Below are 115,343 nucleotides of genomic sequence, written 5' to 3' on the forward strand. Positions count from 1 at the left end.
CGCTTTAATGGCTAAATACGACGTACCTTCTCCTTCTTCCTTCTTTAGTACCCTTCTTTCTTTAATGCCCGTTCTGGTAGTAATCCATTCGTCATTGGTTTCAACCAAATCTTCAAGCATTTTGTTGGTCATTACAAACTGGGGAACGTAGCCTCCTACCGCGGTAATAGCTGCTGTAATTTTGGTCATACTTTATTTGCTTTCTTGTAAAAAACTTAAAAAACCTGTCAAAAGTCATGAAAATTAGTGATTTTCAACGACTTTTTGGGTAAAGTTATCGGGTTTTTGAAAAATTGCAATTAATAGCCATATCCATTTAACCCCTTAGATTATCTGAATAACAAGGCGCTAAAAAACAAATTGGGCTAAAAAAAACTCCCTCCTTCAAATGAAGTGGGAGCCTAGTATAATGTAAAAGGGTCTTAAGCTTCTGCTTCTTCGGTTTTGTCAACCAAAACTTGACCTCTATAATGTAATTTTCCTTCGTGCCAGTGAGCTCTGTGAAATAGGTGAGTCTCGCCAGTTGTAGAATCTGTAGCCAAAGTAGGAGCTACTGCCTTATAATGTGTTCTTCTTTTGTCTCTCCTTGTTTTGGAAATTTTTCTCTTAGGATGTGCCATTTAAACCTTATTTATCCGTTAATAGTTTCTTTAATTCGTCCCAACGGGGATCGTTTTCTTCTTTATCTGATCTTTTCTCTTTTGGTTGAAGCTCGTTTAACCTGTCTAACACTTCAGATTCTAAAGTGCCATCTTCAATACCAGGATGAATTCTTTTGTGTGGAACTGCCAATACTAGCATTTCATACACATACTGCGCAATGTTCAATTGGTGTTCGTTATGCGGAAGAATTAATATTTCATCATTCTCATCATTATACTCTTCACCAAACTTAACCACCAAATGCAAATCTCCGCTTACAGCTTGATCATACGGTTCGCTAGTTATGTCACAATCAACATTCACTGTTCCTGATGCTTCCAAATCAACCTCCATCATTGTACTTGTTTTATTAAGTACTACATCTAAATTGATGTTGGTAGCGTTGAATTCATCGTATCCAAAAGAATCAAAGAACGTATTTTCAATCTGGTAATTAAAGTTGTGTTTCCCTTGCTTCAATCCTGAGAAAGGAATATTGAACTCCTTTTGCTTCATCTCGTACACACTTAAATTAACACTAATCGCCCACAAAAGGCGGGTGCAAAGATACTATAATTTTGATAAAAGACAATAGTTATCAACTATTTATCTTTATAACTTTTTAATCTGATCAAAAATTAACGTTCTCTCTTTAAACGCTGCTTTTTTAATACATCTTTTGTAAGCTCTTCGTACTCGGTTCTGTTCTTAAATATCTTCAAGGCCATGAAGACCGCTTCTTTAAACGAACTTGCGTCAGCTACCCCTTTTCCTGCTATTTCATAGGCTGTACCATGATCTGGTGATGTTCTAACTTTACTTAGACCTGCCGTAAAGTTAACTCCTTGACCAAATGATATTGTTTTAAACGGAATTAAGCCTTGGTCATGATATGCCGCTAAAATTGCATCGAACTTTTTGTAGCCATCAGATCCAAAAAAACTATCTGCCGAGTATGGACCATATACTAAGTGACCCATATTTGACATTTCTTTTATTACCGGCTTCATTACCTCATCATCTTCTTTGCCAATTACTCCGTTATCTCCGCTATGCGGATTTATACCTAACAAAGCTATTTTTGGTTTGCGAATACCAAAATCCATCATCAGTGATTTTTCTATGGTATTAATCTTATCGCGTATAAGTCTAGGGATTATTGCGGCAGAAACATCTTTAACCGCTACGTGATCCGTTAACAACCCAACCTTTAAGGTGTCAGTAACCATAAACATTAAACTTTCACCATCTAATTCTTGTGCTAAAAAGTCGGTATGCCCTGGGAATTTAAATTCTTCTGACTGTATATTGTTCTTATTGATCGGTGCTGTCACCAACACGTCTATATCTCCCTTTTTTAGTGCATCTACTGCTGCTCTTAAAGACTTAATAGCATACTCGCCACCTTCTTTTGTTGCCTGCCCAAAATCAATTCTAGGCACTTCTTTCCAAACATTTACAATGTTAATTTTATTGTCGATCGCTTTTGAAGCATCTGGTATACCATTAAAAACAATATTCAGCTTCAATTGCTTCATTTGAAAGGAAACCGTCTTATTAGAGGCAAAAATAACGGGAGTACAAAAATCTAACATTCTGCTGTCTTCGAATGTTTTTAATGCTACCTCGCAACCTATTCCGTTCAAGTCTCCTATAGAGATTCCTAACCTAATTTTCCTATTTTCCTCCATGATAATCTGTACCTTTGTAACCCCACCCCAAAACCACAAAAATGGTTTTGACCTCACCAAAGGAGAGGCAATGTGGTTATCCCATTTATACATTGGGATATAAATATTGAAGCACAAAATTACTTAAATTAAACGACACATGTTTACGGGAATTATTGAAACATTAGGTAAGGTTACTTCTCTTGAAGTTAAAGGCGGTAACTTAGATATTACTATAGAATCTAGTTTAACACCTGAACTTAAAATAGATCAAAGTGTTGCACATAACGGCGTTTGTTTAACCGTTGTTAGCTTAACGGATACTACCTATACCGTAACCGCTATTGCTGAAACACTAAGTAAAACCAATCTTGACAGTTTAAAAACAAACGATACCGTAAACTTAGAACGCGCCATGATTTTAGGGTCTAGGTTAGACGGGCATATTGTTCAAGGTCATGTAGACCAAACGGGCGAATGCACTAGTGTTAAGGAAGATAACGGAAGTTGGATTTTCTCCTTCACCTACGATGCCAAAACCGGAAACCCAACCATTGAAAAAGGTTCTATTACCATTGACGGTACAAGTTTAACGGTAGTGAATTCTGGTAAGAATACTTTTGAAGTAGCGATTATACCTTACACATACGAGCATACTCGTTTTAACACTTACAAACCTGGTACTATTGTAAATCTGGAGTTTGATGTTATTGGGAAGTACGTAGCCAAGTTGATGGCCAAATAACCCGCTATACCTTAATAAATATCTTTTTCTGATATAGAATATAGCCCACAAGGCTATAAAACAGCACTACACTCAACCCATATAAAAGGGATGATGTTTCTAGTGCCAGAAAATCATGGACATATACTGTTTGAAACAACCACCCATGTAACGAGGTATCGCCAATTTGTATTTGCCCCATTACTTTACTAATGAAGCTTGACAAGAAATAAATAACAATAGCATTTGCCCCTGCATATCTAAATATAGAACCGAATTCTATTTTCTTTACATCGGTCATATAATAAATCAACGCCAGTATAAGATTTGCCCAACCCGCAGTTACCAACACAAAACTACTTGTCCAAAGGGCTTTATTGGATTGGAAAAACGATGTCCCAAATGTGACCTATAATTAAAAGGCTACCTCCTAATCCCATTAATATGGTTGCTTTCTTTTCCTGCTTGCTGGTTAAAATGAGACCAGTGAAGACTCCTAACAAAGAGCTGGCAATAGAAGGTATAGTACTTAACAGTCCTTCTGGATCATAATCTGCTTTGTAATTATGCGAACCGAATACTTTTACATCTATCCAGTTCGCTAAGTTGTTTGGCGCTCTTTCTAATGTTGATGTCAATCCGTCCACAGGAACAAATGTCATCAGCAACCAATATCCTATTAATACTATAGCCGTTACCCAAATCAACTGTTTCCAATTTAGGTTGATGAATAATAATGCCGCGAAAAAGAACACAACACCTATGCGTTGCAACACCCCTGGAAAACGAATGTCACTGAAGCTTTTAAAGAACGGAAAATGAATAATAAATGCTCCTAAAAAAAGTCCTAATGCAATTAATTTCAATGCTCTTATCGCAATCTTCTTGTAGGCTTTGACATCTACGCTTCTATTTTTATAGGAGAATGCTATTGATGTACCCACTATAAACAAGAAGAACGGAAAAACTAAATCGGTAGGCGTGTAGCCATGCCAATCGGCATGGAGGAAAGGGGCATATACATTAGACCATGTGCCTGGTGTATTTACCAAGACCATTAGTAATATGGTAGCTCCCCTAAAAACATCAACCGATAAAATTCTGTCCTTTATCATCTTACTACTATAAGATGTTTCCTTTTAAGCGGTTCCAAGCTTTTACTAACAACACTCCTGCTATTGCAGAAACAACTGTTAAAACTATGGCTTGTGTAGTTCTGCCATAGATCCAATACCCTGTAGCGAACATTATAGAATAAATTAGAATTACCCCTAACAACATTGCTGTTATACCTGCGGGCACACTCCACTTTTCTTTATCTTTTACAATTTCTACCGCATCGGTTTTTGCATCGGCTACCACTTTAGACCAACCTGGACCGCCTGGTTGAATCTTCTTGTAGAAACTTCTTAAAGTATCCTTAGATTCTGGTTGTGTCATAAATGTTGCTATCAACCAAATCGCCGTAGTCAACACTACTATAAATATGTATTCTGACCAGTCTGGCAGCACTCCTGTTTCCGTTGCAAAAAGATAGGCACCTATGGGAGTTAATTTCAATATGATAGAAATAATACCTGATGCGAACATCGCAGTAATTTCACTCCACGCATTAATTCTCCACCAGAACCATCTTAGAATAAATATGAGTCCGGTACCAGCACCAAATGCTAGTAATATATCAAATAATTGAAGTGCATTTTGAAGCAACAATGCCAATGCAGCACTAAATAACATTAAAACAACCGTTGAAATTCTACCTACCGCAACCAATCTCTTTTCAGATGCATTAGGATTTATTTGTTGCTTATAAAAATCAAAAACGATATATGAAGAACCCCAGTTTAACTGTGTACTTATTGTACTCATATATGCTGCGACTAAGGATGCTAAAACAACGCCCAACAAACCGCTTGGCAGCTTGGTCAACATTGCTGAATATGCTAAATCATGACCTAATTTATCTGGAGTTACATTTGGAAAAGCTTCTTGTATACTTGCCAAATCTGGGTAGACCACTATAGAAGCCAATGCCACTAAAATCCATGGCCATGGTCTTAATGCATAGTGCATAATATTAAAGAAGAATGTTGCACCAATAGCGTGATTTTCATCTTTTGCCGCTAACATACGTTGCGCAATATAACCACCACCACCTGGCTCTGCACCTGGGTACCAAGAACTCCACCATTGCACAGCTAGTGGAATTATAAATAAGGTTATCAATGCTTTCTTGTTACTGAAATCTGGCAATATATTTAATTTTGAAGCTACATTCTCATTTGCCATTAAAGCTTCTATTCCGCCAACTTCAGGTATATTAACTAGGTAATATGCAGCACCTATTGCACCTGCCATAGCTACAAAGAACAAGAGGAAATCGGTATAAACAACTCCTTTGAATCCGCCAAGGGCGCTAAAAGTCACCGTAATTAATCCGGCACTTACAACAGTCTGCCAAGGTTCTAAGCCTAGCATAATGCTTCCTATTTTAATAGCTGCAAGAGTAACGGCAGACATTGTAATTACATTGAAAATTACCCCTAAATAAATAGCTCTAAATTTTCTTAAGAAACTAGCCGGTTTTCCGCCATAGCGCATTTCATAAAATTCTAAATCTGTATTTACATTCGACTTACGCCACAATTTTGCATAAACGAAAACGGTCAACATACCTGTTATCAAAAAACACCACCATACCCAGTTACCAGAAACACCGTTGGTACGTACAATATCTGTTACCAGATTGGGTGTATCTGTAGAAAATGTTGTCGCTACCATTGAAAGCCCTAAAAGCCACCATGGCATAGTACGACCCGATAGAAAAAATTCTGATGAACTTTTACCTGATGTTTTTGATACATAAAACCCTATGCCTAAGACAAGGGAGAAGAAAACTATAATAAATGTATAGTCTAACGTACTGAGTTCCATAAGTTGGTTTTAGGTTGATTGTTAAAGATATATTATTTTAGGACATTCTTATACCTAATACGCTAAACGTACCACGTGCTTCTATCAATAACTACAGAAATTACCCCAACCGCTTGGATCCTTGCATCAATTGCAACCTTTATCATAGGATTATCCAAAGCCGGCATAAAAGGTATTGCCGTTTTAAACGTCACTATAATGGCTTTGGCATTTGGTGCCAAACAATCTACAGGCATGGTAGTACCATTGCTTGTTCTTGCTGATATTTTTGCCGTCATCTACTATAATAGATATACACAGTGGAAGTATGTTTTTAAAGTACTACCGTGGATGATAGTTGGTTTACTCATTGGTGTTTTCATAGGAAATGAATTACCCGAGAAATTTTTTAAAATAGGCATGGCGACTATAATTATCATAACCGTAGGTATGATGTTTTATTGGGACCGTAAAAAGGATAAGAATGTACCATCGCACTGGACATTTGCCGGAGCTATTGGTACTATTGCAGGAATTACCACCATGGTAGGTAATTTAGCAGGTGCATTTTCCAATATTTACTTTTTAGCCATGCGCTTACCTAAAAATCAATTTATAGGTACTGCTGCTTGGTTATTTTTAATCATAAATATCATTAAGCTGCCCTTTCACTTTTTCGTTTGGAAAACCATTACCCTAGAATCGCTGACCTTGAACTTAATACTTTTACCAGGCATTCTATTAGGTTTCTTTGTTGGTATTCGTTTTATTAAGCACATTAAAGAAGCATTTTTTAGAAAGATGATTTTGGTTTTGACAGCTGTGGGTGCAGTGCTTATTATGCTTAGTTAGGCTTAGACATGTATCTTTATATTGAATTCTTAGCATAATTAACAAATTATATAATAGATGAAATTTGGATTAAAATCATTACTAGTTTTAATTTCAATACTGGCTTTTTCAAGCAGCAATGGACAAAACATTGTTGAAGAATATCAAAAGGCCAAAAACGACAGTTTAAGAATCGGTGAACTAGATTCTGATTTTCTAAAATACATTGAAAAAGGTTACACACTGGCCACACCCGAAAATGGAACTAATATATCTGGGGTAATCATCTTTTTCGAAGGTTCAGAATTTGACAAAAAGAATATGAGTGCAAAACAATTGTATACTCAGGCGAATAAAGCAGGGTATGCTGTTTTATCTGTTTCAACACAAATACCATTGGACTTCTTTTTTGCTGAGAACTCAATTTTAGATGCGCATGAAACAATCGAGAGGGCTTTCGACAAAAATAGTTTACCGAATAATAATGTATTCTTAATTGGTGTTGGTCTATCTGGTCATCGCGCTTTAAAATATGTTGAATATCAAGAAAAAACTAGTCCTGATTTCGCATTAAACTTATCTGGACTAGTTATTTGCGATGCACCATTAGATTGGGTAAGACAATACAATGAAGGTAATAGAGATAGAAGAATAAATTATGACGAAGGTGCTGTTTGGGAAGGTTCTTTCTCAAACTTTATACTTGAGGAAAATCTTAATGGAACTCCAAAATCAAATCTTGAGAATTATCTTAATTTTTCAACTTACAGCTATTCAGACAAAACCGACAGAAAAATTAAATATTTTAAAAACTATCCTGTAAGAGCTTACATGGAAGTTGCTATAGAATACTGGTTAGAAAAGAAAAGAAAGACTACAATAGACAATAATGGACCAGATATGGTCGGTCTCATTGCTCAATTAAAATTGACGGGGAATGAGAAGTCAGATTTAGTGATATTTTATCCACATGAAAGTAAAACAGAGAAAAAGAATACTGCTGCTACTTGGATTGCGGTAGATAAAAACGAGCTAATGGCTTGGATAATAACATGGTCTAAATAGAACCTAAAGCTATATCCCAAAACCACTAACCCAATAAAGTCCACATATTTCAGATTAGGGTTAATCTTTACCCCACGTAACCAGTAATTTAGCCGTACTAACCTAAAATACCGTTACACATGAATATCATAGGAAATTTCATAAAAGGAGTTATCGATATTACCGATAAAATTACTGGTGATGATAACCCTATAGAAGATCAAAAAGCTGTTCTTCAAAATCTTTTGGAAACTGCAAAAGATACTTCATTTGGCAAAGCCTGTGACTTCAATAAAATTTTAGAAAGTGACAAACCACAACAAGCATTTCGTGATGCCGTACCTTATTTTGATTACAATCAAATTAATGAAAAATGGTGGCATAAATTGCACGAAGACCAAACCGATGTAACATGGCCTGGTAGTCCCGATTATTTTGCATTGAGTTCTGGTACTACAGGAAAAACAAGTAAACGAATTCCTGTAACCGACGAAATGATTGATGCTATTAGACAAGCAGGAATTAAACAGGTGCTAGCACTTTCTAATTTTGACCTTCCTGCAGATTTCTTTGAAACAGGAATTTTAATGTTGGGTAGTTCTACTGATCTAGTTGAAAATGATGACCATTTAGAAGGTGAAATTAGTGGTATTAGTGCGAGTAATATTCCGTCATGGTTTAGTGGCTACTATAAACCCGGAAAAGACATTGCCCAAATTGATGATTGGGACGAACGTGTTGCCAAAATTGCTGAAAAAGCTGCGGATTGGGATATAGGTGCTTTAAGCGGAATCCCTTCTTGGATAGAATTAATGCTGAAAGAGGTCATCAAAAAACACAAGCTCAACAACATTCACGAAATATGGCCCAACCTGCAAGTGTACACTTCTGGCGGAGTGGCATTTGGTCCGTACGAAAAGAGTTTTAATGCCTTAATGGGGAAACCTGTTACGGTAATTGACACCTATTTGGCATCTGAGGGGTTTATCGCTTTTCAAGCAAGACCAGAAACTGACGCCATGAAATTGGTAACCGATAACGGAATCTATTTTGAGTTTGTTCCTTTCAATCCTGATTATATTTTAGAAGATGGTTCTCTTTCTCAAGATGCTCCTTCACTAACATTATCTGAGGTTGAAACGGGTCAGAACTACGTACTTATTATTAGCACGGTTAGTGGCGCATGGCGATATCTCATTGGTGATACTATTGAGTTTACAGATGTTGAGCGTGCCGAAATTAAGATTACGGGCCGTACCAAATTCTTTTTAAATACTGTCGGCTCTCAGTTATCTGTCAATAAACTGGATGATGCCCTACAAGACATCATGGAAACTTTTGATATTGAAATTCCTGAGTATACATTGTGTGCAAAGAAGTACGAAGATGGATTTTACCATACCTGGTATTTAGGCACCAATGCTACCCAAGACCCAAAAGAAATAGCTAACAAGCTAGATGAATCTTTAAAAGCTGCCAATAAAAATTATAAGGTTGCAAGGTCTAAAGCTCTAAAAGGAGTGAAGGTTTTTACTATTAATCCTGATGTGTTTTATGATTGGAACGATAGTAACAAAAAGAAAGGCGGACAAGTAAAAATGGAACGAGTAATGAAAGAAGAAAAGTTTGCCGAATGGGAAGCTTTTGTAAATAAGCACAATTAAGCCCCTATTTACCTTGACTTAACGCATCTCTTTCTTCAACCAATAACATAATTTCTTCTGGAGATAAGTACAGGTTTTTAATACGGTCTACATATTCTTGTGTTAATCCTGCTTTCTTTAAAATAAACTCTTTGGTGGCAAGAATATAAGTTTCCATACCATGTGTAACGGCAAAAGAATCTGCACGGCGTTCTGCCTCTCGTATGTAATTTTCAGAGGTTACGTATTTAAATCCGAAGCCTATTAAATTAAAACCACTTCGCTGCTGGTAATCCATAACATGACCAAGTTCATGACCTAACCAACCAATCATAATTTCTGAAGGAATGTCTTTGGTATAATACACCGAATCAGCAATCTTTATTCTTTCACTAATTAAAATATTATAAGACCTATTTTTCTTTGACTTAAAGACACTCCAAAATGAAGGTTGTGCCTGCATTGTTGACTTTTTGATTTCCTTTTTAAACTTGAATTCAATTCTAGTATTGGCAAGCTCAGGATAGTGAGAAAGCGCAATTTTTGCTTCTTCAGTTATTTCATTGGGTATTGTATGTTGTGCAGATGCAACCATAGTGTAACTTAATAGTATTAAGATTAAATAGTTCAGTTTGCGTTTAAATAAGTGTTTCATTAAAGTAGCGGACTAAAGAATTTGGCGAGACCTTCTAAAAACTTACTGAACGGTGATCTCTTTTTAAATTTGTCTAAATCTACCTTTGCCTCTTCTGTGCAATGTTTTAAAAATAGCTCTTCTATTTCAGAAGCTTTTTCTTTATCATACAAAATAGCATTGGTTTCAAAGTTGTGCTCAAAACTTCTATAATCAAAATTTCCAGAACCTACAGATACTATTTCACCATCAATGATTATCACCTTGCTATGCGAAAAATCTGGTCTTAGGTAAATATTGGCCCCTACTTCTAGCAAAGCTTCAAAAGTTGAAAACATACTATATTGAGCCAACAGAGAATCTGATATTTTCGGAGTAAGCAACGTAACCTCTACTCCGCTTAATGCCGCTATTCTAATTGCTTCTAAAACCGGCTCTCCAGGAATAAAATAGGGGTTAGCGATACAAATACGTTTTGTTGCAATATTAATCATTGCAAGGTATTGCTGCATTATTGCAGGATATCTAGAATCTGGTCCGCTAGATATTATTTGTGCTACAGTGTCACCCATAGGTTCTACTTTAGGAAAGTACTTGTCTTGCAACAACAATTCTTCCTTACCCGCAAAATGATAATCTTTTACAAAAACGCGTTGTAAACTGTTTACCGCAGGACCCTCAATTTTTAGATGTAAATCTTGCCACACACCAAGTTCAGATACCGGTTTCATGTATTTATCAGACACATTGAATCCGCCGGTGAAACCAACTTTACCATCAATGATTATAATTTTTCTATGATTTCTATAATTAAGGGTAAACAATAGATTTCCGAAACGAATTGGCATCGTGGGAAATGCCTTAACCCCAATATCTATAAACCGTTTTACTCTCTTGCCACGCATAGAATTGCTTCCAAAAGAATCGTATAACATTCTAATTTCTACCCCTTCTTTGACCTTTTTCTCAAATAGCTCGTAAAACTTGTCTAACAACATGCCTTCTGCTAAAATGTAGTATTGAAGATGTATGAAATCTTTAGCCTCTTCTATGGCTTTAAATATTGATCCAAAGGCTTCTTCTCCACTATTTAATAAGGTTACATTATTGCCTTTATAAGGAGCTAAATAACTGTTTTTTCGAATGAGTGACGCTAATTTATTTCGTTTGTAATCTTCAAATTGATGTACACTCTGTTCACCGCCTTCAAGTTCTTTATGGGTTTCTGAATACAGTCTTCTTTTTTCGGTTTGTTTTAATTTAAAGAGTTTAAATTTTCTTCTGTTAATACCAAAAAGGTAATATAAAAGTGGACCCAAAAAAGGAAAAATTATTACAGATAAAGACCAACTAACCATCTTAGTTGCTTTAGACCCATTAAATATAATATTGACTATACTCCATAAAGTTACCGCTATGTATGCAAGCCAAAAAACAGTATTCATGATTAATTGTTTTGTTCCTTAACAAGGTACTATAATTTGCTGAAGCCCTAGTTTAATTAAACCTATCAAGACACTTTTAGTTTTAAACGAGTTAATTACTAGCTCTAGATGTGAGTACTTTTAAAAAAAAGTAATGGGAGTAATCGCTATGGACAAAAAACAAATAACCTTATATTATAGTTCAGAAAATTCAATAGGCAAACAACTAAATGCCTATGTTGAATCTTCTGGTAAAGATCATTTAACAATAGATATCTCTAAGACGAACGTTACAGGTACGCAATGGGCAGAATTAGCTGACGGGCTCAACAAAAATATTTCTGACTTGGTGAATACCGATCACCCAGATTTTAAAGAAGCTTATGGTGAAAATTCGGTTGACCTTGATGATGACGGTTGGTTGAAAATTTTAAACAAGAACCCGAGTTTACTCAAAAATGCCATAGTTATAAAAGGTAAAGATTTTATTGAGCTTACAAGCGCATCTGACTTTAAACAATATATGGACCCTGATAGTGCAGGTATAGAAAAGCCCTATTAATAACAGCGATTTTAAAAAACCTACGCTCACGCTGATACATAGGGTTTGCAAAACTTCTAAACAAATTGCTTTTAAAGATACCTTATGTCCAAAATTTTAAAATGGCTAGTTTTTGTTCTTATTTTCTGCGTTGGCGGCTACATGCTTGCCGAATGGAAAATGAAAAAAGAGGTTGTTAGCTTTTTAGAAAGAAAGATACCTGACCATATAGATTTTTCTTATGACAAATTGACCATAAGCCTTCTAAAAGGTAACATAGTTTTTAATGACGTTGCTGTAGTTAATTTGGGTAAGCAGACTTCCTCATGCGAAATTAAGGTGGATGCAGAAAAGCTCTCCATCAAAGGCTTTGACTATTGGAAAATTCTATTTCAAAAGTCCATCTACATTAAATCTCTAACACTTACCAAACCTCATCTAAATTTTAAAACTTGTCCTGAAAACGCTGACAATGAAGCTGCCAATAAAACCAACCCTATCAAATTACTAAAAGAAATTTTTGTTGAAGAAATCATATTTGATGAAGGAAGGGTTGAAATTTGGGACATTAATGAGGAAGTAGAACTTATAGCCGTTGACAAACTAAATCTTTCCTTAAAAGAAGTAGCTACAGACCCAGATATTATAACCAAATATGTTCCCTTTACATTTTCAGAATACAACATTGAAATTCAAAACTTTAATGCTCCCTTAGGTAAATTTGAAAAGCTTGAAATGCAATCGATGGTGATAAACAATTCCACTATTGATATTACAGATATTGTACTTTCTACTGTCTACTCTAAAACTGAGTTAAGTAGAGAAATAGTCTATCAAAGAGATTATATTAATTTATCTATTCCTACCATAAAAGTTGAAGATCACAACTATTTGGTCAGTAATGATTCCCTACACGTAAACTTCAAAGAACTTTTACTTTCACAACCTAAACTAGAAGTATACCGCGATAAATCTAGATTAGAAAATTTTAGAAACAAGCCTCTTTATGGTAAATTATTGCAAAAATTGCCATTTAAAGTAGCAATTGACATCGTTTTCATCAAAAAAGGAGCAATAGTCTATGAAGAGAATATTCCGAATGATGCAAAAGCCGGGGCATTGAGTTTTGACAATTTAGATGCCACAATCAGTAATTTATCAAATAAAATAATAGTTAATGACCCAGTTCAAATTCAACTTAATGCTGATTTAATGGGAACTGGAAAATTTCATCTTAATTGGCAATTTGATGTTTATGATCCCCGAAGTACTTTTCTGATTTCTGGCGGATTATCTAATTTCAATACCTCTAGTTTAAATGATTTTCTGGTACCCAATTTAAGAACCCAAACTACAGGTACTATTGACCAGCTTTACTTTACCATTTCTGGTGATGAGTATACTGCTACGGGAGATATTAAAATGAGGTACGAAGATTTTAAATTTCAAGTACTCAACAAAGAAAGAAACGGAGTAAAAAAAGTACTTTCATTTATTGGTAATCTATTTATAAATGATGGGTCAAAAACAGATGAAGATGGGTATAGATATGGTGATATAGAAACTGAACGAATAAAGAATAAATCATTCTTTAATTATCTATGGATCAATTTAGAAGACGGCCTTTTAGATGTACTGACAGGAAATGGAAAGAAAGATTAAACTAAACTTCTTAAAACTTAAAAAGCCAGGTAGTAAACTACCTGGCTTCTCTTTTCATAGCAATATTTTATACTAGTTGTCATCAGTAGCATCTTCTACCGCGTCTTCAACTTCATCAGCTCCATCTTCAATTTCATCTCCAACATCATCCATTCCTTCTTCAATCTTCTCTCCTGTTGTTTTTTCTTCCCTACAGCTTGTTGCAATGCTCATTGTTGCAAATGCAAATACAATCATTAATAGTGACTTTTTCATAATATAGATTTTAATAATTAGGTTAACATTTAAATATTTAGGTATAAAGGTTTACTTGTTAACTAAATAGTTTCCCATACCTGTTACTGCAAATATGGTGGTTTTAATAGATTCAGCTTAGTTGTAAAAAAACCAATATTAACTCATCTACTAAATGCGCATATGTGTCAATTAACATTTTAAAAGTGTTAAGGTTATTCACTTTTTTCTAGTTTTTTTGTAAAGTACAATTGCCATTGTACATAAAATAAAACAATGAGAGAGTTAATCATAAATAGTTCAAAGTCAGAGGATATGTTCTCCAAAATACAGACATGTATGCAGGGGGAACTTATCAAGGACTGTGGCGAAAGTGTTTTAACTTTTATTAATACAGTTGGAAAAGGCTCTTTAAGAACCATAGATTTTAATTGGGGAATATCTCTTATTGATTGTGATATGAAACTAGCTGAAGAGGCTAAAATCGTTTTTGATACTAAAGACCTGGCACCAATTGAATTCATTTTTATCAGTAAAGGATACTTTAAGTATAGCGAGAACAATACAGATGAATACACCAGGTTAGAGCAATTTCAAAACACAATTATATCGCATAAACGTAATGCCGAAAAGACATTTATGTTCCCAAAGGATGAACATTTAAAAATTAATTTCATACGTGTTAATCGGCAAGAATATTTACAAAAAAAGAACAATAATGTCTCTCAACTAAACCAATTATTGGTGTCATTATTTAATGATAGTGACGGGGAGGCTACTTATCAACATGGTGGTAGTTTTAGTTTAAAAATTGCAGATGAAATTAAGTTACTAAACGATGTTGATACTACTTGCGGCATGCTAAGGTCTCTTTCATTAGAGGGCAGACTTTATTTAATTCTATCGCTACAGTTATTAGAACATAAAAATTTTGAAGAAAACATGAATTTACCTGAAGCTATTTCTAAAGATGATATTCTAAAGATTCACAAGTTAACTACCTATATATTAGAGCATATTTCTGATACCGTAACTATCACCTCTTTAAGTGCAGAATCTGGATTAAGCCCCAAGAAACTTCAAATTGGTTTTAAGATTCTGTATTCTAAAACCGTGAATGAATATGTTAGGCAGCTGAAATTAGAAATCTCGAAAGATTACCTAAAAAATACCGATTTATCTGTTTCTGAAATTGTGTATGCTATTGGTATTAAAAGTAGAAGCTACTTCTCTAAAATATTCTTTGAAGCCTATGGTATTTTACCTACAGACTATAGAAAGCATCTAAAAAACAAGAACGCTTCAATACGCTAACTTTCTGGATACTCATAGGGCAATAACATGCTATCATATGAGATATCTTGATTAAACAGGTTTCTTGCAATAGGTCTTATTTCTAAATCTGTTGCGTGTGGCGGTCTTAATATCTCTTGCGCCCTTTCTAAGCTTGTTTCTCCTGAAAGCCATTCATACTTATCATCATGGTCTATAATTACGGGCATATAATCTACTAGATTTTGGTAATTGACCACTTCTTTCTCAAGCGGACCAGTAAGTAATGAACAGGTTATAAAGCCATCATCTAGAATAGTATAAATACCTGCTAAATATAATAGTCCTCCATTTTTACTACTTACATGGTAAGGATAAATTTCTCCGTTCTTCAACACTGAAGTAAAGAAGCCGGTTACAGGTATAATACATCTACTATTCTCAAACGAATCATGATACCATAAATTCGTATTTATTTTTTGAGCAGAGATGGTCAACGTGTTCGTCAGCTTTTGAAAAAGCTCCCACTCATCATTAAAAGTACTTGGTAATAAACCCCAAATGGCTAAATTAACAGCATTGGGTTCATTCATTGTAATTATGGGAATAGAGACTTCGTTTAGACCACTAATAACCACCTGTGGAGTATATAAATCTGGATACTTAAACAAGGCGTTTACATCTTGTTCTATCTCTTTCATTTTTGCTGTATTCGAAATTTTAAAATACATATCAATCATTTTCATTTAACACAAATTTCGTCAATAAAATGAAGGGCAATTGTTGCAGAACCACAAAAATATAACCCATTAAAAAAGAGCTTTTTAATTGTTGAATAGCATGTGAATATTTGAAAAATAAAGCATAAAAAAAGAGGCTATTAATAGCCTCTTTTTACATTCACCAAACATGTACTTATCTAATATCTTCTAACATTTTAATGTTTGAAAGTCCGTTTTTAATTGCCTCTTTCTGACTTCTTAAAACGGTTGCCGTTGTAGATGGTAATGAAGTATCTTCTAAAACATCTTCATACTCTTCAATTGCAGCTTTTTCTCCTCTAATTGCCTCTTCTAACATGGCTTCCGCATTGTCTAGAGAGAATAATGCTTTTACATCCATCCAAGCTCTATGCGCTTTACCGGCCATGCTATCTCCTTTGTCAATCTCTTGACCAAAGGTTTTGATTTCTGTCTTTAGTTCATGACCAAAATCATAACGTTGCTTTGCCTTTGTTTCAAAAAAAGCTTTTAACTGAACATTATCAGTGTTTTCTGCTGCCTTTTTAAATCCTTTTTCAGCATCATATGTTTTCTCTAAAAGTTCATTTAATTTATTTCCTACTTCTTCTGTATATGTACTCATTTTATATAGTTTTGATGATGTGATTTTTATTTAAAGATGTCAATCACAATTACATCTTGTAAAATTTATTTCTGTTCTTAAATTCTTGTAATTTTCTTTTTAGCTCAGTAACATCTTTACTTTTAGATGAATCTGAATACATTAATACATGGTCCATATCAATTTCGCAAAATGCATCTTCTTGATTACTGGTGTCATCATTATTGATACCGTCAACGATAAAATCTCTTAGCAATAAGCTGATGAATCCTAATCCTATAATTATCGATATACCTGCAATTAATTGTACCATCTGTTTTGTTTTGATGACAAATATATAGTTGATTGTACATACTTTTTATCTTGAAAAATTATAGCATTAACTCCTTTGAATAGGGTTAATCTTCAAGGCTTTAAGGTTAAAAATAAATTGCTCCTGCTACACAATAAAGTATAAAATTATAGAACTTGTAGTATCAAATTAGTTCTCACGTTTGTGCTACTCTAAATGATTATTTCCATCACATGGTTCTCCAAAAAACTAGCTGTGATGGAAAGCACAAACAATAAATACATTTATTATGATAAGAAAAGGAACAACAGTAAAATGGTCATGGGGTAATGGTACTGCAGAAGGTAAAGTTGAAGAAACATATACTTCAAAAACAACAAAGACAATTAAAGGAAATGAAGTTACTAGAAATGGTAGCGATGATGATAAAGCACTTTACATTCAACAAGAAGATGGTGATTACGTTTTAAAGAGCGAAAGTGAAGTAGAACGTCCCGATTAATTTACAAACAAGATTTTAATCCTACTTCTTTACTTCTAAATTCAATAACGGATTAAAATTGGAAATTAAGTTAATCAGTGCTTTTTCTGCTGCGGTTTGGTATTCTGAAGAAGTAGCCATCTCTACACTTTCAAAAACATCATTAAGCTCACTCTTTTCATACTTTTTAACTACAAATGGGTGCACATAATATTTCTTGCAGACATTTCTAGTATTCCCCAAAGCTTTAGCGGTATGGTCAAATGCTTTTATAACATTCTTTTTTACTTCACTTTCTACATTGGTAGGTTCATTTTCCATAAGCGATTCAAAAAATATTAACGTGCCAGACCATGTTCTAAAATCTTTCGCAGTAAAAAGTTCTCCGCTTATTTCTTGTAAATATTCATTGACCATACCACTATCTACTCCCGTTTTTGTCCCGTCTTCATCAAAGAATTGAAAAAGATCCCAGCCAGGTATTTCTTCGCATTGCAATACTAACTTGCGTAATTTTCTATTATTTAAAGTAATACTATGCTTTTTGCCTTTCTTTCCGGTAAACTCAAATTTTAGCTTATTCTTACTGGTTTTTAAGTGCCTTGTTCTTAAGGTCGATAAGCCATATGTTTTGTTTCTTTTGGCATATTGTTGATTACCTATACGTATATGGGTTTCTTCCATTAGCCTTACAATTAGTGCGAGAACTTTTTCTTTAGGCCATCCATCTAACTGTAAATCTTCATCTACCTTTTTTCTAATTACAGGCAAAGCTTCCCCAAATTGATGCATTCTTAAAAATTTGGTTCGGTTTCTTACTCTTAACCATAAATCGTGATAACGGTACTGCAACCTATGTTTTACATCATAGCCTACTGCTTGTAAATGTGCGTTGGCAATCGGTGCTATTTTTACTCCTTGCCATGCTGGTGGAATCACCAATTTTTCTATTCTTGTTAATTCAGACTTTTTAAGAAGTGGCTTGTTCTTTAATAGATAATGAAATTTCTCTTTCTCCTTAATTCTTAATATGGACAAGGCTTCCCTATTCACATACTTTAAATGCATATGCGCAGCTACATCATGTGGTTCACTTGCTAATAGTTCAGTATAGTTCATATATAAGTGGTTTTAAAAATTGCAATCGTATAAACCTATCTTCTATATTTTGTTTATACTTTTTTATACAACGTAAAACAAAAATAAGAATTCACGGTGCCACTTTAGTGTTCTATTCAACTATTTTGTAGCCTAATAACCATCAATATTTCATCTTATTAGTTATTAAAACTAGCGCTATTGCGATATAATTTTTCTGAAACGGATTCTTTTTAACCACAGAAGTTCTATACCTTTCCTACTATAAATACCCATTGCTTATGAAAGGAGAACCCATGTTAATATGTATACCAGACATAAGCGGATTTACGGAGTTTATGAGCGAAACCGATTTTGAACTGAGTTCAAAAATCATTCCTGCGCTTTTGAACCAAATTATCTACACGAATAAAATCGGACTCAAAGTTTCCGAGATAGAAGGCGATGCTGTTCTGTTTTTTAAGACTGGCGAAATGCCAAGCTTAGAAAATCTTATAGAACAGTGTAGAAAATTTTATACCGAATTTTATAAGGAACTAGCTTCTCTTAGAGAAAAACATATAAAGAATAAAGATGCTGAATCAATACCCGAAATTCTCGGTCTAAAGATTATACTACATTACGGTAAAGAAATAGCTTTGACCAAAGTTGGTAATAGCATAAAACTCTTTGGCGAAGATCTTATTATAGCTCACAAATTGTTGAAAAACGAAATTAACTTGAGCGAATATTTACTCTTAACAGATGGCTTAACCAATTACTATAAAGAGAATAATTTAAACGACCAGTTTGATTGGGGCTCACTAAAACATAATTCTACAGAGTATGACCACGTGGGTGAAATAAACTACTCATATATCAACTTAAAACCTTTGGTAGAAGAATAAGCTTACATCACTTCAAAACTGTAAAACGTTCATCATTGCCTCTTCTGAGTCAATGGCAACCTTCAATATCCCTTAATTTTGTAGCAGAATAATTAAACAAAATTATGAGCTATTTAGATATAAAATCAAAAGATATACAGCCAATCGTTGAGGAATTGAACACGTTGTTGGCAGATTACAATTTGTACTATCAAAACCTTAGAGGTTACCACTGGAATGTTTCTGGAAAGAACTTTTTTGACCTTCACATTAAGTTTGAAGAACTATATACCGATGCAAGAATTAAAATTGATGAAATCGCTGAGCGTATCTTAACGCTAAGACATAACCCAACTAGCGAGTTTTCTAAGTATTTTGAAATGTCTTCTATTAAAGAAACATCTTCTCTCATTGCAGATACTGATATGGTAGATCACATTTTAAATCAACATGAAATTTTGTTGAAGCAAATGAATAAAGTCATTAAGAAAGCCGAAGCTGGTGGAGATGAAGGAACTATTGATATGATCGGTGGCTATATTGGCGAAATAGAAAAAGTAAGTTGGATGCTAGACGCCTGGTCCAAAGAATAAGTTTACACTAAATAACAGTATATAAAAAAGCACCTCTTTTAAAGAGGTGCTTTTTACTTTCAACTAGTTTGCCAATGCAATCTGGCTAAAATTATTTTACTACTTTTCGCATAATATATAACATACCAAATTTCTTGGCTGCAGAAAATGCGGTCGACACCCAGTTATACGGACTCAAATCTTCTTGTACATCTTGTTTCAATCCTTTAAGCTCTTCTAAAGCAATTTCGCGCTCTAATTTCAAGCGTTTTAAATTAAACTCTATCTCATTAAAATTTTTGTACATATCTCTACTAGTTAAAGAATTTATCCGACAACTTTCTTACCAACATGTTATCTATTTGACCTCTAAAAATATAGGCTAAAACCAATAATACTACAAATAAAGCACCAGCAATTAAACAAGCACCTACCATACTCTCAAGAACATTTGCCAAGAAGACAACACCAGCTACAGTTATAAATATAAGTGCCAAAAAAGCAAGACCACCTATAACTGCCATTTTTAGCAGCATACCGGTGGTCATTGTTAATTGTTGAAACACTTTAAGCCTGTAGTATTCTTGGGTTTTCTTATAGTAAACCTCTCCTACATCAATTGCCTTATTAGACGTTTCGTTAAGTGAATCAATAATTCCCATTTATACTGTTTTCTGCAGTTTCTTATTTTTTGACTTCAACTCAGACAATTTCTTCTCTAAAGTTGAAATTACGTCCTCGGTCTTATAACTTAAATCAGAAACTAAAGATTCTACTCTTGTATCTAAGGTTTCTCTTTCGTCAGACATTTTAGAAGCAACTCTATTTTTAAGGTCTACTGCACTATCTGCAAAATTATCTCTTGTTGCAGCTGCTTGATCAGCAATTAATCTTCTTGTATTCTCACCTTTATCTGGTGCATAAAGAATTCCTAAGGCTGCACCAATGGCAGATCCTGCGATAATTGCTAATAATGTATTTCCACTATTGTTCATATTATATATTTTAGATTAAACGTTTTCTTATACATGATAAACTATTGCTTATAATGTCATACAAATGTCTTAAATAAAGATACAACTACTTAACTCAAAACCTTTTAATATTGACGTTAACAATAGCTTAAAAGGGTTAAGAATTATTTGAAACGAATTAATGCATCAAACTGTTTACCTCTAAATTTGTAACTATGAAAGAATATGAAACTAAGAATCCGTACAGCGGTGAAATTGTTAAGACATATACACAAGATAGCACTGCCGATATAGAAAAAAAATTACAAAAAGCCCTATCTATAGAAGCCTCTTGGGCAGCTATGGAAATTGAAGATAGGTGCGAACTTCTCTCCAATGTAGCAGAATTGCTAATAGACCGTAAAGAGGAATATGCAGAACTAATGACCCAAGAAATGGGAAAACCTTATGCTCAAGGTATTTCTGAAATTGAAAAATGTGCTTGGGTATGTGATTTCTATGCACATAACGCTGAAGATCTTTTAGCCGATGAGGTCATAGAAACCGATGCTGATGAGAGTTTTATAAGTCATGATCCCTTAGGATGCATTCTTGCCGTAATGCCATGGAATTATCCTTTTTGGCAAGTACTTCGTTTTGCAGCCCCTACCTTAACAGCTGGTAATACTGCATTTCTTAAACATGCGCAAAATGTAACTGGTTGTTCTATGGCTATTGAAAAACTATTCTTAGATGCGGGTTATCCTGAAGGGTGTTTTCAAAGTTTAAAAGCGGGTCATGAAGAAATTGAAAAGCTTATTGCTAATGACGGTATTAAAGCTGTAACCTTAACAGGAAGCGAAAAAGCTGGTAAATCAATTGCAGGTACGGCAGGAAAGAACTTAAAGAAATCTGTTCTTGAACTTGGCGGAAACAATGCATGTATTGTTTGGGAAGATGCCAATTTAGATCAACACATCAATACTATGGTAACGGCACGTATGCAGAATACGGGTCAAAGTTGTATTGCTGCAAAACGCTTTATAGTTTGTGAAGATATTTATGATGCATTTCTAGAAAAATTTACCGCAAAAGTGAAATCACTTAAAAGTGGTGACCCTATGAAAGAGGATACGTTTATTGGTGTTATGGCGCGCGAAGATTTAGCCGAAGAACTTCAAAAACAAGTGAACGATTCTATAAAACAAGGTGCTAAAGTTGTACTGGGCAATATGCATAAAGATGCTTATTTCTCACCCACTATACTAACCGATGTTACTGTAGAAATGCCGGTATTTAAAGAAGAAACTTTTGGACCTGTTGCTGCTATTACCAAAGCAAAAAATAGAGAAGAAGCTATTGCCTTAGCTGCAAACTCTAGATTAGGTCTCGGTAGTATGTTATTCACTGAAGATATAGATGCCGCAATGGATGTAATATCTACTATACCTGATGGCGCATTCTTTATAAACGACATGGTAAAGTCTGATCCTCGATTACCATTTGGTGGTACAAAAGCATCTGGCTATGGTAGAGAATTATCTAGAGAAGGCATCTTAGAATTCGTAAACAAGAAAACGGTTTATATTAAAAAATAATACGCATGAACAAAGAAGCAGAAGAAACAAAATTCGTTAAAGAACCAGAAGAAGAAACACAACAATACATTTTACAAAAAAATAAAAAAACTAAAGTTGGTGTAACTATACTTATAGCCTTTTTAGTACTTCTTATTATTGGTGTAATAATTTCAAACGTATTTTTTACGAACTAAAGAACACGACATAAAAATTGTAAAGGTGAGCATAATTTATTCTCACCTTTTTTTAGTTACATCTAACTCGTAGCCTATATGCTAGTTTTATCGATTCTTACTTTCAATGAAAGTGAATACACGAAGGTTTCGATCAATCCATTAAACGCAAGAGAATTATTTTTGTACTTTTCTAAAGTATTATTCAAAGGCATGAAACTAAGCAATTCATTTAAAGGTTCACTAAGAACATTTACTTACTTTATGGCTAGTGGAACACACTCCATGTTAAAAGGCATTAATTATGTAGAGCTCTATGGAAATGAACCAAGTGCGATAGAAAGAGTCTTTGCCATATATACAAATGTTATTGAATTGGATGGAAATGGTATTGTTATAAATGACGAGTACGCTCAGAAAAGGGCTACGGATTATTTGCATTCATATTATGATTCTACCTTTATAGTTCAACCACAATTTGAAGATTGGGAAATAGAATTACATTAATAATTTAAAGTTCAAATAAAGGATCATTAAAATCATAGAAAAACCTGAATAGTGTCATATATATCCAAAGTAAACATCGATTGTCCCCGTGAAAAGCCTTTCCCTTTTGATATATCTGCGATCAAGTATGCCAAAGACCTCGATTTTTCCAACCCTGTCACCTTCATCATCGGCGATAACGGTACTGGTAAAAGCACCCTATTGGAGACTCTTGCAGTTAGGCTACAGCTTCCGAACATGGACGGTTCTTCCTATGGAAAAAGAGGGTTTGAGGCTGCGAGGACTCTAGTGGAATTTCTTTCCATAGAATGGACAATAGATAGACCTCGAGGATTCTTTTTAAGGGCAGAGGATTTTGGAAACCTGTTGAATGGTATCCAGAACGAGGACAACAGGCAGTCCACCTTTTTTGAGGATATTAAAGAGGTGGTGCCGGAAGGTGTTCTAAAATCCATGCGCGATAATTCGAACTATCAAATACATGCAATGCGTAAAAACTATGGTCAAGACCTCCAAGGCTTTTCACACGGGGAGGCCTACTTCAAGATAATGAATGATAAGATAAATCAACGCGGCATATATCTATTGGACGAACCTGAGGCGGCACTATCCCCCTCAAAACAGCTTTCGTTACTATATTTTATCAAGGAACATCTGAAGAACAACATGTCCCAGTTCATAGTGGCCACGCATTCACCTATGCTGATGGCTTACCCAGGAGCGGCAATATATCAAATTTCGGATGACACCATGAACAAGGTAGATTTCGAGGAAACAGAACACTATTCAATTACAAGGTCTTTTTTAAATAATCCCGATGCCTATCTTAGACATCTAGAATAATTGGCTAAAGTTTAAAATGAAGGATAATAAATATTGAATCAAAACAAAGAAAAACATACCCTTAGCTTAAGAGAACAAATTATTATGTTTTTTTTCGGCATTATATTCGTCAGTATTCTTGGTAAGCATTATTTTGCAAATCTGGGAGGTAGTGTTGAAGATAAATCTAGACTATTGAAAGTTTATTATTTAGGCTTAGTCTTTTGGGCTTGTATCATAGGTCTAATTTTATTTTTAGAAAATAAACTTTGAGCTAACTAAAAGTTCAACTAAAGAATAAATAATGTTATTGAAATGAATTTTATTGATAGCTATTTTTGCAGTGATCTTCTTAGGTTGCGAAACCGATTCGCTACCTTGTGAAGATGGGTATATAGAAGTACCAGGTCAAAACGGACCTGTTTGCGTACCTGAAGGAGAAGTAAGAGCTATTGACATATTAACACCATAAGTTCAAATAAACTATCATGTCTACACTAGTTTCTACAGCCGAAGAATTTGCCACTAATCAATTATCCGGCAATACTGACCCAAGATATCTCTATCATAATCTTAGGCATACACAACGCGTTGTAGATGGTACAAAAGAGCTTATTACTGGTGAAAAAATTGGCGAAGAAGAGAGCGAGTTACTTTTAGTTACTGCTTGGTTTCATGACCTTGGGTATACTGTTTCTTATGAGAATCATGAAGAGCATAGCTGCCAGTTATCTAGAGATTTTTTAACCAAAAATAATTGTACACCATCTTTTATTACCAACGTTTGTAACCTGATTCTAGCGACGAAAAAAGGGTACGAGCCAAAAAATGAATTAGAAAAAATAATTCGCGATGCAGATTCTTCTCATTTTCATGTCAAGAATTTTATGGCAACAACCGAATTACTGAGAGAAGAGCGTGTTTTAATAAGTAAAGAAAGTATTACTTCTGCAGCATGGCGCGAAGAAAATATTGCTCTTTTACGCGCCAAACATCGTTATTATACGGAATACGCTATAGCTAATTGGCAAGAAGGGAAAGACAAGAATATTAAGAGGCTCATCAAAGCAAAAAAGAAGAATAAAGAGCTCATTAAAAAGGAAAGTTTAAAAGCCAAATTTAAGGGAGAATTACCAGATCGGGGAATACAGACACTATATAGAGTTACACTAAGTAATCATTTAAAACTGAGTGATATTGCCGATACCAAGGCGAATATTTTACTTTCTGTAAACGCCATTATTATTTCTATGGCATTGGCAAACTTGGTTCCTAAGTTAGATAACCCTTCTAACGACTATCTATTCTACCCTACGTTTCTATTTATAATTTTTAGTGTAGTTTCTATGGTAATGTCTATTATAGCTACCAAACCAAATATTACTTCTGGTCAGTTTACAGAAGAAGAAGTCACCTCTAAAAAAGTAAATCTATTGTTCTTTGGTAATTTTCATAAAATGAAATTAGAGCAGTATAGTTGGGCTATGTCAGAACTTATTAAAGACAAAGATTACATCTATAGCTCATTAACCAAAGACCTTTATTTTCTTGGGATAGTTTTAGAAAGGAAATATCGACTTTTACGGTGGACGTATACCGTTTTTATGATAGGAATGATAATTTCAGTAATTGTATTTGGCATTGCACTCAAGTACTACGGTCCAGAACGAATATTAGAATTACCCGTAATGCAGCCCTAACTAAAATGGCTGTTATAAAATTGAAGAACAATAAGTTTACTACAAAACTTAGACTCCGAAAGCCATTAGAAGTATACACAATAAGATGCCGATTGCAGCAATTACAATAGTAAATTTTAAAGCTTTTGCTAAAGCTGGCTCTTTATTTTGATCATTTACATTTACCCTGGTCATGAGTGGTTATTTAGAATTATACCACAAATCTATGCCGAAACTTTCTAGAGTTTTAACTTCATAAATGAATTTCTTGTCTCCATTGCATTTTACCTAACTCATTGGTATCATGTAAAATATGATATTGCAACTAGTTGTCTTTAACTCATTTGTATCATTGCTTCTTTAAATGTTGCTTTTGGAGCTGAACACATTGGGCACTCATACGCATCATCAATATCTTCAAATTTGGTGCCTGCGGCAATATTAAACTCTTCATCACCAAAAGTTGCGTCATAAACCGTTAAGCAGTCTTGACATTGATATAACGATTGTGTTGCTTCTACAACTTCAACGCTGGTTTCTTTTTCATCATCTTCTGCGCGACCCAATTGATCAAAATACATTTTACTTAACTCCATTAACAACCCAGGTAATTCTATCTTATCTATATCTTGGGCATAGGTAATATACTTTTGGCTGTTAGGATCAAAATGTTCAAAATGTAGAACATTGTACGTAGGGCGAACTTCAAATTCTTTAACAATGGTGGGCAAATTATTCTTTTCAATAATCACCGAGGCAAAGTGAGAACGTTTACCCACCTCATTGCTAATACCAAATGTTAGACCGTAGGTACTAATATCATTTTGATCAAAACTCCGAACCAAATACTTCTTTAACTCCAACGCCTCGCCATCATCAATAGGCACATGCCAATTCATCTCTAATTGAGAATGCCTTACATTGATTCCTCTTTTACCTAAAAAGCGCTCTAAAGCTGGTCTGCTAGATTTCTTAATACCTTTTACTACAAAAGATTTCCATGGGGTAATGCAGATTTTACCAATACTATTATCTAGGCAAAAGCCGCAGAATTCTTTTAAGAAGGATAGGTCATATTTATTGTTTCTCCAATAAAGACCAAGCCAATACATATCTGAACCCAAACGGTTCATACCCTCATAATATGGAAAGGTCTGAAAAGGCACCTTAAGTTCCTTTTCCATGGTTTTGTTGTTGGTTTCTAAGTTCTTGTTCATGACAAAGAACAACTCATCTATGTCCGAAATATCTTCATATATTTCTTCGATTTGTTTGGAGATGGAATTGATATCCCAACTATAAATAAGCACCGGATAAAATTCAGATGATTTCCAGTGTGGTAGTTTAATATTCAAGTACCAATAATCTTCTTGATCAGATGCTATAAAGTTGAGGTTACCACTAAAAATAGGAACTAAGCGTTGTTTTGGATCTGTAATATTGATTTTCAATTTCGGTAAAAAATCAAATCCTTCTAGAATATAGAGATAAGTAGAACCCTTTAACCAATGGGTCATATCAAAAATATCTGCAGAGACGTAAGAGCTAACGATATTCTGAAATGAACGATTAGCAATGATATCTGTATTGAATTTCGAGATACTTTCTAGCTGTTCTTCTTTTGCATCCTTTAGCGGAAACAAAATATCTTGTCGAGACCCAAAATTGACACTTGTGAGTCCGGCAGACTCCAGCATGGTAATAATATCTTTCAATTCACCAGGAGACGTAACACCACCTTTTATCAATATTCTATGAAGATCATCATTCATGTCTCGCTGTTTTAATTTGCTAATACCAGTTGTTTCTTTAATAAATCTTTTATCTCGGGCTTACAACTTCCACAGCCTAAACCTGCACCTGTCTCTGAACATAATTTGTTGAAATCTGAGCATCCGCCTTTGATGGCATCTACAACATTACCTTCACCAACCTGACTGCAAGAGCATACCAGTTTCCCTTTTAAAGGAACAGATGTTGAAGCACCACGCAACAATTCATTCCGTTTTTCAGATAGTTCAATCTCTTCCTCTATCAGTCTTTTAAACTCTGCAAATTCATTTTTATCGCCCAATAAAATGGCACCTTTTAACGTATCGTCTTTTACAATACATTTCTTATAAAAACGCTTACTTACATCCATTAAAATGATTTCTTCATAAGAAGCATCTCCTATGGGTGAATTCACCATACCAATACTACAGAGATCCAGATTTTCAAACTTTAAAATATTCATCAATACTGAACCATTGTAAATACTACTAAAGTCTCCAAGAATAAAGTTAGCCGCAATATCTGCTTGTTGCTCGGCAGCTGAGGTAATACCAAAAAGTGAGTTTTTAAACTCCGCAATTTCTCCTAAAGCAAATATCGTTGGATCACTACTTTGTAAATATGAATTTACCACCACACCTCTTCGGGTTTTGATTCCCGTTGGTTTTGCCAATTCTATATTTGGTCTTGTACCAATTGCATAAACTATAGCATTGCACTGAATAGAACGCCCTGTTTTTAGATTTACAGATAGGCTATGTTTTTGTTCCTTATCTTCAAAAACAGTACTTACTTCATTATCGAAATACAGATTTATACCTCGTTCTACTACATCTTCTGCCAATAAGCGACTGGCAACATTATCTAACTGACGCTCCATTAATCGTGGTGCGCGTTGAATTATACTTATATTAATATCTATTTTCTTTAACGCAGCAGCAAGTTCTAACCCTAAAAGCCCGCCACCAACTATAACCACATTTTGGTCTTTTGCCTGCAGTCCGGTTTCTGCGAGATATTTTCTTAATTTATCGGCATCTCCTCTTTCACGCATCGTAAAACGACCAGGTAACTGTATCTGTACATCGCTAGGTATAAATGCCCTGCTACCTGTTGCCATTATCAGCAAATCGTAGCTATGTTCTTTTCCGTTAGAATCTAAAACGGTTTTATTATCCGCATCGATATTTTCAATACCAATACCTTTATGTAAAGAGACCTCTAGCTTTTGTAGCTCGCCATCTTTTAACTTCTCTAAAGCTTCCCAAGAAAGTTCGTCACTTACATATTCTGGAAGTAAAACACGATTGTAAAAAGGATCTTTCTCTTTTGAAAACACATGAAGCTCATCAATACTATTTTTCTCTCTGTATGATTGTATAAACCGATATGCCGCAGCACCTGCCCCAATAACAACAACCTTCTGTTTTTCTTTTACAAACTTTGTAACCTCAACGGCACAGTACTTAAAATCTGGCTCTTTTGAAACAGGATCCACTAAATCATTAGTCAGGTTATTTGCCCTACCAAAATCATTGTTCAATACTTTACCCCAATGCATGGGCAAGAAAACAACAGACTCTCTTATATCATAATTAAGCTGCACTTTCACCTGTACTTGCCCTCTTCTGCTTTTTACTACTGCAATATCACCTTCCTTAATTTTTCTCAAATAGGCGTCTACAGCATTCATCTCTAAATAAGGTTGCGGTATGTGGGTCAACAATCTTTTTACCTTACCTGTTTTGGTACGGGTATGCCATTGATCACGAACCCTCCCTGAATTTAATATTAACGGATAGTCATTATCTGTTTCTTCAGATTTATTGTAGAGGGTAGAAGGCGCATTAAAATGTGCTTTCTTGTCATTGGTAAAGAACTGACGATCTGTAAATAATCTTGGAGTACCCTTATGTGTTTTATGTGGCACTGGCCACTGAAAACTTCCTTCATTGATCAAACGTTCATATGATAGACCAGAGATATCTATTTCAGTGCCTTTTGTTAATAAGCAATGCTCATCATAGACTTCGCTGCTATTCTTATAATCAAAGCCATTATAGCCCATTGCTTGTGCAAATCTCCAAATGATTTCTGCATCTGGCAATGCTTCACCTGGTGCATCTATAACTTTAGGCAAGTGACTAATTCGTCTTTCTGAATTGGTCATGGTACCTTCTTTCTCTAACCAACCTGCAGCGGGTAGCAAAAGATCCACAAATTTAGTGGTCTCTGAGTTATGGGATATATCTTGAACTACCACGAACTTTGCCTTTTTTAAAGCTCTTTCTACTTTATTCGAATTAGGCATACTTACCGCAGGGTTAGTACATACGATCCAAATCGCTTTTAACTTTCCTTCATCAAGGGCATCGAACATTTCTGTTGCGGTATAGCCTGGTTCTGACTGTATTTCGCCACCTCCCCAAAAATCTGACACTTCTTTTCTATGTGCCTTATCTCCTAAATCTTTATGTGCTGCCAATAGACTAGCCATACCACCTACTTCTCTACCCCCCATAGCATTTGGCTGACCTGTCAATGAAAACGGTCCGGCACCTGGTTTGCCTATTTGCCCCGTTAAAAGTGACAAATTCAGTAATGATACATTTTTAGCTACACCAATAACACTCTGGTTCAACCCCATAGTCCACATGCTGATAAACTTCTTGGCATTACCAATATATTCGGCAGCTTTGCGAATATCACCAACGGGAATACCACATTTTTTAGCAGCTTCTTTCAGTGATAAGGTAAACGCCATTTCTTTAACCGCCTCATAATTTGCGGTGTGCTTTTTTATAAAGGCGGAATCTATTTTTCTTTTCTCAATTAATCGGCGGGCAATGGCATTGAAAAGAATAACATCAGTACCCGGTAATATTTGTAAATGTAAATCTGCCCCTGCGCACGTCTGTGTTTTACGTGGGTCTACAACAATTACTTTTACCTGCGGATTCTCCTCTTTATGTTTTTCTAATCTTCTATATAAAATAGGATGGCACCATGCCGGGTTTGCACCTGCTATCAAGAAGCAATCTGCCAACTCAATATCTTCATATGAAATAGGCACGGAATCTTCACCCAAAGTTTTTTTATACCCTACCACGGCAGAACTCATGCAAAGCCTTGAATTGGTATCTATATTATTTGTGCCAATGAACCCTTTTGTAAGTTTATTGATGAGGTAATACTCTTCTGTTAAACACTGACCAGACACATAAAAACCAACACTATCTGGACCATGTTTGGCAATAATACTTTTAAAAACTGCAGCGGCACGTTCAAAAGCAGCGTCCCAAGAGACACGTTGCAAAGGGTGATTTCTGCTCCACTTCATTTCTGGATACAGAATACGATCTGTAGTATCTTGAGCTACGTAATTTAGATTGCGTCCTTTGCTACACAGCATTCCTTTATTAGATGGATAATCTGGATTACCATCTACTGAAATAGTTCCTTTTGCGTCAATATCTACAAGTATACCGCAGCCTACACCGCAATAGGAACATATTGTTTTATGAGTTTTATTGCTATTCATTTTATCAATGATAAAGAATGGTTCAGAAGTATACTGCAAATTATAAAAAGTACGTATAAATACGTACTTTTTTATCGTAAATGTTCTGCGTAATATCGAGTGATCCGCAATTATTCTGCTTTAAGACTGAGAATGGATCAATAAATAGGAAATTGAGGTGTTGAAATGTTAAAGTGGAATGTTGATTGACGAAACTGTACTGAGAATACTTTTAGGCGGAATTGACTGTTTTAATTATTAACATTTCGGGAGTGAATTTTTCGAAAAATGCCATCATCGCAATAGAAATGTGGTAAATAGTTTAATTTTTCTTGGTAAAGCGTGTCATCGCTTGAACTAGTAATCACCTCTATTCTTTATTAACTATCTAAATTATATTTTGGCTGTATTGAAGGTAAAACAGTCTTGAGCTTTTCGTAATAGGGTTTCCAATTGGCATAGTTTGGCTTTTCTAGTTTCAAATCCACCATTGTCTTTTTCGATTCATAATTTTTGTCATTACATAGTTTAGAAATTATCAAACCTCTAAAATTCGCATCTAGCGTACCTGCTAAAATCCCTCCATTTTTTCTATCATGCCAAAGAATGCCTTGACTTTCAAGTTCATCCATTCTTTTTAGAATGTTCAGCAAATACAAATAGTTGTTTAAAAATAGCTTACCGTCGCCATTGATGTAATTTTTTATTAGTTCAACACCTTGCTCTATTTCCTCATGAGTAGTTGCATTAAAACCAAAAGGACCTTTGGTAGTCCAATCATAAACGGTAGGTAAATGATGACGTTTTTTCTCTTTAAAAAAATCCTGAAAATAATCTAGATCCAAAATATAATCTTCAACTTCATAATGAGTTATACCAAAACCAGAAAATGTAATGTCTCCCATATCAAAAAAATTAAAACCGATTTTGATGGCGATGCCATTTTTAAAATATATGAAGCAAGGATTACCACCTGTTTTGAATGATTTGTATCCTAAAGGTTGTAATACGGGTGATAGACTGCCGAACAATATTTTACGTTTTTCAGTATTATTCATAGAATTAATTTCTTGCGGTGTAAGTGTAATTTTGTTTTTTGTATCCAAATTAAATCCTAAAGATATTTATCTCCGAAAATATTTTTTACCATTACAGCTAACAACCAAACAAATATCTAAATCAAATTATGCTTCTGTGCCTTTTTAGAAAGATCTATGAGATTTTTCACATCCATCTTACGCATTAAATTAAAACGATGCGTTTCAATTGTACGTTTACTGTTTTGTAGTTTTTCTGATATCTGTTGATTTGTTAAACCAGACAATACCAACTCTAATACCTTAAGCTCTTTGTTGGTTAAATCAAAAACATTGTCAGCGCTTTTACGTGGCTCTTCTTCTTTAACCACTTGTTTTTTAGCTCCCAATAAGTTATTTACCAAAACATTACTAATATCTCCACTAAAGTATTTACCGCCTTCTCTAACGGTATGTATTGCCTTAATAAATTCTGACTTGTCGGTGTCTTTTAATAGATACCCATTTGCGCCTGAACTAATAGATTTTAAAATATATTCTTCAGAATCATGCATGGAAAGTATAATGGTCTTCACCTCTGATTTACTTTTGGTAAGTTCAGCTACGGCATCAATACCGTTCATGACGGGCATCCTAATATCAATGATTAAAAGATCAGGATTTACCTTGCCTACCAATTCAATAGCCTCTTTACCGTTCGATGCTTCACCGATCACTTCCAAATCAGATTCAGACTCCAATAAAGAACGGATTCCGTCCCTAACCAAAGCGTGATCATCTGCCAATACTATTCTTGTTATTTCACTCAAAATATAGGTAATTATACGTACCGTGCTAAATTACATATTTTAAAAACAACAATACGGTCTACACAACCAATGCTGCATAGACCGTATAACTAACTAAATTCTTGTAAAACTCTATTCTTTTTTGGTATTCAAAAACTGAGGCTTAATGGTCAACTGTACCCAAGCCCAGTTTTGGCTACTTGCTGCTAAATCTTCTGTAACCCCTTTTAGCTCATACATACCGTCTGCAGCGAACATTTGAGAATATCCAACTGCTAACCCATAACCATTGAAAGCCTTTGAAAAGACCAAGTCAATTTCTGTACCCAATGATTTTTCTCCGCTTGGCAATTCTTGTTCTCCACTAAAATTTAAGACTTTAACCAGTAAGCTAGATTTCTTTCCTAAATCGAATTTTGCACTGGCGTGAATGTCAAATAGGCCTACAGAATTTGCATGGTTACCTACGTAGAAATAATCCATGAATCCGTTAAACTTATGATTGGTTCCGTATAGTGGAAAAAATGCCTCTGTTTTGTCTGTAGTATCCGCTTTGTTTCCGCTAATAACTTCTGTACCTAAACCTAAAGCTACCTTATCACTAGCCTTATACCCAAGCTCTAAACCTAGTAAATATGCACCGCCAACTTTTACTTCGTTCTGTCTTTCTCCCGTTTGTAAAAATAGGTTGGCATTTGCACTAAAGCTTCCTGCTTTATATGCTAAATGTGTACCAATAGTTTGCAAGCTACTTACTCCATCTGCAGCACCTTCAGTATCAAAATTTTGGAAACCATTATTCAATGCCAATATGCTACCGGAGAACTTATCCCATTGTTGCTTGGCGTATAGGTATTGCATGGTTTTATATGTAAAAAAACCTGATGTATTATATGCTGTACCTACAGACTGAAACCCTGTTGGGTTATCAAAATCTTGACTAAAAGCAAGACCAACATCTAACATGAATTTATCTTTCTTATACTTTAAAAGTCCCGCATCATGGTTTCTACCTTGTTGCGCCCAATCCAATCCGCCAAAAATACGTTGGTCATCATAAGCTATTGATTGTCTACCTAATTTTGTAGACCATCCTTTGCCTAAATTAATATTTGCCCATGCTTCAAATACTGCAAAAGAATCGTTCTGATCATCTGGTAGAATTTGTCTGTTCTCGCCCCAAACCATTACATCTTGTATGCTTAAGTAAAACTGATACGCTTCTGATTCATATTTGGCATTTAACCGTGCACGGGTAGAGATTGCGAAACCAGCATCTGCAGCATCAGGAATTATGCTTCCGAAACCATTTCTATATTCTGTTCTTGGTCTAAACTGCCCGTCTAACGTAAATTGGGCATAAATTGAATTTGCCGCCAGAAACAATAAGGTGATTAGTAAATATTGCTTTTTCATAATTTTAATTTTAATAATTGAGTTAGTTAATGGTTAGTGTTCTAAAAAGTCTATTAGGTGTTTTCTATAGGTGTAATAATCATCGTTCTCTAATACGGATTTACGAGTACGCGGTCTTTCAAAATCAATGGAAAGGATGTCTCCTATTTTTGCCTTTGGGCCACTGGTCATCATAATGACGCGATCTGCTAGAAAAATAGCTTCATCAACATCATGTGTAATCATAACCGCAGTAATTTTCTCCTTGTTCCAAATCTCTATAAGAATATCTTGTAATTCTCCCCTAGTCAGCGAGTCTAACATTCCAAAAGGTTCATCTAACAACAATACTTTTGGCTTAATAGCAAATGCTCTAGCAATACCCACACGTTGTTGCATACCTTGAGATAATTCTGATGCTTTTTTATGGAAGGCATTCTCTAGACCTACTTTGTGCAAATAGTATTTTGCAATGTCTTGGCGTTGCCCTTTTGTTGCATGCGGAAAAACTTGATTAACCCCAAGCAATACATTCTGCAAAGCCGTCATCCAGGGCATTAAACTTGGAGATTGAAAAATAACTCCCCTATCTGGTCCAGGACCTTTTACAGGATTTCCTAAAACTGAAATATTACCTCCGGAAATTGGATTAAGACCTGCTATCATAGAAAGCATGGTTGTTTTACCACAACCTGAATGCCCTATAATCGTCACAAATTCTTCTTTTAATATCTGTAGATTTAAATCTTCTAGTACAACATAATCGCCCTTTGGCGTCGGGTAAACCTTTTTTAAATTAGAAAGATCTAACATTATATTGGATGGATAAACAATACCGTTTTCTGAATATGTCTGGTTAGATTGTTGTGTTGTGTTCATATAATGTTTCTTTAGGCTACGAAGCTTTTTGGCGTAAGCTCTGGAAGTTTATATTCTACGTCAGAAACTGTTTTTCTCTCATCACCTATATCCATTAAGTATTCGATGATGGAGTTTCTTGTTTTCTTGTACTCAGGATTATCGTTCATTGCCGTTTTATCCCTTGGTCTTTCAATATCAATCTTAAACTCTGGACCCAAAGTGGCATTCGGACCTGGTTTCAATGGAATTATTCTATCTGCCATATAAATACCCTCATCAACATCGTTGGTAATAAGCAATGCGGTACGTTTATCTTGACTCCAAATATTTAAGATTTCATCTTGTAAATTTCCTCTTGTCAAAGCATCTAATGCTCCTAAAGGTTCATCCATGATGATCATTTCAGGATTCATGGCCAAAGCACGTGCTACCGCAACCCTTTGTCGCATTCCCCCTGATAATTCTTTAGGTCTCTTATTAATTGCCGGACTAAGATTTACCATGCCTACGTAATTTTTCACTATTTCCATCAAGGCTTTTTTATTCTCCTTCGGAAAAGCTTCTTTTACCGCCATGTAAATATTTTGACCCACTGTCAACCAAGGTAACAGCGAATAGTTTTGAAAAATCACACCACGCTCATGACTAGTATCGGTTACCGGAACTCCTTTAAAAAGAACCTCTCCGCTAGTTGGTTGCAATAGCCCGTTTATAAGATTTACTAAAGTGGTTTTTCCACTTCCGGTAAATCCTACAATAGCTACAAACTCACCTTCATCCATAGTCAGGTTGATGTTAGAAAGTACTTCTGTACTAACATCTCCCTCACCATAGGTTTTATAAATATTATTTAATTCTAAATATGCCATGTTCTATCTTTTGAAAGCGTTATGCCATTTCATTTTTATTGAAAGAAACCATATTCTGTACAGCAAGCATCAGTCTATCTAACAAGAAACCAATGATACCAATGACGAACATTGCCACAATAATTTTTGAGTTAGAATCGTTAGCACCGTTCTGAAATTCTTCCCATACGAAAAGACCTAATCCCTGACTTTGTGCTAAAAGTTCAATGGCAATCAATACCATCCACGCCACAGATAGCGTAATACGAAGTCCCGTAAAAATTAACGGTAAAGAAGAAGGTAATATCACCTTGAATACTTTTTGAAAAGTGCCCAACTTTAATACTTTGGCAACATTGATATAATCTTTATCTACAGATGCAACACCCATTGCAGTGTTTACCAAGGTTGCCCACATGGCACAAAGACCTACACTAATAAATGATATTACAAAGGCATTATCAGAATTGTCGCCGATATACAATGTTTTTACGATCATAAAAACCAACAGGTACCATACAACTGGCGATACTGGTTTAAAAATTTGAATGAACCAGTTAAAGGCGCTTCGTAATGAAGGACTTAGTCCTATTACTATTCCAATAGGTACTGCGATAAACATTGCTAAAAGAAAACCGGCAAATACTGTTTTTATACTTGTTAAGACTATATCTACAAATGAGGCTCTACCTGTATATACAATTGGATCTTTACCTTGAGAAATCATTTTCTCATTAGTGACCGCCATTTTCTCTGCAAATGCCGCTTTATCTGCACGTATAACTTTATGATCCGCTATCAAAGATTGTAAGGATGCCCATACTTGAGATGGTGATGGCAAGGTATTGGGCTGGCAACTACTGTCGCCAGATTCAATACATGCGCGTTCAGCAACTGCAGCCGCTTCTCCCTGTTCTTGCAGTGCTTTTTCCACTCTGTAATTTGCCTCTTTATTGTACAGTGCCTTAGAACCCATCTGCCATAAACCAATGAATAATAGTATGGATAGAAGCGTTATACCAGTATTTTTTAAGGATTTTATAATGCCATCTTTTTTAATACTTGGCGTAAGTTTCAAAAGCATTTGCTTCAAACTAGAAGACAAACTATTTTCGTTTTTTAAGACCATTTCTTGTTCCATACTATTTAATTTAAGGTCAATGAATTACTTTAATTATTTCTTGTCTTTGTTTCCGATCGAGAAACTGTTGATATACCCAATTGGATCCTTGGCATCATAGCTAGTACCATCTATAAAGTCTGATGTCGCTGCTTTGTAACCATCAGTATCTGGAACATCTGCTGCTGGTATTTGACCTTCTGCAACCAAAAGATCTGCGGCTTTTTTCCATATATCCGGTCTGTAGATATCTTTAATCGTACTTGCGTACCAATCAGAAGATTTTGATTCAGGAATTTGACCCCATCTACGCATTTGTGTTAAGAACCATATTCCGTCAGAATAGAAAGGATATGTTGCGTTGTACTTATAGAATACATTGAAATCAGGCATTTCACGCTTGTCTCCTTTTTCGAATTCAAATGTTCCAGTCATAGAGTTTGCCAATACTTCTTTTGGTGCACCCACATATTGAGACATGGAAAGTATTTCTACAGCCTCTGCTCTATTAGAAGGTTCATCTAACCATTTACCAGCTCTAATTAATGCTTTTGTGACCGCTATAGCAGTGTTAGGATTTTGCTCTACAAACTGCTTTGTCATTACAAATACTTTCTCAGGATTGTTCTTCCAAATATCATAGTTGGTTGTTACCGGTACACCAATACCTTTAAATACCGCTTGTTGGTTCCAAGGCTCACCTACACAGTACCCATAAATAGTACCTGACTCTAATGTTGCTGGCATTTGTGGCGGTGGCGTTACAGAAAGTAAAACCTCTGCATCTATCTGCCCTTGCACATTATCTGCTGTATACATACCTGGATGAATACCCGCTGCAGCTAACCAATAACGTAATTCGTAATTGTGAGTAGATACTGGAAAAACCATTCCCATTTTAAATGGTTTGCCTTCATTTTTATACGAAGTAATTACCGGCTTTAAAGCATCTGCTTTAATTGGGTGAATAGGCTTACCATCTGAATCTGCAGGTACATTTGGCTTCATTTTAGACCAAACATCATTAGAAACCGTAATTCCGTTACCATTTAAATCCATTGAAAATGGAGTAACCAATTCTGCTTGTCTACCAAAACCTGCTCCTGCAGCAATTGGCTGACCTGCCAACATATGTGATCCGTCTAATTGACCATCTATTACACGGTCTAAAACATTTTTCCAGTTAGATTGTGCTTCTACCGAAACAAAAAGTCCTTCTTCTTCAAAAAAGCCTTTTTCTTTTGCAATGGCCAAAGGCGCCATATCTGTAAGTTTTATAAATCCAAAAGTTAATTGTGGCTTTTCAATGTCTAACATTTTAGTTTTTGAGGCTACAGCTTCTTCTGAAACCGTTTCGGCTTTCTTGCTTTTTGTATCTCCACAGGCCGTAAATACCAAGGCGAGGGAAAGGGTTAAAACAGACGAGGTAAAAATGTTTTTCATAATCTTAATTATTTAATGTTCTACGTATTAATACTTATTTCTACAAATATATACGTAACAGCATTTCCCATACGTGATATAAGCGATGTTTAAACCTCTTTTTACCACATATTAAAACACAGTAATTAGCCATATTAGAAACTGCCAAAAAACATGTTTTACAAACAAACCATTGTTTTACAATAGTTTACATACATTAAAATTAACGGTGTTAACTACGTAAATTAGGGAATGATAGAAATACGTACTATTAGCTGTCTAGGTAGAAATTGTGCTCTGATATTTCTTTTTTAAGCAATTCAATATTAGAAATACCAACTCTTTTACCTTTGGTAAGTATCAAGCCTTCTTTTTTAAGAATAGAGAACATTCTTATGACCTGTTCTTCTGTGGTACCTGCATAATCTGCATACTCACGTCTACTTAATAAAAGGGAAGAAAATTCGTTAGTTTGTCCAAACTTACGATCGATATATAATAAGGTGTCTATGACACGTTCTCTAACCGTCATTTGAGATAACGATTTTACTCGGATTTCACTACGATTAAGTTCATTCGCATAAAACAACATAAAATCATATGTAAGACTGGGTATTTCCCTTAAGGTTTCTTGAAGTAATTCTTTTGAAAAATAACATAAGGTACAATCTACCAAAGCAATGGCACTTATGGGGTACGTCTCTTCTGTACCAAAACCTCTATGCCCAATAATTTCACCCGGCACCGCAAAACGAACAATTTGTTCTTTACCATGAAGACCGGTTCTCAATACTTTGACCTTGCCACTTAGCAAAAAAAATAGCCCGGTAACAGAAGCACCTTCCATGATAAACTGCTGCCCTTTTTTACATTTGATTTCTTTTCTAGCCTGAACTAATTTTTCAATATTAGAAGAATGAATATTCTTTTGAATTAGGCATTTCTTATTGGTACAAATATTACAGGCACTATCAAGTAGTTCAGAATTATTGGAAGAAAACTTTGATATGTTTGTTGTGCCTGTACGCATAGATAATCTTATTTATATAGTACTTGGAGATAAATCAATTACAGGCTTGTTAACTGTATTCAATTCTTCTTTCACTTGTTTTTCATCTTCTGTAGAGAATTTAATAGCAAGTGTTGTTAAGGCCGTAACGACTACAAAACCACCAATTATAAAGTAACCACTTGACACTGCACCCGAGGCAGCAGCAGCTTGAGCAGCTTTCATAGCCTCTTCTCCTAAATTTGCGTTCGAAGCCAATGCATTGGTTTCTGCCAAGGATGATTTTGATTTTAGCAATAGTGCAGCTAAAAACGCACCTACATTACCACCAGCACCAACAATACCTGAGATAGAACCAATTGCTTTTTTATTTATGAAGGGAACTACTGAGAAAGTTGCTCCTTCTGCCATTTGAACCGTTATACTAAAAGCTATTAAGAATATAATGCCCATTGCAAAACTTGTGGTCAGTGAAAAGACCGACAGCATCGCACCTTCAAGTGCCAGAATTACGGTTAAGAAAAGTACTCTACCACGTAAACCCTTTAATCTACCGAAACGGTCACCAAAAAACCCGCCTAAGGTTCTTGCAAATATGTTCATTAATGCAAAAGAAAGTACCAAGTTACCAGCCGTAGACCTCGTAAGTCCGAATGTGTTCTGCAGGTAATCATCCATTGTACCATACACGGTAAGTTCCATTCCAAAAGAGGCGGCATAAACAATAAAAAGAATCCAAACACGGTAATCTTTCAATACACTTACAAATGACTCTTCATCTTTTTTAAGCTTCGGCATTTTGCCAGCTTCTTTCAATTCTTTAAAATTACCTTCTGAGGTATCTTGTGTGAAAAAATAATACACAACACCCATTAGCATGGCAATTACACCAGCTATGATCATAGAGTAACGCCAAGCAATTTCATCTGCAACTCCAAAACTGACCACTGCAGCAGCTATTAAAGGCATACCAAGACGGTTGGCACCACCACCTAAATTACCCCATCCTGCTGAGGTAGCATTGGCAGTGCCAACAATATTGGGGGCAAACATAATAGAAGTATGAAACTGAGTAATTACAAATGATGCACCTATAAAACCTATAAACAATCTACATATTAAGAATTGCATTGGTGTTTGAACAAAGCCAATAAGTATTACAGGTATAGCACCTAAAATCAACAAATAGGTATAACATAACCTAGGACCATATTTATCACATAATTTTCCAATTAACAATCTAGCGAAAACAGTACCGGTTACTGCCAGTATAATCGAATTCCACTTTTGATCAGGAGTCAAGCCTAGATCTTTTACCACATCTGGCATAAACGGTACAATTCCAAACCATGCAAAGAAGCATATAAAAAACGCTATTGATGTAATCCAAAAAGTACGTATTGGCATACTTTTTAAATCAGTTAACTTTAAAGTGGTCGATTTTTTGGATTGATTTTCCATGATATAGTTCAATTCGTTTATAAATCAGTACAAACCTAATCTATTTTATACGTAATTATACGTAGTTTTGTATGTTTTCTATATTTACTACGTATAATTATATAATATCCATAATTGGAAGCTGATAATTATTGAATTCGCAATTTTAAAAAGACAAAAATTAATAATTTATAATTTTTATTTTGAAAGCGGGCTTGTTTTCAAAGGACACTAAGTAGGTATCAGTGTTTCTAACTAAAACATTACACTAAATAGCTCCATGTAATATACGCTGCACTTCCTCTTCAAAGAAAGAAGGATGATCTGCTACAACATCACCTATTACTATAATTCCATGCATCGTTGTATCTATATTAGGTGTATGATGATGAATACTATCTAAGGTAGCTACAACGCAGCTTTCATTTTCTGTAGTTCCATTTTGTATTACGGCTATAGGCGTCATTCTACCCCTATATTTACTAACCTCATCTACAATTTCACTAAGTTTTCTTATACCCATTAATATAACCATTGTGGTAGATGATTTTGCTGCATATTGCAAATCTTGTGAAAATGCACCATCTTTTTTAGTGGCAGTCATTACCCAAAAACTACTGCTTACCCCTCTTTTGGTCATAGGTATTCCTTGACTAGATGGTACGGCAATTGAACTTGAAATACCTGGTATTATACTTACAGGAATACCAAAGGATTCTACATACTCTATCTCTTCATTTGCCCTACCAAAAACAAATGGATCACCGCCTTTTAATCTCACCACATGTCCGTATTCGAAGGCATATTTGACTATCAATTCATTAATCTCATCTTGAGTATGAGAGTGTTTTCCGCATCTTTTACCCGTATATATCTTAGGAATATCAGTACGTAGTTCAGATAACAGTTCATCACTAATTAATGCATCGTATAATATAACATCTGCCTCATTCAAAACTCTCAAACCCCTTACTGTTATTAGGTCTTTTGCTCCAGGTCCTGCTCCAACCAAACTTACTTTTGCCGTTTTCTCTAATTCCATCTTCATAGTATTTAGCATTATTAATTATCGAATCTTCAACAAGAATACGTAATTATTTTCATAAAATTATCAATTATATACGTATTTATACGTAATATTGCTAAGTAGCTAAATAATACGGTATGAAAACTATACTAGTTGTCGGTAATGGAATGGTAGGATACAAATTTTGTGAGAAGTTTGTCGCTAAAGAAGAAAGCAAACAATTTAAACTTATTGTTTTTGGTGAAGAACCAAGGCCTGCGTATGACAGAGTTCACTTAAGTGAGTTTTTTGAAAATCAAGATGCTAAAGCTTTAGAAATGGCTCCGGCAGAATGGTATACAGAAAACGGTATAGATTTAATTGTAGATGAACGTGTTGCTGACATCCATAGAACCAATAAAACCATCACTACCGCAAAAAATAGAGAGTTCTCATATGACTATCTTGTTTTAGCAACTGGATCATCTGCTTTTGTACCGCCAATTAAAGGTGTTGAAAAAGAAGGTGTTTTTGTATATAGAACTATTGAAGATTTAGAAGGCATGCTGGCGTACGCTGCTAAAATAAAGGCAAAGAACCCAAATGCTAAAGCTGCTGTTTTAGGTGGCGGACTGCTAGGGCTAGAAGCTGGTAAAGCGGTAATGGATATGGGCTTGGAACCACATATTGTGGAGTTCGCACCTAAGTTAATGCCAAGACAGTTAGATTCTAGAAGTAGTCAGGTACTACAATTAAAACTGGAATCTATTGGTTTAAACATTCACTTGAGCAAAGCTACCAATCAAATTCTTGGGGATGACGGATACATTACAGGAATGGAGTTTGGAGAAGATGATGTTTTAGATGTTGAAATGTTAGTGGTTTCTGCAGGTATACGCCCAAGAGACGAGCTAGGTAGAAGTTGCGGATTAGAAGTTGGTGTTCGTGGCGGTATTGTTGTAGATAACAAAATGCAAACATCTGATAACAATATATATGCTATAGGCGAGATTGCCCTATATAATCAAATGATTTATGGATTAGTTGCACCTGGCTACGATATGGCCGGTGTGGCAGTAGACCAAATTATTGGAAAAACAGAAACTCTAATGCCTGCTGAAATAGACATGTCTACCAAATTGAAATTGATCGGTGTTGATGTAGCAAGTTTTGGTGAACCTTTTATGCCTGCTGCAAAAGGACACTCTATTATATTTGAGAATAAAACACAGCATTTATATAAAAGAATCAACGTAAGTCTTGACGGCAAAGAACTGCTAGGCGGCATTTTAGTTGGTGATGCATCTGATTATAGTATGTTACACCAAATCTACCTGAACGGAATGGCAATTCCTGAAGATGCTTCTCAATTAATTCTACCTGCAAGTGAAGGTGGGTCTTTTGGTAGTGCTCTGGATTTACCGGACGAAGCTCAAATTTGTTCTTGTGAAAACGTGACAAAAGGTGAAATTTGTGGAGTAATTAAAGATGGTACTTGCGAAGATTTAGCTCGTGTTATTGGTTGTACAAAAGCAAGTACTAGTTGTGGTGGTTGTAAACCAATGGTGACGGATCTAGTAAATGAAACTTTAAAATCTCTTGGTAAAACAGTTAAAAATGTAATCTGTGAGCATTTTGAATATAGCCGTCAAGAACTATACATCATTATAAAAACTAAAAAACTAACCAGTTTTAATGAAGTTTTAGATACTTGTGGTACCGGTCATGGTTGTGAGACCTGTAAACCTTTAGTTTCTTCAATATTCGCAAGTTTATACAATGTTACCCCTAACGTAGAAGATGTTACTCAAGACACTAATGATAAGTTCTTGGCAAACATTCAACGAAATGGAACATACTCTGTAGTACCAAGAATTGCTGGTGGAGAGATTACTCCACAAGATTTAATTGTACTAGGTAAAATAGGTTCTAAATATAACCTGTACACCAAAATTACAGGTGGTGCACGAATTGATTTCTTTGGTGCGGAATTAAATGATTTACCTGCCATTTGGAAAGAATTAATTGATGCCGGCTTTGAAAGCGGACATGCCTACGGTAAATCTTTACGTACCGTAAAAAGCTGTGTTGGGTCAACCTGGTGTCGTTACGGCTTAGATGAAAGTATCTCTTTTGCTATAGAACTAGAAAATAGATATAAAGGACTACGATCACCTCATAAATTAAAAGGTGGCGTATCTGGTTGTATTCGTGAGTGCGCAGAAGCTCGTGGAAAAGATTTTGGCGTAATCGCAGTAGAAGGCGGCTGGAATTTATATGTTGGCGGTAATGGTGGTGCAACACCTAAACATGCCAAATTATTAGCTGAACAAATAGATAACGAAACCGTTATAAAATACTTAGACCGTTACCTAATGTACTATATACAAACTGCTGCACCATTAATGCGAACAGCAGCTTGGTTAGATAAATTGGAAGGTGGTATTGAGGAGCTTAAAAAAGTAGTTATCGAAGACAGCCTAAACATCAATGCCGAGTTAGAACAGCAAATGGAATTTTTGATCGATGCATATGAGTGCGAATGGAAACAGGCCATTGAAAATGAAGAAACAAAGAAACGCTTCAACCATTTTGTGAATTCTGATGATCGAGATGACAATTTAGTTTTTGTGCCATTACGTGATCAAAAAATGCCAAAACATTGGGAAGCCAAACAAGAAAAGGCTGAAGAAGTATTATTTAAAACCTTGTCTTAAAAAGATATCATTATGAGCGAATTACTTTCAAAATATAAAACGGTCAAAGAAGAAGATGTTAGATTATGGTTTAAAGCTGCTCCTGTAAGCGCTTTTCCTAGTGATGGTGGATCATGTGTAAAATATAAAGATTTACAAATTGCCGTTTTTAATTTCTCAAGACTTAACAAGTGGTATGCTTGCCAGAACTTATCTCCTGAAAAACTCGAAAATGTGTTGTCAAGAGGTATGCTTGGAGACCATAAAGGAATTCCGAAAATAGCTTGTCCATTACACAAAAGAACTTTCTCATTAGAATCTGGAGAAAATTTAAATGGAGATTTAGCAGCAATTGCTACATACCCAGTAAAAATAGAGTCGGACTTTGTGTATGTAGGTTTTTCTGAATAGCTTTGATTAAATTAATGACTTATGGCGACGACAGATAAATTACTGGTAGCATTTCAACATTTTGACGAAGCCAATACCCAAGACCCAAATACCGAAATGTTCGAGGGAACTACCTACCCAAAAGAAGTACTCTACGGTATTCGAATGACCGAGCGCCTAAACGAATTTGACCCAACTGCATCTGAAGCTTTACGCTTAACTGCAAGGTGTCAACATATCTGCAGATGGGAAATACCGAGAGAGTCTTATGAAATGAACCGCGAAGGGTATTTGAGATGGCGACAAGAATTAAAGAAGTTTCATGCAAAGAAAGCTGCTTCTATTTTAGAAGATGTGGGTTATGATGATGAAACCATTGACAATGTCAAATTTCTTTTAGAGAAAAAACAGCTAAAGAAAAACGAAGAAACCCAATCTTTAGAAGATGTTATCTGTTTGGTTTTTTTAGAATTCTATTTTGAACCTTTTGCGCACAAACATCCGGAGGATAAAACAATAGATATCCTTCAGAAAACATGGAGAAAAATGTCTATTAAAGGACAAGAAGCAGCTTTAAAATTACCGCTTTCTAAATTCTCCTTAAATTTAATTACCAAGGCACTTCACGCCTAATTACAATTTACGATTCATTTTTTATGGGCAATAACGAGCAAATTATACCATTGGATACGGCTACGTTTATACGTATTCGTAAATGGTATTTGTTAGCATTGGCAGCTATTGCACTTACCGTTATTATTGCCCAAGTACTTATTCAATTGCACCTAAAAGCACAATCTGGCGATTCTGAACTTATAAACATAGCCGGTAGACAACGTGCCTTTAGTCAAAAATTGACCAAAGAGACCTTACTTTTAAAAGACCTAAGTAATCCGGAAGATAAAAAGATGGTGCTCTCTGAAATAGAGAAGACTCTTGAAATTTGGAAAGTATCTCACGTAGGGCTTCATTTGGGCGCAGCCTCTTTTAACCTGCCTTACGAAGATGATCCTAAGGTAAAGGCTTTATTTAAAAAGCTTGATCCGCACCATTCGGAAATGGTTGGTGCTTTAGAGCATATACTTGTAACACAACAACAGGATATTAATGCATCTGTACAACAAAATGATCTGGATGCCTTGCTGAACAATGAGCGTCAGTTTTTAAGTATTATGGATCAAATTGTAAATGAGTATGATGCCCGCAGTAATGAACAGCTACAAAAACTAAAACGAAAAGAGTATTGGTTATTGGCATTCTCTTTGGCAATTCTTCTTCTAGAAATCTTTGTTATTTTCCGACCGTTATCCATTCAAATTAAAAATACCATTGGTCATTTAATGGGTAAAGATGAAGAATCAAAAGATCAACTAGTAAAGATTCAAAGCTTATATGATGAGAAAGAACGCTCGCTCAAAGAATTGCAAGAACTAAATTTTGTTATTGATAATGCTGCTCTTTTTGCCAGTATTCGTAAAGATGGTTCCATTGTTTTTATAAGCAAGAAGTTTTTAGATTTATTAGGTCATGAGACCACACCAGTAAACAAGCCTATTTCAGAAATTCTGACCATTGAAGAAGGTCAACAATCTTATCTCAAAGAAGTACTGAAAATTAATAGGAAAAATGTGATGCGTACAGAAGAGCTCCAGGTGGTAACCACCAAAGGAACTACAATTTGGTTAGATATGTCAATAGTACCCATGCATCAATCTACCTTAGAGCAAGATATTTTAATTCTGTGTTCAGATATCACCGAACGAAAAGAAAATCAGCTTAAAGTACAAGAGTTGACTAAGCAGAATTTCGAAGAACGCATGCAACAAAAAAAGGTGCAGGCAAGTCAAATTGTTGAAGGTCAAGAAGAAGAACGCAAGCGTATCGCCAAAGATATTCATGATGGTATTGGACAAATGTTGACCGCACTTAAATTCAATATTGAATCTATTGATATTGAAAACAAGGATAAGACGAGAGAGAAAATTGCCTATTTAAAATCACTGACATCAGACTTAATAAAAGGTGTTAGAACAGCGACTTTTAACCTTACTCCGCCAGAGTTAAGCGACCATGGTATATTCCCTGCAATTCATAAAATGACCACTGAGCTTTCTAAATTAACCGGTAAGACGGTTCTGTTTAAAAATAAGACCGATGCTAATATTAGGTTCGACTCGCTAGCTGAAACCAATATTTATCGTGTTACCCAAGAAGCGGTCAACAATGCCATAAAATATGCAGAAGCAAATTATATTTTAGTTACCTTAAATTACTCTTATCCTATTTTAAGTGTAGTTATAGATGATGATGGCAAAGGTTTTGATGATTCTATTTTAGGAAAATTACCAAAAAATAATAGTGAAGGCGGTATGGGTCTGTTTTTTATGAAAGAACGTATAGACTATATTAACGGTCGTTTATTCATAAACTCTGAACTTGGACAAGGTACACGTGTTACCATCAATTATAAAACAGAAGAAAACAAAATTGCAAATGGAACGGAATGAGCTTTACCCTGTATTTTTAAAAGTATCTAACCTTCATATTTTAATTGTTGGCGGAGGCAATGTAGCCCTAGAAAAACTGACTTTCTTATTAAAATCAAGCCCTAAAGCACAGGTAGAAATGGTAGCGCCAATGTTTAGGGAAGAAACTATTGCATTGGCCAACAAGTTCAACATAAAAATGAATGTAGCGCCCTATAAAGTATCATACTTAAAAGAGAAACATATTGCAATTGCCACTACAGACAATGTACCAGTAAATGAGCAGGTATATCATGATTGTAGGGAAAGACAGATTCTAGTCAATGTTGCAGATAACCCACCTTATTGCGATTTCTATATGGGCGGCATTGTTACTAAAGGCAATGTAAAAGTGGCCATTTCTACCAACGGAAAATCACCTACAACAGCCAAAAGATTACGTCAGTTTTTTGAAGACGTAATTCCTGAAAATATTGATGACCTCGTCAAAAACCTCAACGAATTTAGAAAGACTATAAAAGGCGATTTCGAAGAAAAAGTGGAAACCTTAAATGAGTTTACTAAAGGGTTGGTGAATAAGAAAGAGGAGTAATCTAATTATCAAAACTAAGATGGGCAACATCATGACTACAGCTGTAATGCGCGTTATCTGCCGCGTAGACAGCCGAATCTGCAGAACTTTTTGCTTCTTTCATTAAGCGCTGTGCTTTACGCATGTAGAATTGTAAGTTACCTAAGTTGTTTGCCTTGGCAGCATTTTTTACATTTTCAAAAGCTTCAGTTGAAAAATCGCGAGAATCTATGGTATGTCTTTCGGCATCAATAGTATAACTCATGGCGTCTTGTAATCCGCAAGTTTGTGAATCATATTGCGCTTCTGAAGCTAAAATCACCGCTTCATCTGCAGCATTAACCGCCTGCCCCATTAAAAGCATTGCTATTTTAGTATTTTTTCGCGCCTTACTAATAGAGGCATCAAAAGAAGCGATTTCAACAGCGGTACTTAACGAATCTGAGAGCTGACTAACTTGCTGCATATAATCTTGTACATCGCTAATTTCACTTTTAAAAACTTCGCATTGGGCTTGTACATAAGTTGATGTAAAAAACAATACAGCAACTTTTAGGTAGGTTTTAATCGTAATCATATTTGGGGGAAAATTGATTTGTTAAGATACTAACTGCGTAATTCTAGAAATCGTATTATTTTTAGGCCAACTGCATAAAATAAAGAAAATTCTTGTTAATTGTACTTTAAGAATCTCATATCCATTGCTCAAAACAATGCCTATGTTTCAATACCTTTAAAAATTGAATCGTAGTGCTATAACATGACTAAAGAATCTATCCAAAAAATACTAATTGAATTCAAGCTCAACGGAAGTTTATTGCAGTGGACACCCTTGACTAGCGGACTCATTAATGAAACCTTTATGGTTACGGAGGAGAATGGTCAACAATATATTCTTCAGAAGATAAATACTCAGGTGTTTAAAAATGCTAGTATTCTAATGGATAATATTCAATTCGCTTTACCTGTACTTAAAGCCGACGATTACAGCCAAATTACTTTTCTGAATACAACAACAGGAACTAATCATTTAATTCAGGATAATGATTTCTGGCGTATGATGATCTACATACCCAATAGTACCACCTTCAATACAACAACCCAAACCTCAACTGCTTTTGAAGCAGGACGCATTATAGGCAAGTTTCATCAGCTCCTGCAACATGCAGATACGGCGCTATTTAATGATACCCTGCCCAAATTTCATAATTTAGATTTTAGAACACAAGAGTTTCAAGAAGCACTACAGAATGCTGAATCGCAAAAAAAAGAAATTGCCCACATCGCCATTAAAAAGGCGCAGTCATTTCTTAAAGAACTTCAGTATTTAAATACTAGTATTTTACCCGTTAGAATTTGCCATAACGACACCAAACTTAATAATATTTTATTCTCTAAATCAACAAAAAAAGCATTGTGCCTTATTGATCTTGATACGATTATGAAGGGCTATTTCTTCTATGATTTTGGTGATGCCATTAGAACTGTAGTTAACAATGCACCTGAAGATGAGCAGAACCACGAACTTATAAACTTTGATGAATCATTGTTTAAAGCTTTTGTAGATGGCTTAGCTTCTAACAGATCATTTTTAACTGCTGCAGATAAAGATAGTCTACCCTTAGGTGCCGTTTTTATGCCATTTATTCATGGTTTACGTGCATTAACTGATTACCTGAACAATAACAGATATTACAAAGTCACTTACGAGAATCAGAATTTAGATCGTTGCAGTAGTCTCTTTAATTTTGCTGAAAAGGCACTCAAAAAGAAAGATTTTATGGCAGCATATATCGCAAAAGTTCTTGTTTAATTATTTTCTATTAAATCATCTAACAACTTGCGTACTTTTTTACTGTTCCAATCTGCAGCGCCAGTTTCTTTTATGATGATTTTTCCTGTAGCATCAATGACATAATTGGTGGGAATGCTATTTTCTTGTAATATTTCAGGAGCTTGCATTTGCGGAAAATATATAGGTAGTTCATAATCTTTTTTGTTTATAAACCGCTGTACTTTATCTGGATCTTCTTGGGTCAATAGTATAAAATTGACTTTGTTCCCGTAGTCTTTATACAACTCTTGAATTCCCGGTAATTCTGCAATACAAGGCGGGCACCAAGTTGCCCAATAACTAATAAAAGTAACCTTGCCTTTACCAACCGATATGTTTTGTGAATTACCCCGTAAATTGACTACAGCATACTCAAATGGAGTAACCTCATTTTGGTCCTCTTAATCTTCAACACTAGGTGACCAAACCGCAACTTTCAGTTTATTGACCGCTACTTGAATGGGTGTTCTTGTCTGCGGAATTATCAACAACAGAATGAACACCACAAATATGATATCACTAATTTTAAATTTTCGCTTTTTCATGTAATGTGTAAGTCGAAAAACTTGGTGACTGTTTACAGAGATTTTAATTTCACAAACAAAACAACACTATTTTACCACTTTAATGCATCATATAGACTATAAAAAGTAATATTGTTCAATTTATAGTGTAATCATGAATTCTTCCGTTCTTTTAAATATCCATTCAAAATCACACCGAACAAGGCAAGCCAAATTAAGCGATACATCCAAATATCCATTTCAAATCCGAATAACGTACCAGTATCATTGTTCTTAATAAAAGTAGATACAATGGTGACCACCGCTATTGTCATTCCTATAATTGAAATGGTTGATTTTTTCATAATTTTTGATAATGTGTAATTTATTTTTACTGAAATTTCATTTCTTAATTTCTGGAATCTAACTCCTTCTTCAGCGCATTCATATTCTTAACATTCAAAGGTATAATTACTGATAGCGCTAACGGAACTGCCAATAACGGAGTAAATCCATCTTGTATAGAAACATAGATAAAAAAGAATAAAACTCCGGTTAATACAATTGCCAAAAGCCATACCATAGTTTTTGCTGCCGTATGCTTTTTAAGCAGTTGTTCTGTACTCAATTTAGAGAGCGATTCTTTATTCATGTTCTTAAGTTAAGATTTTATCACCAGTTTCCTTTCTCGTATAAATCTAAGAAAGCAGCTGCTGAAACGCCAAAAAAATCCACTAAAAAATGAGAAAATATAGTCCAACGTAAGCTATTTGTCTTTTTGTAAACCCATGCCCAAACAATACCCATAATCAGGGTAGAAATGACCAATTCAAATCCGCTGTTGACGACGGAGTTGACTCCGAATGCCGCATGATTAATTGCAAACAGAATCCCTGTAAACAATACTGAACCCCAATTAGACCACGTTTTGGTGTAATCTAAAAGCAGTCCGCGCCAATAGAATTCTTCAATAAAGGGGTTAAATAATGCAAGTAGAATCCATGGTAACCAAATGGTCCAATGATCTAGTAATTGATAGTGCATTAGAAAAAGTGGCAACGGAATTAATCCGACAATTACCGCTATTAATTTCCAACCGAAGGCTCCCCTAACTTTCATTAGCCAATTGGTGATTGACTCTTTTCCTCCGTATTTAAAAATAAAGAAAAGCCAAAGTGCCCAACCTATACCAATCATGGGTATAAATACCCATTTTCCCATGAACTCGCCGAAACCAAATGCAACCGCAAAATTTACGGCAATAATCAAAAAAGGTGATGCAATTACTAGCTCTCTTTTAGTTAGCGCCATAGTTTTCCTTAAAAATTTAATTGCAGTTCGCTTGTGTTGCCTTATTCCTCCATTGAATCCAGTATTCTTGTAAGCCTTCTGGTGTGGTTTTCAAATCACTAATATGCAGTGCATCATCAGGCAGTAAAACATTGCTTAATTCTTTCTTTCTAGTAGCTAATGACGGGGCATGGCTCCAACCTCCAACATGGTCAAAAGAAGTAAAGGCATTGCATGGTTCGGTCACTGAAATAAAAGGAATTAGCAGTTTATAGGTAACCGTACCTGAGCCCATACCCAATGTGGTCATTTCAATACTTGAAAAATCAACTTTGATATATACGCCGTTGTTATAGCATTCTTTTAATTTATCGCCAACTTTATGCGACATTGTATTGGAGAACTGATGGGCAACATCAGACCCGTTTATAAATTCCGGTCCATAAAACGTACCCTTGCAACCATTTTCATCACATTCAATAGTAGTAGTACTTATATCATTAGCCTGACCATAAACCATAGTAGACAAGCAGCATAAAATAAAGGGTAACAACAGATAATATCGTAACATAGAAATCCTTTACTTAAGCTTCATTAATACTATTGCTCGTTCTCTTCTTCTTTAGACTTATTGTATTTAGTAAACTCCACTTTTTTATCTTCCAAAATTTTATAAAAACGGCGGTGAGATATTTTCAGATCTTTGGTTATTTGAGCTACCTTCTTCTTTTTCTTCTTGTACAGTTTTATCTCTGCCGTTACGGCTTTGTTAAAGTAATATTTGTGAAGCGCATCTACTACCTCTAGTTCTGTTTTGCCGTTAGTGCTAACTAACTGGTCAATTTCAGATTTTATCTCTTGTAAGCCTTTCATACAGTTACTTATTTTTCAGGCACAGTAGCTGAGAACTTATTTATAAGATCAGCATACTTATCTAAATCTTCTAGAGAATGATTACCGTAATCATTAACAACGTCGAACTTTATATTGTTGTTTGCCAAGAAAGTGGCTACTCTTTCAAGCTCTTCGGGGGAACCTTTTATTTCAATTTTTGCCATTATTACAAATGCATTTTATTAAGTGTTTGCCTAATTTAAGATTATTCTTTTGAATTTAAGCAGTAAAATAACTTAGCTACTTATATTCCTTTTAAAGTTAATCGCTTTATTACAGTTTTCGCTGCTACGCAGTCTAGTCAATGAATTATGTTGAATATTAATTTTTGATTTTTACCTGAATGAGGTAATTGTAAGGTAAGAAGTCTTTTTTTTATCGGCTGCAATAAAAAAAGCCCAATAATAAATAGCAACACTAATGAATTCTAGGGGAACTTTAGTATACCAATATTAAGGGCTGCCTCAATTTAACATTTTATTAGGAAATACAGAAATCAGTTTTTTGAATTCAATTTAATGTAATTGTATATAAACTACCTAAAAACCAAGAAAGCAGCCTTTTAGGCTGCTTTCTATTATCTAAAAATTTTTCAATTTACTTAGTCACCTACAAAAGTGAAGGTCGTTAAGTATGTTTCGCTATCGCTACCATCAGCAGATGCTGATGAAACAGTTGCTGCAGTAGGATAATCACCATCATAAGTATATGACATGTTTATGGTGTATTCTATATCACCTTCTTCATTTTTGTACACTATTTGCGACGGATTGTTATTTGGGAACAATGCTTTTGCTCTTACAATTTCTTCTGCCTGTGGAGCTGCTGCAAAATTTAATTTAATTTGATCCAAAACATCGATCATTCCTGCTGATTCTGCAGTTTTGTAAAACGGATTTGGTTTGTTGTCATAAGAGATTTCTGCTGTGTAATACACTACTTCTTCTTCACCAGTCATATAATCATAATCGTACTCTATAAATTTGATTACAGACGGATTACCATTACTATCATATTCTTCTATTTGTCCGGTTTCAAAAGCATCATATGGCGATTCATATAATTCTTCTACATTACCGTTATCTACGTTACCGGTTACATTACTTAAATTTCCGTCTTCATAGGTAAAATTAGTAGTGTCGGTTCCGTCAAAGACAGAGGTTAATTGTAAATCGTTATTGTATGAAAATAAAATGTTTCCGTTATCTTCTGAATCTTCGGCAGACGTTACATTTATTGAGCTAATAAGCTTTGTTTCTACATTTCCGTTAACTTCTTCAAACTCTTCTGAGGTTGACTTTTCACAGCTAAAATTAATAACTGCAATAGAGGAAAGTAATAATAATTGATTAAATGTTTTCATGGTGATTTTGATTTTAAAATGTTTGTTAGGTCTATACTTAACAAACCGATTTTAAAAATATTGTACGTCTATTTATTACGGTTTTCCGTAATATTTACGCTACGCCAATAACCATGGTATTTGTAGGAATATTTATAGAAAAAAGTTTTTTGAAAATAAAAATACCCATCAAAATTTGATGGGTATTTTTTAATAATTAACTGTCTAAATAAACAATAGACTAGACTTATTACAACTACTCTGCAGCTCCTTCAAAAATGGAGTTGAAAATAAGCTTGTACGTACCTCTTGGTTGTGCTCTAAATTGAGGTCTGAAGGCAAACAATACTACAGCGCCTTTGCCATATTTCGCTTTTACCATAGCTGGCTTTTTAGCGATATACTTTTTCTCACCCATTGCCCAGCCGCTCATTAACAAATCTTTTTCTGCATAGTTAGCAATAACCTCAACTTCTGGCATTGGAGCATCTTTGATATCTTCTGTACCACCTTCTCCTTTTTTACTTTGCTTATCTATAACAAAAGCACGACTCTTATTAAAAGAAACCGCTACCGTGTCTTGCATACCAAATGCTAACGGATGCGTAGTATCTATTCCAGCTTTAATCAATGAACCAGGTATAAAGAACTCTGTACTCTCCGTACCTTCTGTTGCATCTTTTAATGGCAAACCAAATTGCTCTATGACATAGTTACTAGCTTCATCGAACGCTATTAACGTTCCGCCATTTTTTACATAATTGCTTAGTGCTACCGACCCTTCCAAACCTATACCACCAGTAAATTTCTCTGGCATTTTCAAAGGCGAATTACCGTGTAAAATTGATTTTGGTCGTTGCGACGGTAGTATCAATACATCATACTGCGACAAATCTTTTGTTTGAATATCGGTATCATGAAGAGTATCAGTCTCGAACGAATATTCGTCCATTATAAAACGCGTCCATCCTTCATCCATATTAGAAACCCATGATTTGTACAACCCTACTTTTGGCGCATGTACTTTAGTTAGTGCTACTTTTGGTTCTGCGGATAATCCTATTACTTCTAAACCATATTCAGAAGCTAAATCTTCAACAGAAGCACTACCACCAGAAACGATATAAGCACCTGCCGGATATGTTGTTTTTCCAGATTTAAAGGATGCTTTGGTTTTATATGCCGTACCACCTGCTTTTAATACTTTGTTGGTTACAATTACAGATGCGTTACTGTTGGCACTTAACAAATACCCGTAGGAAGCATTCCCTCTTACATCACCTTCATAATACGATGCTTCGTCTAATACCTTCTCTGTAGCTACCTCAAAAGGTTTTGCAATTTTATCTACAGTGATCCCCATTTGCATAGGTAATGTCCAACCTGCTAAGTCATACGGAGTATCTGGTGGGCCACCTGGATATTGAAAACGTGATGGGTAATTCTGTTTCTCTAACAAATCCATCAAGTACGGTCTAAACGCTTGTGCAGTATAAATTACATAAGCACCTTTCTCATATTTCTTTCCGTTGACCTCAAAACTTTTGGTAGTTTTCTCAATTTCAATTCCGCCTTTAAGCAACACATTTACCAAGTTTACAGACTCAAAAGCATCCCATTGATCTTTACCGATTACGTATGCAAACGGACCTTCTTCTTTCGACTTCTCAATTGCCGAAGCTCCCATTTTATAAATGTTATATAAATAGTTACTCTTACGATCTGCTGCTAAATCTAAAGTTGCCCATGTAGCGGTCAACATATAATCTACAGCATCACGAAAATGAGACTCACCACCTTTCCATGGATCTGGATACATGATATCTGTACCATCGGTTGGGGTACCGCCAGCAACGGTTTTAGGCAATTTCTCTGGATCATAGAATCTTGGTGTTGGCGATGTATGTCCCGTTTCCGTTAAAATTCCGATCATGTTATGGTAGTAAGGCACAGTACGCCCGCCACCGTTCCAGAACATGGTATAGAAATTATCGGCAATAGCACCCGGCATATTCTCTAACGAAAATCTTTTGGTCATTGCAGAACCTAATTCACTGACACCCGCAGTAATAGCTGGGTGAATTCTTGGGTTAACTGGATCTGCATATGGTGGTAAAGATATTTTTGTCCAAGATGGAGAAGATTGGTGGTGGTTATACACAATCTGTGGATACCACTCATTGTACAAAATCTTAGTCACATTATACGTCTCTGGCATGGTGTTCATAAACCAATCTCGGTTGTTATCATGACCCATGTAGTAGTGATATAAAATTGGGGGTCTTGATGTTTCATAAGCGGTACCTAAATTCTTTTTGTACCAATCTACAACTATGTCCAACCCATCAGGATTCATTACAGGCATCAATATCGTAATGACATTCTCCCTAATTTTTTTCATTTCTGTAGTTTCAGAAGTGGTCAAAGTATATGCCAATTCAGAGGTCATTTGACCATGAGCCAACTCCGTAGAGTGCATACCACCATCAATCCAAACCACAGCTTTACCTTCTTCAGATAGCTTCATAGCCTCATCATTTGAAACCTGAACACGAGCTAGTTTAGTACTAATGTCTTTCCACTTGTCTAAATCTTTTAGGTTCTCCTCACTAGAAATAAATAAGATGTACATTTTTCTACCGAGCACGGTGGTTCCTATCTCCACTTTTTTAACACGTTCAGAAGAAGCGTCTAGTTTAGAAAGGTAGTCTTCAATTTGGCTGTAATCTGCCAATTTATAGTCGGCACCAACTTTAAAACCGTAGACATCTTCTGGAGAAGGTACAGTTTGCGCCATCGTCACAGATATGCACGAAATAGCAAGTACAAGGGTCAGCAATGCCGCCTTGCACCAAGAGTTTTTTGTAGTCATTTTTCGAATTAGTTTGTTTGAACTAGTAAATTAAGAAATAGAACAGAGTTGGGTAAATCTAACTAAGAAAGATTGTGTTAAAAGAAATGTTAATTTCTGATTGCGTGATCTGATGGGGGTGTTGTTGAGGAATCGGTGGTTGGTTTTAAATAAATGACGTCTACTTAATTGTAGCTATCATTTATTTTACTCTTCCCTTATCATTCGATTAACTTCTTTAAATAAGTTTTCTAATTGTTCAATAGTTTCGGTAGAATATTCAAATTTGTACTTGATTATCTTTATATTTTCAATTGCCAAAGTATTTTCTAAATATGAATATTTCTCAATGAAATAATCCAAAGGCTTAATTTTAAAATCATCTCCAATAATTTCCCAATATTCATTTAAAAATAAGTTCTCGATAAATTCAGTCTTACTTTTAAATCGTGAAATGCGTTGATTAAGCTTACCCTCAAAAACTGATAAAACAACCTCTTTGCTTAAATTTTTGATTTCAGGTAAATCCTCTGAAACTCCAATTATACCCAACTGCGGACAATTAACTACTAAGTCATTCTCTTCAGTATAATAAAGTAGTTGTACTATGGCTTCAGCTTTTTTCATATTTACTTTCAAACTCAATTTTAATGTACACTATAAAATTAATCAAATGGTTTTCAATACTTCTATATAAATATTCATGAAATGACTCAACATAGAACTTGTTAATTATTGAATAGTGTAAAACGGCATAACTCTAAAATAAAAAAACCTCTCAAAAACAGATGTTCTGAGAGGTTTAATGTGGTCCCACCTGGACTCGAACCAGGGACCACCTGATTATGAGTCAGGTGCTCTAACCAGCTGAGCTATAGGACCGGTTATAATTTTGTAAAGCGTATTCCGATTAAAACCGGTAAGACTAGTGCTCAAACTAGCTGCGTTACAAAACCCGCAAATTGCGGATGCAATATTACTACTTATTTTTAATCGACACAAGATTTTTATGCATAGTTCGTGGAATAGTTTATTTGGATTAAACGAGCAATTGTTAAATGCCCTAGAGAAACGTGCTAACGCACTAGGTACTTCGACTGCGCTCAGTGTAACATATCAACATTATTTCTGTAAACGTAATCGCCTATGTCAGTTCGAGTGAAATGCTATTTTCAGTATTTTGTATCGAGAACCTTTCTTGTTCGAACATTTAAATAAAATAAATCTTTACTCCCTAATTTCTTGACACAACTCTACCAAAACCCCGTTTGCAGTCTTTGGGTGAACGAATGCAACTAACTTATTATCAGCCCCTTTTTTGGGCTTTTCATTGAGCAGTGTAAATCCTTCTTTTTTTAAACGTTCCATCTCAGCAACAATATCTTCTACCTCAAATGCTACATGATGTATGCCTTCTCCCTTTTTTTCTAAAAATTTGGCAATGGGACCGTCTGGTTCTGTGGCAGCCAAAAGCTCTATCTTATTAGGTCCGTTTTGAAAGAAAGAAGTCATTACTCCCTCAGAAGCTACTTCTTCTTGTTTATAGGGTGCAACACCCAACAATTTCTCAAAAAGAGTATTAGAGTCTTCCATGTTCTTCACCGCAATACCTAAATGTTCAATCTTTTTCATGCCATATTTGCTTCAGTGTACATCATATAGGGGTTAAGATACAATTTCTATGTATTTTTGCAGTATGGAAACGCAAAGACAACGTAAAATAGCTGGGGTCATTCAGAAAGATATTGTAGATATTCTACAAAAAGCTGCCATTCATGGCGGACTTCGTAATACCCTTATATCTGTGTCTAAAGTTGCAGTGACCACAGATTTATCTATCGCTAAAATATACCTTAGTATTTTCCCTAATGACAAAGCGGGAGAATTGATGGAAGGTATAAAATCTAACCAACCGCTTATTAAGCATGAGCTTTCTCAACGCACACGTAACCAATTACGAAGAGTGCCAGAGCTTTTATTTTACCTAGATGATTCTTTAGATTACATTGAGAATATTGAAAAGTCATTAAAACGCGAAGAGAACCCAATTGAGAACAGAGATTTGTTACCGAAACGTAAAAAATCTTGATCGGTTGAATTTTCCTCTCTATATCGCTAAAAGGTATGTGCGTTCTAAAAGCACCCAGAACGCAGTTAACATCATTAATTTTATCACCTTTTTAGTTATAGTTATTGGTTCTGCAGCACTGTTTATTGTGCTTTCGGCTTTCGCCGGATTAAAAACATTTAGTCTTTCTTTTACCGAATCTTTTGACCCAGATTTAAAAGCTTCTCCCGTAGCCGGAAAGATTTTTACCATTACTCCTGAACAAGAACAACGTTTACAGTCTGTAGACGGACTAGCATTTTACTCCAAAGAACTAGAAGAAAAAGTATCTCTTGAACATAGAGGCAAAAACCATATTGCCTACATAAAAGGTATTGATAGTAATTACACCAAAGTAACCGGTGTTGATAGTACACTGTATATTGGCGACTGGACAATTAATGACACACAAGTAGTAGCTGGTTTGGGCATTGCCAATATTTTAGGGGTAACCATTAATCAGTTTCGTAGCCCAATGCAGATTTATGCTTTTAAACCTGGTAAAGGCTCTATATCACAGCAAAGTATTTCATCGCTCTACAATCAATTACCCATGGTTATTGGTGGTGTGTATGCTGTAGAAGCAGATTTGGATAATAAATACGTTTTTGCCGATTTGCGATTGACGCAAGCATTACTTGAAAAAGACTCGCTTTCCATTTCTGGAATTAATTTTAAGATGGATGAAGGCGTTGAACCTAGTGCTGTACGTTCAGAAATTCAGTCTATTCTTGGTACCGGTGTACAATTAAAAAACAGACAACAACTAAATAGTACGCTCTATAAAATGTTGAATACTGAAAACGTTGCTACCTACCTCATCTTTACCTTGGTACTTATCATTGCGCTTTTTAATGTAGTAGGCGCAATCATTATGATGATATTAGATAAGCAGCAGAATTCTAAAACCCTATATAGCCTTGGTACAACAATTAAAGAGCTTCGTAGAATTTACTTTGTACAGGGAATTCTAGTAACAGGTTTTGGTGGATTTATTGGTGTGCTAATTGGTGTGCTAATCGTTTGGTCGCAACTTGCTTTTAGCTGGTTGAAAATTACCCCGTCGTTAGCTTACCCAGTAAAATTCGAATTCATCAATATTGCTATTGTTCTAGCTACCATTATTGTACTAGGTATTATTGCTTCTAAAATAGCTAGTAGCCGAATCAATAAAAAATTGGTTGATCTTTAAACAGTAGTAAACTTGTGGTCTCCAAACTTTTCCAATACCTCATCAAAAGCGGCAAATACTGATACAGAATCATCACTAGTAACCATTTTCATTCGATACTCCTTAAAATTAGGAATTCCTTTAAAATAGTTGGTATAATGTCTACGAGTTTCAAAAACACCTAATATTTCACCTTTCCAATCTATAGACATTTGTAAATGACGGCGCGCGGCATCTACACGCTCTTCCATAGTTGGTGGAGCTAAATGGGTACCTGTTTCAAAAAAGTGTTTAATTTCTCTAAATATCCAAGGGTAACCAATACTTGCACGACCTATCATTGCACCATCTAGTCCGTATTCATCACGCATTTTTAGGGCTGCTTCTGGCGAATCTACATCACCATTACCAAATACAGGTATATGCATTCTAGGGTTGTTCTTGACGTCTCTAATAGGGTTCCAATCAGCATTGCCCTTATACATTTGTGCACGGGTTCTACCATGAATTGAAATTGCCGCACAACCTACATCTTGCAAGCGTTCTGCAACCTCAACAATTCTTATAGAATCATCATCCCAACCTAGTCTTGTTTTTACGGTAATAGGTAAACTGCTATGTTCTACCATTGCCTTGGTTAAAGAGACCATTAAATCGATATCTTTTAAAATACCGGCTCCGGCTCCTTTAGAGACTACTTTTTTTACTGGGCAACCAAAATTAATATCAATGATATCTGGTTTAGATTTCTCAACAATCTCTACAGACTGAAGCATGCTCTCTAAATTAGCTCCAAATATTTGAATACCTACAGGGCGTTCCTTTTCGTATATATCCAATTTCATGACACTTTTAGCGGCATCACGTATTAATCCTTCCGACGAAATAAATTCTGTATACACGACATCGGCACCTTGCTCTTTACAAAGGGCACGAAATGGTGGGTCGCTCACATCTTCCATCGGTGCTAAAAGCAACGGGAAATCAGGCAGTTGTATATCTCCTATTTTGGGCACTGGCGTATTTTAATTTTGGGTTGCAAAGTTATATAAAAATACGACAAGGGCATTACTACCCCTTTTGGATAAATTATATGGTTTTGAATGCTATTATTGAGGATTGAAATACTTGTTTATAGAAAGAACGTAAATTAGTAACCAAATTGGTCTTCAACTGCGCTCAGACTAAAATTTTATCACCTAATTACTTCATGAACAATACACTTCTTATCGTCTCACTTCCTTTTGAGCCTGTTGTGTTTGGTGTAAAATTAAACATACATCTTATATTAGAATACTTAGCTTTTTTTGTCGGATTCAGATATTATGTTTTTCTGCGGAAAAGAAGTACCGATGTCATTTCTTCTAACAACCGACTCTCTATTCTAATTGGTGCCGTTTTTGGAGCTTTGCTCCTTTCTAGAGTCGTTGCTTTTTTTGAAAACCCCGTAGCTCACCTACAAGAAGATTGGCTATACAATCTAAACAATAAAACCATAATGGGCGGGCTCTTTGGTGGTCTGTTGGGTGTGGAACTTGCCAAGAAGATTATTGGTGAGAAACACTCTTCTGGAGACCTATTTACATTACCCATTATTCTTGGGCTTATCATTGGAAGAATCGGGTGCTTTTTGGCAGGTATTAAAGAATTCACCTTTGGAAAAGAAACGTCTTTTTTTACAGGAATGAACTTAGGTGATGGTGTTCTAAGGCACCCAATTGCGTTGTATGAAGTGGTGTTTTTGACGGTGCTTTTTATAATCATCCGAAGGCTTCAAAAATCAAATCATACCTTTCAAAACGGAGATTTTTTTAAACTCTTTATGGTCACTTATTTTACGCTTCGTTTCTGTATCGAGTTTCTAAAACCAAACAGTTATTATACACTAGGTCTAAGCAGCATTCAAATATTATGTTTAATTTGTTTGGTTTACTACTATAAATTCATCCTTCAGGGAATTACATATGTCAGAAAAAAACTATACCTATTATGATTTTACTTTAAGCCTATGCCCAGAATGTTTACGACGGGTAGATGCTAAAATCGTTTTTGAAAACGACAAAGTGTACATGCTTAAAAACTGTAAAGAGCACGGTAGGTCTAAAGTTCTTATTGCCGATGATATCGAATACTACAAGAACATAAGAAATTATAATAAGGCTTCTGAATATCCAAAAATCTTTAATACAGAAACACACTATGGTTGCCCTTATGATTGCGGGCTATGTCCTGACCATGAGCAACATTCTTGTTTAACTGTTATTGAACTGACCGATCGTTGCAACCTTACATGCCCCACCTGTTATGCTGGTTCTTCGCCCACTTATGGCAGACACAGAACCTTAGAGGAAATTAAAAAGATGCTCGATGTCATCGTAAAAAATGAGGGCGAGCCAGATGTGGTTCAGCTTAGTGGTGGTGAACCTACCATACACCCAGAGTTTTTTGAAATATTGGATTACGCAAAATCACTTCCTATTCGGCATTTGATGTTGAATACCAACGGAATAAAAATTGCAAAGGATTTTGAATTTGCTAAACGATTAGCCACCTATGCCCCAGATTTTGAAGTGTATTTACAGTTCGATTCGTTGGATAATAACGTATTACAAACCTTACGTGGTGCAGACCTAGCAGATGTTCGTTTACAAGCATTGGAGCACCTTAACAAGTTGAACCTTTCTACCACTTTAGTGATTGTGCTACAAAAAGGATTGAACGACCATGAAATGGGAAGCACTATAGATTTTGCCTTGAAGCAAAAATGTGTACGTGGTGTTACGTTTCAACCCACTCAAATTGCAGGTAGATTAGAAAATTTTGAAGTTGATGAAAACCGAATTACATTAACCGAGGTACGAAGAAAGATATTAGAGCAATCTCCAATTTTTGAGTCTGATGATTTAATACCTGTACCCTGTAACCCAGATGCTTTGGTGATGGCATATGCACTAAAATTAGGCGATGAGATAAATCCATTAACACGTTTTATAAATCCGGATGACTTATTAAATGAAGGAAAAAACACCATTATTTACGAGCAAGACGAACAACTACATGGTAAGATGATTGAGCTTTTTAGTACGGGAAATTCCGTAGAAAAAGCTTCTGAGAATTTGAAGAGTATTATGTGCTGCTTACCAGAAATTGATGCGCCTGAGCTTGGTTATGACAACTTGTTTCGCATCATTATAATGCAATTTATAGATGCCCATAACTTTGATGTGCGTGCCATTAAGAAATCTTGTGTACATATCGTAAATAAAGACTATAAGATTATTCCGTTTGAAACTATGAATCTTTTCTATAGGGATGATAAAATTGAACGATTAAAAGAATTACAAAACTAAATGCTATGATATTAGAAGTTGGTAATCTAGACGGTCTTGCAACATTTTTGTTTCTTATAATGTTCGGTCCCGCAATAGTGTTCATAATTATTGGAGCTCTTTTGTTTTACTATAAGAAGAAACAGGCAGGTAAAATTTTTATGATTTTAGCAGGGGTGTATTGCTTAATAAGCCTTGGCATCTGTGGCGCTATGCTGTCATAGCACTTATAAACGCTTGCCCTCTTCTGTATTCTTTCTCTTAGAATTATCGCTGATTTTAGTGTTGCCAAACTTATATCTAAAGCCCAAAACAAACAATCGACTTTCTAACCTTGTGCTCGTTGTGTTTCGTTGGTCAAGATAATTTCTAGTTGAAAATGTATTTCCATTATTAAAAACATCTTCAATACCTAAAGAAATACTTGCATCTTTATTCCAAAGAGTTTTTCTAAATGACAACCCTACTTTACTAAAAGATTCGAATGTTGCATTACCACTAATGTATGGTGATAAATAGGTATAGGTTACATTGGCAAAGAGCGATTCATCTTTAAGAAGGGTAAAGTAGTTGTTGGCACGAATTAAGGTGGTCCAAGTGGAGTTCTCTACAATTGAATTGGTATTCAAGTCTATAAAGCTGTCTTTGTCTCGATAATGGCTAACTAGAGCATATAGATACCAATACGATGTAAGCTCTTTTGACACACTTGCGTCAACGCCATAAAAATAATTAGTTTCTAAATTTATAAATTGAGTTCTTAATGTATTGGCTTCGTTGTCTTGAATAATTTGTTGCGCTTGTTCATTAGATTTTCTATTAACAAATAATACTACCTTATAATCGCGGTCATACACATAGTCAAACTGAAAATAATTACTATACGCCGGTTTTAAATTAGGGTTACCTTCATAGAGAGAATTTGCCGTTAAATAGAACTGAAATGGATTGATGCTGCTGTACCTTGGTCTTGTAATTCTTCGATAATATTTTAAATAAAAGGCATTCTTTTCTTTCTTATATGAAAGTGCCATATTAGGAAAAAGTTTAAAATAAGAAGTTGTATTCAAAGAAGCTGACATGTCTAAATTCCCTTCGGTATCTGTATACTCTGCTCTAAGTCCAACATTTAATTTCCAACTTTCCCAATTGTTATTCAAACTGACATAGCCTGCATAAATTTGTTCGTCATAATCAAACAAACCAGATTCTGTAGGGCTTATTCCGTTTACCGAATCATCAAACCCAGATTGCATAATACTCGCTTCAGAATTTATAGTCGCCACTCTAAAACCTGTTTCCATAACCGTTTGTTTTGTTAGTGGTAGTGAAAGGTCTGTTTGTGCACTAAAAAGATTTATAATTTGATCAGACCCAATATTCAATGTGTTTTCTGATGTATTCCCTGTAAAGCCTTGTACAATGTTGTTATTCAATACCTGGTTCTGCTTAGAGTCATTATAGGTAAAATGCACATTGGTTGCTAGTTCTGCTCCTTTATCATTCAATTTATACACCCAATCTAGGTAGTTAGATGTGTTATATGTATCATCTATTAGAACGTTAAGACCGTCAAGTCTAGCAGTTAAATCGCCATCGATAGTATTGATATCTGTAATTGAGAAATAATCTGTATTTCCGTTCGGCGATAAACTAGAGGTAGAAGTTATACTTAAGGTATTCTTTTCATTTAATTGAACATCTAAAAAGAGATTGATATTGTGACTTTTCTTTTTACTAATTATTTTTTGTTCGGCTGTCCAAATTTCGTTTTCTAGTCCGTTTTCTAAATAGGTTGTTATATCGGTATATCTCGTCCAGTTTCTGTTGTGGCTAAAGCTATAGTTGGTAGAGAAATCTATCTTTTTTCCTTTAAAAAAATGGTCTGTTCCTAGCGTATGTTTTGGTAACACCCCTTGTGTATATCTATTAAATACGGCACCATTATACCCAGCAACCAGGTTTTTCTTCATTTTAATATTAATCAGTAATCCGCCCTCGGCACTGTATTTAGCTGGCGGACTCGTAATTACTTCAATAGCTTCTACATTGCTGGCTGAGCTGCCGGTAAGAAGGTTAATAATATCGCTTTCTGGTAAATTAACTAGTTTACCATTAATCATCACATTAACATTAGGGCTGCCATTAATGTACAAACGATTATTCATTACCATAACACCGGGGGTGCGTTTTAGAACATCCCAAATATCACCATCTGAAAGTGCGGTGTTTTCTATACTAAAAATATGACGGTCTGCTAATTGTTCTAATACTGGTTTTTTTTGAGTGACTACAACCTCATCTAACTCTTGAGCGCTTTGAAGAATTAAGGGTTTCAGTTCAATGTTTTCTGTAACTGAAATATTAGAGCTCTCTACAGTATTTGCTATGTAACTGGCAACTATGTTATAAGTGCTAGAAGTAACAGCTTTAAACTCGTAAAAACCTTGGTCATTTGTGACCGTTCCTTTTATGAATTCACCCTCGCCGGTTAACAATATTACATTCGCTAAAACAACAGGGTTTTGATTGTCATCTATTACTACACCATTAATAATAAAATCTTGGGTAAACGCTAGGGTAAACGTAAGACAAAACAGAAGTGTTATATAGAAATTCTTAATCATTTAGTGCACGTATAACACCTAAATGTAGGAAAGTAATATTGAATTATCTTACAGTACTCTTAATTTTTTCTTAATAAAAAACAAAAGTTCTGACAGTTAAATAGTTAGCCTTAATCAAGGCGTTCGCGTTCTATTTTATCTATATCACGTTGGTTGTCTTCTAAGCGGAAATTACCAAAATTGTACGTAAAGCCAAACTTTACATATTGGGTTTCTTCGACTGCCAAGTAGCGATTGTTTTGATTTAGGTATTGAGAAGAACTGTAAGCGTTATATTTACCCAATAGATCATTTGCACTTACGCTTAATACAGCTCTGTTGTTTAAAAATGATTTTCTTAATCCTACGGTTAAATTTGTAGTCTCCTCTTGTATATAAGATCCTTCTAACCAACCGGTAAGGTAAACAATACCTAACTCACCCTTAAAGCTACCGTCATTAGAAAGAGTTATATAGTTAGTAATATCAATATATGCACCATTAAGTTCATTGGTGTATGAAAATGCATCGCTTTGGGAAGCTATAAAAGTTTCTTCTTCATGAAAAAAAGACATATAACTGTACAAATACCAATTATTTGTTATGGACTTACCATAAGTAAAATCTATACCGTAAGAAGTACTTCCTAGTACATTTTGGAAATTATCGGTTAATACAAAATCAGTGTTGTTTTGAAAAGTAAGATCCGAAATATACCTACCATTGTCTCGATAATAAAAATCAAAATAATACTCTTGATTTAGCGTATAGTTTAAATTAAAATTATGAATAAAACTTGGTATCAAATTAGGATTGCCCTCTACAAAAATACGCTCATTACTATATGTTCTAAACGGATTCAAATCTTCGTAACGAGGGCGTTGAACCTTTCTAGCATAATCAAAAGATAGACTATGGTTCTCATTAATATTATGAAGGATATATAAAGAAGGAAATAATTCAAAATAACTAAGGTCGTTAATGCTTGATACATTAACCGATACTCCTGTGCTTTCTGTTTGTTCTGCACGTAAGCCTGTTTTTATGCTCCATTTATCCCAGTCTTTAGAAAGGCTAAAATAACCCGCATACACGCTTTCGTCATAGGTATAGTCATCAGATAAATTAGGTATAAATTGTGTACCGTTGTTCTGTAAAAAATAATCCAATCTACTTTCAGAATCAATAAAAGAACCTTTTACGCCTGTTTCAAAAAATACACTGCCCAAATAATCAGTATAATCTATTTGAGCGGTCCTTATTTCTATCTGCTGATCGGCAATGGTAGAGAAATTAAAATCGCGTAGAAATGAGCCACTAGGTTGAAAATAATCTGAGCTTACATCTTGATTTCGGTCTAAATCAAAATTTGTGTAATGTGCATTTATAGTTAAATTTCCTTGGTCTTTAAACTGATGTTTAAAAGTAAGGTCTCCCGAAACATTATGCTTTTGTTCGCTTAAAAAACTGTTTGATGTAAAAATTGAATCTAAAACCCCAACATTGTTTTTAATGGTAGTTTCCTGAAAAAAATCAGCATCCTTTTTTGGTTGATACTGTGCGTTGCTTGTTAGGCTTAGCGTGTTCTTATCATTAAATTCATAATCTACCGACACCCCAGCACTATGGGTATTAGTGCGTATTATTTGATCAAAATCTGTATCCCAAACAGAAGTAATACCGGTATTATCCATAAAATTGGTATTACTCAAAGTATTCTTAAATTCCTTTTTAGGTGTATAATTATAGCTTGCGTTTACATTTAACTTTTTAGTCTTATAAAAGTGAGATGTCCCAAAATTGTACTTGGGAAACACCCCTTGCGTATACCCAGCATTTACATTGCCTTTATACCCTACAGATACATTTTTACTGGTAACGATATTTAAAATTGACCCGCCCTCCGCATCATAACTTGCTGGCGGATTATGAATAACCTCAACAGATTTTATATTCTCACCCTGGTAATTTTCTAAAAGACTTCTAACCTCTTCTGCAGATAATTGAACTTTACGGTTATTGATATAAACTGTAGTGGCTTGATTTCTTACTTTCAGTTCATCATTCATCATAATCACTCCTGGTGTTTGACGAAGAATGTCCCAAGAACTATTCTGAGAAATAACCGTGTTTTCTACATTGAAAACAATACGGTCAACTTCTCTTTTAACTACAGGTTTGTTACTGGTTACAGTCACCTCGTTTAATTGCTCAGCTTCCTGTTCTATGATTAAGGCTCCAATTTTGGTATCCTTTAAAATTTCAAGAGGTAAATTATTAGAGACTTGACTAACATATGATGCCTTTAAGAAATAAAGTCCTTCATCAACTTCAGAAAATAAAAAAGTACCATTTTCATCGGCAGAAGTGCCTTTTACCAAAGTTGAATCTGTAACGGTTAGCAAAAACACAGAAGCAAATGCGATGGGCTCTTGGTATTGATCTTTAACCTCACCTTTTAATTCAAAGGTTTGACTATACCCAAAATGGGACATACCTATGCAGAAGAGTAAAATAACTGTTAGTAGTTTCAATGGTGACTCGGGGTTGGTAATCAAATCTAGTAAAAAAAACGTTGTAATCCTTTACAATATATGTAATCCAAACCAATCTATACAACAATAAATAGGTAACTACACTCAAGCTTAGCGCTATAAATTAGATTATATTTGCAATTGCTCTTTAATGCCGGGGCAAGAATCCTGGTATAAATTGGCTTTATTATTACTGTTACCGCTATGAAAAACATTAGAAATTTCTGCATTATTGCACATATTGACCATGGTAAAAGTACCCTGGCAGACAGACTGTTAGAGTTTACCGGTTCTGTTACCGATCGAGAGAAAAAGGAACAGTTGCTAGATAGTATGGATCTTGAAAGGGAGCGTGGTATCACTATAAAAAGTCATGCTATACAAATGGAATACACCTACAAGGGTGAAGAATATATTTTAAATCTAATTGATACACCTGGTCATGTAGATTTCTCATATGAGGTTTCTAGATCAATTGCTGCTTGTGAAGGTGCCCTATTGGTTGTAGATGCTGCACAAAGCATTCAGGCACAGACTATTTCTAATTTGTATTTAGCTTTAGAAAACGACCTTGAAATCATACCTGTTTTAAACAAGGTTGATTTACCAAGTGCCAACCCAGAAGAGGTTACCGATGATATTGTTGATCTTTTAGGCTGTAAAGCAGAGGAGGTAATACCTGCATCTGCAAAAACCGGTATTGGTATTGAAGAAATATTAAGCGCTATTATTGAACGTATTCCTGCCCCAACGGGTAACCCAGATGAAGCGTTGCAAGCTTTGGTTTTCGATTCTGTTTACAATCCTTTTAGAGGTGTTGAAACTTATTTTAGAGTTATAAACGGCGAAATTAAAAAGGGCCAAAAAATAAAATTTGTAGCAACTGATAAAGACTATTATGCCGATGAGGTTGGTACTTTGAAGTTGACACAAGAGATTAAAAAAAGTGTTAAGGCTGGTGATGTTGGTTATTTAATAACGGGCATAAAAGATGCGCGCGAAGTTAAAGTAGGTGATACCATAACTGATGCCGCTAACCCTACTAAGAATCCAATTGGCGGATTTGAAGACGTTAAACCAATGGTATTTGCAGGTATTTACCCTGTTGATACAGATGAGTTTGAAGAGTTACGTGCTTCAATGGAAAAATTGCAGTTAAATGACGCCTCTCTTGTATTTGCTCCAGAAAGTAGTGCTGCCCTAGGTTTCGGATTTAGATGTGGTTTCTTAGGAATGCTACACATGGAGATTATTCAAGAACGTCTAGAACGAGAGTTCAATATGACGGTAATTACTACGGTACCCAATGTTAGTTACCATGCATTTACCCGTAAAAATCCTGATACCCCAATTGTTGTAAACAACCCAACTGATTTACCTGACCCATCTAGTATTGATCATGTTGAAGAACCGTATATAAAAGCTACCATTATTACAAAGTCTGACTTTGTAGGTAACGTAATGTCTTTATGTATTGAAAAACGTGGCGTAATTACCAATCAAACGTATTTAACTACCGAGCGTGTTGAGCTTAATTTCGACATGCCTTTGGCAGAAATCGTTTTTGATTTTTATGACCGTTTAAAAACAGTTTCTAAAGGGTATGCCTCTTTCGATTACACTCCTATAGGTATGAGACCTTCTAAATTAGTACGTGTAGATATTTTGCTAAATGCACAGCCAGTAGATGCTCTTTCTGCTTTACTACATGCTGATAATGCCGTAAATATTGGTAAGAAGATTTGTGCCAAGCTAAAAGAACTGATACCAAGACAACAGTTTGATATTCCAATTCAGGCTGCCATTGGTGCCAAAATTATCTCTAGAGAGACTACTAAAGCTTTACGTAAAGATGTAACCGCCAAATGTTATGGTGGTGATATTTCTCGTAAACGTAAACTTCTTGAAAAACAAAAGAAAGGTAAAAAACGTATGCGTCAAGTAGGTAATGTTGAAGTGCCACAAGAAGCTTTCATGGCGGTATTGAAATTGAACGACTAAATATCAGATTACTCTAACCACTTTCTAAAATCGGAAGTGGTAGAGGTACTGGTCATTGCTTTTTCTTTACAACCCTTTACCGTTATAAGTAATCGGTTTTTAAAGTGACTTTCAATCTGCTCTATAAACTCAATATGTACAATTTCGCTACGGTTGATTCTAAAGAACTTTTGTGGTGGTAATTGCTGCACTAAACTCCCTATAGTTTGAGATATTGGGTGTCTTTTACCCTCTTGGTCAACAGCAATACAAAAATCGCCAGAGGCTTCAATCATACTTATTTCTGAAGTGTTCAATAACTGAATACCATTGGGGCGCTTAATTACAAATCGTTTCTTATAATTATTTTGATCTTCTTGTAATGCCAGTTTTAAGGCATTAAAAGTGTCGCTGCTTAATTTACTATCATACTCCCCTTGTTTGAAGAGCGATTGATATTTCTCTAAAGCTTTTATAAAATCTGCATTCGTATATGGTTTTAAGATATAGGCAATACCATTAGTATTAAATGCTTGGAACAAATAATCATCATAAGCGGAGCAAAATATTATAGGGCAAGTAACTTCAACCTCATTAAACAAGTCAAAAGAAATCCCATCAAGCAACTTAATATCAGACAAAATTAAGTCGTATGAATTTGCTGCCAAAAGTGTTTTGCCCTCTACAATAGACCTAGCCCAATGACTTGTTATTTCATCATCAAAAAATGTTTTAAGATGACTTAACAATTTCTGGTATGCAGGTATTTCATCTTCTAAGATTAAAAGTGTCATATGCTTCTAATTAGTTGCTTAGTTTAATTATCGGAATTGAAATTTTGTACTCCGTTTCACTTTCCTCTATTGCAGGTAACTCTTTAGAAAGTAACCGGTATCGAGCTGTTAGGTTTAAAAGCCCCGTGCCTAAACTGTCTTTAGTTTCCGTAAGATTTGATTTTAGATTCATAACAGTTAACCTATCTTCATCAATATCTATGACCACATGTACTTTGTTTTCACCATTTACCTTATTGTGCTTTACCACATTTTCTAACAATGCCTGTACAGCGCCTGTTGGTAAAAATTTGTTCGAAAAATCAATATTCTTATTCACATGAAAATCATAATCATCGCCGAACCGAGTTTGAATCAGGAAGATATAATTCTCTGCCAAATTCATTTCTTTAGATAGCTCCATTACCTCAGCATCTTTTGTCTGTATTAAATAGCGATAAATTAATGAAAGACGATTTATATATTCTTTTGCCTTATCCGTATCACTATCTATTAAGGCATCTAATGTGTTGAGGTTATTAAAAAGAAAATGAGGATCTAATTGTGAACGTAAAAGTTTTAGTTCATTCTCTTTTTGCTGCTTTTGAATTTCCACGACTTGCGTTTGGCTTTCATAAAACTTCTTCGTTAATAATATTCCCAAGGGAATACCAACATTATCTGCACCAGAAAAAAGACCATCTAGTAATGCTCTGTGCCAAATAGGATAAGTTCTGCAATCATTTTCACATGACCAATACCCTGCAAGATTCTCAATGAAACCAGTAACGGTCAATATTATAATTGCTAAGCTTATCAATAAAAAGTAGTTCGTTTTCTTCAATAAGAAATTTGGCAACAACCAATACATAAACAAACCAATGGCAATAAATGCCATTACTATATATGTTGGAATATCAACTATGAATTCTAACGGATCATTACCATAAACATAATATTGCCAAACATTAAAAAGTGATGTTACACCAATAATAATACCTAGCAATATAAAGTCTGACCTATTTAGTTTAGTGTTCATATAATGCTATGTATTAATTATCTTGTTTAATACGGTTTTGTTCGTCCTTTGAAGAGTTCTCTCGCTTATTGTTTTTTCCGAATTTAGAACCAAAATTATAGTTCAATTGTAAAAATACGTTGTTTCTTGCCCAATTTGAAACCACCGTTGCATCCACATTATCATACTTTACAACCCCATTAAAAGGTCTTTGAATTAACTCTTCTAACTCTAAACTTACTTTTAATTTATCATCAAGAAAGCTTTTGCTAAAAACAATATCAATACCGGCCAACCAATCATATTCGATAATGCCCTCTAGCCCGCCAGAAGTATAGTATGTAGATACTTCAGAGTTGATTTCCCATGGCAACTCATATTCAGCTCCTGCAAAACCCGTAAAGCTCCATTTAGACAAGTCTAACATCGGTTCTAAATTCTCAGAGGTATATTCATTATGATTCGCTTGAACGCCTACATAGCCATCTATATTCTCTATAAAATCTAATGGTGCAAAAAAACTAAAACTCCAGTTTTTGTTTTCAGCCAAATTAATCATGGTTCTAGAGGTTTCTGCCGAAGCATCGTTCTGATTGATGATTTCAAATAATTGATCTGCCGTTTCTCTGTAGTTAATATTGAAAAATGGTTGGTTGTCATAAGTCAAATTAAACTGATAACTATTTGTAAACGCAGGTTTTAAATTAGGGTTTCCTTCTTCAAAAGTAAATGGGTCGTAGAAATACACAAAAGAATTAAGTGAGCTGTAAGAAGGTCGCTGAATACGATAACTGTACGCTAAATTTGCGCTAATTTCATTTGTAATTTTTCTGCTGACACTTGCGCTTGGAAACAGCTTTGATATTTTTCTAGTTCTTGTCTCGTCTGTAGTTGTTGCTGTACCTTGGGTATCACTTTCTTCCCAACGTAATCCACCAGAGAAGGTCCATTTATCAACCTTTATGTTCATTTTAGAGTAAAATGCAAGAATAGTTTCATCTACCAAAAACCGATTACTTTCTGCCGGTAGAAACTGAAAAACACCCTCATCATCTTCCGTTAACGATTGTAAGTCACTGTCTGATTTTACATCAGAAAACTTAGTGCCCGCATTCCATGAAAAATTCTCATTTACAGTTCGCTTAAAATCGATTTTATAGGTATTAATCTTATAAGAAGCATCTTGAAAATAACGCCTATTATTAAACGGTAATGTGGAGGTCCCTACTTGATATAAGTTATTTTCGTTGTCATAGCTATAGTCCACAAAATTATAATCTAGCACTAATTTATTCTTGTCATCTTTGAACTCATAGTACGGATTAACTGTATAGATGCTTCTATTTCTATCAAAACTATTATCTGTAAGTAATGTAATGTCTGATGAGGTACTTGATATGGTTGTGTTGTTATTAGATACTCGGTCAGAATCACTATTTACCATTCTACCATTAATACCAATAGAATGTTTGTCTGTTAAGTAGTAATCCACACCTGCACCAAGATTCGCAATTATGGGGTCAAAAGCAGATTTTGAAGTTTGTTTATACGTTTCATCTAAGACCTTACGTGACAATGTTAAATCATCTCTTGAAGTTGATTTTCTATACCCTGCGCTTAGTTGCCAATTAAGTTTGTTTTTATAGCTGGCTACGGAAGCACTGGTAGCATACTCAAATCTATTCTCGTAACCCACCATTTGTTTTACATTACCGTGCGTACCTAGTTTTACATTATTCTTTAAAATGATGTTTAGAATTGGTCCAGAACCTTCCGCGTCATACTCAGAACCTGGTTGTTGTATTAACTCTACCTTAGAAATGTTGTCTGCCGGTAAATCTCTCAGTAAACTTGCCGTATCCATATAATCAGTAGTCTTGCCGTTAATGAGTATTCTAATATTGCCTTGACCTGCATAACTTACATTACCGTTGGTCATTATTATACCCGGTACTTTTTTTACCACGTCTTGAAGATTGGTGTTCACCATATCTGAATTTTCAAGATCAACTATTAGCTTTTCTGCAGTTTGCTTAATTTGTGGTCGTCTACTTTTTACAACGACTTCATCTAAGTTTTGTGTTTCTTCGTTCAACGTAAAATTTACTATTAATTCTGATTGAGGTAGTTGAAATTCATCTGATTTTTTAGTTTCAAATCCAAGAACAGATGCCTCTATCACATAAGTGCCATTTGCAATATTTTCAAATAAGTAAGCACCAATTTCATTACTAATTACCCCGGTTATAGCTTTTTCTTCACCTACCTCATAAAGAATAATATTAGCATAAGGTAACGGCGTTTTTAATGGATCACTGATAGTACCCGTTATAGTGTTTTGAGCGATAGTAACTGCTGTGATGAATAGCGCAACTAATAGAATTGTTGATTTTAGTTTCATGACTGGTCGTTTTTTGATTGATGCCGTAAAACTATAGTTGACCTCTTATTTTATAAAGTAGATTCTGCCCAATTGGGATAAAAAAAGGATAAGATGGGTATTCTTTTGGCTATAGGTTTTAGAAAAAAAAAAGTCCTACATTTTAAATGTAGGACTTTTTAAAAATACTAATTTCGTATTTTAGAAGTCGGCAAGTAAATTTAAAGCCTCACAAGTTGCATCTACTACTTGTTGCGGAGACATACCGTCTAAATCAGATTCATCTAACGTTCCAGCACTTTCACCGCCAACAGTTAAATCATATGTTCCGTCGCCATTATCGCAAATTTCCACTTTTTGATCTGCAGCGGTACATGATTTACATCCATTATCATCGTCATCTTTTGAACAACTAGTAAAAGCTACGGTAGCAAATAATGCTAAAAATAAAATTGATTTTTTCATAAAAATTTGGTTTTGGTTGGTTTTTCTTACCTCCTTAACGAAATCGTTTTACAAAATATTGCGAAATTATAATATTAAGAAAAATTATAACCTACCAAAACAAATAGATAATGCTGTCAAATATCGTATATACATACAATAGTAGAGGGAATAATTCTTTTAAAATCTTTATCGTTTACATTGTCACTAATAAAGATTAGCATTAAGAAAATGACTTGGGTTTTTGGTATTTTAGCTTTCTTTGGCCTCTTCTTTATCCGGGTCTTCAAGAGGGAACATTTTACCCAAGTATGCCAATTTGTATCCTTTTTGAATGTCTGTGAATTCTTTACTAAATGCAGTAATAATATGTATTTCTCCTTCTGGATCTATCAGGAATAAAGGAACAATATCTGCATCGGCCTTTGTTATTTCTATTAAACCTTCGTAATGCTCTGTATCGTGAAGTTCAATTTCATGTATAGCCGGATACTTTCGTGCCGCTTCGGTCAATTTAATAAAGTCATCGGTGTGCGAAAACAATCCCTCTTTTGGATTATTCTCCGGATCTGACATTTCATCTGCATCTACCAATCTAAACGAACCATTTTCACCAAAAGCATCTTGAAATTTATCTATAGCATACCTGTTTATATCTGAGTTTGCGGTCAATGCCATTAAATAACCAATATCGTTAAGTTCAATATTATCGGTTAAATTATCAGAATAAATGTTTGCCGAAATAGCTTCTAATCCTAATTTATTTGCCTTTTCTATATTAGACTGGTTATTGTCTATTAAAACTACATGCCTGTCGTTTTTGTGTAAATACTCCCCAATTAAACGAGATACTTTTGAGGCTCCTAGAATCAAAATTCCTTCAGACTTATTAAGAAAGACACCTATTAGTTTAGCAAAAATTCTAGCTGTGGTGGCATTTAACAAAACCGTACCCAAAACGATCATGAATACTAACGGAGTAATGTAATCTGCCCCTGGCTCTCCCCTAGCTATTAATTTAGACCCAAATAAAGATGCAATACCAGCTGCAACAATACCTCTTGGACCTACCCAGCTGATAAAAAGTTTTTCATTCAATTTTAAATTAGAACCAATAGAACTTAAGAAAACACCAAGCGGCCTAATGACTAACACAATAGATAAAAACAGTACTATGGTTTTCCATGTATAAATTAATTCTAGATCTGAAATATCAATATTAGCTGCTAATAAAATGAATAGTATAGAGATTAAAAGAATGCTCAAAGATTCTTTAAAATAGAGTAATTCTTTAATATTCGGTAAATTGGTATTACCCATTACCATACCCATTACAACCACCGCCAATAAGCCAGATTCATGTGCAAAAACATCTGACATGACAAAAACACCCAATACAACAGATAACGAAACTACATTCAATAAATAATGTGGTATAAGACTCTTTTTGATTAAAAAAGTTAGTGCGTGTGCAAAGGTGAAACCAAAGGTAAAACCGAATAACAGAATTTTGCCGAACTCGACTAATGCAGTCATGGTATAAGCTTGACCTTCGCCAACACTTATAAACTCATAGACCAATACCGCTGCCAATGCACCAATAGGATCTATAAGAATTCCTTCCCATTTTAATATGGCAGAAACATCTTTTTTAAGCGGAATATTCCTTAAAATAGGGGTAATTACTGTTGGACCCGTTACAATTATTAAAGCAGAAAATAAGAAAGACAACTGCCATGAAAGTCCAAATAAAAAGTAGGCCGCCAATGCTGCTCCAAAAAAGGTTGTTAAGCTACCAAGGGTAATTAACTTGGTTATTACCGGACCAATATTTTTAATCTCAGAACGCTTTAGTGTGAGTCCGCCTTCGAATAAAATGATGCTTATTGCCAAAGACACAAAGTAATACAAACTATCTCCAGGAAAAAGACCCTTGGTTCCGTTCCAAATTGGCTCTATAATTTTAGAATGATCCTCAGTGTACAATGTTGAAATTGGACCAACGATTAAACCTATAAGAATTAATGGTAAAATTGCGGGTAGTTTTAAGCGCCATGCTACCCATTGAGCAAGTATTCCTAAAATGATAATTCCTGCAAGCTCTAGCATACATTTTATTTTGTATAAAAATAACAATTAAACGGCACTATATAACATAAAAACCAAGTGAAACAGTGCATTTTTGAGTACCAGGTTCTACAGTACCAATTCACTTGTAATTATTTAGCCCTATCTTGTTGAACACAACATTAGAACCAACTACTTATCAAGTTATATAATTCCATTTTATTCGGATTTGCATTTTCGCCTTCACTCAAAGTAAATATACTAGAATCTAGCCGCATTGCATATTACTTAAACTGCAAACTTATTCTTTTACATGTAGGAGAAAAGACTGCAGAAAAATCTGCCAAGATTAATCAAATCATTTCTGAAACGGAACAGTCTGATGATACCATAGAAGTGGTTTGGAAAGAAGGCAACCCAGAGACCATTATAACGAAAGCTTGTGTCGATTTAAAAATAGATCTGTTGATTTTAGGCGCTTTGCAGCATGAAAATAAGTTTCAATTTTATGTAGGTTCTATAGCTAGAAAACTAACGCGTAAGGTTCATTGCTCTGTCCTCCTTTTAATTAAACCTACAGAAAAAAGAGTGCCTTGTAAGCACATTGTAGTCAACGGTCTAAATGCCCCAGAAACACCAATGGCCATTGAACATGCTTTTTATGTATCCAGCCTCTTGGGTGCCCAACAAATTACCATTGTTGAAGAAATTTTGCCAAAAGAAATTCAGGTAGACGTTGAAGATGACCGTTCGTTAAAAAAGGCAAATATCATTAAACAACGTATTAGACATAGAGAAGATTCTAGGGTCAACACTATAGTACGTTCACTGCCCGAGAACATCACTAAAGGCATTAAGGTTAAAACACAAAGTATTTTTGGTAAAAGAGGATATTCTATTGGGCATTACGCCGAAGTGGTAAGAGCTGACTTATTAGTTATGAACGCACCTATAAAAACAAGTATTTGGGATCGAATATTTCCACATGATATTGAATATATTCTATCTGATTTACCAACCGATTTATTAATTGTTAGAAAATAGATTTGACAGCTAAAAAGCAGAATAATTCAAACTTTATAGCCACGCTTCCAAAGAATTTATTTTCTGGTTTCGTTGTTTCATTAATAGCCTTACCTCTTGGGTTAGGACTTGCTCTTGCGAGCGAGGCACCGCCTATTTCAGGTATTATCGCTGCCGTTGTTGGTGGTATTGTTGTGTCTATTCTTGGAGGTTCTAATGTAACCATTACAGGACCTGGAAATGGTTTGGTCATTGTTCTTTTAGGTGCTATTACTACCCTTGGTGGTGGTGATCTTTATGCGGGGTATTTATTTACACTTGCAGCCATTGTTTTCTCTGGTATTCTAATGTTACTTCTTGGGTTTCTAAAAATGGGGCGACTTGCAGATTTCTTTCCTGCATCTGCCATTGAAGGAATGCTTGCCGCCATTGGCTTGGGAATTTTAGCCAAACAATTTCATATTATGATCGGCCATAATAATGAACATGGAAGTATTATTCATCTGTTATTACAGATTCCAGAGGGAATAATGGGTCTTTATCAAAACTATCATATAGAAGAACTTATTGCAGCAGCTATAGGTGTAATTGCCCTATTAATTATGGCGAATTACTCTAAAATAAGAAATAAATATTTACACCTTATTCCAGCACCCATGTGGATTCTAATTTTGTCTGTAGGGTTTAGTTATATATTTGTTTCATTAGGATTACCTTATCCTTTACAAGAAGAATTTTTGGTTAATATACCAGAAAATGTATTGTCTAACTTGGCTTTTCCTGATTTTTCAAAAGCTTTAGATATTGATTTCATAACTACCGTTTTTGCCATTACCCTTATAGCAAGTATAGAATCGCTTTTGAGTATTAAGGCCGTTGACAAACTTGATCCTGAACGAAGAAGATCTAATGTAAACAAAGATTTAAAGGCGCTTGGGCTAGCTACCTCTCTTAGTGGTCTGGTAGGTGGGTTAAATGTTGTAACCGTTATTGCTAGAAGTTCTGTCAATGTTAATAATGGCGCTACTAATAGATCTGCCAATATTTTTCACGCTCTGTTTCTCGTTGTTTTTGTGTTGCTTTTTCAAGACCAATTAAGACGAATTCCTTTAGCTGCCTTGGCGGCGATACTGGTGTTTACAGGTTATAAGCTTGCCACTCCAAAAAATCTACAAAAAGTTGCTCGTATTGGTAAAGAGCAGATTGTAATTTTTTTAGCCACTCTTTTGACCACATTGTTTACCAACCTAATATCAGGGATTGCGATGGGTATACTGGTTACTTTCATTATTCACGTAATATTAAACAGAAGTTTATCTCTTTTTATAAATCATTTGACCAAGCCAAATATTTTAATGTTTAAAGAGAAAGATGCCGGTAATTATTATATCAGCGTTAAGTATTTTGCCACTTTTCTTAATTTTTATAAACTAAAGAATAAGCTAGATATTATTCCAGAAAATGAAAATGTTATCTTAGATTTTTCGCTTTGTAGCTTTGTAGACCATACGGTTATGGAGGGTTTAGAGAACTATGTAGATACTTTTACAAAAAAAGAAGGTAGTATTGAGATTATAGGCTTAGACAAGCATGGTGCCGACTCTAAACATCCATTTGCTATTAGAAAAATATTACCGATCAACAAACTAGGTTCTATAGAAAAATACTTTACAAAAAGACAGCGCCTTTTAAAGACCATGGCAAAAGAATACCAATGGTCCTATGAGCCAAAAAGGTCTGATAAAACTAAATTTTTAAACAAGTTTATTTTCTTTAAAAATAGAAGAGTTCCTTACTACTACAACAGCTTTTACGATAATACAAAGACCTTTCATTTGTTTGATGTAGAATTTAACGAAGGGGAATTTATTGCCAAAGAAGTAGTTAAAACAACTATTCTACATATTAAACTTAAACATAAAATACCCGTATTTTCTTTAGACAAAGAAGGCCTTTTAGATTTTGTATATGGCATGGCCGGTTTTAAAGATATAGAATTAGAAAACCATCAAGATTTCAACAAACGTTTTTTCTTAAGCGGTGAGCATACAAAAGACATTCAAAATCTATTTACCAACGAGCTTATTCTATTCTTAGAAAGCAACCCCTATTATCACATAGAAACCAATGGTGATTCTATACTTATTCTTAAAAAGGAACGTCTACTAAGTGTTAAAGAGATAAAAGCAATGCTCTATTTCGGTAAGCAGCTCAATCAACTTCTTTGCGAAAGTGTTTCTGTTTAATCCGTTTTTGTTTTATCGTAATAGCCACAATCACCCTGTTTAACGTGTTTTTATCACTATTTAGTTAATCAGTTTTAATCGCTGCTTTAAAAAAGTTTAATTTCTAGCGAAATAACCACCTAACGCACATAGGCAATAAGTGTGATAATCACACCTAAAAAATCTTACAAAAAATGACGAAAAAACGTCTTTGTACTGGCTACTTTTTTAACTTCGTATATCTCGAGGGTTTAAGCTGTTATTTCAACTAGTATAGTTTTAATCGATATTATATAATTTATATTAATAAAAATGTCTGATACCAACACCCGGTCCATCTTTAAAAACCCGCTATTTTACGGGTTTTTTGCATTTTTAATTGTCTTAATCATAACCCAATTCATTGCCTTTCAAAAACATCAGCTTTATCAAAAAACAGAACAACAAGAAATTGAGCAACGTGTTTCTAAATTAAAAATAGACCTACAAAATATATTAGGTCAAAGTTTTAACGCTACTCAAACCTTGGCATTTATAGTTGAACACTATGGCATACCAAAGAACTTTGATAGTGTAGCTCAATTGCTTATAAATAGCAATAATAGTATAGATGCCCTAGAACTTGTAAATGAAAAAGGTGTAATTACGCATGTTTATCCTCTAAAAGGAAATGAGGTTATAGGTTTAAATATATTGAATGACCCAGATAATAAAATGGGTGCAAAGACGACTCTTGAAAAAGGCGATTATTACACCGCGGGTCCAATTTATTTAAAACAAGGTGGGTCTGGTATAATAGGCAGAAGACCTTTATATAAAAATGGCATGTTTAATGGTTTTGTAGCGGCAGTTGTTCGTTTATCAACAGTAATTAATACTGTGCAATTAGACAGTATTAATAACGAGAAATTCTCTTATCAATTAGTAAAAATAAATGCCGATAAAACTGAAGAAACATTTTACGCTTCTAGAAAGCTTTCTAAAGAAGGTGCTACTACCTTACCGCTAACTACCAGCCAAGGAGAATGGAAACTATATGTTTCTTCAGACAATAGCAACATTAATTCAACTACCATATTGTTTTCAGTTTTAGGTATAATACTTTCTTTAGTATGTGGTATTCTCTCATGGTTTCTAATGAGACAGCCCGTAAAATTAAATAAGCTAGTTGATGAAAAAACAGCATTATTAAAATCAAGTCAAGAGAGGTATCGGTTACTTATAGAAGAAGCTTCTGATATTATTATTTTAAGCGACTTTGATGGTAATATACTAGAGATCAACCCTTATGGAATTCAGATATTTGGCTATACTAAAGATGAATTGTTAACCAAAAACCTAAAAGAACTTGTAGCACCTGAAGAGTCTAACCAACTGCCGGCTCGTTATTCTGAAATGAGAGAAGGTAAAACTGTGCGTTTAGAAAGAAAATTGGTGAAAAAAGACAAGACTTTATTTTACGGAGAGGTTTGTGCCAAAAAATTAAACCAGACAACAGTTTTAGGTATTATCAGAGATGTTACCGAAAGAAAGGAGCTTGAATTAGCTGCCGAAGAAAATTTGGTGAAATTTAGTAAAGCATATAATAATCGTTTTGTCGGCATGGTTATTAAAGACCACAATAATCGTTTCGTAGATGCCAATTCTTACTTTTTAGATTTAATTGGTTATTCCATGGCAGAAATTAAGGGTAAAACCATTTCTGATATTGGTTTAATTAATATTGATAAAACGTTAAAAACAAATCCTGTTCTAAATGCTTTTACATGTTCCGATAGGGTAGACAAAATTGAGGTTGAATTCATATCTAAAGAAGGTAGAAAATTACATTTAATTACGTCAATTGAACCCTTTGAATATTTAGGTAAAAAACTAAGTCTAAGTACCTATATAGACCAGACCGAAACAAAAAAAGCCAACCAGGAAATTCTAAAAAGCGAAAAAAAATACAAACAACTCACTGAACGTATTTCAGATGCATATGTCGCTTTCGATAATGATTGGCGCTTTATAGATATCAATGCAAAAGCTGCCGAGATATTGAATATAGACACTAATGAAATTTTAGGTGAAAATGTTTGGGATGAATTTCCTGCCTTTAAAAATTCTGAAGCTTATGCTATTTTTCAAGCTGCCATGGGAAAACAAGAATATACCCATTTTGAACAATATCATGAAAATCGTGATATGTGGATTGAAAATCACCTTTACCCATCGCCCAACGGGCTTTCTATATACTTTAGAGATATTACCAGCGATAAAAAAGCTCATCAAGAAAAACAAAAACTAATTTCTATAATAGAAAATAGTCCTGGTTTTATTGGTTTGGCAACTTTGACAGGAGAGCCTTTGTTTATGAATGATGCAGGCAAAAAAATGGTTAATATACCAAGAGGTGTCAATTTAAAAAACACTACAATTTTTGATTATTTTGAAGATGACTATAGAGACGTCATAAAAAATACCCACTTGCCAACCATAATGGAAAAAGGTCATTGGACAGGAGAGGTGCCGCTAAAAAACTTTAAAACCAAAACATCAATTCCCCTAGAATTTTCTGGCTTCTTAATAAAAGACAAAGCTACTGATAAACCTATAGCAATAGGGGCCATAGGTTTTGATTTAACAGAAAGCAATAAAACAAAGCAAGAGATTTTGACTCTTAAAAACCAAATGGACTCTGCTATTAGAATTGGTAAAATTGGGTATTGGGATTTTGACATAGATACACAAACATTTATTTGTTCTCCTTTAATGTATACTATTTATGATTTGGAACCAGATGCAGTTTTAACGATAGCATATCTTGAAACTATTATTCATCCAGATGATTTAGAACTACATCGCCAAAATGTAAAAGCCATAATTATTGATAAAATTGCTCATGCCTTTACATACAGAATAATAGCTAAAGATGGCGCTATCAAATATTTAATGGTAGATATTGAAGTTATTAGAGACCCAGATAATATGGCCGTTGCTTTTAAGGGTACGGTAATCGATATTACAAAAGAAAAAAAGACAGATTTTGAAATAATCGATCTTAAAAATAAAATGGATATTGCCATGCGCATTGGCAAAATTGGTTATTGGGATTATGATTTTAGCACAGAAAAACTTTATTGGTCACCGAGACTGTACACTATCTATGATGTAGACATAAATAAAGAAATAACTTTAGCATTTGTAGAAAACCTAATGCACCCAGATGATGTAGAGAAACACAGAGAGCTTCTAAAAAGTGTAACTCCTGATGTTGATACGTATTCTCTTTCATATAGAATAATTAAGAAAGATGGCTCTATAAAATATATACTTGCAGAAATGGAGGTTGTAAGGGCTGAAGATAAATCACCTATTAAATATAGGGGAACTATTGTAGATATTACGAAGCAAAAAGAAACAGAGAATGAAATACTAATGCTTCAGTCTAGAATGAAAGCGGCAGTACGTATTGGTAAGTTTGGATATTGGCATTGGGAAATGAGCAACAATATTGTTGAATGGTCAAAAGAAATGTATGAAATTCATGAGATTGACCCAAGTGTTGAAATGACTCCAGAAATGATAAAGGAGATGGTTTATTGTGAAGATAGACACATGATTGACACTAAACTTGCAGGAAAAAAAGACGAAGGCAACTCTAGACCTAATTTTTATAGAATTCAATTAAAGGATAAATCATTTAAATACTTTTTAGCTTATTCAGAGGTTGTTTTTGATGATAATGATGTGCCTATTACTTATCGTGGTACTTCAATGGATATTACTAAAAGTGTTTTAGCAGAAGAGGCATTAAAAGAAAGTCAAGAGAAATTTTCTAAAGCTTTTCAAACCAACCTAATGGGTATGCTAATGTTAGATGCTGAAAGAAAAGTAATTGAAGCGAATGAAATGGCCTATGTCATTTTAAATACTAAGCCCCAAAATCTTATTGGTAAAACAATAGTAGAATCTGGTGAAATTTTCATCAATGAAGATGAGAGAGAAAGATTATGGCAAAAACTTAATACAGAAGGAGAAATTGTAAATCAAGAGTATAAAATTGAACTTAAAAATGGGTCTAAAAAAACTCTCCTGCTTTCCATGGCACCTCTTTATTTAAATAATAAGAAAAGTTATTTGGTAAATATTTTTGACGACTCAAAAAGAAAAGAGGCAGAGAGCAACCTAGAGACCCAATTTCATGAACTTCAAAAGACAAACTCAGAATTAGACAGTTTTGTTTACAGCGCTTCTCATGAATTAAGAGCCCCTTTATCATCTGTATTAGGTTTAATAAATCTTATTCAACTAGAAGATATTAACCCTAAGTTGTTTCAACATTTAAGCATGATGGAAAAATCTATAGAAAGGTTAGATGACTTTATCAAAGATATTATCGAATACTCAAGAAATAAACATCTAGCCATTAAGTTAGATTCTATAAATTTTAGTACTTTAATCGAACATTCGCTTCAGAGTTTATGGTATTTAGAAAACACCGATAAAATAAACATTGAAGTCAGTGTTAATAACAAAATAGAATTTGTATCAGATAGTAAGAGGATTTCAATTATATTGAATAATTTTATATCTAATGCAATAAAGTATCATGATGTCACTAAAAATGATGCCGCTATTTGGATTAATGTAAAAACTAACAAAAAAGAGGCGGTCTTGATAATAAAAGACAACGGTGTTGGTATGGAAGATGACCAACTAGAAAAGATTTTTGAAATGTTTTATAGGGTATCTTCTAAAGTAATGGGGTCTGGTATTGGTCTGTTTATTGTAAAAGAAGTACTGTCTAAATTGAATGGAACAATAGATGTAAAATCTAAAATAGGTAAAGGATCAACGTTTACTCTAAAAATACCAAATGAATCAGGTAAATAATAATATGGCCAAGGATATAAATATTTTATTGATTGACGATTCGGATGTGGATAATTTCATAAATAAAGCCATTATTTCGAAAGAGGATAATATTTCGCAAATTACAACCATGACATCTGGGCATGAGGCGCTAGCGCATTTAAACAGTATTATAGACAATACCGAAGCTTACCCCGATGTTATTTTTCTGGATATTAAAATGCCAAGAATGAACGGATTCGAGTTTTTAGATGAATACGTTAAATTACCAGACACACTTACTGATCAATGTAAAATATACATATTAAGTTCTTCGATAGATACTTTAGATTCTGAGAAGGGAAAAGACTACCCTGTTGTTAGCAAACATTTAATTAAACCTTTAGCCCATCATATTATTGGTGATTTATTGAGCGAAGATTAGTTTTTTGCATATTTATTAAACTGTATAAGCTTTACCACCATATTAACTCATTTTCCATTTTAATACCACTACACCTTTAATAAGTCTTATAATCTAAGGGTTAAATGATAATACTTTCTTAATAATTCTAAGATCTCATACACTTTTATTATTTTGCCCCTTATGAAAATTTATCCTGTTGAAACTGGTAATTTTAAATTGGACGGCGGTGCCATGTTCGGCGTAGTACCTAAGGTAATTTGGCAAAGAACAAATCCTGCAGACAACAACAATTTAATTGATATTGCGGCTAGAAGTCTTTTAATTGAAGACGGCGATAGGTTAATTTTAGTGGATACAGGCATGGGTAATAAACAATCTGACCAATTTTTTGGGTACTACTACCGTTGGGGAGATTTCAATATTGACTCTTCATTAAAAAAGCATGGTTTTCATAGAGATGATATCACCGATGTATTTTTAACCCATCTTCATTTTGATCATGTTGGTGGTGCCATTCAGTGGAACAAAGATAGAACCGGATATGAACCTGCCTTTAAAAATGCTAAATTTTGGACCAATGAAAAACATTGGAAATGGGCAACAGAACCCAACCCAAGAGAAAAAGCTTCTTTCTTAACAGAGAACTTAATACCAATGCAAGAAAGTGGTCACTTGACTTTTATTAATCATACAGACGGAGAGTTTTTAAAAAATAGTCCGCTAGGTTTTGATATTCGTTTTGTAGACGGGCATACAGAAAAGCAAATGCTACCGCAATTTTCATATCAAGGTAAGACTATTGCCTACATGGCAGATCTTATACCTACTGCAGGTCATATTTCATTGCCTTATGTTATGGGATATGATACTAGACCACTAATGACAATGACAGAAAAAAAGCTATTCTTGAACGAAGCTGCAGATAACAATTATTATCTATTTTTTGAGCATGATGCACATAACCAACTGTGTACATTAAAGCACACTGAAAAAGGTGTTCGTTTAGATCAGGTATATACTTTCAATGAACTCTTCAATTAACTATACACAATCACATTTAACTATAAATAAATTAGAAAAAGTTACCCTCGTATGACAAATACATATTTAAAATCAATCTTCGCACTATCAATAGCTGCGGTTTTAACCGGGTGTGGAAGCACAAAATCAGTTGGAGGTAGCGGATTAGTTCTTACTCCCGTAGAAAACATAGATGCTACGCCTTTAAAAATTTCTGACCTTACTACCAGTGAAAAAAATAACTGGGGTCATTTAGATCTAGTTACCGATACTATACCCGGTATGAGTGTAGATAAAGCGTACAGAGAAATCATAAAAAATAGAAAAGGAACAAAAACAATTGTTGCCGTACTTGATTCTGGTATTGACCTAAAGCATGAAGACCTTGTTAATGTATTATGGACTAATACTAAAGAAAAAGCCGGTAACGGTATTGATGATGATGGTAACGGATTCATAGATGACATTCATGGTTATAATTTCTTAGGCGAGTCTTATAATGAACAATTAGAATATGTTCGTATGCTTCGTTTAAATATTGGTGACGCCGCAACGTTATCAAAAGCCAAAACTAAATTAGATGCTAAATACAATGAGGCTTTACAGGGTAAAGAGCAATACGAATCTATATATCAAGCTGTAAAAAATGCAGATGCAGATGTAAAGAAGTATTTAAAGAAAGACACCTATACTAAAAAAGATTTATCAACTATAAAAGCAACAGATGAAGCTATGCAACGTAATGTTGCCATACTAAATCAAATGTTCGGTATTAATGAAACTATACCGGGTGTTCTTAAAGACTTAACCAATGGTCTTAAATACTATACAGAACAACTTAACTATAATCTAAACAAAGATTTTAATGGTAGAGAATCTGTTGGTGATAATGCCTATGATTTTACCGATGTTGATTACGGTAACGGAAATCCTCAAAATAGAGTTGATGATGAAAGTCACGGTACTCACGTAGCAGGTATTATCGCTGCTGAACGTAATAATGGTAAAGGTGTTAACGGTGTTGCTAACAATGTAGCTATTATGAGTATTAGAGCCGTGCCTAACGGTGATGAGTATGATAAGGATATTGCCAGAGGTATTCGTTATGCTGTTGATAACGGTGCACGTGTTATTAATGGTAGTTTTGGTAAGTCTTTTTCTCCAAATGCCAATTGGGTTTATGATGCTATTAAATATGCTGCAGATAACAATGTGCTTTTTGTACATGCTGCCGGTAATGATGGTGCTGATCTAGATAATCCTATTAAAGCTAACTTCCCTAACGATCAAATAAACAACGGTCCAGAAATTGCTGATAATGTAATTACAGTTGGTGCCTTAAACCCAAAATACGGATCTGAATTGGTAGCGAGCTACTCTAACTACGGAAAAATTAATGTTGATATTTTTGCTCCAGGTACAGATATCTATTCTTCATACCCTAATAACGAATATGAATATTCTCCAGGCACTTCTATGGCTGCACCTGGTGTTGCAGGTGTTGCTGCTTTGGTAATGTCTCAATACCCAAGCTTAACGGCTTCTCAAGTGAAGAAAATAATATTGCAATCTGGTTTACCTATTAAAACAAAAGTAGTATTAGGTAAGAACACGGGTAAAAGTGGTTCTTTAGATGAAATCTCTACTTCTGGTAAAATAGCAAATGCCTACAATGCATTGGTTTTAGCTAGTAAAGTAGCTGCAGGACAGGTTAAATTATAATAATTATACAACTCATATGACTAAATCATTTTTTACGTTTCTAACAGCAGTTTTCTCAATAGGATTACTGGCTCAAAACAAAACCGATTATTGGCAACAACATGTTGATTACACCATGGCGGTAGATATGAATGTTGATAATTTTCAATATACCGGTACACAGACCTTGGTCTATACCAATAATTCTCCAGATGAGTTAAAGCGTGTTTACTTCCATTTGTATTTCAACGCTTTTCAACCTGGTAGTGAAATGGATATTCGCTTACAAAGCATTGCTGATCCAGATGATAGAATGACTACCCCTGATAAAAAAAGTAGAATTGCTTCACTTACCGATAGTGAAATAGGATACTTACATGCAACCTCTTTAACACAAGATGGAAGTAAGGTTACATTTTCAGAAGAAGGAACCGTGTTAGTTGTTGATTTGGCTAAGCCGATAGCAGCTGGTGCTAAGTCTACTTTTAATATGGAATTTAAAGGTCAAGTTCCGTTACAAATTAGACGTTCTGGTAGAAATAGTGAAGAAGGTGTTGCCTTATCAATGAGCCAATGGTATCCAAAATTAGCAGAATATGATTTTGAAGGCTGGCATGCAGATCCATATATTGCACGTGAGTTTCAGGGAGTTTGGGGAGATTTTGATGTAAAATTGACCATTGACAAAGAGTACACCGTTGGTGGAACTGGTTATTTACAAAACCCTAACGAAATAGGTCATGGTTATGAAACACCTGGTACTAAAATTAAAAAACAAAAAGGCAAGACATTAACTTGGCATTTTAAAGCGCCAATGGTTCATGATTTTATGTGGGCCGCAGATCCAGAATATATTCATGATATTCAACAAGTACCAGACGGACCTGTGCTTCATTTCTTATATAAAAACGATCCTGAAATTTTAGAGAACTGGAAAAACCTTCAGCCTAAAACTATTGAAGCAATGCAGTTTTTTAGCAAGAACATTGGTAAATACCCATATGACCAATACTCGGTTATTCAAGGTGGTGATGGTGGTATGGAATATGCGATGTCCACTTTAATAACAGGTAAGCGTAAATTTGGTAGCCTTGTTGGTGTTATGGCGCATGAAATGGCACACTCTTGGTTTCAACATATATTAGCAACAAACGAAGCTAAACATGAGTGGATGGATGAAGGGTTTACTTCTTTTATTTCTAAACTTTGTATGAGTGAAATAATGGACTACGAAAAAGAAAATCCTTTTGAGGGTACATATAAAGGGTACAGAAACTTAGCCCTTTCTGGTAAAGAACAACCACAAGGTACATATGCAGATCGTTACGCTCTTAATTTTGCCTACGGTATTTCTGCTTACAGTAAAGGTTCTATATTTCTATCTCAATTAGGCTATGTTATAGGTCAAGATAAATTGATGGAAACTATTCGTCAATACTACGATGAGTTTAAGTTTAAACACCCGGTGCCTAACGATATTAAGCGTGTTGCAGAGAAAGTATCTGGTTTTGAATTAGATTGGTATTTAACCGATTGGACACAGACAAATAATACTATTGATTACGGTATTAAAGAGGTGTTGGCATCAGAAAACAACACTAAAATTACCTTAGAACGTATTGGTTTAATGCCAATGCCTTTAGATATTTTGGTGGTATATAATGATGATTCTAGAGAAACCTTTTATGCTCCGTTACGTATGATGCGTGGTGAAAAAGAAAACCCTTATGAGGGTATTGAAAGAACTGTAATTGAAGATTGGCCTTGGGCTTACCCAACCTATAATTTTACTATCAACAAACCAATGTCTTCAATAAAAGCAATTGTTATTGATCCTTCGCAATTAATGGCAGATGTCAATTTAGAGAATAATGTTTGGCAAGCAGAATAGTTTCTTCTTCTAAACTTTAAGATATTTACGCCCCCTCATTGGGGGCTAATTCTTTTTAATACTTCTTTTATAATGGATGCATCCTTCGGAAAAAAGGAAAAACTAAAAAGTAAAATACTCATCACCCAATTGTTTCAAGAGGGAAGAGGTGTTTCCGTATATCCGTTGAAATTAATTTATCTATCCGTAGAACAAAAAGAAGTGCCAATTAAAACAGGGGTAACCGTATCTAAACGAAATTTTAAAAGTGCGGTTGATAGAAATAGGATTAAACGGCTACTTAGAGAGTCTTATAGACTTAATAAAGCGCTGGTTTTTAACAATACAGATGCAAACTTTGCGTTTCTATTTTTATACCTTGGTAAGGATATGCCCACCTTTGAGCAGTTAGATCATAAAATGAAGCTCGTTTTAAACAAGTTTAAGCTACAGATTGATGAAAAAAATAATAAGTAAAAAAGTACTTGTACCCATAATTGCCATCGCTTTTCTATTTGTAGGAAGTAGTTATAAGAGTGACTTTTTTGAAATAGCCAAACAGATTGAAATCTTTACCACCTTGTTCAAAGAATTGAACATGAACTATGTGGATGAAACCAACCCGGCAGAATTAATGGATACCGCCATTAAAAATATGCTGAACGAATTGGATCCCTATACCAAATTCTTAAACGAACAAGATGTAGAAACGTATCGCATAAACAATGCTGGCGAATATTCTGGTATTGGTGCCATGGTACGTTCTTTTGATGATAAATTATTAATTATAGAGCCACACCAAGGATACCCCGCAGATAAGGCAGGATTAAAGGCCGGTGATGAAATAATACAGATTGGCGATATCAAGGTGGCAGATTTTGAAGATAATGCCAGTGAGCTTTTAAAAGGGGCTAACGGGTCAACAATAAATGTTACTTACAAGAGACAAGGTAAATTAAACACTACTAGTATTACTCGTGAAGGCATTGAAGTAGATGCAGTACCTTTCTTTAAAATGATCGATAACAAAACCGGTTATATTGTTTTGGCAAAATTTAATGCCAAAGCAACAGAACAGACCAAATCTGCTTTATTAGATTTGAAAGGAAAGGGTGCAGAAAAAATTATCTTAGACTTAAGAGGAAACCCTGGCGGATTATTATCTGAAGCTATTAATGTTACTAACTTATTTGTACCAAAAGGTGAATTGGTTGTGACAACGAAATCAAAGGTTAAAAAATTCAACCGAGAATATCATACCAACAATCAGCCTGTAGATGAAGAAATTCCGCTAGTTGTTTTAGTAAACGGAAGCAGTGCTTCTGCCAGTGAAATTGTTTCTGGTAGTTTACAAGATTTAGACAGAGCAGTAATAATGGGGGCCAGAAGCTTTGGTAAAGGCTTAGTACAACGTCCACTTAAATTGACTTACGGTACTCAACTTAAAGTTACCATTTCTAGATATTATACCTCTTCTGGTCGTTGTATACAATCGTTGGATTATTGGAACAGGGATGAAAGTGGTAATGCAGTCCGTAATACTACTTTTAATGATTTTACCACTCGTAACGGTAGAAAAGTACAAGATGGTGGTGGTATTTTACCAGATATTGAAGTAGCTACTTCTAAAACCAATGACCTTACTTTGGCATTGTTGCAGAATAACGTCATATTCGATTATGCTACTAACTACCATTATGCTCATAAATATAATGATGTTGCCGACTTTAAATTTACAGATGCCGATTTTAATGCCTTTAAGAACTACGTAAAACAAAGTAGTTTCTCTTTTGAGACCAAAGCAGAGCAGGCTATTAAAAAGGCGCTCTCTGGCGATGAAAATGACTTTTTAGGTTCAGATGTTCAAGACAGTTATAAAACCTTGTTAGCGAATATTGAAAAAGGTAAAATCAATGCTTTAGATAAATACCAAAGGGAGATTCAAAAGAATCTTGAAGATGAGATTGTAAAACGTTATTTCTACCGAGATGGTTTGTACCAATATTACTTAAACAACGACGACGCTATTTTGGCTGCTACCGAATTGTTAAGCAATAATTCTAAATACAGCGCTATATTAAAATAGTGTTCTTTACTTAATTTTTAAGTGACTATTCTAATTATAGATACATGTTTTGGTATCTGAAACCTCATAATACTCTTTGTAGTTAATTGCTTTTGGGTCTGTGCATCCTTTTAGATTGCGGATTTTAATAGCTCTGAAATCAATTGGCTGGCCTTCACTTTGTAAAGCAATAAAACCTTCTTTCAAAAGCCTACCGTCTTGTTTCATTTTAGGATCATAACCATTTGCTACTTCACCCCCAATTTGTGGTTTTGTGTATTCTAACACTGTTTTACCATTAATAATATGTTTCACCAATGAATCGTGATAAACTACTAACTCTGCTGTTACCCACTGATCCCCGTAATATGTATCGGATGTTGAATTAATACAGTGTCTAGGGTCAATTTTACCTTCAAAAATAACATCGGTACCTGGTGAACACATATTACCGGTTGGGCGTTCTTTACCCTCTTCTACACCCGCTAAAAATTGTATTTCTACACTAATGGGCCAATCTTGTTCTTTTAACATGGTTTGCGGGTCTTGCGAATGAAACATTACTCCGCTATTCAGAATCGTATACTCTGGTGCGCCTTTATATAATTCACCTACAAATCTATATTGTACCGTAAAATGAAAATCTGAAAAGGGTTTATCATAGTATAAATGTGAAAAACGATTATTAAAATCTCCCTCATATTTATCATATCTCACTTTCACCATATCATCTTCAGCGCGAAAGGTATCTGCATAATTATCCCCAACTTCATAGTGGTGAACTTTTGTTGTCCATCCATTTAAATCATTTCCGTTGTACATGGTTTCCCATCCATCGTTTGTTTCTTGAGAATTAATAACTCCGCATCCTAATAACAATAAAAGAGTGGCACCTAGTACTTGCGATTTAAGTAGTTGTTTATTCATGCTGATTGTGTTTGGTTGAATTATTAAGAAAGGGAACTTATGCAAAAAATACATATATAAATATACTCAATGTTCTGATATCTTAGATGATGCGATTATTCAGACATATTCCAATCAATACCAGAAAATCTGTTCATTTATTATCATTACTTTTAAAAGTACAAACTAACGTCACTCTAAGTCAAAATGAGAAATCTACTATTACTAGCGGCCAGTCTATTGTTTCTTCAATTTTCGCAAGCTCAAGAACCAAAAAAGGAAACTAAAACGAAACCCATACCAGAAGCAAAATCATTTATAACCAAGCACAAAGGGGTTTTTGGAGGTACAGCTATAGACTACACCACAACAGCTAAAGAAACTTTTTTAACCAATAAGGACGGAGATTCTATTGCTACATTTTGGTCGGTAGCGTATACTAAAACCAATATGGGTGATGTTACCAAAAGACCGGTAACTTTCGTTTTTAATGGCGGACCAGGATCTGCTTCGATGTGGTTGCATATGGGTTTTTTTGGGCCTAAAATTGTAAAAGTAGATTCTGATGCCAAATCTGATGATGGCGCAGCACCTTATAATTTCGTAAATAACGATCATGGTTTACTTGATGTTACCGATCTAGTTTTTATTGATCCCGTAGGTACTGGTTACAGCAGGTTGGTAGGAAAAGGAGAAGGAAAAGATTTCTACGGATTAAAAGAAGATGTAAATTCTTTTGCTCAATTTATTAGAAAATGGGTAACAGAAAACGAGCGTTGGTTTTCCCCTAAATATTTAGCTGGTGAAAGTTATGGTACCACACGTGCCGCAGCTTTAGGAAAAGCTTTAGAAGGTTCTGGGCAAAACATGGCTTTGAACGGAATGATTCTGATTTCGCAAGCATTAGATTATGCCGGTTCTACTTCTGTAAAGAACAATATTACTTCGTTCATTACTTATTTACCCAGCATGGCTGCTACTGCTTGGTATCATAAAAAAGCAGGTCAGGGTAAGTCTTTAGAAAGCTTTACACAAGAATGTAGAGATTTTACATACAACACCTATATACCTTCTTTGTATAAAGGCAATTCTTTAAATGAAGCTGAAAAGAACACGATAGCAGAAAAACTTTCTTATTTCACAGGATTGGATAAAACGTACATTCTACAATCTAACTTAAGAATATTAATGGGTCGTTTTCAGAAAAAACTATTAGAAGATAAAGGGTTTGCTATCGGTAGATTAGACGGTCGTTTTATGGGAGATGAAGAAGATAAAGTTTCTGAGAATCCCCATTTGGGCGATGCCGCAAGTTATCAAATAAGTGCTGCCTACACTGCTAGCTTAAATCATTACTTTGCCTCAGAATTAAAGGTTAAAATGGATAGACCATATATAACTTCTGGTGGTGGATCTAATTGGAGATGGAGAACAGTACCAGATGGAAAATATTGGGAGCCTATGCCAGTAAATACTGCACCAGATTTAGGTGAAACCATGCGTAGAAATACTGCCATGAAAGTAATGGTAGCAAGTGGGTACTATGATTTAATTACTCCGTTTTTTGATGCTGAATATACTTTTGATAGAAACGGAATAGTAAAAGAGCGTGTTGAAATGAAGTATTATGAAGCGGGACATATGATGTATACACATGAACCAGATTTTATTAAATTAAGTAAAGATATACGCGAATTTATTACTGCAGATTAATAAAAATAGAAATTACAGTATTACTATTTTTTAAGAATAAGCACATGCTGATCATTACATTTTAGATTGTAAAAATTAACAATGTCTCTAATGTGCTTTTTCTTGTATTCTTTATTTATAATTTTCTCCACTAAAACCGGACAATCTGAAAAATAAGTTGAAGCTGCATTTTTAAAATTCTTACTAAAAAGTTGATTAGACCCCAAGTGTGTAATTTCTCCACTTACACCTTTTCTAACATAAAGGTTTTTAATATCGTAATAATTACCGTGCGCCATATTCATTTGACCGTTTACACCACCTACAAACATGGGTGCAGAATATCCGGTTTGTTCAAGAACATATAAATTTACAGCACCTATTTCTAGTTCTCTTACTACATTGAAATAGCCTTCTCGAGTTTCTAAATAAATATAGGTAGAAGCCTCTTCTCTATCATTTATAACTACCTGTTCAAGGTTATCAAAATGATATTTTTGTGACTTATCTCCTTTAACCTTTTTGAATTTTACCTGGTCTCCATTTATAAGTTTAGCTAAACCTTGAAGTTTAGTTCCGTCCTTAAAATAAATTGTGGCAGCATCGTTTTGAGCGATGGCAAAAGATGATCCTACAAAACAGCAGATTAAAACTAGAAGAATTGTTTTTTTCATAGTACGTAAATGATCGTTCCATATTAAAACGAGCTCATTATTACTATGTTATATTATTTATCTTAAAATCGATGAAACGCCTCTTTTAAAAAAAAATATTTAATCTTTTAACGGTTTTGTAATATTTAGGTTTAGAAGTAAAGGATCATCTTCATTTAATAAGCGTTGGGTTCTTAAATATCTACCTACATTAAACGCATCATAATTTGGCGAATCTTTATCAACACTGCTTATACGTACCATTTCAGATGAATGTATAAATTGGTTATCACCGATCCACATACCTACATGAACTACTTTTTCTGAAGTTGTTTCGGTTGCTTTTCTTCCGAAGAACAACAAATCTCCTTTCTGTAATTTGCTGAAATCTGCAATAGAATCTATAGGCTTACCAGCGTGCACTTGCTGAGATGCATCTCTCGGAATTACCATACCATTTAAGTAATAGATAGTCTTTGTGTAACCGCTACAATCAACACCTTTTGTAGAAGTACCACCCCATAAATACGGTACACCCATTAAGGTTTTTGAAGTAGCAATAAGTGAATCTGCGTTATAACTTAAATTTGATAACCAAGTATCGTATTCTTCTGCTTCGTCTTTAGAAATGTACCCCTGTCTACCATCTGGAAATTCTATTTTAAAAAACTCCTCATTACTACTTAATAGTTTTAATAAGCTTCCTGCAACAATATCTGATATTCTATTCTTACTCTCTTCAGTATTAAATGCATGCCCATAAGTATCTGTATAAATAATTTTAGCTGCAGTATTCCACCCTTTAATATCATCAGCATTCATTAATTGTATTCCTCCATTATCTACCCAAGCTAAATACATATCTGGTGTCTGTATTAAGTACCAATCTCCTTCTTTTTTTAGTACGTTAACAACAGTACCCAAAGTTGCTTGTGTTGCTAATTCTGCTGAATGTTTAGGGTTGCTTCTAAGGTTTGCAGCAGATATATTAATAACTGCTTTGGTCATACCCTCCAACTCAACTCCAGGTAAAATTTTAATATCGTTAGTGGCTTTTATTCCCTTTTCTTTTAAAAGACTATTTAAAGAATCTACAGCGAATGGTAAATTAGTTTCACCGAACATGGTAAAACCGGACGGACCATCTAACACTTCTAAATTGAAAAGAGCAGTACGTTTATCTGGTGCAAATGTGTTTTTTATGATTTCAATTTCTTTAACCAATAATTTCTTTTCGTCAATATGTACACTGCAGGCTGTATTTAAAGCAATCAAAATCAATACAAAAGACCTCTTTAATAGTATTCTCTTCATCTGTAAAATAATTTCTAATAGTATTAGCCTTGTGAAATTATGTAATTTTATCGCAAATGAAGAAACTAAAGGTCATAGAACTTTTTGCGGGTGTTGGTGGATTTCGCTTAGGATTAGAGGATACTGAGAACTACGAAGTAGTTTGGAGTAACCAATTTGAGCCTAGTACGAAAGCACAGCATGCCTCTACAGTCTATGAAGCTAGATTCGGTCATGAGAATCACAGAAATGAAGATATTTCTGAGGTACCCACTAAAGACATACCAGATGCCGATATTTTAGTTGGAGGATTTCCTTGCCAAGATTATTCTGTTGCGGCTACATTAAATAACTCTAAAGGACTTATAGGTAAGAAAGGGGTTTTATGGTGGAGCATTCATAGAATTTTATCGGAAAAGAAAAATCCGCCTAAGTACTTATTTCTTGAAAATGTAGATAGATTATTAAAATCTCCATCAAACCAAAGAGGCAGAGATTTTGCCATAATGCTTAAAAGTTTAGATGACTTAGGTTATGCCGTAGAATGGAGAGTTATTAATGCTGCAGATTACGGAATGCCGCAAAGAAGAAGACGTATTTTTTTCTTAGGCTATCATAAATCTACTCCGCTTTATAAACAATTTAAAAAAGCTACAGCCCAAGAATGGATTTTTGAAAAAGGAACTATAGCAACCGCTTTTCCAATAACAAGCACTTCTTCAAAAATAATTTCGTTCGATATCACCGATGACCTGGTATCGCTATCTGAAAATTTTAATTTGGGTGAAAAATTATCTCCCTTTCAAAATACCGGCGTATTCATTAAAGGAAAAGTATACACAACTAAAACTACGGCTAGTTATATTGGTAAAAGAACAGTCTTAGCCGATGTTTTACAAAAAGGTCGTATACCTGAAGAATTCTACATTCCTGAAGAAGAACATGATAAATGGTATTATTTAAAAGGATCAAAAAAAGAAACCCGGACTTCTAAATCTGGTTTTGCTTACCATTATAATGAGGGTAGTATGATTTTTCCTGATGCCTTGGATAATGCGTCAAGAACAATCATAACTGGTGAAGGTGGTAAAAGTGCATCACGCTTTAAACATGTTATCAACACAAAAAAAGGATTACGTAGATTAACTCCTGTAGAATTAGAACGGTTGAATATGTTCCCAGATGATCATACATTACTGGAAGGAATTTCTAATACCAAAAGAGCTTTTTTTATGGGTAATGCTTTAGTGGTTGGTGTGGTTAAAAAAATAGGTAAAGTTCTTTCAGAAAAAATAAAATCAACTTAATACGTCATTCTCTTCTAAAATTTCAATGTTCATTAAGCTCATTAGATTTAAAAAAAGAATAGGTTTATAAATTTTGTTTATAAACTCAACATATTGTTAATCAACGTTTAAAATTAGGAATTGTCCTTTTTTTTGTTATCTTATTAGGTATGGTAAAAGTAGAAAAGTCAGAAAACGTAGAATTTTTAGAAAAGTCAATTCAACATTTAGAAGCTACCGGTTTCGAGAATATTAAGGCTGATATGGAGGGTTACGAAACTCCTAAATCATATTCGAGAAAAGGTATGGAAGACAACATTACACCAGACATAGTAGCTATTAAAAATGGAAGAAAATATTATTTTGATATAAGCTTAAAATCACCAAAAACCAGATTATTAAAATCGAAATGGTTGTTTTTAGATACTTTAAGTAGAATGAACTCTAACAGATTTAGAATTATAACTACTAAAGGTCATTATAAGTTTACAGATAATATGCTTGAGGATATTAACTTAAGTAATAAAACACCTATCAAAATTTAATAATTTTAATATAACGAATAAAAAAAGTCCACAATTAGTGGACTTTTTTTATTTTTTGATCATTTCTATATGTGGTATACCGTCTTCTAGATATTCTTTTCCTATTGCATTAAATCCTAAATCAGTATAAAATTTGGTAAGGTATTTTTGAGCTGAAATTTTTATTTCATTTTCACTAAAACGTTCTTCTACAGCTTTTATAGAAGCTTCCATAATCACTTTACCATAACCAAATTTTCTAAAATTTTTATGTACTGCTACTCTACCAATGCTTACTTGGTCAAAATAATCGCCTGGTTTAAAAATTCTAGTATACGCTACTACAGTATTATCTTTAAAGCCGATTACGTGAATAGCTTTATCATCTTTACCGTCTATATCTAAATAAACACAATCTTGTTCTACAACAAAAATATCGCTTCGTAATTGTAGTACATTGTATAGTTCTTCAATATCGAATTCTTTAAAACTAATTACCTTTATATCTAACATAAATTTGTTTAAATAACTAGATATGTTCATATCTATAAGTTAATAAATATTTGATTATTAAGTAGTTGTAATAACTATTTTGGGTTATTAACATAGTTATAATAACTATCTACTGAAGTGGAATCTTTTCAATTCTGCGTTCATGCCTACCACCTTCAAAAGAAGTGTTTATAAAGGTTGAAACCATTTCAAGTGCCTGAGGTAAAGAAATATACCTTGCAGGTAAGCTTAATATATTTGCATCATTATGTTCTCTAGCTAATTTAGTTATCTCTTTTGTCCAACAAAGGGCTGCTCTTACATTTTGTTGCTTATTAGCGGTCATACAAGCCCCATTACCACTACCACAGATTAAAATTCCATAATCCGCAATACCATTTTCAACATCTTGTGCCACAGGGTGTGCAAAGTCAGGATAATCAACACTATCAGTACCATCTGTACCATAGTTAATAACTTCAACATGTATAGATTTAAGTAAACCTATAATAGCTAACTTGTATTCTGTACCAGCATGGTCATTACCAATAGCTATTTTCATATACTTTATATTTAAAGGTTATTAGTTCAAGGTTTATCTCCAGTGGGGGTGGAACATAACCATGCTAAAGGTACAATAATCAGGCATTCACAACAAAAAACGAGGGGTTCACAACAATTGTTGTTAGATCAGAAATTAAAATTGTTAATTAGTATGTTATAAGCAAGATTACTTAATGCATAAGTTGTTTAGAAAAAGTTGCTTAAAAATTTGGTTATTAAAGTTAACATCTGCTTACACTTTTAATCTTCTGAAGACGAATTTAAATATTAGAAACTATTAGAGGATTTTCATCAAATTAACAACCCTAGTTAACATTAAAATTACATTTAGTTATTAATAAATTCATGTTAATAGCACTTATAAACCACGTTTAATAACTTCTCAAAATACTGATTTTCAATTGTAGATTAATATAATAGGTTGTCAACAAGTATTAGTATCTCATAAAGACAAGTAATATTGAAATAAGTTATTCTAGATATTAACAAGCTATAATAACCATTAATATTTAATTTAATTTTTAAAAAAAAATGTCTAATATGATATATATGTTAATAACAACTCATTTACTTAACTTTTCAATAAGAAGTAGAATAACAGCTAGTGGATTATAATTCGTAATTTTCCAATAAATTAAAAGTTTAAATGTCGAAGAAGAATAAGAAGGCGAAGAACCATAGAAAGAACGAAATTACGAGAGGAATTTTTACCGTTCTTGAAAAGGAGCCGAATAAAAGTTTCAACTATAAGCAGATTGCTGCTAAAATTGATATCACAGATGCTCAAGATAGAAATATCCTTATTAAAAGGTTAACTGAGCTTAAAGAGAAAAAAAGAATTCAAGAAGTTGATAGAGGTCAGTATAAAGTTTTAGAAGATACAAAGTCTTATCATGAAGGTACTGTAGATGTTACCGGTAAAGGTAATGCCTATATTGTCGTAGATGGTATGGACGATGATATCTTTATACCTGCCAATAAATTAAATAAAGCTTTTCATAAAGATAAAGTAGAAGTATATATTTATCCTAGAAGTAAGAGTAAAAAGCTTGAAGGTGAAATAGTTAAAGTACTTGAAAGATATAAAACAACTTTCGTTGGTATTGTTGATATGCAGAAGACTTTTGCATTTGTAAGACCTACAGATTTTAGAATGTATACTGATATTTTTGTTTCAAAGGATAAATTAAATGGAGCAAATGATGGTGAAAAGGTTTTAGTAGAAATTACTGATTGGCCAGATGATGTTGATTCTCCTTTTGGTAAAGTAACCGAAGTTTTAGGTATACCTGGTGAACATGATACTGAAATTCATTCCATTTTAGCGGAGTATGGTTTACCATATTCTTTTCCTGCAGATGTTCAGAATTTTGCAGATGGTTTAGATACTAGCATTAAAGAAGAAGAAATTAAAAAACGTAGAGATATACGAGATGTTCTAACGTTTACTATTGATCCAAAAGATGCAAAAGATTTTGATGATGCATTATCGTTTCAAAAATTAGAAAATGGTAATTATGAAATAGGTATTCATATTGCCGATGTTTCTCATTACTTACAAAAAGACACCATTTTAGATGATGAAGCTTATGAAAGAGCAACATCTGTTTATTTAGTAGATCGTGTGGTACCTATGTTACCAGAAGTACTTTCTAACAATGCTTGTTCATTAAGACCAAATGAAGAAAAATATACTTTTTCTGCAATTTTTGAATTAGATAGCAATGCAATTATAAGAAATCAATGGTTTGGAAGAACTGTAATCGATTCTAACGAACGTTTTGCATATGAAGAGGCACAGTATATCATTGAGAACGGTAACGGTAACATACCAGAAGATATATCTATAAGAGAAGCGGCATATAGCGTTTCTAATGATGTTGTAGAAGCTACATTAGAAATGGATAGGCTTGCTAAAATTATGCGTGCTAAGCGTATGGATCAAGGTGCGCTTTCTTTTGATAAAGTTGAAGTACGTTTTAATCTAGATGAAAATAGTAATCCAATAGGTGTTTACTTCAAAGAATCTAAAGATGCTAATAAACTAATTGAAGAGTTTATGTTATTAGCAAATAGAAAAGTGGCAGAATTTATTGGAAAACAAAAACCTAAAAAGACTTTTGTTTATAGAATTCATGACGATCCAGACCCAGATAAGTTAATGGCTTTGAATGGTATCGTCTCAAAATTTGGACATAAATTAGATTTCAAGGATAAGAAATCTATAAGTTCTTCTTTAAACCAATTACTACAAGATGTAAAGGGTAAAAAAGAACAGAATATGGTAGATACGCTTACAATACGTAGTATGAGTAAAGCTATTTATACTATTGATAATATTGGGCATTATGGATTAGCTTTTGATTATTATACCCATTTTACTTCTCCAATTAGAAGATACCCTGATGTAATGGTGCATAGATTATTACAGCATTATTTAGATGGTGGTAGTTCTGCAAATGCCGAGGAATACGAGAAAAAATGTAAGCATTCTTCAGATATGGAATATTTAGCATCAAGTGCTGAACGTGATTCTATTAAATACATGCAGATTAAATTCATGCAGGATCATAAAGACGAAGAATTCCGCGGAGTTATTAGTGGTGTTACTGAATGGGGAATCTATGTTGAAATCATTGATAATAAATGTGAAGGCATGATTCGTATTAGAGACATCAAAGGAGATTATTATATCTTTGATGAGAAGCAATACGCCATAGTGGGTGAACGTACCAAGAAGACTTATACTTTAGGTGATGAGATTACTGTTATGGTAAAAAGCACCGATTTAGTTAAAAGGCATTTAGATTTTGCTTTAATTCCAGATAACAATAAATAATTTGGAATAGATTTTGGTATAAGAAGCCTGAATTAAGAATACATTTCATGTTTGAAATGTATTCTTTGAAAAATTACACAGAAAAGAATGAAACAAATTTTAATTATAATGTTTCTCTTAGGATGTCTTTTGGTTACTGGCCAAGATAATGAGGTTACCCAAAACTTAGAACCTTTTAAAGAGTTAAAAGGTTTTGATGGTTTGTCTATTAATCTTATAAAATCTACAGAAAACAAGGTTATTATTACTGGTGAAAATACTAGTAAGGTAGCTATTGTTAATAACGAAGGTGTTTTGAAAATACGGATGCAAATTGGTAAGATATTTAGTGGATATAAAACTTTCATAGATTTATATTATGCTGCAGATATTTTAGTTATTGATGTTAATGAAGATGCTAGAATTGTTACAGAAGATATTATTAAACAAGATATCCTAGAACTAAAAGCTCAAGAAGGTGGAGAGTTAATTGTAAGTGCAGAGGTTGAGCAAATGTTAATTAAGTCAGTTTCTGGCGGAGTTATAAGAACAGCGGGTTCTTCAAATTTGCAAGATGTTCAAATTAATACCGGTGGTGTTTATGAAGGTAAAGGCTTTGTTACCAACTTTTCTACAATTAATGTAAATGCAGGATCAAGGGCAGAGATAAATGCAAAAGATTATGTAAAGGCAACTGTTAAAGCTGGTGGTGAAGTCCTGGTATTTGGCAATCCTAAGAAACTTGAAGAGAAAACGGTATTTGGCGGTACCATTAAAAGAATGCAATAGTACATGTTAGAAGATATACAGGCAGCAATTCCTTTGGGCTTTTTCCTAAGCTTTATGGTTGGGCCGGTTTTCTTTGTCTTGTTACAAACAAGTGCAGTAAAGGGTTTTAGAGCTGCTATTACTTTTGATATTGGTGTTCTACTGGCAGATGTTTTATTTATTCTTGTAGCTTACTTTAGTAGTTTTCAACTTCTTGAAAATTTAAGTAATCAACCAGGTCTTTATGTTTTTGGTGGAGTTATACTTTTGGTTTATGGTCTTGTAACATTTTTTAAAGTTGATAAAAAAGCTATAACTGTAGATTCTAAAAAGATTCGTAAATCTGACTATTTTGGTCTTTTTGTAAAAGGATTTTTACTCAATTTTATTAATATTGGAGTACTTGTTTTCTGGTTAGGGATTATTATAATTGTTGGTCCTACTTTAGATAATCAACCAAATCGTTTCTTTACCTTTTTTGCTACTGTACTACTCTCCTATTTTGTTACAGATATTTTTAAAATACTTTTAGCAAAACAGTTAAAGCGTAAACTAACGCCAAGTAGAATTGTGTATGTAAAAAAGATTATCGGAATTATATTAGTGATCTGTGGTATCGTTTTAATCGTAAAAGGTTTTTTACCTAAAGATCAGTTTAATATAGAACAGGAGTTAGAAAGATTTTAGACTAATACTATAGAATAAAAAAAGCCGGTCATTGACCGGCTTTTTTTATTAAAGTAAATAAGTATTTTATTTCTTGTACTTATCGTTAAGTAACTTCACTATTTCATCAGTTAAATCGTTAGCTTCTTTACCGTAAAGAACGCTACCTCCATCTCCACCGCCTAGAATGTAAGAGTATCCATTTGTTTGGCCGTATGCTTTAATTTCTTTTTTAACTTTAGAAACTATGCTGTCCATTTCAGTCTGACCTTCCATTTGCAATTGTTGATCTTGCTGTTGAAGTTGTTGACCAATAATCTGACCTCTTTGTTGCATTGCTGCATATTCTTCTTGAGCTTTTGATTGAGACATTTTCTGAGCTTTAGTTTGAAAAGCTTGTGCTTCAAATTGAAAAGCTTGAGAAATACTATCTCTAGTTTTTGCTAAGGCATCTGCCTTAACTTTGAATTTAGATTCAACATCAATTTTTTGTTGGTACTCATCCATCAATTTTACGTTATCCACGTATCCAATTTTTTCTTGTTGGCAAGATGCTAATAATGTGATAGCGAAAATTAAAATTAGGTTTTTCATTTTTTCATTTTTATGTCGTGCAAAAGTAATAAAGCTTTTAGAATGAAAATATTTTAAAATTGAGATAAATTATAAGATTTAAGTAAAAATAGATATTTCTTATTATAAATATTTAGTTTATCGATTTTTCTTATTTTTATGACGGATTTTAAGGGTTATTTAATGGATTATTTTATTTTATTTGATATATTATATAGAATATTTTAAATAATCCCTTAAAATGTCTCTAAATAGCTTTTTACTCTTTTTTGAGCACATATATTAGAGAAGAATACTCGCTAGATGTCTTTGCCTTCATATTTGATATTAATCCTCTGTAAAATGCTTTGAAGTAATTTGATGAACCAGTTTTATATTTTTCTGATAATAGTGACACATAGTAAGAATCAAAATACATTGGTAGCGTTTCAACTACTTCTATTTTTTTATTTCTAAATATAGTTTTTATTGCATTCTGTGAAAAGTGCCAAAGATGTCTTGGTGTATCGTAAGCCGCCCAAAACTCTTTGTAGTATTGAGCGTCATATGATTTATAATTTGGAACAGCTATAATGAGTGTCCCATTTTTATTTAAAAGAGATGTAATTTTATTTATCTGTTTGTCTAAATCTGGTAGATGTTCTAGTACATGCCATAGTGTTATAACATCAAATTTTTGATTATTAATAGCATCTAATGATTTGTAAATCTCTAGGTTTTTATCTGTAGCTTTCTTTCTTGCGTTTTCATTTAACTCAACCCCTACTGTTTTCCAATTTTTGTTTTTTGCATTGATTAGAAATTCTCCGGTTCCACATCCTATATCAAGTAATTTTTTTTCTTCAATAGTATATTTATTTATCAGCTTTACTTTTTTATTTAGCGTGTTCTTTTTTACAGTTTGATAAATTTTTTCAAGTAAACCATTGGCACTATCGGAATGTGAAATGTAATTATTTGGGTCGTAATATTTTTCTAAATCTTCGGGTACTGGTTTTGTAACTAGCATATCTGATTTAGAATCATATTCTAATTGAAATGATTCTTGAGTTACTAAATAATCTTTTGTGGAGATTTTTAAAATATTATTAGGCATGCCTTAGTTATAAATGTTCAAATTGATATTCTAAATTTTCATTGTTCCACGTGGAACAATTTGCCCTACCTTCCAAGAAAAACTAAAAGTACACTGATGTCACTCGGCGTAACTCCACTAATTCTTGATGCTTGAGAAATGGTAACTGGTTGAATTTTTGTCATTTTTTCTCTTGCTTCAAAAGATAAAGATTTCAATTTTGAGTAATCAAAATTAGCAGGAATCTTTACTGCTTCTAATCTATGAAGTTTGTCTGCGTTTATTTTTTCTTTAGCAATGTAACCAGAGTATTTGATCTGTACTTCTGCTTGTTCAAGAATTTCACCATCGAATTTATTTTGTTCAACAAATTCAGATACTGCATCTAGTTGAAGCATGTGATCCATGGTAACGTTTGGTCTTGAAAAAGCTTTATACATTTTATCTGATTGTTTTACTAAAGACGAATCAACACTTTCAAAAATAGGATTGATGTCTTTTGGTAGTACACTAGTTTCTTTAAAGAAGTTAACAAGAGCTTCAGATTGTTCTAGTTTTTGCTCCATTCTTTTCATTCTTGAATCTGTTGCAAAGCCTATAGCATGGCTTAATGGTGTTAACCTTAGATCAGCATTATCTTGTCTAAGTAAGGTTCTATATTCTGCGCGAGATGTAAACATTCTATATGGTTCTTCTGTACCCTTTGTAATTAGGTCATCAATTAAGACACCAATGTAAGCTTCGTTTCTTTTTAGAATTAAAGGATTTTCTTCTTTTAGTTTTAAATGCGCATTTATACCAGCCATTAAACCTTGCGATGCTGCTTCTTCATATCCAGTAGTTCCGTTTATTTGTCCGGCGAAATATAAATTTTCAATTAGCTTAGTTTCTAGTGTATGCTTTAATTGTGTTGGTGGAAAGTAATCATACTCTATTGCATAACCTGGTCTAAAGAATTTTACTTTTTCAAAACCAACAACAGAACGCAAAGCTTTAAACTGAACATCTTCCGGTAAAGAAGTTGAAAATCCGTTTACATATACTTCTACAGTTTCCCAACCTTCAGGTTCAATAAACATTTGGTGACTGTCTTTATCTGCAAATCTGTTTATTTTATCTTCAATAGACGGGCAGTATCTTGGACCAATACTTTTTATTCTACCATTGAACATTGGTGATCTATCAAAACCTTCGCGTAATAAATCATGAACCATTGCACTTGTATGTGTCATGTAACAATCACGTTGATGTGCTAATGGTTTGGTGTTGGTGTATGAAAATTTTTCTGGAATAGCATCACCAGGTTGAACAATCATTTTAGAATAATCTAAAGATCTTCCATCTACTCTTGGTGGAGTTCCGGTTTTCATTCTTCCACTTTCAAAGCCTAATTCTACTAATTGTTCTGTAATTCCAGTTGCTGCCTTTTCTCCTGCTCTACCTCCACCAAATTGTTTTTCACCAATATGAATAAGTCCATTTAAGAAAGTACCGTTTGTTAATACAACTGCTTTTGATCTTATATCTATACCTAAAGATGTTTTTACACCAACTACTTTATGATTTTCTATTAACAAACCAGAAACCATTTCTTGATAAAAGTCTACGTTTGGTGTGCGTTCCAACATTAAACGCCACTCTTCTGCAAAACGCATTCTGTCATTTTGAGTCCTTGGGCTCCACATCGCAGGTCCCTTAGATTTGTTTAGCATCTTAAATTGTATCGCAGATTTGTCAGATACTATTCCGCTGTATCCACCAAGTGCATCTATCTCTCTAACAATTTGTCCTTTTGCAATTCCTCCCATAGCTGGGTTACAAGACATCTGTCCTATATTTTGCAAATTCATGGTTACTAATAAGGTTTTTGAACCCAAGTTTGCAGCTGCCGCTGCCGCTTCTGCACCGGCGTGTCCTCCGCCAACTACAATTACATCATATTCTTCTCCAAACATATCTTCTATTGTTCCACGTGGAACAGCTTTATTTTTTCTTCTTCTTTAGCGCGCATTTCGGCAGTAGCTGCATCCGATTTATCCGAATAACCCATAAGATGTAAAACCCCATGAACCATTACGCGTTTTAATTCATTATCAAATGAAACATTAAACTCTTCTGCGTTTTCTTTAATGCGGTCAATTGAAATGTAAAGGTCCCCCGATACATTTTTTCCTGACACATAATCAAAAGTGATAATATCAGTTAGATAATCGTGTTGTAAGTAATCTTGATTTATTTTAAGCAAGTAGTCATCACTACAAAAAATGTAGTTAAGTTCAATTATAGAAAACCCTTCGGTATTACAAGATTCCGTAATCCATGAATCAAAGTCATTTTCTGCTACAAGTTTAAATTCTGTTAGGTAATTGTAATTAATCATTTGCTTTGAAGTACTCTTTAACCTTAGATTGAAAATTTTGCCGCAAAGGTAAGCTTTGCCTATTTAAAATTTCAATTTCATTAAGATAATTATCTAATAATGAGGGTTTAGTAGTAATAGGATTTGTGAAGTCTTTTGTATTCCTATTACTTTCTCGTTCAGATTTCTCTCCTTGCTTTAGTGCTGCGTTCTCTAATTTCAACAATTCATACTGTATAGTATTGGCTTTGTTGATAGTACGCTGGGTAATTCCGTTTTCTAAAAGATCGTTCTCAAAATCTTCCATCTGTTTGATCAACTTTTGACCTAGTTTTTGATCTCCAGAATTAATCATATTTTCAAGTTGTTTTTCTAATTCTTGTCTTAATTTTTGCTGATTTTGATAGATTTCATATATTTCTTTTAGTTCGGTTTCACTCATTGAACCTTGCCCTTGCCCATTTGTACCGTTAGATCCATTATTTCCTTGTCCGTTTTCTCCACCTTCACCTTTTTCTCCGTTTTTGCCATTTTTTCCTTCGCCATTTTTTCCATTTTCACCATCACTTCCACTCTCTCCCTCTTTTCCATTAGCTCCCTGTTTACCACGTTCGCCTTGTTTTCCTCCTTCACCATTTTCTCCATTCTCACCTTTTTTTCTTTCTCCACTTTTACCTTCTTTTCCTTCCCTTCCAGACTTACCTTGTTGACCCATTTTTTCGCCCAATTGTTGTTGTCCTTTGATAATATCTGGTAATTGAAAACCACCTTCACTTTGTCCAGAACCTTTTCCCATTTGCATACTCGAGTTCATATTGTCCATTACTTCTGCTAGAAAATCTGCAAGGCTATTTGCTGCTGTTAGAACATATTTTTGATGAGAAATTCCTTGGAACATTTGACCATCTGCCATCGTTTCTAAAGATTTATCAATGTTATAGTATACTTCGGTAATTTGTTCGTTTACAAATTCTGAAAGTTCAGCCTGTCTAAGTGATAATGCAAAAAGACTATCATCCACATGTTCAAATAAACCTTTTAATTCATTTTGGTCTCGTACAGTTTCAGAATATTGAGTAGCATCATGGTCTTCTCTAGCTGTTAATCGGTCATATAGGGTTTCTTGTTTGAATGAAAATATGATAAGATTATCAAGAATTTGTCTTAACATTTCTGCATCTTCTGTTACAGATGAACCACCGCCTCCACCAGAAGATGATTCGCTAAGTTGTTTACTCATTTCCTTCATTTTATCTGCGGCAGATTTTTGTTTTTTATTAGCGTCAGAACTGGTTGGTTTATTTTGGTCATTGGGGGTGTTTTTATCCAGTTTTTCTAATGCCTCTTTTTGGTCTTCTTGAACACTTTCTTTTTTACTTTTTTCGATATTTATATCAATTGGTTTTTTGAGCTTTTCATTGTCCTTTTTAAGAGCGTCCATTTCAGCTGATATTTTATCAAATTGTTCATTTAATTCTTTCTGTTTCTTAGCGGTATTATTCTCATTATTTTGTTCTGAAAGTTCTTCTTGTTTTTTAGCTAACTCTTCTAAGTCACGTGCAATTTGGGATGCCTTTTCCGTAACATAATACCGTTTGGTTAATTCTAATAATTGCTCTAGACTACGTTGACTGTTTTGTTGTTTTTTACCTAGTTCTTCTAGTTTTTTGGTAAGGTCTTCTTTTTTTATTTTATCAGCTACTTTACTAAGTTCTTCAAGGAGTTGCTGGTTTTTCTTTGCTTGTTCTTCTTGGCGTTCTAAACGTTCTTGTAACAATTGGTTTAATTTGTCATCCTTGTTTTCTTTATTTAGATTTTCTTTTAATTCTTTACTAAATTTTTGCATCAGCTGTTCTTGCTGTTCTTGCTTTTTTAAATAGTCTTTTATTTGATTTTTATCATTAAAATTTAGACTGTTTTTTTCTTTCTGATTTTGATTAATTTCTTCTAAAGATTCCTTCTGTTCTTTAGATTTTTGCAAAGATTTATCAAGGTCTTTTATTAGTGACTGTTGAGACTCTAAATCTTTGTTTTTTAATTGATTTTCATCTAGTAATACTTGTTGGTATATTTGACTTTTTGTGGTCTTACCATTATGTATAGCATCGTTGTCTGTTACCTCGAAATAAAAGCCATAATTTTTACCTTTTTCTAGTTCCAAACCTGAAGGAAAAGTGTAATAAAATTGTTCATAATTTGAAGTTGGTTTCAATAGGTTTATGGTATTCTTTTTTTCTTCTTTTCCAACTACAAAGTATACTATATCTATTTTACGTAACCCATAATCATCAGTTGCATTGCCGGTGTAATATGAAACATTTGGATTCAAACTATCTAGAACTTGATTTACCTTGATTGTAGGGTACCTATCTTTAATTACTTTAAAGTTATAAGTAAGACGTTCGTAGTCTTTAACATTTTTATTTGTAGTAGTGAGTTCGTAATTAAAATCATTGTAGATACTTTTTTGGAATTCAAACCTGTTTTTTTCTTTTGCGAGAGGTATTACAGTGTCTTTTGAAGTTAGATTAATTTTATCGGTATTTTCACCATCTATTATCCATTGTATTTTGGTGCCTTCAGGTATTACAGCGTTCCCCGTACTTTTTACACTTTCGTTTGGCTTATTTAAATAGGCAGGATATGTTAGATTCATAGTGAAATCTAAAATGGAAGGGGTCTCTAAAGCTGTTAAGGTATACTCTCTAGAATTTACTTCATTTGATGTAAATCTAAAGACCGTAGTGGTAATCGGCGGGACGAATATATATTCATAGAAACCAGTGTTCTGTTGTAAAAGAATTTGTTTGCCGTCTATTTCAATATATACGTTTTCTGGTTTTACATTGCCTCTAGTAGCAACTTGTATGACAAAGGTTTCATCTTGTAATGTTTTCAGATTATTTGATAACAATTCAAATTGGAACGGTGCAGGCTTTTCATATGCTATTTCATAGTTGATTACCCGTTCATAAGTACCAAAAAAACTGTTCCAATTTCCTGATAATAGCACTAAACCTATTATAGCAATCGGAATTATAGCGTATTTCAAGTATTTTAGGGAATCTCTAAAGTCAATAGCATTCGAAAACGGAATTGGGTCTAGCTGTTTTGATCTTTGGTTTATACTTGCGAGCAATAATTCTGATTGTTGCGGGTCATTTGCTAGATTTAGTAAATTAGTTAGCTTATCTCCTACTTCAGGAAAATGCCTCCCAATCATTTGAGCTGCATCTTTTGGACCGATACCCTGTTTTAGTTTAAATAAGTAGAATATTGGAGTAAAAATGTATTTGAAGAGTAGAAATAACTCTACGGCTATAAAAATTCCGAATAGAATCATTCTTCCAGTGGTATTCATCCAAAGAAAATATTCTACTCCTATAATCATCAGAAAAAACAGTAAACCGAAGGCGAAGAATAATAATATACCTTTCAGTAGAACTTGAGAATAGTGTTTTTGAATAAACTGATTTAATTTGTCTAAAATGTGCTTATAGTCTTGCAATTGTCCTTTTTTATACCAAGATAACGGTTAAAAAGACTGGTTAGTAGGAAATATTTGTTAAAAGGATTACGTAACATTTAATAAATGAGGTGAATAATAAGATTTGGGATTCCTTTTTTTAATAAAAAAGAAAGGGTGAAATCTGTGAATTAAATACAGATTTCACCCTAAAGTGACTATAAATCGAATGTTTTTTAATTTGTTTCTAAGACAACGTCATAGTTTAATTGATATACTACCCCATCATCTTCTATTAAAAAGTAACCGGTTTTATTTTCAGCTAAAGCATTATAGTTTTCTTCACTTAAAACACTACTAGAAACTGATGAAGTGTATGTACTATAATTAGCTATTTCATAGTCTACAGCAACCCATTTGTCAATTTCAAAATTGGCTAATTCTTCTGAGAAAGTAACGTTTAATTGCCCTGGAAAATACTGACTATCCGGTGTAATCAATGTAGCTTCTGTTACTGATATATCTGGGTGTACGGGGTAATCGTTTGTGGTAGTAAAAGTTATGGTCGATTCTTTAGTTTTACCGTTTTCAGGTGCTCTTGCGGTTATTATTACTTCGTAAGTTGTATTTCTTTCAAGGTTGGTAAACTCATAATCAGTTCTATAGATAAATGTATTTGCTGCAGGATAACCTACGCCATTTGCGGTAACAAGATAATATACCGTACTATCGTCAGACATTGTTGATGCTGTCCAATTTAAAGTTGCGCTAGTTCCTGTAATATTTGAAGCTGTTATTTCAAAATCTGATGGTATAGGGCAGGCAACCTGAGTAAAGGTAATTTCTTCTTCAGTTTCTGCACCACTAAAACTTGCGGCAACAACCTTAATAACATGATCTTCACCTTCTGCAACAAGTAAATTAAAACCAGTTCTTTCTGTGCTATAAGAACCATAAGTTTCAACATGTTCACCGTTTAAATATATTCTATAAAAATAGTCTGATCCGTCTTCTACCGTAGGACTGTCCCAACTAATAAAAGCAATACCACAACCATTGTCTTTATAAGTAATTGGAAAGCTAGATGGTGGGGTTCCTAAAGTTTGAAATTCTGAAGAATTTATACTGTCTACCGCATTTTCAGCAGATGCATTGATTTTTACTGTGTAGATTGTGTTCATTTCTAACTCGTCAACAGTAAATTCTAATTCAGTAAGGTTTTCTGCTACTAGTTCTTCATTTAAAAAAATGCTGTACTCTACGGTACTTCCATTTGAAGCTGTAACCTCGCTCCACAGTATTGTAGTACTTGTTTGGGTTACGTCTTCAAATTCAATTTCAAAAGACGAAAGTGTAATTTCATCTGCAATGTCAACAACATCGGGCATAGCGTCGTCAGTAGAATCTGTGGTACACCCTGTAATTAATAGCGCTACGAATACATAAAAGTAATTTAAATAATTTTTCATTTTCAATGGTTTAAGGTTTGTAAATAACGTTTTACTAATGGTATTCGTATACGTGTATTCAATTTTAATATTTCACTTATTTGTTCGCTTCTGAACTACGGTGTTTGCTTGGTTTTTTTGGTAAATAAAATTTGATACCATGATTGTTCTTAAGTAAAATATTGAATACTAGTTTTGTAAGTGAAATTTGAGATTTTTTTCATATTCAAGTAATTAATAGTTTGCCTTAGATATATGGCTAAAGGTGTTTTTTATACCTTTGCCAAATGACAAAGAAAGTTCGTGTTCGTTTTGCCCCTAGTCCTACAGGGCCTTTACATATTGGTGGAGTTCGTACTGCCCTATTTAATTATTTATTTGCCAAAAAACATGGTGGAGATTTTATTCTAAGAATAGAAGATACAGACCAAAATAGATATGTTGAAGGTGCCGAGCAGTATATTATTGATTCTTTGAATTGGTGCGGAATTCCTTTTGATGAAGGTATTGGTAAAGATGGCGGTTTTGGTCCGTATAGACAGAGCGAGCGTAAATCGTTGTATAAAAAATATGCAGATGACTTAGTTGAAAGCGGTAATGCATATTATGCTTTTGATACTTCTGAAAGTCTAGATGGGCACAGAAAAGATCATGAAGAAAAAGGCAAAACCTTTATTTACAATTGGCACAATAGATTAAAGCTTGATAATTCATTGTCTTTAATGCCAGAAGAGGTTAAAGCAAAGTTAGATAATGGCGATGATTATGTTATTCGTTTTTTAACTCCGGCAGATGAAACTTTACACTTACAAGATTTAATACGTGGATCAATTAAAATTGATACCAACGTTTTAGACGATAAGGTTTTATTTAAGAGTGACGGTATGCCAACATACCATTTAGCAAATATTGTTGATGATCATTTAATGGAAATTAGCCATGTAATTCGTGGTGAAGAATGGTTGCCATCTATGGCGTTACACAAACAATTGTATGATGCTTTTGGTTGGGATGCTCCAGAATTTGCGCATTTACCATTGATTATGAAACCTGTTGGAAAAGGTAAATTAAGTAAGCGTGATGGTGAAAAAATGGGCTTCCCTGTTTTTCCTCTTTCTTGGAATGAATCTGTTGGTTATAAAGAATCGGGTTATTTTCCTGAAGCGGTTATAAATTTCTTGGCTTTATTAGGATGGAATCCTGGTACGGAACAAGAATTATTTTCTTTAGATGAATTGGTAGAAACCTTTAGTTTAGATCGTGTTAATAAGTCTGGAGCGCGTTTTGATCCAGAAAAAACTAAATGGTACAATCAGCATTATCTTCAACAAACAATTGACAATGAGTTGGCTAAGTTATTTTTACCGACAGTAAAGGAGAACATTTCTGATGATGATAAACTGAATTTAGATTATGTTACCAAAGTGGTTACGCTTATAAAAGAGCGTGCAGTTTTCGTTTCTGACTTTTGGAATTTAAGCGATTATTTCTTTGTTGCTCCTACTGAATACAATGAGAAAGCAGCGAAAAAACAATGGAAAGAAGATACCGCTTCAATCATGAACGATCTTATTTCAGTCCTAAAACCTATAGAAGATTTTTCTTCAGAAAACACGGAAAGTATAGTAAAAGCTTGGATTGGTGAGAATGAATTGTCTTTTGGAAAAGTGATGCCTCCTTTACGCCTATTCTTAGTTGGTGATATGAAAGGACCTCATATTTTTGATATTATGGCGATGATCGGTAAAGAGGAAAGTATTTCTAGAATAGAAACAGCGTTAAACAAATTGGGATAAATATAATTTTCAGGAAAACGAAGTAAATATTACTTACTGCTTATTCAGCATCTAATACTCAGAGGTTTTCCTGAAAATTTTAAATTGCTTCTTTTCAAGCACTTTTAAGCTTTTAATGGAAGGTTTACTCTTTTGAAAATTCACCCAAAACTTCCATAGCTTTTTGGGTATCTTTTGTGGCAACAAAAATGTGGTCGTGATAATAGGCAGCCACCACATTACAACTAATGTTGTATTTTGTTAATGCAGTAGAAACGGCAGCTGTTAAACCAACAGCATCTAATGCAGAATGAACGGTTAAAGTAATCCACGATGCGACAAATTCGTACTCGAAATTTAATTCATCTGCTTTTTCTTTTTCAAGAATAATAGTGACCCCTTCTGTTTCTTTAAATTCAAATAAGATAGCTGACCTAGAAATATGCTGAACATCTTTTACAGATATGAAAACATAACTTCCTTCATTTAAACTAGGTTTTAAGCTCTTTAATAGTACACTAAGATCTGTTTCTCCTGCCATTTTAGCTATTGTGCTTATTTTCAAAAAAATTTTCGACCCTTCGGGTCTATTTATGATTAAAACCGCTTAAACGGTCTCTATTATTAAACGATAAGGTTCTTTCGCAGAATTTTATTCGCTCTTCCATCTATCATTTGTCCATGTTTCCATTTCTGGTTCGGATAAAAATGTCCAAGCAATTATTCTACTCA

Annotated in this window: 107 protein-coding genes, 1 tRNA gene and 1 pseudogene (2 of these 109 only partly in view); 44 read left to right on the forward strand and 65 right to left on the reverse strand. The window is 34.2% G+C overall.

Annotated elements, in window-relative coordinates; translation table 11 throughout:
• From BUC31_RS03285 to pdxA, 4 genes are all read right to left on the reverse strand, one after another.
• Nucleotides 1-189, reverse strand: partial view of a beta-ketoacyl-ACP synthase III gene (locus BUC31_RS03285; RefSeq protein ID WP_073241228.1) — the 5' end (the start) only. 804 nt of this gene lie to the left of the window's left edge; the window shows 189 of its 993 coding nt (coding positions 1-189); the start codon lies at nucleotides 187-189; its stop codon lies beyond the left edge, outside the window.
• Between the two features lie 233 nt (nucleotides 190-422).
• Nucleotides 423-620 (reverse strand): 50S ribosomal protein L32, encoded by a 198-nt coding sequence (gene rpmF, locus BUC31_RS03290; RefSeq protein WP_027065618.1) that lies wholly within the window; start codon nucleotides 618-620, stop codon nucleotides 423-425.
• A gap of 7 nt (nucleotides 621-627) precedes the next feature.
• Nucleotides 628-1,158, reverse strand: coding sequence for a YceD family protein (locus BUC31_RS03295; RefSeq protein WP_073241230.1), 531 nt, complete (start codon nucleotides 1,156-1,158; stop codon nucleotides 628-630).
• 122 nt (nucleotides 1,159-1,280) lie between these two features.
• On the reverse strand, nucleotides 1,281-2,333 hold the full coding sequence (gene pdxA, locus BUC31_RS03300; RefSeq protein WP_073243723.1) for a 4-hydroxythreonine-4-phosphate dehydrogenase PdxA: 1,053 nt from the start codon (nucleotides 2,331-2,333) through the stop codon (nucleotides 1,281-1,283).
• Nucleotides 2,334-2,472: 139 nt separating this feature from the next.
• Here pdxA and BUC31_RS03305 point away from each other — a divergent pair, with 139 nt between their 5' ends.
• On the forward strand, nucleotides 2,473-3,057 hold the full coding sequence (locus tag BUC31_RS03305) for a riboflavin synthase (RefSeq protein ID WP_073241231.1): 585 nt from the start codon (nucleotides 2,473-2,475) through the stop codon (nucleotides 3,055-3,057).
• Nucleotides 3,058-3,061: 4 nt separating this feature from the next.
• Here BUC31_RS03305 and BUC31_RS20620 read toward each other — a convergent pair whose 3' ends face one another.
• Genes BUC31_RS20620 through BUC31_RS03315 form a run of 3 tightly spaced genes read right to left on the reverse strand, consistent with a single transcriptional unit; the run spans nucleotide 3,062 to nucleotide 5,970 of the window.
• Nucleotides 3,062-3,388, reverse strand: a complete 327-nt coding sequence (locus BUC31_RS20620; protein ID WP_317614932.1) for a hypothetical protein — start codon at nucleotides 3,386-3,388, stop codon at nucleotides 3,062-3,064.
• A gap of 22 nt (nucleotides 3,389-3,410) precedes the next feature.
• Entirely contained in the window at nucleotides 3,411-4,151 is a 741-nt protein-coding gene (locus BUC31_RS03310; RefSeq protein WP_317614933.1) for an acyltransferase family protein, read from the reverse strand.
• 7 nt (nucleotides 4,152-4,158) lie between these two features.
• Nucleotides 4,159-5,970 (reverse strand): sodium:solute symporter family protein, encoded by a 1,812-nt coding sequence (locus BUC31_RS03315; protein WP_073241233.1) that lies wholly within the window; start codon nucleotides 5,968-5,970, stop codon nucleotides 4,159-4,161.
• Nucleotides 5,971-6,045: 75 nt separating this feature from the next.
• Between BUC31_RS03315 and BUC31_RS03320 the strand changes: the two genes are divergently transcribed.
• From BUC31_RS03320 to BUC31_RS03330, 3 genes are all read left to right on the forward strand, one after another.
• Nucleotides 6,046-6,801, forward strand: a complete 756-nt coding sequence (locus BUC31_RS03320) for a sulfite exporter TauE/SafE family protein (RefSeq protein WP_073241235.1) — start codon at nucleotides 6,046-6,048, stop codon at nucleotides 6,799-6,801.
• Between the two features lie 57 nt (nucleotides 6,802-6,858).
• Complete coding sequence (locus tag BUC31_RS03325) at nucleotides 6,859-7,845, forward strand: hypothetical protein (RefSeq protein WP_073241237.1); 987 nt, start codon at nucleotides 6,859-6,861, stop codon at nucleotides 7,843-7,845.
• A gap of 119 nt (nucleotides 7,846-7,964) precedes the next feature.
• Entirely contained in the window at nucleotides 7,965-9,488 is a 1,524-nt protein-coding gene (locus BUC31_RS03330; RefSeq protein WP_073241239.1) for a GH3 family acyl-acid amido synthetase, read from the forward strand.
• Nucleotides 9,489-9,492: 4 nt separating this feature from the next.
• Here the strand turns inward: BUC31_RS03330 and BUC31_RS03335 are convergent, their stop codons facing one another.
• Nucleotides 9,493-10,122, reverse strand: coding sequence for a hypothetical protein (locus BUC31_RS03335; protein WP_244533996.1), 630 nt, complete (start codon nucleotides 10,120-10,122; stop codon nucleotides 9,493-9,495).
• Nucleotides 10,122-11,546: a cardiolipin synthase gene (cls, locus tag BUC31_RS03340; protein WP_073241243.1), complete on the reverse strand. Its 1,425-nt coding sequence runs from the start codon at nucleotides 11,544-11,546 to the stop codon at nucleotides 10,122-10,124. The genes BUC31_RS03335 and cls overlap by 1 nt, the downstream gene beginning before the upstream one ends.
• 133 nt (nucleotides 11,547-11,679) lie before the next feature.
• On the opposite strand from cls, the gene BUC31_RS03345 reads away from it, so the two are divergent.
• Together BUC31_RS03345 and BUC31_RS03350 are read left to right on the forward strand one after the other, a co-directional pair.
• The gene (locus BUC31_RS03345; protein ID WP_073241245.1) at nucleotides 11,680-12,087 is read left to right on the forward strand and encodes an arsenate reductase family protein; all 408 of its coding nucleotides are present in this window, start codon (nucleotides 11,680-11,682) and stop codon (nucleotides 12,085-12,087) included.
• 84 nt (nucleotides 12,088-12,171) lie between these two features.
• Nucleotides 12,172-13,728, forward strand: a complete 1,557-nt coding sequence (locus BUC31_RS03350; RefSeq protein WP_073241246.1) for an AsmA family protein — start codon at nucleotides 12,172-12,174, stop codon at nucleotides 13,726-13,728.
• Between the two features lie 72 nt (nucleotides 13,729-13,800).
• Here the strand turns inward: BUC31_RS03350 and BUC31_RS03355 are convergent, their stop codons facing one another.
• Nucleotides 13,801-13,983 (reverse strand): membrane protein, encoded by a 183-nt coding sequence (locus BUC31_RS03355; protein WP_036150642.1) that lies wholly within the window; start codon nucleotides 13,981-13,983, stop codon nucleotides 13,801-13,803.
• A 255-nt stretch (nucleotides 13,984-14,238) separates the two neighbouring features.
• Between BUC31_RS03355 and BUC31_RS03360 the strand changes: the two genes are divergently transcribed.
• On the forward strand, nucleotides 14,239-15,276 hold the full coding sequence (locus BUC31_RS03360) for a helix-turn-helix domain-containing protein (RefSeq protein WP_073241248.1): 1,038 nt from the start codon (nucleotides 14,239-14,241) through the stop codon (nucleotides 15,274-15,276).
• Here the strand turns inward: BUC31_RS03360 and BUC31_RS03365 are convergent.
• From BUC31_RS03365 to BUC31_RS03375, 3 genes are all read right to left on the reverse strand, one after another.
• On the reverse strand, nucleotides 15,273-15,980 hold the full coding sequence (locus BUC31_RS03365; RefSeq protein WP_073241250.1) for an SOS response-associated peptidase: 708 nt from the start codon (nucleotides 15,978-15,980) through the stop codon (nucleotides 15,273-15,275). The genes BUC31_RS03360 and BUC31_RS03365 overlap by 4 nt on opposite strands.
• A gap of 169 nt (nucleotides 15,981-16,149) precedes the next feature.
• A complete protein-coding gene (locus tag BUC31_RS03370; RefSeq protein ID WP_073241252.1) occupies nucleotides 16,150-16,599 on the reverse strand; it encodes a ferritin-like domain-containing protein in 450 nt (149 codons plus the stop codon).
• A 49-nt stretch (nucleotides 16,600-16,648) separates the two neighbouring features.
• Nucleotides 16,649-16,891 (reverse strand): hypothetical protein, encoded by a 243-nt coding sequence (locus tag BUC31_RS03375; RefSeq protein WP_073241254.1) that lies wholly within the window; start codon nucleotides 16,889-16,891, stop codon nucleotides 16,649-16,651.
• Between the two features lie 268 nt (nucleotides 16,892-17,159).
• Between BUC31_RS03375 and BUC31_RS03380 the strand changes: the two genes are divergently transcribed.
• Nucleotides 17,160-17,372, forward strand: a complete 213-nt coding sequence (locus tag BUC31_RS03380; RefSeq protein ID WP_073241256.1) for a hypervirulence associated TUDOR domain-containing protein — start codon at nucleotides 17,160-17,162, stop codon at nucleotides 17,370-17,372.
• A gap of 21 nt (nucleotides 17,373-17,393) precedes the next feature.
• Here BUC31_RS03380 and BUC31_RS03385 read toward each other — a convergent pair whose 3' ends face one another.
• Nucleotides 17,394-18,470, reverse strand: a complete 1,077-nt coding sequence (locus BUC31_RS03385) for a DNA topoisomerase IB (RefSeq protein ID WP_073241258.1) — start codon at nucleotides 18,468-18,470, stop codon at nucleotides 17,394-17,396.
• Between the two features lie 260 nt (nucleotides 18,471-18,730).
• Here BUC31_RS03385 and BUC31_RS03390 point away from each other — a divergent pair, with 260 nt between their 5' ends.
• Both BUC31_RS03390 and BUC31_RS03395 read left to right on the forward strand, forming a co-directional pair.
• Entirely contained in the window at nucleotides 18,731-19,336 is a 606-nt protein-coding gene (locus tag BUC31_RS03390) for a DUF2652 domain-containing protein (protein ID WP_073241260.1), read from the forward strand.
• A gap of 104 nt (nucleotides 19,337-19,440) precedes the next feature.
• The gene (locus BUC31_RS03395) at nucleotides 19,441-19,908 is read left to right on the forward strand and encodes a Dps family protein (RefSeq protein ID WP_073241262.1); all 468 of its coding nucleotides are present in this window, start codon (nucleotides 19,441-19,443) and stop codon (nucleotides 19,906-19,908) included.
• A 91-nt stretch (nucleotides 19,909-19,999) separates the two neighbouring features.
• Here BUC31_RS03395 and BUC31_RS03400 read toward each other — a convergent pair whose 3' ends face one another.
• From BUC31_RS03400 to BUC31_RS03410, 3 genes are read right to left on the reverse strand one after another with little or no spacing between them, the layout of a single operon-like run.
• Entirely contained in the window at nucleotides 20,000-20,194 is a 195-nt protein-coding gene (locus BUC31_RS03400; RefSeq protein ID WP_073241264.1) for a hypothetical protein, read from the reverse strand.
• 7 nt (nucleotides 20,195-20,201) lie between these two features.
• Entirely contained in the window at nucleotides 20,202-20,549 is a 348-nt protein-coding gene (locus BUC31_RS03405; RefSeq protein WP_073241265.1) for a phage holin family protein, read from the reverse strand.
• Nucleotides 20,550-20,882, reverse strand: a complete 333-nt coding sequence (locus BUC31_RS03410; protein WP_073241267.1) for a YtxH domain-containing protein — start codon at nucleotides 20,880-20,882, stop codon at nucleotides 20,550-20,552.
• Between the two features lie 194 nt (nucleotides 20,883-21,076).
• Here BUC31_RS03410 and BUC31_RS03415 point away from each other — a divergent pair, with 194 nt between their 5' ends.
• The 6 genes from BUC31_RS03415 (at nucleotide 21,077) to BUC31_RS03435 (ending at nucleotide 25,622) form a co-directional block, all read left to right on the forward strand.
• Entirely contained in the window at nucleotides 21,077-22,438 is a 1,362-nt protein-coding gene (locus tag BUC31_RS03415) for an NAD-dependent succinate-semialdehyde dehydrogenase (RefSeq protein ID WP_073241269.1), read from the forward strand.
• 5 nt (nucleotides 22,439-22,443) lie between these two features.
• Nucleotides 22,444-22,614, forward strand: a complete 171-nt coding sequence (locus tag BUC31_RS20240) for a hypothetical protein (RefSeq protein ID WP_170861919.1) — start codon at nucleotides 22,444-22,446, stop codon at nucleotides 22,612-22,614.
• Between the two features lie 78 nt (nucleotides 22,615-22,692).
• Nucleotides 22,693-23,100 (forward strand): DUF7677 family protein, encoded by a 408-nt coding sequence (locus BUC31_RS03420; protein WP_211573845.1) that lies wholly within the window; start codon nucleotides 22,693-22,695, stop codon nucleotides 23,098-23,100.
• A 51-nt stretch (nucleotides 23,101-23,151) separates the two neighbouring features.
• On the forward strand, nucleotides 23,152-23,943 hold the full coding sequence (locus tag BUC31_RS03425) for an AAA family ATPase (RefSeq protein ID WP_073241271.1): 792 nt from the start codon (nucleotides 23,152-23,154) through the stop codon (nucleotides 23,941-23,943).
• A 304-nt stretch (nucleotides 23,944-24,247) separates the two neighbouring features.
• A complete protein-coding gene (locus tag BUC31_RS20245; protein WP_170861920.1) occupies nucleotides 24,248-24,394 on the forward strand; it encodes a hypothetical protein in 147 nt (48 codons plus the stop codon).
• A 16-nt stretch (nucleotides 24,395-24,410) separates the two neighbouring features.
• Entirely contained in the window at nucleotides 24,411-25,622 is a 1,212-nt protein-coding gene (locus BUC31_RS03435) for a Pycsar system effector family protein (RefSeq protein ID WP_073241275.1), read from the forward strand.
• 48 nt (nucleotides 25,623-25,670) lie between these two features.
• Here BUC31_RS03435 and BUC31_RS20595 read toward each other — a convergent pair whose 3' ends face one another.
• The 13 genes from BUC31_RS20595 to cobA form a co-directional block, all read right to left on the reverse strand.
• Nucleotides 25,671-25,796, reverse strand: a complete 126-nt coding sequence (locus tag BUC31_RS20595; RefSeq protein WP_262987444.1) for a hypothetical protein — start codon at nucleotides 25,794-25,796, stop codon at nucleotides 25,671-25,673.
• Nucleotides 25,797-25,936: 140 nt separating this feature from the next.
• Nucleotides 25,937-27,373, reverse strand: coding sequence for a rubredoxin (locus BUC31_RS03440; protein ID WP_073241277.1), 1,437 nt, complete (start codon nucleotides 27,371-27,373; stop codon nucleotides 25,937-25,939).
• An 11-nt stretch (nucleotides 27,374-27,384) separates the two neighbouring features.
• The gene (locus BUC31_RS03445) at nucleotides 27,385-30,915 is read right to left on the reverse strand and encodes a nitrate reductase (RefSeq protein ID WP_073241279.1); all 3,531 of its coding nucleotides are present in this window, start codon (nucleotides 30,913-30,915) and stop codon (nucleotides 27,385-27,387) included.
• Nucleotides 30,916-31,274: 359 nt separating this feature from the next.
• Nucleotides 31,275-31,952 carry a hypothetical protein gene (locus BUC31_RS03450; RefSeq protein WP_139251886.1) on the reverse strand — a complete coding sequence of 226 codons (678 nt, stop codon included), beginning with the start codon at nucleotides 31,950-31,952 and terminating at the stop codon, nucleotides 31,275-31,277.
• A 116-nt stretch (nucleotides 31,953-32,068) separates the two neighbouring features.
• Nucleotides 32,069-32,740: a response regulator transcription factor gene (locus tag BUC31_RS03455; RefSeq protein WP_027065587.1), complete on the reverse strand. Its 672-nt coding sequence runs from the start codon at nucleotides 32,738-32,740 to the stop codon at nucleotides 32,069-32,071.
• Nucleotides 32,741-32,851: 111 nt separating this feature from the next.
• Nucleotides 32,852-34,135 (reverse strand): alginate export family protein, encoded by a 1,284-nt coding sequence (locus tag BUC31_RS03460; protein ID WP_073241283.1) that lies wholly within the window; start codon nucleotides 34,133-34,135, stop codon nucleotides 32,852-32,854.
• A gap of 33 nt (nucleotides 34,136-34,168) precedes the next feature.
• Complete coding sequence (locus BUC31_RS03465) at nucleotides 34,169-34,993, reverse strand: ABC transporter ATP-binding protein (protein WP_073241285.1); 825 nt, start codon at nucleotides 34,991-34,993, stop codon at nucleotides 34,169-34,171.
• A gap of 11 nt (nucleotides 34,994-35,004) precedes the next feature.
• A complete protein-coding gene (locus BUC31_RS03470; protein ID WP_073241287.1) occupies nucleotides 35,005-35,844 on the reverse strand; it encodes an ABC transporter ATP-binding protein in 840 nt (279 codons plus the stop codon).
• 19 nt (nucleotides 35,845-35,863) lie between these two features.
• The gene (locus tag BUC31_RS03475; protein ID WP_073241289.1) at nucleotides 35,864-36,964 is read right to left on the reverse strand and encodes an ABC transporter permease; all 1,101 of its coding nucleotides are present in this window, start codon (nucleotides 36,962-36,964) and stop codon (nucleotides 35,864-35,866) included.
• Between the two features lie 33 nt (nucleotides 36,965-36,997).
• Nucleotides 36,998-38,386 (reverse strand): CmpA/NrtA family ABC transporter substrate-binding protein, encoded by a 1,389-nt coding sequence (locus tag BUC31_RS03480; protein ID WP_073241291.1) that lies wholly within the window; start codon nucleotides 38,384-38,386, stop codon nucleotides 36,998-37,000.
• A 250-nt stretch (nucleotides 38,387-38,636) separates the two neighbouring features.
• Nucleotides 38,637-39,395 carry a Crp/Fnr family transcriptional regulator gene (locus BUC31_RS03485; protein ID WP_073241292.1) on the reverse strand — a complete coding sequence of 253 codons (759 nt, stop codon included), beginning with the start codon at nucleotides 39,393-39,395 and terminating at the stop codon, nucleotides 38,637-38,639.
• Nucleotides 39,396-39,407: 12 nt separating this feature from the next.
• Nucleotides 39,408-40,835, reverse strand: coding sequence for an MFS transporter (locus BUC31_RS03490; RefSeq protein ID WP_073241294.1), 1,428 nt, complete (start codon nucleotides 40,833-40,835; stop codon nucleotides 39,408-39,410).
• Nucleotides 40,836-41,082: 247 nt separating this feature from the next.
• On the reverse strand, nucleotides 41,083-41,856 hold the full coding sequence (gene cobA, locus BUC31_RS03495) for a uroporphyrinogen-III C-methyltransferase (protein ID WP_244533997.1): 774 nt from the start codon (nucleotides 41,854-41,856) through the stop codon (nucleotides 41,083-41,085).
• A 122-nt stretch (nucleotides 41,857-41,978) separates the two neighbouring features.
• Here cobA and nirB point away from each other — a divergent pair, with 122 nt between their 5' ends.
• Genes nirB through BUC31_RS03520 form a run of 5 tightly spaced genes read left to right on the forward strand, consistent with a single transcriptional unit; the run spans nucleotide 41,979 to nucleotide 47,984 of the window.
• Nucleotides 41,979-44,537: a nitrite reductase large subunit NirB gene (gene nirB / locus BUC31_RS03500; protein ID WP_073241296.1), complete on the forward strand. Its 2,559-nt coding sequence runs from the start codon at nucleotides 41,979-41,981 to the stop codon at nucleotides 44,535-44,537.
• A gap of 12 nt (nucleotides 44,538-44,549) precedes the next feature.
• Nucleotides 44,550-44,927, forward strand: a complete 378-nt coding sequence (gene nirD / locus BUC31_RS03505; protein WP_073241298.1) for a nitrite reductase small subunit NirD — start codon at nucleotides 44,550-44,552, stop codon at nucleotides 44,925-44,927.
• 21 nt (nucleotides 44,928-44,948) lie between these two features.
• Nucleotides 44,949-45,539, forward strand: coding sequence for a DUF4202 domain-containing protein (locus tag BUC31_RS03510; protein ID WP_073241300.1), 591 nt, complete (start codon nucleotides 44,949-44,951; stop codon nucleotides 45,537-45,539).
• 23 nt (nucleotides 45,540-45,562) lie between these two features.
• Nucleotides 45,563-47,413, forward strand: coding sequence for an ATP-binding protein (locus BUC31_RS03515; RefSeq protein ID WP_073241302.1), 1,851 nt, complete (start codon nucleotides 45,563-45,565; stop codon nucleotides 47,411-47,413).
• Nucleotides 47,400-47,984, forward strand: a complete 585-nt coding sequence (locus tag BUC31_RS03520; RefSeq protein ID WP_073241304.1) for a precorrin-2 dehydrogenase/sirohydrochlorin ferrochelatase family protein — start codon at nucleotides 47,400-47,402, stop codon at nucleotides 47,982-47,984. The genes BUC31_RS03515 and BUC31_RS03520 overlap by 14 nt, the downstream gene beginning before the upstream one ends.
• A 1-nt stretch (nucleotide 47,985) precedes the next feature.
• Here BUC31_RS03520 and BUC31_RS03525 read toward each other — a convergent pair whose 3' ends face one another.
• Nucleotides 47,986-48,540, reverse strand: a complete 555-nt coding sequence (locus tag BUC31_RS03525; protein WP_073241306.1) for a hypothetical protein — start codon at nucleotides 48,538-48,540, stop codon at nucleotides 47,986-47,988.
• A gap of 183 nt (nucleotides 48,541-48,723) precedes the next feature.
• Here BUC31_RS03525 and BUC31_RS03530 point away from each other — a divergent pair, with 183 nt between their 5' ends.
• The gene (locus tag BUC31_RS03530) at nucleotides 48,724-49,776 is read left to right on the forward strand and encodes a phosphotransferase enzyme family protein (RefSeq protein ID WP_073241308.1); all 1,053 of its coding nucleotides are present in this window, start codon (nucleotides 48,724-48,726) and stop codon (nucleotides 49,774-49,776) included.
• Here the strand turns inward: BUC31_RS03530 and BUC31_RS19865 are convergent.
• The 13 genes and pseudogenes from BUC31_RS19865 to mce all read right to left on the reverse strand — a co-directional run.
• Nucleotides 49,773-50,171 (reverse strand): annotated as a pseudogene (locus BUC31_RS19865) (TlpA family protein disulfide reductase); the annotation flags it as partial. The gene BUC31_RS03530 and the pseudogene BUC31_RS19865 overlap by 4 nt on opposite strands.
• A gap of 27 nt (nucleotides 50,172-50,198) precedes the next feature.
• On the reverse strand, nucleotides 50,199-50,342 hold the full coding sequence (locus BUC31_RS20250; protein ID WP_170861921.1) for a hypothetical protein: 144 nt from the start codon (nucleotides 50,340-50,342) through the stop codon (nucleotides 50,199-50,201).
• 131 nt (nucleotides 50,343-50,473) lie between these two features.
• Nucleotides 50,474-50,665 carry a hypothetical protein gene (locus BUC31_RS03540; protein ID WP_073241310.1) on the reverse strand — a complete coding sequence of 64 codons (192 nt, stop codon included), beginning with the start codon at nucleotides 50,663-50,665 and terminating at the stop codon, nucleotides 50,474-50,476.
• A 44-nt stretch (nucleotides 50,666-50,709) separates the two neighbouring features.
• Complete coding sequence (locus BUC31_RS03545) at nucleotides 50,710-50,952, reverse strand: hypothetical protein (RefSeq protein ID WP_073241312.1); 243 nt, start codon at nucleotides 50,950-50,952, stop codon at nucleotides 50,710-50,712.
• A gap of 20 nt (nucleotides 50,953-50,972) precedes the next feature.
• Nucleotides 50,973-51,611 carry a CPBP family intramembrane glutamic endopeptidase gene (locus tag BUC31_RS03550; RefSeq protein ID WP_073241314.1) on the reverse strand — a complete coding sequence of 213 codons (639 nt, stop codon included), beginning with the start codon at nucleotides 51,609-51,611 and terminating at the stop codon, nucleotides 50,973-50,975.
• Between the two features lie 16 nt (nucleotides 51,612-51,627).
• Nucleotides 51,628-52,161 carry a hypothetical protein gene (locus tag BUC31_RS03555; RefSeq protein ID WP_170861922.1) on the reverse strand — a complete coding sequence of 178 codons (534 nt, stop codon included), beginning with the start codon at nucleotides 52,159-52,161 and terminating at the stop codon, nucleotides 51,628-51,630.
• A gap of 29 nt (nucleotides 52,162-52,190) precedes the next feature.
• Nucleotides 52,191-52,463: a hypothetical protein gene (locus BUC31_RS03560; protein ID WP_073241318.1), complete on the reverse strand. Its 273-nt coding sequence runs from the start codon at nucleotides 52,461-52,463 to the stop codon at nucleotides 52,191-52,193.
• Nucleotides 52,464-52,471: 8 nt separating this feature from the next.
• On the reverse strand, nucleotides 52,472-52,648 hold the full coding sequence (locus BUC31_RS20255) for a hypothetical protein (RefSeq protein ID WP_170861923.1): 177 nt from the start codon (nucleotides 52,646-52,648) through the stop codon (nucleotides 52,472-52,474).
• Between the two features lie 437 nt (nucleotides 52,649-53,085).
• The gene (locus tag BUC31_RS03565; RefSeq protein WP_073241320.1) at nucleotides 53,086-53,847 is read right to left on the reverse strand and encodes a hypothetical protein; all 762 of its coding nucleotides are present in this window, start codon (nucleotides 53,845-53,847) and stop codon (nucleotides 53,086-53,088) included.
• 235 nt (nucleotides 53,848-54,082) lie between these two features.
• Nucleotides 54,083-56,698, reverse strand: a complete 2,616-nt coding sequence (locus BUC31_RS03570) for a M14 family metallopeptidase (protein WP_073241322.1) — start codon at nucleotides 56,696-56,698, stop codon at nucleotides 54,083-54,085.
• Nucleotides 56,699-56,884: 186 nt separating this feature from the next.
• Nucleotides 56,885-57,304, reverse strand: coding sequence for a hypothetical protein (locus BUC31_RS03575; protein ID WP_073241324.1), 420 nt, complete (start codon nucleotides 57,302-57,304; stop codon nucleotides 56,885-56,887).
• A gap of 181 nt (nucleotides 57,305-57,485) precedes the next feature.
• Nucleotides 57,486-57,559: transfer RNA gene (locus BUC31_RS03580), tRNA-Ile, on the reverse strand.
• Between the two features lie 345 nt (nucleotides 57,560-57,904).
• Nucleotides 57,905-58,309, reverse strand: a complete 405-nt coding sequence (gene mce / locus BUC31_RS03585) for a methylmalonyl-CoA epimerase (RefSeq protein WP_073241326.1) — start codon at nucleotides 58,307-58,309, stop codon at nucleotides 57,905-57,907.
• 64 nt (nucleotides 58,310-58,373) lie between these two features.
• On the opposite strand from mce, the gene rbfA reads away from it, so the two are divergent.
• Together rbfA and BUC31_RS03595 are read left to right on the forward strand one after the other, a co-directional pair.
• Complete coding sequence (rbfA, locus tag BUC31_RS03590) at nucleotides 58,374-58,766, forward strand: 30S ribosome-binding factor RbfA (RefSeq protein WP_073241328.1); 393 nt, start codon at nucleotides 58,374-58,376, stop codon at nucleotides 58,764-58,766.
• A gap of 4 nt (nucleotides 58,767-58,770) precedes the next feature.
• Entirely contained in the window at nucleotides 58,771-59,976 is a 1,206-nt protein-coding gene (locus BUC31_RS03595; RefSeq protein ID WP_073241330.1) for an ABC transporter permease, read from the forward strand.
• Here the strand turns inward: BUC31_RS03595 and dusB are convergent.
• Entirely contained in the window at nucleotides 59,973-60,971 is a 999-nt protein-coding gene (dusB, locus tag BUC31_RS03600; protein ID WP_073241332.1) for a tRNA dihydrouridine synthase DusB, read from the reverse strand. The genes BUC31_RS03595 and dusB overlap by 4 nt on opposite strands.
• A gap of 194 nt (nucleotides 60,972-61,165) precedes the next feature.
• Here dusB and BUC31_RS03605 point away from each other — a divergent pair, with 194 nt between their 5' ends.
• Genes BUC31_RS03605 through BUC31_RS03615 form a run of 3 tightly spaced genes read left to right on the forward strand, consistent with a single transcriptional unit; the run spans nucleotide 61,166 to nucleotide 63,508 of the window.
• The gene (locus BUC31_RS03605) at nucleotides 61,166-61,948 is read left to right on the forward strand and encodes a prolipoprotein diacylglyceryl transferase family protein (RefSeq protein WP_073241334.1); all 783 of its coding nucleotides are present in this window, start codon (nucleotides 61,166-61,168) and stop codon (nucleotides 61,946-61,948) included.
• Nucleotides 61,920-63,305 carry a radical SAM protein gene (locus BUC31_RS03610; protein WP_073241336.1) on the forward strand — a complete coding sequence of 462 codons (1,386 nt, stop codon included), beginning with the start codon at nucleotides 61,920-61,922 and terminating at the stop codon, nucleotides 63,303-63,305. Before BUC31_RS03605 ends, BUC31_RS03610 begins: the two co-directional genes overlap by 29 nt.
• Before the next feature lie 5 nt (nucleotides 63,306-63,310).
• Complete coding sequence (locus BUC31_RS03615) at nucleotides 63,311-63,508, forward strand: hypothetical protein (RefSeq protein WP_073241338.1); 198 nt, start codon at nucleotides 63,311-63,313, stop codon at nucleotides 63,506-63,508.
• A 3-nt stretch (nucleotides 63,509-63,511) separates the two neighbouring features.
• On the opposite strand, the gene BUC31_RS03620 is transcribed toward BUC31_RS03615, so the two are convergent.
• On the reverse strand, nucleotides 63,512-65,911 hold the full coding sequence (locus tag BUC31_RS03620) for an outer membrane beta-barrel family protein (protein WP_073241340.1): 2,400 nt from the start codon (nucleotides 65,909-65,911) through the stop codon (nucleotides 63,512-63,514).
• Nucleotides 65,912-66,021: 110 nt separating this feature from the next.
• Nucleotides 66,022-68,424 (reverse strand): outer membrane beta-barrel family protein, encoded by a 2,403-nt coding sequence (locus tag BUC31_RS03625; protein WP_244533998.1) that lies wholly within the window; start codon nucleotides 68,422-68,424, stop codon nucleotides 66,022-66,024.
• A 204-nt stretch (nucleotides 68,425-68,628) separates the two neighbouring features.
• Between BUC31_RS03625 and lepA the strand changes: the two genes are divergently transcribed.
• Nucleotides 68,629-70,425, forward strand: a complete 1,797-nt coding sequence (gene lepA / locus BUC31_RS03630) for a translation elongation factor 4 (protein WP_073241344.1) — start codon at nucleotides 68,629-68,631, stop codon at nucleotides 70,423-70,425.
• Nucleotides 70,426-70,433: 8 nt separating this feature from the next.
• Here the strand turns inward: lepA and BUC31_RS03635 are convergent, their stop codons facing one another.
• The 5 genes from BUC31_RS03635 to BUC31_RS03655 all read right to left on the reverse strand — a co-directional run bounded on the left by BUC31_RS03635 (nucleotide 70,434) and on the right by BUC31_RS03655 (nucleotide 77,128).
• Entirely contained in the window at nucleotides 70,434-71,198 is a 765-nt protein-coding gene (locus BUC31_RS03635; protein WP_073241346.1) for a LytR/AlgR family response regulator transcription factor, read from the reverse strand.
• 10 nt (nucleotides 71,199-71,208) lie between these two features.
• Nucleotides 71,209-72,216: a sensor histidine kinase gene (locus BUC31_RS03640; RefSeq protein WP_073241348.1), complete on the reverse strand. Its 1,008-nt coding sequence runs from the start codon at nucleotides 72,214-72,216 to the stop codon at nucleotides 71,209-71,211.
• A gap of 13 nt (nucleotides 72,217-72,229) precedes the next feature.
• Nucleotides 72,230-74,596, reverse strand: coding sequence for an outer membrane beta-barrel protein (locus BUC31_RS03645; protein WP_073241350.1), 2,367 nt, complete (start codon nucleotides 74,594-74,596; stop codon nucleotides 72,230-72,232).
• Between the two features lie 180 nt (nucleotides 74,597-74,776).
• Nucleotides 74,777-75,040, reverse strand: a complete 264-nt coding sequence (locus tag BUC31_RS03650; RefSeq protein WP_073241352.1) for a hypothetical protein — start codon at nucleotides 75,038-75,040, stop codon at nucleotides 74,777-74,779.
• A gap of 231 nt (nucleotides 75,041-75,271) precedes the next feature.
• Nucleotides 75,272-77,128, reverse strand: coding sequence for a cation:proton antiporter (locus tag BUC31_RS03655; RefSeq protein ID WP_073241354.1), 1,857 nt, complete (start codon nucleotides 77,126-77,128; stop codon nucleotides 75,272-75,274).
• A gap of 354 nt (nucleotides 77,129-77,482) precedes the next feature.
• Here BUC31_RS03655 and BUC31_RS03660 point away from each other — a divergent pair, with 354 nt between their 5' ends.
• The 9 genes from BUC31_RS03660 (at nucleotide 77,483) to BUC31_RS03700 (ending at nucleotide 92,274) form a co-directional block, all read left to right on the forward strand.
• Nucleotides 77,483-78,130 (forward strand): universal stress protein, encoded by a 648-nt coding sequence (locus tag BUC31_RS03660; protein WP_317614935.1) that lies wholly within the window; start codon nucleotides 77,483-77,485, stop codon nucleotides 78,128-78,130.
• A gap of 2 nt (nucleotides 78,131-78,132) precedes the next feature.
• Complete coding sequence (locus BUC31_RS03665) at nucleotides 78,133-80,355, forward strand: SulP family inorganic anion transporter (RefSeq protein WP_073241358.1); 2,223 nt, start codon at nucleotides 78,133-78,135, stop codon at nucleotides 80,353-80,355.
• Between the two features lie 291 nt (nucleotides 80,356-80,646).
• Nucleotides 80,647-85,212 (forward strand): PAS domain S-box protein, encoded by a 4,566-nt coding sequence (locus BUC31_RS03670; RefSeq protein WP_073241360.1) that lies wholly within the window; start codon nucleotides 80,647-80,649, stop codon nucleotides 85,210-85,212.
• Complete coding sequence (locus tag BUC31_RS03675) at nucleotides 85,196-85,615, forward strand: response regulator (RefSeq protein ID WP_084134933.1); 420 nt, start codon at nucleotides 85,196-85,198, stop codon at nucleotides 85,613-85,615. Before BUC31_RS03670 ends, BUC31_RS03675 begins: the two co-directional genes overlap by 17 nt.
• A gap of 162 nt (nucleotides 85,616-85,777) precedes the next feature.
• The gene (locus BUC31_RS03680; RefSeq protein WP_073241362.1) at nucleotides 85,778-86,638 is read left to right on the forward strand and encodes an MBL fold metallo-hydrolase; all 861 of its coding nucleotides are present in this window, start codon (nucleotides 85,778-85,780) and stop codon (nucleotides 86,636-86,638) included.
• 51 nt (nucleotides 86,639-86,689) lie between these two features.
• Entirely contained in the window at nucleotides 86,690-88,339 is a 1,650-nt protein-coding gene (locus BUC31_RS03685; RefSeq protein ID WP_073241364.1) for a S8 family peptidase, read from the forward strand.
• 16 nt (nucleotides 88,340-88,355) lie between these two features.
• Complete coding sequence (locus BUC31_RS03690; protein WP_073241366.1) at nucleotides 88,356-90,209, forward strand: M1 family metallopeptidase; 1,854 nt, start codon at nucleotides 88,356-88,358, stop codon at nucleotides 90,207-90,209.
• Nucleotides 90,210-90,281: 72 nt separating this feature from the next.
• A complete protein-coding gene (gene rnpA / locus BUC31_RS03695; protein ID WP_073241368.1) occupies nucleotides 90,282-90,665 on the forward strand; it encodes a ribonuclease P protein component in 384 nt (127 codons plus the stop codon).
• Nucleotides 90,646-92,274, forward strand: coding sequence for a S41 family peptidase (locus BUC31_RS03700; RefSeq protein ID WP_073241370.1), 1,629 nt, complete (start codon nucleotides 90,646-90,648; stop codon nucleotides 92,272-92,274). The genes rnpA and BUC31_RS03700 overlap by 20 nt, the downstream gene beginning before the upstream one ends.
• A gap of 30 nt (nucleotides 92,275-92,304) precedes the next feature.
• On the opposite strand, the gene BUC31_RS03705 is transcribed toward BUC31_RS03700, so the two are convergent.
• Nucleotides 92,305-93,180 (reverse strand): 3-keto-disaccharide hydrolase, encoded by an 876-nt coding sequence (locus tag BUC31_RS03705; protein WP_073243731.1) that lies wholly within the window; start codon nucleotides 93,178-93,180, stop codon nucleotides 92,305-92,307.
• 186 nt (nucleotides 93,181-93,366) lie between these two features.
• Here BUC31_RS03705 and BUC31_RS03710 point away from each other — a divergent pair, with 186 nt between their 5' ends.
• The gene (locus tag BUC31_RS03710; RefSeq protein ID WP_073241372.1) at nucleotides 93,367-94,872 is read left to right on the forward strand and encodes a S10 family peptidase; all 1,506 of its coding nucleotides are present in this window, start codon (nucleotides 93,367-93,369) and stop codon (nucleotides 94,870-94,872) included.
• Between the two features lie 23 nt (nucleotides 94,873-94,895).
• On the opposite strand, the gene BUC31_RS03715 is transcribed toward BUC31_RS03710, so the two are convergent.
• Nucleotides 94,896-95,525 carry a hypothetical protein gene (locus BUC31_RS03715; RefSeq protein ID WP_073241374.1) on the reverse strand — a complete coding sequence of 210 codons (630 nt, stop codon included), beginning with the start codon at nucleotides 95,523-95,525 and terminating at the stop codon, nucleotides 94,896-94,898.
• Nucleotides 95,526-95,624: 99 nt separating this feature from the next.
• Complete coding sequence (locus BUC31_RS03720; protein ID WP_073241376.1) at nucleotides 95,625-96,818, reverse strand: SH3 domain-containing C40 family peptidase; 1,194 nt, start codon at nucleotides 96,816-96,818, stop codon at nucleotides 95,625-95,627.
• A gap of 56 nt (nucleotides 96,819-96,874) precedes the next feature.
• On the opposite strand from BUC31_RS03720, the gene dcm reads away from it, so the two are divergent.
• Together dcm and BUC31_RS03730 are read left to right on the forward strand one after the other, a co-directional pair.
• Nucleotides 96,875-98,104 (forward strand): DNA (cytosine-5-)-methyltransferase, encoded by a 1,230-nt coding sequence (gene dcm / locus BUC31_RS03725; protein WP_073241378.1) that lies wholly within the window; start codon nucleotides 96,875-96,877, stop codon nucleotides 98,102-98,104.
• 149 nt (nucleotides 98,105-98,253) lie between these two features.
• Nucleotides 98,254-98,628, forward strand: a complete 375-nt coding sequence (locus BUC31_RS03730; RefSeq protein ID WP_073241380.1) for a hypothetical protein — start codon at nucleotides 98,254-98,256, stop codon at nucleotides 98,626-98,628.
• A 48-nt stretch (nucleotides 98,629-98,676) separates the two neighbouring features.
• On the opposite strand, the gene BUC31_RS03735 is transcribed toward BUC31_RS03730, so the two are convergent.
• Both BUC31_RS03735 and rpiB read right to left on the reverse strand, forming a co-directional pair.
• Nucleotides 98,677-99,120: a GNAT family N-acetyltransferase gene (locus BUC31_RS03735; protein WP_073243733.1), complete on the reverse strand. Its 444-nt coding sequence runs from the start codon at nucleotides 99,118-99,120 to the stop codon at nucleotides 98,677-98,679.
• A 109-nt stretch (nucleotides 99,121-99,229) separates the two neighbouring features.
• The gene (gene rpiB, locus BUC31_RS03740; protein WP_073241382.1) at nucleotides 99,230-99,661 is read right to left on the reverse strand and encodes a ribose 5-phosphate isomerase B; all 432 of its coding nucleotides are present in this window, start codon (nucleotides 99,659-99,661) and stop codon (nucleotides 99,230-99,232) included.
• 648 nt (nucleotides 99,662-100,309) lie between these two features.
• Between rpiB and rnr the strand changes: the two genes are divergently transcribed.
• From rnr to BUC31_RS03755, 3 genes are all read left to right on the forward strand, one after another.
• Nucleotides 100,310-102,502, forward strand: coding sequence for a ribonuclease R (gene rnr / locus BUC31_RS03745; RefSeq protein ID WP_073241384.1), 2,193 nt, complete (start codon nucleotides 100,310-100,312; stop codon nucleotides 102,500-102,502).
• A gap of 87 nt (nucleotides 102,503-102,589) precedes the next feature.
• The gene (locus tag BUC31_RS03750; RefSeq protein WP_073241386.1) at nucleotides 102,590-103,270 is read left to right on the forward strand and encodes a head GIN domain-containing protein; all 681 of its coding nucleotides are present in this window, start codon (nucleotides 102,590-102,592) and stop codon (nucleotides 103,268-103,270) included.
• A 3-nt stretch (nucleotides 103,271-103,273) separates the two neighbouring features.
• Nucleotides 103,274-103,936, forward strand: coding sequence for a LysE family translocator (locus BUC31_RS03755; RefSeq protein ID WP_073241388.1), 663 nt, complete (start codon nucleotides 103,274-103,276; stop codon nucleotides 103,934-103,936).
• 66 nt (nucleotides 103,937-104,002) lie between these two features.
• On the opposite strand, the gene BUC31_RS03760 is transcribed toward BUC31_RS03755, so the two are convergent.
• The 6 genes from BUC31_RS03760 to BUC31_RS03785 form a co-directional block, all read right to left on the reverse strand.
• The gene (locus tag BUC31_RS03760) at nucleotides 104,003-104,509 is read right to left on the reverse strand and encodes an OmpH/Skp family outer membrane protein (RefSeq protein ID WP_073241390.1); all 507 of its coding nucleotides are present in this window, start codon (nucleotides 104,507-104,509) and stop codon (nucleotides 104,003-104,005) included.
• A gap of 238 nt (nucleotides 104,510-104,747) precedes the next feature.
• Nucleotides 104,748-105,584 (reverse strand): class I SAM-dependent methyltransferase, encoded by an 837-nt coding sequence (locus tag BUC31_RS03765; RefSeq protein WP_073241392.1) that lies wholly within the window; start codon nucleotides 105,582-105,584, stop codon nucleotides 104,748-104,750.
• A 65-nt stretch (nucleotides 105,585-105,649) separates the two neighbouring features.
• Nucleotides 105,650-107,518, reverse strand: a complete 1,869-nt coding sequence (mnmG, locus tag BUC31_RS03770; protein ID WP_073241394.1) for a tRNA uridine-5-carboxymethylaminomethyl(34) synthesis enzyme MnmG — start codon at nucleotides 107,516-107,518, stop codon at nucleotides 105,650-105,652.
• 5 nt (nucleotides 107,519-107,523) lie between these two features.
• A complete protein-coding gene (gene ybeY, locus BUC31_RS03775) occupies nucleotides 107,524-107,943 on the reverse strand; it encodes an rRNA maturation RNase YbeY (RefSeq protein ID WP_073241396.1) in 420 nt (139 codons plus the stop codon).
• The gene (locus tag BUC31_RS03780; RefSeq protein WP_073241398.1) at nucleotides 107,936-111,430 is read right to left on the reverse strand and encodes a DUF4175 family protein; all 3,495 of its coding nucleotides are present in this window, start codon (nucleotides 111,428-111,430) and stop codon (nucleotides 107,936-107,938) included. Before BUC31_RS03780 ends, ybeY begins: the two co-directional genes overlap by 8 nt.
• Before the next feature lie 194 nt (nucleotides 111,431-111,624).
• Nucleotides 111,625-112,857, reverse strand: coding sequence for a fibronectin type III domain-containing protein (locus tag BUC31_RS03785; RefSeq protein WP_073241400.1), 1,233 nt, complete (start codon nucleotides 112,855-112,857; stop codon nucleotides 111,625-111,627).
• 266 nt (nucleotides 112,858-113,123) lie between these two features.
• Between BUC31_RS03785 and gltX the strand changes: the two genes are divergently transcribed.
• A complete protein-coding gene (gene gltX / locus BUC31_RS03790; RefSeq protein ID WP_073241402.1) occupies nucleotides 113,124-114,632 on the forward strand; it encodes a glutamate--tRNA ligase in 1,509 nt (502 codons plus the stop codon).
• A gap of 124 nt (nucleotides 114,633-114,756) precedes the next feature.
• On the opposite strand, the gene BUC31_RS03795 is transcribed toward gltX, so the two are convergent.
• Both BUC31_RS03795 and rlmF read right to left on the reverse strand, forming a co-directional pair.
• Nucleotides 114,757-115,152, reverse strand: coding sequence for an ACT domain-containing protein (locus tag BUC31_RS03795; protein ID WP_073241404.1), 396 nt, complete (start codon nucleotides 115,150-115,152; stop codon nucleotides 114,757-114,759).
• A gap of 111 nt (nucleotides 115,153-115,263) precedes the next feature.
• On the reverse strand, nucleotides 115,264-115,343 hold the 3' portion of the coding sequence (rlmF, locus tag BUC31_RS03800; RefSeq protein ID WP_073241406.1) for a 23S rRNA (adenine(1618)-N(6))-methyltransferase RlmF. It continues 892 nt past the right edge of the window; only the last 80 of its 972 coding nucleotides appear in the window; the start codon falls outside the window, past its right edge — the gene reads right to left on this strand; it ends in the stop codon at nucleotides 115,264-115,266.

This window comes from Maribacter aquivivus, from assembly GCF_900142175.1.
GTDB lineage: Bacteria > Bacteroidota > Bacteroidia > Flavobacteriales > Flavobacteriaceae > Maribacter > Maribacter aquivivus.

Excerpts from the sequence above, each read along its gene's own strand:
- rpmF (WP_027065618.1), bottom strand. The coding sequence starts at position 620 with ATGGCACATCCTAAGAGAAAAATTTCCAAAACAAGGAGAGACAAAAGA.
- BUC31_RS03295 (WP_073241230.1), bottom strand. The coding sequence starts at position 1,158 with ATGAAGCAAAAGGAGTTCAATATTCCTTTCTCAGGATTGAAGCAAGGG.
- pdxA (WP_073243723.1), bottom strand. The coding sequence starts at position 2,333 with ATGGAGGAAAATAGGAAAATTAGGTTAGGAATCTCTATAGGAGACTTG.
- BUC31_RS03305 (WP_073241231.1), top strand. The coding sequence starts at position 2,473 with ATGTTTACGGGAATTATTGAAACATTAGGTAAGGTTACTTCTCTTGAA.
- BUC31_RS03310 (WP_317614933.1), bottom strand. The coding sequence starts at position 4,151 with ATGATAAAGGACAGAATTTTATCGGTTGATGTTTTTAGGGGAGCTACC.
- BUC31_RS03315 (WP_073241233.1), bottom strand. The coding sequence starts at position 5,970 with ATGGAACTCAGTACGTTAGACTATACATTTATTATAGTTTTCTTCTCC.
- BUC31_RS03325 (WP_073241237.1), top strand. The coding sequence starts at position 6,859 with ATGAAATTTGGATTAAAATCATTACTAGTTTTAATTTCAATACTGGCT.
- BUC31_RS03330 (WP_073241239.1), top strand. The coding sequence starts at position 7,965 with ATGAATATCATAGGAAATTTCATAAAAGGAGTTATCGATATTACCGAT.
- BUC31_RS03335 (WP_244533996.1), bottom strand. The coding sequence starts at position 10,122 with ATGAAACACTTATTTAAACGCAAACTGAACTATTTAATCTTAATACTA.
- cls (WP_073241243.1), bottom strand. The coding sequence starts at position 11,546 with ATGAATACTGTTTTTTGGCTTGCATACATAGCGGTAACTTTATGGAGT.
- BUC31_RS03345 (WP_073241245.1), top strand. The coding sequence starts at position 11,680 with ATGGGAGTAATCGCTATGGACAAAAAACAAATAACCTTATATTATAGT.
- BUC31_RS03350 (WP_073241246.1), top strand. The coding sequence starts at position 12,172 with ATGTCCAAAATTTTAAAATGGCTAGTTTTTGTTCTTATTTTCTGCGTT.
- BUC31_RS03355 (WP_036150642.1), bottom strand. The coding sequence starts at position 13,983 with ATGAAAAAGTCACTATTAATGATTGTATTTGCATTTGCAACAATGAGC.
- BUC31_RS03360 (WP_073241248.1), top strand. The coding sequence starts at position 14,239 with ATGAGAGAGTTAATCATAAATAGTTCAAAGTCAGAGGATATGTTCTCC.
- BUC31_RS03365 (WP_073241250.1), bottom strand. The coding sequence starts at position 15,980 with ATGAAAATGATTGATATGTATTTTAAAATTTCGAATACAGCAAAAATG.
- BUC31_RS03370 (WP_073241252.1), bottom strand. The coding sequence starts at position 16,599 with ATGAGTACATATACAGAAGAAGTAGGAAATAAATTAAATGAACTTTTA.
- BUC31_RS03375 (WP_073241254.1), bottom strand. The coding sequence starts at position 16,891 with ATGGTACAATTAATTGCAGGTATATCGATAATTATAGGATTAGGATTC.
- BUC31_RS03380 (WP_073241256.1), top strand. The coding sequence starts at position 17,160 with ATGATAAGAAAAGGAACAACAGTAAAATGGTCATGGGGTAATGGTACT.
- BUC31_RS03385 (WP_073241258.1), bottom strand. The coding sequence starts at position 18,470 with ATGAACTATACTGAACTATTAGCAAGTGAACCACATGATGTAGCTGCG.
- BUC31_RS03390 (WP_073241260.1), top strand. The coding sequence starts at position 18,731 with ATGAAAGGAGAACCCATGTTAATATGTATACCAGACATAAGCGGATTT.
- BUC31_RS03395 (WP_073241262.1), top strand. The coding sequence starts at position 19,441 with ATGAGCTATTTAGATATAAAATCAAAAGATATACAGCCAATCGTTGAG.
- BUC31_RS03400 (WP_073241264.1), bottom strand. The coding sequence starts at position 20,194 with ATGTACAAAAATTTTAATGAGATAGAGTTTAATTTAAAACGCTTGAAA.
- BUC31_RS03405 (WP_073241265.1), bottom strand. The coding sequence starts at position 20,549 with ATGGGAATTATTGATTCACTTAACGAAACGTCTAATAAGGCAATTGAT.
- BUC31_RS03410 (WP_073241267.1), bottom strand. The coding sequence starts at position 20,882 with ATGAACAATAGTGGAAATACATTATTAGCAATTATCGCAGGATCTGCC.
- BUC31_RS03415 (WP_073241269.1), top strand. The coding sequence starts at position 21,077 with ATGAAAGAATATGAAACTAAGAATCCGTACAGCGGTGAAATTGTTAAG.
- BUC31_RS20240 (WP_170861919.1), top strand. The coding sequence starts at position 22,444 with ATGAACAAAGAAGCAGAAGAAACAAAATTCGTTAAAGAACCAGAAGAA.
- BUC31_RS03420 (WP_211573845.1), top strand. The coding sequence starts at position 22,693 with ATGCTAGTTTTATCGATTCTTACTTTCAATGAAAGTGAATACACGAAG.
- BUC31_RS03435 (WP_073241275.1), top strand. The coding sequence starts at position 24,411 with ATGTCTACACTAGTTTCTACAGCCGAAGAATTTGCCACTAATCAATTA.
- BUC31_RS20595 (WP_262987444.1), bottom strand. The coding sequence starts at position 25,796 with ATGACCAGGGTAAATGTAAATGATCAAAATAAAGAGCCAGCTTTAGCA.
- BUC31_RS03440 (WP_073241277.1), bottom strand. The coding sequence starts at position 27,373 with ATGAATGATGATCTTCATAGAATATTGATAAAAGGTGGTGTTACGTCT.
- BUC31_RS03445 (WP_073241279.1), bottom strand. The coding sequence starts at position 30,915 with ATGAATAGCAATAAAACTCATAAAACAATATGTTCCTATTGCGGTGTA.
- BUC31_RS03450 (WP_139251886.1), bottom strand. The coding sequence starts at position 31,952 with ATGAATAATACTGAAAAACGTAAAATATTGTTCGGCAGTCTATCACCC.
- BUC31_RS03460 (WP_073241283.1), bottom strand. The coding sequence starts at position 34,135 with ATGAAAAAGCAATATTTACTAATCACCTTATTGTTTCTGGCGGCAAAT.
- BUC31_RS03465 (WP_073241285.1), bottom strand. The coding sequence starts at position 34,993 with ATGAACACAACACAACAATCTAACCAGACATATTCAGAAAACGGTATT.
- BUC31_RS03470 (WP_073241287.1), bottom strand. The coding sequence starts at position 35,844 with ATGGCATATTTAGAATTAAATAATATTTATAAAACCTATGGTGAGGGA.
- BUC31_RS03475 (WP_073241289.1), bottom strand. The coding sequence starts at position 36,964 with ATGGAACAAGAAATGGTCTTAAAAAACGAAAATAGTTTGTCTTCTAGT.
- BUC31_RS03480 (WP_073241291.1), bottom strand. The coding sequence starts at position 38,386 with ATGAAAAACATTTTTACCTCGTCTGTTTTAACCCTTTCCCTCGCCTTG.
- BUC31_RS03485 (WP_073241292.1), bottom strand. The coding sequence starts at position 39,395 with ATGCGTACAGGCACAACAAACATATCAAAGTTTTCTTCCAATAATTCT.
- BUC31_RS03490 (WP_073241294.1), bottom strand. The coding sequence starts at position 40,835 with ATGGAAAATCAATCCAAAAAATCGACCACTTTAAAGTTAACTGATTTA.
- cobA (WP_244533997.1), bottom strand. The coding sequence starts at position 41,856 with ATGGAATTAGAGAAAACGGCAAAAGTAAGTTTGGTTGGAGCAGGACCT.
- nirB (WP_073241296.1), top strand. The coding sequence starts at position 41,979 with ATGAAAACTATACTAGTTGTCGGTAATGGAATGGTAGGATACAAATTT.
- nirD (WP_073241298.1), top strand. The coding sequence starts at position 44,550 with ATGAGCGAATTACTTTCAAAATATAAAACGGTCAAAGAAGAAGATGTT.
- BUC31_RS03510 (WP_073241300.1), top strand. The coding sequence starts at position 44,949 with ATGGCGACGACAGATAAATTACTGGTAGCATTTCAACATTTTGACGAA.
- BUC31_RS03515 (WP_073241302.1), top strand. The coding sequence starts at position 45,563 with ATGGGCAATAACGAGCAAATTATACCATTGGATACGGCTACGTTTATA.
- BUC31_RS03520 (WP_073241304.1), top strand. The coding sequence starts at position 47,400 with ATGGAACGGAATGAGCTTTACCCTGTATTTTTAAAAGTATCTAACCTT.
- BUC31_RS03525 (WP_073241306.1), bottom strand. The coding sequence starts at position 48,540 with ATGATTACGATTAAAACCTACCTAAAAGTTGCTGTATTGTTTTTTACA.
- BUC31_RS03530 (WP_073241308.1), top strand. The coding sequence starts at position 48,724 with ATGACTAAAGAATCTATCCAAAAAATACTAATTGAATTCAAGCTCAAC.
- BUC31_RS20250 (WP_170861921.1), bottom strand. The coding sequence starts at position 50,342 with ATGAAAAAGCGAAAATTTAAAATTAGTGATATCATATTTGTGGTGTTC.
- BUC31_RS03540 (WP_073241310.1), bottom strand. The coding sequence starts at position 50,665 with ATGAAAAAATCAACCATTTCAATTATAGGAATGACAATAGCGGTGGTC.
- BUC31_RS03545 (WP_073241312.1), bottom strand. The coding sequence starts at position 50,952 with ATGAATAAAGAATCGCTCTCTAAATTGAGTACAGAACAACTGCTTAAA.
- BUC31_RS03550 (WP_073241314.1), bottom strand. The coding sequence starts at position 51,611 with ATGGCGCTAACTAAAAGAGAGCTAGTAATTGCATCACCTTTTTTGATT.
- BUC31_RS03555 (WP_170861922.1), bottom strand. The coding sequence starts at position 52,161 with ATGTTACGATATTATCTGTTGTTACCCTTTATTTTATGCTGCTTGTCT.
- BUC31_RS03560 (WP_073241318.1), bottom strand. The coding sequence starts at position 52,463 with ATGAAAGGCTTACAAGAGATAAAATCTGAAATTGACCAGTTAGTTAGC.
- BUC31_RS20255 (WP_170861923.1), bottom strand. The coding sequence starts at position 52,648 with ATGGCAAAAATTGAAATAAAAGGTTCCCCCGAAGAGCTTGAAAGAGTA.
- BUC31_RS03565 (WP_073241320.1), bottom strand. The coding sequence starts at position 53,847 with ATGAAAACATTTAATCAATTATTATTACTTTCCTCTATTGCAGTTATT.
- BUC31_RS03570 (WP_073241322.1), bottom strand. The coding sequence starts at position 56,698 with ATGACTACAAAAAACTCTTGGTGCAAGGCGGCATTGCTGACCCTTGTA.
- BUC31_RS03575 (WP_073241324.1), bottom strand. The coding sequence starts at position 57,304 with ATGAAAAAAGCTGAAGCCATAGTACAACTACTTTATTATACTGAAGAG.
- mce (WP_073241326.1), bottom strand. The coding sequence starts at position 58,309 with ATGAAAAAGATTGAACATTTAGGTATTGCGGTGAAGAACATGGAAGAC.
- rbfA (WP_073241328.1), top strand. The coding sequence starts at position 58,374 with ATGGAAACGCAAAGACAACGTAAAATAGCTGGGGTCATTCAGAAAGAT.
- BUC31_RS03605 (WP_073241334.1), top strand. The coding sequence starts at position 61,166 with ATGAACAATACACTTCTTATCGTCTCACTTCCTTTTGAGCCTGTTGTG.
- BUC31_RS03610 (WP_073241336.1), top strand. The coding sequence starts at position 61,920 with ATGTCAGAAAAAAACTATACCTATTATGATTTTACTTTAAGCCTATGC.
- BUC31_RS03615 (WP_073241338.1), top strand. The coding sequence starts at position 63,311 with ATGATATTAGAAGTTGGTAATCTAGACGGTCTTGCAACATTTTTGTTT.
- BUC31_RS03620 (WP_073241340.1), bottom strand. The coding sequence starts at position 65,911 with ATGATTAAGAATTTCTATATAACACTTCTGTTTTGTCTTACGTTTACC.
- lepA (WP_073241344.1), top strand. The coding sequence starts at position 68,629 with ATGAAAAACATTAGAAATTTCTGCATTATTGCACATATTGACCATGGT.
- BUC31_RS03635 (WP_073241346.1), bottom strand. The coding sequence starts at position 71,198 with ATGACACTTTTAATCTTAGAAGATGAAATACCTGCATACCAGAAATTG.
- BUC31_RS03640 (WP_073241348.1), bottom strand. The coding sequence starts at position 72,216 with ATGAACACTAAACTAAATAGGTCAGACTTTATATTGCTAGGTATTATT.
- BUC31_RS03645 (WP_073241350.1), bottom strand. The coding sequence starts at position 74,596 with ATGAAACTAAAATCAACAATTCTATTAGTTGCGCTATTCATCACAGCA.
- BUC31_RS03650 (WP_073241352.1), bottom strand. The coding sequence starts at position 75,040 with ATGAAAAAATCAATTTTATTTTTAGCATTATTTGCTACCGTAGCTTTT.
- BUC31_RS03655 (WP_073241354.1), bottom strand. The coding sequence starts at position 77,128 with ATGCTAGAGCTTGCAGGAATTATCATTTTAGGAATACTTGCTCAATGG.
- BUC31_RS03670 (WP_073241360.1), top strand. The coding sequence starts at position 80,647 with ATGTCTGATACCAACACCCGGTCCATCTTTAAAAACCCGCTATTTTAC.
- BUC31_RS03675 (WP_084134933.1), top strand. The coding sequence starts at position 85,196 with ATGAATCAGGTAAATAATAATATGGCCAAGGATATAAATATTTTATTG.
- BUC31_RS03680 (WP_073241362.1), top strand. The coding sequence starts at position 85,778 with ATGAAAATTTATCCTGTTGAAACTGGTAATTTTAAATTGGACGGCGGT.
- BUC31_RS03685 (WP_073241364.1), top strand. The coding sequence starts at position 86,690 with ATGACAAATACATATTTAAAATCAATCTTCGCACTATCAATAGCTGCG.
- BUC31_RS03690 (WP_073241366.1), top strand. The coding sequence starts at position 88,356 with ATGACTAAATCATTTTTTACGTTTCTAACAGCAGTTTTCTCAATAGGA.
- rnpA (WP_073241368.1), top strand. The coding sequence starts at position 90,282 with ATGGATGCATCCTTCGGAAAAAAGGAAAAACTAAAAAGTAAAATACTC.
- BUC31_RS03700 (WP_073241370.1), top strand. The coding sequence starts at position 90,646 with ATGAAAAAAATAATAAGTAAAAAAGTACTTGTACCCATAATTGCCATC.
- BUC31_RS03705 (WP_073243731.1), bottom strand. The coding sequence starts at position 93,180 with ATGAATAAACAACTACTTAAATCGCAAGTACTAGGTGCCACTCTTTTA.
- BUC31_RS03710 (WP_073241372.1), top strand. The coding sequence starts at position 93,367 with ATGAGAAATCTACTATTACTAGCGGCCAGTCTATTGTTTCTTCAATTT.
- BUC31_RS03715 (WP_073241374.1), bottom strand. The coding sequence starts at position 95,525 with ATGAAAAAAACAATTCTTCTAGTTTTAATCTGCTGTTTTGTAGGATCA.
- BUC31_RS03720 (WP_073241376.1), bottom strand. The coding sequence starts at position 96,818 with ATGAAGAGAATACTATTAAAGAGGTCTTTTGTATTGATTTTGATTGCT.
- dcm (WP_073241378.1), top strand. The coding sequence starts at position 96,875 with ATGAAGAAACTAAAGGTCATAGAACTTTTTGCGGGTGTTGGTGGATTT.
- BUC31_RS03730 (WP_073241380.1), top strand. The coding sequence starts at position 98,254 with ATGGTAAAAGTAGAAAAGTCAGAAAACGTAGAATTTTTAGAAAAGTCA.
- BUC31_RS03735 (WP_073243733.1), bottom strand. The coding sequence starts at position 99,120 with ATGTTAGATATAAAGGTAATTAGTTTTAAAGAATTCGATATTGAAGAA.
- rpiB (WP_073241382.1), bottom strand. The coding sequence starts at position 99,661 with ATGAAAATAGCTATTGGTAATGACCATGCTGGTACAGAATACAAGTTA.
- rnr (WP_073241384.1), top strand. The coding sequence starts at position 100,310 with ATGTCGAAGAAGAATAAGAAGGCGAAGAACCATAGAAAGAACGAAATT.
- BUC31_RS03750 (WP_073241386.1), top strand. The coding sequence starts at position 102,590 with ATGAAACAAATTTTAATTATAATGTTTCTCTTAGGATGTCTTTTGGTT.
- BUC31_RS03755 (WP_073241388.1), top strand. The coding sequence starts at position 103,274 with ATGTTAGAAGATATACAGGCAGCAATTCCTTTGGGCTTTTTCCTAAGC.
- BUC31_RS03760 (WP_073241390.1), bottom strand. The coding sequence starts at position 104,509 with ATGAAAAACCTAATTTTAATTTTCGCTATCACATTATTAGCATCTTGC.
- BUC31_RS03765 (WP_073241392.1), bottom strand. The coding sequence starts at position 105,584 with ATGCCTAATAATATTTTAAAAATCTCCACAAAAGATTATTTAGTAACT.
- mnmG (WP_073241394.1), bottom strand. The coding sequence starts at position 107,518 with ATGTTTGGAGAAGAATATGATGTAATTGTAGTTGGCGGAGGACACGCC.
- ybeY (WP_073241396.1), bottom strand. The coding sequence starts at position 107,943 with ATGATTAATTACAATTACCTAACAGAATTTAAACTTGTAGCAGAAAAT.
- BUC31_RS03785 (WP_073241400.1), bottom strand. The coding sequence starts at position 112,857 with ATGAAAAATTATTTAAATTACTTTTATGTATTCGTAGCGCTATTAATT.
- gltX (WP_073241402.1), top strand. The coding sequence starts at position 113,124 with ATGACAAAGAAAGTTCGTGTTCGTTTTGCCCCTAGTCCTACAGGGCCT.
- BUC31_RS03795 (WP_073241404.1), bottom strand. The coding sequence starts at position 115,152 with ATGGCAGGAGAAACAGATCTTAGTGTACTATTAAAGAGCTTAAAACCT.